Origin of the sequence: Streptomyces sp. NPDC046859, from assembly GCF_040645135.1 — a bacterium.
Classification (GTDB): Bacteria; Actinomycetota; Actinomycetes; order Streptomycetales; family Streptomycetaceae; genus Streptomyces.
Genome location: NZ_JBEYXR010000016.1, coordinates 1 through 112,234 on the forward strand (window position 1 = coordinate 1; position 112,234 = coordinate 112,234).

101 protein-coding genes and 1 pseudogene (1 of these 102 cut by a window edge) are annotated in these 112,234 nt (G+C 73.5%); 51 read left to right on the plus strand and 51 right to left on the minus strand.

Features of this window, described 5'->3' with window-relative positions:
• Positions 1–172 precede the first annotated feature (172 nt).
• From ABZ899_RS23125 to ABZ899_RS23135, 3 genes are all read right to left on the minus strand, one after another.
• A complete protein-coding gene (locus tag ABZ899_RS23125) occupies positions 173–1,558 on the minus strand; it encodes a glycoside hydrolase family 76 protein (protein ID WP_361349255.1) in 1,386 nt (461 codons plus the stop codon).
• Positions 1,559–1,749: 191 nt separating this feature from the next.
• A complete protein-coding gene (locus tag ABZ899_RS23130) occupies positions 1,750–2,136 on the minus strand; it encodes a metalloregulator ArsR/SmtB family transcription factor (protein ID WP_361349258.1) in 387 nt (128 codons plus the stop codon).
• Positions 2,137–2,330: 194 nt separating this feature from the next.
• Positions 2,331–2,705, minus strand: coding sequence for a hypothetical protein (locus tag ABZ899_RS23135; protein WP_361349261.1), 375 nt, complete (start codon positions 2,703–2,705; stop codon positions 2,331–2,333).
• A 542-nt stretch (positions 2,706–3,247) separates the two neighbouring features.
• Here ABZ899_RS23135 and ABZ899_RS23140 point away from each other — a divergent pair.
• Positions 3,248–5,524: a catalase gene (locus ABZ899_RS23140; protein WP_361349263.1), complete on the plus strand. Its 2,277-nt coding sequence runs from the start codon at positions 3,248–3,250 to the stop codon at positions 5,522–5,524.
• Between the two features lie 230 nt (positions 5,525–5,754).
• Positions 5,755–8,352 (plus strand): rifamycin-inactivating phosphotransferase Rph, encoded by a 2,598-nt coding sequence (gene rph, locus ABZ899_RS23145; RefSeq protein WP_361349266.1) that lies wholly within the window; start codon positions 5,755–5,757, stop codon positions 8,350–8,352.
• Here rph and ABZ899_RS23150 read toward each other — a convergent pair.
• The 3 genes from ABZ899_RS23150 to ABZ899_RS23160 all read right to left on the minus strand — a co-directional run bounded on the left by ABZ899_RS23150 (position 8,331) and on the right by ABZ899_RS23160 (position 11,810).
• Positions 8,331–8,837 (minus strand): ATP-binding protein, encoded by a 507-nt coding sequence (locus ABZ899_RS23150; protein WP_361349268.1) that lies wholly within the window; start codon positions 8,835–8,837, stop codon positions 8,331–8,333. The genes rph and ABZ899_RS23150 overlap by 22 nt on opposite strands.
• 241 nt (positions 8,838–9,078) lie before the next feature.
• The gene (locus tag ABZ899_RS23155) at positions 9,079–10,689 is read right to left on the minus strand and encodes an MFS transporter (RefSeq protein ID WP_361349270.1); all 1,611 of its coding nucleotides are present in this window, start codon (positions 10,687–10,689) and stop codon (positions 9,079–9,081) included.
• Positions 10,690–10,844: 155 nt separating this feature from the next.
• Positions 10,845–11,810: a hypothetical protein gene (locus ABZ899_RS23160; protein ID WP_361349272.1), complete on the minus strand. Its 966-nt coding sequence runs from the start codon at positions 11,808–11,810 to the stop codon at positions 10,845–10,847.
• A gap of 130 nt (positions 11,811–11,940) precedes the next feature.
• Between ABZ899_RS23160 and ABZ899_RS23165 the strand changes: the two genes are divergently transcribed.
• From ABZ899_RS23165 to ABZ899_RS23175, 3 genes are all read left to right on the plus strand, one after another.
• Entirely contained in the window at positions 11,941–12,897 is a 957-nt protein-coding gene (locus ABZ899_RS23165; protein ID WP_361349275.1) for a winged helix-turn-helix domain-containing protein, read from the plus strand.
• Between the two features lie 79 nt (positions 12,898–12,976).
• Positions 12,977–13,144 (plus strand): hypothetical protein, encoded by a 168-nt coding sequence (locus ABZ899_RS23170; protein WP_361349278.1) that lies wholly within the window; start codon positions 12,977–12,979, stop codon positions 13,142–13,144.
• A gap of 232 nt (positions 13,145–13,376) precedes the next feature.
• Positions 13,377–15,776: an RICIN domain-containing protein gene (locus tag ABZ899_RS23175; protein WP_361349280.1), complete on the plus strand. Its 2,400-nt coding sequence runs from the start codon at positions 13,377–13,379 to the stop codon at positions 15,774–15,776.
• 25 nt (positions 15,777–15,801) lie between these two features.
• On the opposite strand, the gene ABZ899_RS23180 is transcribed toward ABZ899_RS23175, so the two are convergent.
• Positions 15,802–16,635, minus strand: coding sequence for an aminoglycoside phosphotransferase family protein (locus ABZ899_RS23180; RefSeq protein WP_361349283.1), 834 nt, complete (start codon positions 16,633–16,635; stop codon positions 15,802–15,804).
• 157 nt (positions 16,636–16,792) lie between these two features.
• On the opposite strand from ABZ899_RS23180, the gene ABZ899_RS23185 reads away from it, so the two are divergent.
• Positions 16,793–17,611 (plus strand): SAM-dependent methyltransferase, encoded by an 819-nt coding sequence (locus ABZ899_RS23185; protein ID WP_361349286.1) that lies wholly within the window; start codon positions 16,793–16,795, stop codon positions 17,609–17,611.
• A 188-nt stretch (positions 17,612–17,799) separates the two neighbouring features.
• Here the strand turns inward: ABZ899_RS23185 and ABZ899_RS23190 are convergent, their stop codons facing one another.
• The gene (locus tag ABZ899_RS23190; RefSeq protein WP_361349289.1) at positions 17,800–19,023 is read right to left on the minus strand and encodes an MFS transporter; all 1,224 of its coding nucleotides are present in this window, start codon (positions 19,021–19,023) and stop codon (positions 17,800–17,802) included.
• A 462-nt stretch (positions 19,024–19,485) separates the two neighbouring features.
• Between ABZ899_RS23190 and ABZ899_RS23195 the strand changes: the two genes are divergently transcribed.
• Positions 19,486–19,710 (plus strand): hypothetical protein, encoded by a 225-nt coding sequence (locus ABZ899_RS23195; protein ID WP_361349291.1) that lies wholly within the window; start codon positions 19,486–19,488, stop codon positions 19,708–19,710.
• Between the two features lie 100 nt (positions 19,711–19,810).
• Here ABZ899_RS23195 and ABZ899_RS23200 read toward each other — a convergent pair whose 3' ends face one another.
• Entirely contained in the window at positions 19,811–20,110 is a 300-nt protein-coding gene (locus ABZ899_RS23200; RefSeq protein ID WP_361349294.1) for a hypothetical protein, read from the minus strand.
• 119 nt (positions 20,111–20,229) lie between these two features.
• Here ABZ899_RS23200 and ABZ899_RS23205 point away from each other — a divergent pair, with 119 nt between their 5' ends.
• Both ABZ899_RS23205 and ABZ899_RS23210 read left to right on the plus strand, forming a co-directional pair.
• Positions 20,230–22,320 carry a DUF4139 domain-containing protein gene (locus ABZ899_RS23205; protein ID WP_361349297.1) on the plus strand — a complete coding sequence of 697 codons (2,091 nt, stop codon included), beginning with the start codon at positions 20,230–20,232 and terminating at the stop codon, positions 22,318–22,320.
• Between the two features lie 4 nt (positions 22,321–22,324).
• Positions 22,325–23,887, plus strand: a complete 1,563-nt coding sequence (locus ABZ899_RS23210; protein ID WP_361349299.1) for a DUF4139 domain-containing protein — start codon at positions 22,325–22,327, stop codon at positions 23,885–23,887.
• A gap of 114 nt (positions 23,888–24,001) precedes the next feature.
• Here ABZ899_RS23210 and ABZ899_RS23215 read toward each other — a convergent pair whose 3' ends face one another.
• From ABZ899_RS23215 to ABZ899_RS23225, 3 genes are all read right to left on the minus strand, one after another.
• On the minus strand, positions 24,002–28,273 hold the full coding sequence (locus ABZ899_RS23215; RefSeq protein ID WP_361349302.1) for a discoidin domain-containing protein: 4,272 nt from the start codon (positions 28,271–28,273) through the stop codon (positions 24,002–24,004).
• Positions 28,274–28,678: 405 nt separating this feature from the next.
• Positions 28,679–29,263 carry a TetR family transcriptional regulator gene (locus ABZ899_RS23220; protein ID WP_361349304.1) on the minus strand — a complete coding sequence of 195 codons (585 nt, stop codon included), beginning with the start codon at positions 29,261–29,263 and terminating at the stop codon, positions 28,679–28,681.
• On the minus strand, positions 29,260–30,747 hold the full coding sequence (locus tag ABZ899_RS23225; RefSeq protein WP_361349307.1) for an MFS transporter: 1,488 nt from the start codon (positions 30,745–30,747) through the stop codon (positions 29,260–29,262). The genes ABZ899_RS23220 and ABZ899_RS23225 overlap by 4 nt, the downstream gene beginning before the upstream one ends.
• A gap of 259 nt (positions 30,748–31,006) precedes the next feature.
• On the opposite strand from ABZ899_RS23225, the gene ABZ899_RS23230 reads away from it, so the two are divergent.
• Entirely contained in the window at positions 31,007–32,014 is a 1,008-nt protein-coding gene (locus ABZ899_RS23230) for an NADP-dependent oxidoreductase (protein ID WP_361349310.1), read from the plus strand.
• Positions 32,015–32,039: 25 nt separating this feature from the next.
• On the plus strand, positions 32,040–33,092 hold the full coding sequence (locus ABZ899_RS23235) for an alcohol dehydrogenase catalytic domain-containing protein (RefSeq protein WP_361349313.1): 1,053 nt from the start codon (positions 32,040–32,042) through the stop codon (positions 33,090–33,092).
• Between the two features lie 21 nt (positions 33,093–33,113).
• Here ABZ899_RS23235 and ABZ899_RS23240 read toward each other — a convergent pair whose 3' ends face one another.
• The 3 genes from ABZ899_RS23240 to ABZ899_RS23250 all read right to left on the minus strand — a co-directional run bounded on the left by ABZ899_RS23240 (position 33,114) and on the right by ABZ899_RS23250 (position 35,218).
• The gene (locus tag ABZ899_RS23240; protein WP_361349316.1) at positions 33,114–33,506 is read right to left on the minus strand and encodes a hypothetical protein; all 393 of its coding nucleotides are present in this window, start codon (positions 33,504–33,506) and stop codon (positions 33,114–33,116) included.
• Between the two features lie 153 nt (positions 33,507–33,659).
• On the minus strand, positions 33,660–34,493 hold the full coding sequence (locus ABZ899_RS23245) for a sterol desaturase family protein (RefSeq protein ID WP_361349317.1): 834 nt from the start codon (positions 34,491–34,493) through the stop codon (positions 33,660–33,662).
• Positions 34,490–35,218 carry a GntR family transcriptional regulator gene (locus ABZ899_RS23250; RefSeq protein ID WP_361349320.1) on the minus strand — a complete coding sequence of 243 codons (729 nt, stop codon included), beginning with the start codon at positions 35,216–35,218 and terminating at the stop codon, positions 34,490–34,492. The genes ABZ899_RS23245 and ABZ899_RS23250 overlap by 4 nt, the downstream gene beginning before the upstream one ends.
• Before the next feature lie 260 nt (positions 35,219–35,478).
• On the opposite strand from ABZ899_RS23250, the gene ABZ899_RS23255 reads away from it, so the two are divergent.
• The 4 genes from ABZ899_RS23255 to ABZ899_RS23270 all read left to right on the plus strand — a co-directional run bounded on the left by ABZ899_RS23255 (position 35,479) and on the right by ABZ899_RS23270 (position 38,087).
• Positions 35,479–36,243, plus strand: coding sequence for a hypothetical protein (locus ABZ899_RS23255; protein ID WP_361349322.1), 765 nt, complete (start codon positions 35,479–35,481; stop codon positions 36,241–36,243).
• A 164-nt stretch (positions 36,244–36,407) separates the two neighbouring features.
• Positions 36,408–36,692, plus strand: a complete 285-nt coding sequence (locus ABZ899_RS23260) for a hypothetical protein (RefSeq protein WP_361349325.1) — start codon at positions 36,408–36,410, stop codon at positions 36,690–36,692.
• A gap of 75 nt (positions 36,693–36,767) precedes the next feature.
• Positions 36,768–37,841: an NAD(+)/NADH kinase gene (locus ABZ899_RS23265; protein ID WP_361349328.1), complete on the plus strand. Its 1,074-nt coding sequence runs from the start codon at positions 36,768–36,770 to the stop codon at positions 37,839–37,841.
• An 87-nt stretch (positions 37,842–37,928) separates the two neighbouring features.
• Complete coding sequence (locus ABZ899_RS23270; RefSeq protein WP_361349750.1) at positions 37,929–38,087, plus strand: hypothetical protein; 159 nt, start codon at positions 37,929–37,931, stop codon at positions 38,085–38,087.
• On the opposite strand, the gene ABZ899_RS23275 is transcribed toward ABZ899_RS23270, so the two are convergent.
• Complete coding sequence (locus tag ABZ899_RS23275) at positions 38,071–38,697, minus strand: glyoxalase (RefSeq protein WP_361349331.1); 627 nt, start codon at positions 38,695–38,697, stop codon at positions 38,071–38,073. The two genes, ABZ899_RS23270 and ABZ899_RS23275, sit on opposite strands and share 17 nt — an antisense overlap.
• A gap of 309 nt (positions 38,698–39,006) precedes the next feature.
• Here ABZ899_RS23275 and ABZ899_RS23280 point away from each other — a divergent pair, with 309 nt between their 5' ends.
• The 4 genes from ABZ899_RS23280 (at position 39,007) to ABZ899_RS23295 (ending at position 43,071) form a co-directional block, all read left to right on the plus strand.
• Entirely contained in the window at positions 39,007–40,878 is a 1,872-nt protein-coding gene (locus ABZ899_RS23280; protein WP_361349334.1) for a hypothetical protein, read from the plus strand.
• A complete protein-coding gene (locus ABZ899_RS23285; RefSeq protein ID WP_361349336.1) occupies positions 40,875–41,300 on the plus strand; it encodes a hypothetical protein in 426 nt (141 codons plus the stop codon). Before ABZ899_RS23280 ends, ABZ899_RS23285 begins: the two co-directional genes overlap by 4 nt.
• Before the next feature lie 49 nt (positions 41,301–41,349).
• Positions 41,350–42,138 carry a hypothetical protein gene (locus tag ABZ899_RS23290; protein ID WP_361349339.1) on the plus strand — a complete coding sequence of 263 codons (789 nt, stop codon included), beginning with the start codon at positions 41,350–41,352 and terminating at the stop codon, positions 42,136–42,138.
• Positions 42,139–42,261: 123 nt separating this feature from the next.
• The gene (locus tag ABZ899_RS23295) at positions 42,262–43,071 is read left to right on the plus strand and encodes a universal stress protein (RefSeq protein ID WP_361349341.1); all 810 of its coding nucleotides are present in this window, start codon (positions 42,262–42,264) and stop codon (positions 43,069–43,071) included.
• Positions 43,072–43,138: 67 nt separating this feature from the next.
• Here ABZ899_RS23295 and ABZ899_RS23300 read toward each other — a convergent pair whose 3' ends face one another.
• Entirely contained in the window at positions 43,139–43,903 is a 765-nt protein-coding gene (locus tag ABZ899_RS23300) for a calcium-binding protein (RefSeq protein ID WP_361349343.1), read from the minus strand.
• 247 nt (positions 43,904–44,150) lie between these two features.
• On the opposite strand from ABZ899_RS23300, the gene ABZ899_RS23305 reads away from it, so the two are divergent.
• Together ABZ899_RS23305 and ABZ899_RS23310 are read left to right on the plus strand one after the other, a co-directional pair.
• Complete coding sequence (locus ABZ899_RS23305) at positions 44,151–44,438, plus strand: DUF4190 domain-containing protein (RefSeq protein WP_361349346.1); 288 nt, start codon at positions 44,151–44,153, stop codon at positions 44,436–44,438.
• A 135-nt stretch (positions 44,439–44,573) separates the two neighbouring features.
• Entirely contained in the window at positions 44,574–45,770 is a 1,197-nt protein-coding gene (locus ABZ899_RS23310; RefSeq protein WP_361349726.1) for a phospholipase D-like domain-containing protein, read from the plus strand.
• A 15-nt stretch (positions 45,771–45,785) separates the two neighbouring features.
• On the opposite strand, the gene ABZ899_RS23315 is transcribed toward ABZ899_RS23310, so the two are convergent.
• Entirely contained in the window at positions 45,786–46,214 is a 429-nt protein-coding gene (locus ABZ899_RS23315) for a VOC family protein (protein ID WP_361349349.1), read from the minus strand.
• Positions 46,215–46,311: 97 nt separating this feature from the next.
• On the opposite strand from ABZ899_RS23315, the gene ABZ899_RS23320 reads away from it, so the two are divergent.
• Positions 46,312–47,184, plus strand: coding sequence for a PhzF family phenazine biosynthesis isomerase (locus ABZ899_RS23320; RefSeq protein ID WP_361349352.1), 873 nt, complete (start codon positions 46,312–46,314; stop codon positions 47,182–47,184).
• A gap of 60 nt (positions 47,185–47,244) precedes the next feature.
• Here ABZ899_RS23320 and ABZ899_RS23325 read toward each other — a convergent pair whose 3' ends face one another.
• Positions 47,245–49,392, minus strand: coding sequence for a VCBS repeat-containing protein (locus ABZ899_RS23325; RefSeq protein ID WP_361349355.1), 2,148 nt, complete (start codon positions 49,390–49,392; stop codon positions 47,245–47,247).
• 114 nt (positions 49,393–49,506) lie between these two features.
• The gene (locus ABZ899_RS23330) at positions 49,507–50,181 is read right to left on the minus strand and encodes a class I SAM-dependent methyltransferase (protein ID WP_361349358.1); all 675 of its coding nucleotides are present in this window, start codon (positions 50,179–50,181) and stop codon (positions 49,507–49,509) included.
• 113 nt (positions 50,182–50,294) lie between these two features.
• Here ABZ899_RS23330 and pgm point away from each other — a divergent pair, with 113 nt between their 5' ends.
• Positions 50,295–51,935 (plus strand): phosphoglucomutase (alpha-D-glucose-1,6-bisphosphate-dependent), encoded by a 1,641-nt coding sequence (gene pgm, locus ABZ899_RS23335; RefSeq protein WP_361349360.1) that lies wholly within the window; start codon positions 50,295–50,297, stop codon positions 51,933–51,935.
• A gap of 112 nt (positions 51,936–52,047) precedes the next feature.
• Positions 52,048–52,518, plus strand: a complete 471-nt coding sequence (locus tag ABZ899_RS23340) for a GreA/GreB family elongation factor (protein WP_361349363.1) — start codon at positions 52,048–52,050, stop codon at positions 52,516–52,518.
• Positions 52,519–52,844: 326 nt separating this feature from the next.
• On the opposite strand, the gene ABZ899_RS23345 is transcribed toward ABZ899_RS23340, so the two are convergent.
• Entirely contained in the window at positions 52,845–54,086 is a 1,242-nt protein-coding gene (locus ABZ899_RS23345; RefSeq protein WP_361349366.1) for a SpoIIE family protein phosphatase, read from the minus strand.
• A 340-nt stretch (positions 54,087–54,426) separates the two neighbouring features.
• Here ABZ899_RS23345 and ABZ899_RS23350 point away from each other — a divergent pair, with 340 nt between their 5' ends.
• A complete protein-coding gene (locus tag ABZ899_RS23350) occupies positions 54,427–55,215 on the plus strand; it encodes a serine/threonine protein kinase (protein WP_361349369.1) in 789 nt (262 codons plus the stop codon).
• An 84-nt stretch (positions 55,216–55,299) separates the two neighbouring features.
• Here the strand turns inward: ABZ899_RS23350 and ABZ899_RS23355 are convergent, their stop codons facing one another.
• Positions 55,300–55,746 (minus strand): DUF3618 domain-containing protein, encoded by a 447-nt coding sequence (locus ABZ899_RS23355; protein ID WP_361349372.1) that lies wholly within the window; start codon positions 55,744–55,746, stop codon positions 55,300–55,302.
• Entirely contained in the window at positions 55,743–56,174 is a 432-nt protein-coding gene (locus tag ABZ899_RS23360; protein ID WP_361349375.1) for a phage holin family protein, read from the minus strand. The genes ABZ899_RS23355 and ABZ899_RS23360 overlap by 4 nt, the downstream gene beginning before the upstream one ends.
• A gap of 226 nt (positions 56,175–56,400) precedes the next feature.
• Here ABZ899_RS23360 and ABZ899_RS23365 point away from each other — a divergent pair, with 226 nt between their 5' ends.
• On the plus strand, positions 56,401–56,619 hold the full coding sequence (locus tag ABZ899_RS23365; RefSeq protein WP_361349376.1) for a hypothetical protein: 219 nt from the start codon (positions 56,401–56,403) through the stop codon (positions 56,617–56,619).
• Positions 56,620–56,695: 76 nt separating this feature from the next.
• Here ABZ899_RS23365 and ABZ899_RS23370 read toward each other — a convergent pair whose 3' ends face one another.
• Both ABZ899_RS23370 and ABZ899_RS23375 read right to left on the minus strand, forming a co-directional pair.
• Positions 56,696–58,273, minus strand: a complete 1,578-nt coding sequence (locus tag ABZ899_RS23370) for a DEAD/DEAH box helicase (RefSeq protein ID WP_361349379.1) — start codon at positions 58,271–58,273, stop codon at positions 56,696–56,698.
• Positions 58,274–58,363: 90 nt separating this feature from the next.
• Positions 58,364–58,567: a cold-shock protein gene (locus ABZ899_RS23375; protein ID WP_007502648.1), complete on the minus strand. Its 204-nt coding sequence runs from the start codon at positions 58,565–58,567 to the stop codon at positions 58,364–58,366.
• A gap of 264 nt (positions 58,568–58,831) precedes the next feature.
• On the opposite strand from ABZ899_RS23375, the gene ABZ899_RS23380 reads away from it, so the two are divergent.
• Positions 58,832–59,263, plus strand: coding sequence for a DUF6003 family protein (locus tag ABZ899_RS23380; protein ID WP_361349381.1), 432 nt, complete (start codon positions 58,832–58,834; stop codon positions 59,261–59,263).
• Between the two features lie 92 nt (positions 59,264–59,355).
• Here ABZ899_RS23380 and ABZ899_RS23385 read toward each other — a convergent pair whose 3' ends face one another.
• The 6 genes from ABZ899_RS23385 to ABZ899_RS23410 form a co-directional block, all read right to left on the minus strand.
• Entirely contained in the window at positions 59,356–60,318 is a 963-nt protein-coding gene (locus tag ABZ899_RS23385) for a YihY/virulence factor BrkB family protein (RefSeq protein WP_361349384.1), read from the minus strand.
• A gap of 123 nt (positions 60,319–60,441) precedes the next feature.
• A complete protein-coding gene (locus ABZ899_RS23390) occupies positions 60,442–61,293 on the minus strand; it encodes a hypothetical protein (RefSeq protein ID WP_361349386.1) in 852 nt (283 codons plus the stop codon).
• Positions 61,294–61,526: 233 nt separating this feature from the next.
• Entirely contained in the window at positions 61,527–62,162 is a 636-nt protein-coding gene (locus ABZ899_RS23395) for a hypothetical protein (protein WP_361349389.1), read from the minus strand.
• Between the two features lie 216 nt (positions 62,163–62,378).
• Positions 62,379–63,176: a rod shape-determining protein gene (locus ABZ899_RS23400; protein ID WP_361349392.1), complete on the minus strand. Its 798-nt coding sequence runs from the start codon at positions 63,174–63,176 to the stop codon at positions 62,379–62,381.
• Positions 63,173–63,544, minus strand: coding sequence for a TraR/DksA C4-type zinc finger protein (locus ABZ899_RS23405; protein ID WP_361349395.1), 372 nt, complete (start codon positions 63,542–63,544; stop codon positions 63,173–63,175). Before ABZ899_RS23405 ends, ABZ899_RS23400 begins: the two co-directional genes overlap by 4 nt.
• 50 nt (positions 63,545–63,594) lie before the next feature.
• Positions 63,595–63,921, minus strand: coding sequence for a TraR/DksA C4-type zinc finger protein (locus tag ABZ899_RS23410; protein ID WP_361349398.1), 327 nt, complete (start codon positions 63,919–63,921; stop codon positions 63,595–63,597).
• 357 nt (positions 63,922–64,278) lie between these two features.
• Here ABZ899_RS23410 and ABZ899_RS23415 point away from each other — a divergent pair, with 357 nt between their 5' ends.
• The 4 genes from ABZ899_RS23415 (at position 64,279) to secD (ending at position 68,641) form a co-directional block, all read left to right on the plus strand.
• Entirely contained in the window at positions 64,279–65,241 is a 963-nt protein-coding gene (locus ABZ899_RS23415) for a sensor histidine kinase (protein ID WP_361349400.1), read from the plus strand.
• Positions 65,238–65,903: a response regulator transcription factor gene (locus tag ABZ899_RS23420; RefSeq protein ID WP_108710141.1), complete on the plus strand. Its 666-nt coding sequence runs from the start codon at positions 65,238–65,240 to the stop codon at positions 65,901–65,903. Before ABZ899_RS23415 ends, ABZ899_RS23420 begins: the two co-directional genes overlap by 4 nt.
• A 95-nt stretch (positions 65,904–65,998) precedes the next feature.
• A complete protein-coding gene (locus tag ABZ899_RS23425; RefSeq protein ID WP_361349403.1) occupies positions 65,999–66,364 on the plus strand; it encodes a hypothetical protein in 366 nt (121 codons plus the stop codon).
• A gap of 72 nt (positions 66,365–66,436) precedes the next feature.
• Positions 66,437–68,641: a protein translocase subunit SecD gene (gene secD / locus ABZ899_RS23430; protein WP_361349406.1), complete on the plus strand. Its 2,205-nt coding sequence runs from the start codon at positions 66,437–66,439 to the stop codon at positions 68,639–68,641.
• 15 nt (positions 68,642–68,656) lie between these two features.
• On the opposite strand, the gene ABZ899_RS23435 is transcribed toward secD, so the two are convergent.
• The 4 genes from ABZ899_RS23435 to ABZ899_RS23450 form a co-directional block, all read right to left on the minus strand.
• Positions 68,657–69,748, minus strand: a complete 1,092-nt coding sequence (locus tag ABZ899_RS23435) for a hypothetical protein (RefSeq protein WP_361349409.1) — start codon at positions 69,746–69,748, stop codon at positions 68,657–68,659.
• A 62-nt stretch (positions 69,749–69,810) separates the two neighbouring features.
• The gene (locus ABZ899_RS23440; protein WP_361349412.1) at positions 69,811–70,056 is read right to left on the minus strand and encodes a DUF5133 domain-containing protein; all 246 of its coding nucleotides are present in this window, start codon (positions 70,054–70,056) and stop codon (positions 69,811–69,813) included.
• A gap of 190 nt (positions 70,057–70,246) precedes the next feature.
• On the minus strand, positions 70,247–71,044 hold the full coding sequence (locus tag ABZ899_RS23445) for a class I SAM-dependent methyltransferase (protein ID WP_361349415.1): 798 nt from the start codon (positions 71,042–71,044) through the stop codon (positions 70,247–70,249).
• A gap of 171 nt (positions 71,045–71,215) precedes the next feature.
• The gene (locus tag ABZ899_RS23450) at positions 71,216–71,704 is read right to left on the minus strand and encodes an N-acetyltransferase family protein (protein ID WP_361349729.1); all 489 of its coding nucleotides are present in this window, start codon (positions 71,702–71,704) and stop codon (positions 71,216–71,218) included.
• Between the two features lie 262 nt (positions 71,705–71,966).
• On the opposite strand from ABZ899_RS23450, the gene ABZ899_RS23455 reads away from it, so the two are divergent.
• Positions 71,967–73,604, plus strand: a complete 1,638-nt coding sequence (locus tag ABZ899_RS23455) for a GMC oxidoreductase (RefSeq protein WP_361349417.1) — start codon at positions 71,967–71,969, stop codon at positions 73,602–73,604.
• A gap of 64 nt (positions 73,605–73,668) precedes the next feature.
• Here ABZ899_RS23455 and ABZ899_RS23460 read toward each other — a convergent pair whose 3' ends face one another.
• From ABZ899_RS23460 to ABZ899_RS23480, 5 genes are all read right to left on the minus strand, one after another.
• Entirely contained in the window at positions 73,669–74,157 is a 489-nt protein-coding gene (locus ABZ899_RS23460; protein WP_361349420.1) for a carboxymuconolactone decarboxylase family protein, read from the minus strand.
• 2 nt (positions 74,158–74,159) lie between these two features.
• Positions 74,160–75,236 (minus strand): dihydrodipicolinate reductase, encoded by a 1,077-nt coding sequence (locus ABZ899_RS23465; RefSeq protein WP_361349423.1) that lies wholly within the window; start codon positions 75,234–75,236, stop codon positions 74,160–74,162.
• A gap of 71 nt (positions 75,237–75,307) precedes the next feature.
• A complete protein-coding gene (locus tag ABZ899_RS23470; RefSeq protein ID WP_361349425.1) occupies positions 75,308–75,532 on the minus strand; it encodes a hypothetical protein in 225 nt (74 codons plus the stop codon).
• A gap of 44 nt (positions 75,533–75,576) precedes the next feature.
• A complete protein-coding gene (locus ABZ899_RS23475; RefSeq protein WP_361349428.1) occupies positions 75,577–75,798 on the minus strand; it encodes a hypothetical protein in 222 nt (73 codons plus the stop codon).
• 125 nt (positions 75,799–75,923) lie between these two features.
• Positions 75,924–76,625, minus strand: coding sequence for an FCD domain-containing protein (locus ABZ899_RS23480; RefSeq protein ID WP_361349430.1), 702 nt, complete (start codon positions 76,623–76,625; stop codon positions 75,924–75,926).
• 228 nt (positions 76,626–76,853) lie between these two features.
• On the opposite strand from ABZ899_RS23480, the gene ABZ899_RS23485 reads away from it, so the two are divergent.
• The 7 genes from ABZ899_RS23485 to ABZ899_RS23515 all read left to right on the plus strand — a co-directional run bounded on the left by ABZ899_RS23485 (position 76,854) and on the right by ABZ899_RS23515 (position 89,146).
• Positions 76,854–78,095: an aminotransferase class V-fold PLP-dependent enzyme gene (locus ABZ899_RS23485; RefSeq protein ID WP_361349432.1), complete on the plus strand. Its 1,242-nt coding sequence runs from the start codon at positions 76,854–76,856 to the stop codon at positions 78,093–78,095.
• Positions 78,092–79,393, plus strand: coding sequence for a sugar ABC transporter substrate-binding protein (locus ABZ899_RS23490; protein WP_361349435.1), 1,302 nt, complete (start codon positions 78,092–78,094; stop codon positions 79,391–79,393). The genes ABZ899_RS23485 and ABZ899_RS23490 overlap by 4 nt, the downstream gene beginning before the upstream one ends.
• Before the next feature lie 2 nt (positions 79,394–79,395).
• Positions 79,396–80,379: a sugar ABC transporter permease gene (locus tag ABZ899_RS23495; protein WP_361349438.1), complete on the plus strand. Its 984-nt coding sequence runs from the start codon at positions 79,396–79,398 to the stop codon at positions 80,377–80,379.
• Positions 80,376–81,212, plus strand: a complete 837-nt coding sequence (locus ABZ899_RS23500; protein WP_361349441.1) for a carbohydrate ABC transporter permease — start codon at positions 80,376–80,378, stop codon at positions 81,210–81,212. The genes ABZ899_RS23495 and ABZ899_RS23500 overlap by 4 nt, the downstream gene beginning before the upstream one ends.
• Positions 81,213–81,616: 404 nt before the next feature.
• Entirely contained in the window at positions 81,617–85,885 is a 4,269-nt protein-coding gene (locus ABZ899_RS23505) for a HAMP domain-containing protein (RefSeq protein ID WP_361349444.1), read from the plus strand.
• 198 nt (positions 85,886–86,083) lie between these two features.
• Positions 86,084–88,441, plus strand: a complete 2,358-nt coding sequence (locus ABZ899_RS23510; RefSeq protein ID WP_361349732.1) for a SpoIIE family protein phosphatase — start codon at positions 86,084–86,086, stop codon at positions 88,439–88,441.
• A gap of 147 nt (positions 88,442–88,588) precedes the next feature.
• Complete coding sequence (locus ABZ899_RS23515; protein WP_361349447.1) at positions 88,589–89,146, plus strand: DNA starvation/stationary phase protection protein; 558 nt, start codon at positions 88,589–88,591, stop codon at positions 89,144–89,146.
• Between the two features lie 92 nt (positions 89,147–89,238).
• On the opposite strand, the gene ABZ899_RS23520 is transcribed toward ABZ899_RS23515, so the two are convergent.
• Positions 89,239–89,778 (minus strand): MarR family transcriptional regulator, encoded by a 540-nt coding sequence (locus ABZ899_RS23520; protein ID WP_361349450.1) that lies wholly within the window; start codon positions 89,776–89,778, stop codon positions 89,239–89,241.
• Between the two features lie 31 nt (positions 89,779–89,809).
• On the opposite strand from ABZ899_RS23520, the gene ABZ899_RS23525 reads away from it, so the two are divergent.
• The 6 genes from ABZ899_RS23525 (at position 89,810) to ABZ899_RS23550 (ending at position 94,977) form a co-directional block, all read left to right on the plus strand.
• Positions 89,810–90,748: an EamA family transporter gene (locus ABZ899_RS23525; RefSeq protein WP_361349453.1), complete on the plus strand. Its 939-nt coding sequence runs from the start codon at positions 89,810–89,812 to the stop codon at positions 90,746–90,748.
• Between the two features lie 103 nt (positions 90,749–90,851).
• Complete coding sequence (locus tag ABZ899_RS23530; RefSeq protein ID WP_361349456.1) at positions 90,852–92,507, plus strand: PP2C family protein-serine/threonine phosphatase; 1,656 nt, start codon at positions 90,852–90,854, stop codon at positions 92,505–92,507.
• A complete protein-coding gene (locus ABZ899_RS23535; protein ID WP_361349459.1) occupies positions 92,504–93,610 on the plus strand; it encodes a cobalamin-dependent protein in 1,107 nt (368 codons plus the stop codon). Before ABZ899_RS23530 ends, ABZ899_RS23535 begins: the two co-directional genes overlap by 4 nt.
• A complete protein-coding gene (locus ABZ899_RS23540) occupies positions 93,607–94,023 on the plus strand; it encodes an STAS domain-containing protein (RefSeq protein ID WP_361349462.1) in 417 nt (138 codons plus the stop codon). The genes ABZ899_RS23535 and ABZ899_RS23540 overlap by 4 nt, the downstream gene beginning before the upstream one ends.
• 103 nt (positions 94,024–94,126) lie before the next feature.
• Positions 94,127–94,498: an STAS domain-containing protein gene (locus ABZ899_RS23545; protein WP_361349465.1), complete on the plus strand. Its 372-nt coding sequence runs from the start codon at positions 94,127–94,129 to the stop codon at positions 94,496–94,498.
• Between the two features lie 74 nt (positions 94,499–94,572).
• Positions 94,573–94,977: an ATP-binding protein gene (locus ABZ899_RS23550; RefSeq protein WP_361349468.1), complete on the plus strand. Its 405-nt coding sequence runs from the start codon at positions 94,573–94,575 to the stop codon at positions 94,975–94,977.
• Between the two features lie 487 nt (positions 94,978–95,464).
• Here the strand turns inward: ABZ899_RS23550 and ABZ899_RS23555 are convergent, their stop codons facing one another.
• Together ABZ899_RS23555 and ABZ899_RS23560 are read right to left on the minus strand one after the other, a co-directional pair.
• A complete protein-coding gene (locus ABZ899_RS23555; RefSeq protein ID WP_361349735.1) occupies positions 95,465–95,797 on the minus strand; it encodes a DUF3140 domain-containing protein in 333 nt (110 codons plus the stop codon).
• A gap of 105 nt (positions 95,798–95,902) precedes the next feature.
• Positions 95,903–97,141 (minus strand): annotated as a pseudogene (locus ABZ899_RS23560) (cation:proton antiporter); the annotation flags it as partial.
• A 208-nt stretch (positions 97,142–97,349) separates the two neighbouring features.
• Here ABZ899_RS23560 and ABZ899_RS23565 point away from each other — a divergent pair.
• The gene (locus tag ABZ899_RS23565) at positions 97,350–97,763 is read left to right on the plus strand and encodes an SRPBCC family protein (protein WP_361349471.1); all 414 of its coding nucleotides are present in this window, start codon (positions 97,350–97,352) and stop codon (positions 97,761–97,763) included.
• A 21-nt stretch (positions 97,764–97,784) separates the two neighbouring features.
• Here ABZ899_RS23565 and ABZ899_RS23570 read toward each other — a convergent pair whose 3' ends face one another.
• The gene (locus ABZ899_RS23570; RefSeq protein ID WP_361349472.1) at positions 97,785–98,984 is read right to left on the minus strand and encodes an aromatic ring-hydroxylating dioxygenase subunit alpha; all 1,200 of its coding nucleotides are present in this window, start codon (positions 98,982–98,984) and stop codon (positions 97,785–97,787) included.
• Positions 98,985–99,233: 249 nt separating this feature from the next.
• On the opposite strand from ABZ899_RS23570, the gene ABZ899_RS23575 reads away from it, so the two are divergent.
• Positions 99,234–99,440, plus strand: a complete 207-nt coding sequence (locus ABZ899_RS23575) for a DUF2180 family protein (protein ID WP_361349474.1) — start codon at positions 99,234–99,236, stop codon at positions 99,438–99,440.
• Positions 99,441–99,469: 29 nt separating this feature from the next.
• On the opposite strand, the gene ABZ899_RS23580 is transcribed toward ABZ899_RS23575, so the two are convergent.
• Both ABZ899_RS23580 and ABZ899_RS23585 read right to left on the minus strand, forming a co-directional pair.
• Complete coding sequence (locus tag ABZ899_RS23580) at positions 99,470–99,745, minus strand: hypothetical protein (RefSeq protein ID WP_361349477.1); 276 nt, start codon at positions 99,743–99,745, stop codon at positions 99,470–99,472.
• Between the two features lie 208 nt (positions 99,746–99,953).
• Positions 99,954–100,577, minus strand: coding sequence for a sigma-70 family RNA polymerase sigma factor (locus ABZ899_RS23585; RefSeq protein ID WP_361349480.1), 624 nt, complete (start codon positions 100,575–100,577; stop codon positions 99,954–99,956).
• Between the two features lie 146 nt (positions 100,578–100,723).
• Here ABZ899_RS23585 and ABZ899_RS23590 point away from each other — a divergent pair, with 146 nt between their 5' ends.
• From ABZ899_RS23590 to ABZ899_RS23605, 4 genes are all read left to right on the plus strand, one after another.
• On the plus strand, positions 100,724–101,716 hold the full coding sequence (locus tag ABZ899_RS23590) for a MerR family transcriptional regulator (protein ID WP_361349483.1): 993 nt from the start codon (positions 100,724–100,726) through the stop codon (positions 101,714–101,716).
• A 344-nt stretch (positions 101,717–102,060) separates the two neighbouring features.
• Entirely contained in the window at positions 102,061–103,284 is a 1,224-nt protein-coding gene (locus ABZ899_RS23595) for a lycopene cyclase family protein (RefSeq protein WP_361349486.1), read from the plus strand.
• The gene (locus tag ABZ899_RS23600; protein ID WP_361349489.1) at positions 103,281–104,015 is read left to right on the plus strand and encodes a class I SAM-dependent methyltransferase; all 735 of its coding nucleotides are present in this window, start codon (positions 103,281–103,283) and stop codon (positions 104,013–104,015) included. The genes ABZ899_RS23595 and ABZ899_RS23600 overlap by 4 nt, the downstream gene beginning before the upstream one ends.
• Positions 104,012–105,568, plus strand: coding sequence for an FAD-dependent oxidoreductase (locus ABZ899_RS23605; protein WP_361349492.1), 1,557 nt, complete (start codon positions 104,012–104,014; stop codon positions 105,566–105,568). The genes ABZ899_RS23600 and ABZ899_RS23605 overlap by 4 nt, the downstream gene beginning before the upstream one ends.
• A gap of 285 nt (positions 105,569–105,853) precedes the next feature.
• Here the strand turns inward: ABZ899_RS23605 and ABZ899_RS23610 are convergent, their stop codons facing one another.
• The 5 genes from ABZ899_RS23610 to ABZ899_RS23630 form a co-directional block, all read right to left on the minus strand.
• Positions 105,854–106,855, minus strand: coding sequence for a DUF5914 domain-containing protein (locus tag ABZ899_RS23610; protein WP_361349494.1), 1,002 nt, complete (start codon positions 106,853–106,855; stop codon positions 105,854–105,856).
• Entirely contained in the window at positions 106,852–107,853 is a 1,002-nt protein-coding gene (locus ABZ899_RS23615; protein ID WP_361349497.1) for a phytoene/squalene synthase family protein, read from the minus strand. The genes ABZ899_RS23610 and ABZ899_RS23615 overlap by 4 nt, the downstream gene beginning before the upstream one ends.
• Positions 107,840–109,414 carry a phytoene desaturase family protein gene (gene crtI, locus ABZ899_RS23620; protein ID WP_361349500.1) on the minus strand — a complete coding sequence of 525 codons (1,575 nt, stop codon included), beginning with the start codon at positions 109,412–109,414 and terminating at the stop codon, positions 107,840–107,842. The genes ABZ899_RS23615 and crtI overlap by 14 nt, the downstream gene beginning before the upstream one ends.
• A complete protein-coding gene (locus ABZ899_RS23625; RefSeq protein ID WP_361349503.1) occupies positions 109,411–110,544 on the minus strand; it encodes a polyprenyl synthetase family protein in 1,134 nt (377 codons plus the stop codon). The genes crtI and ABZ899_RS23625 overlap by 4 nt, the downstream gene beginning before the upstream one ends.
• Positions 110,545–110,837: 293 nt before the next feature.
• A protein-coding gene (locus tag ABZ899_RS23630; RefSeq protein WP_361349505.1) for an FUSC family protein crosses the window boundary here: on the minus strand, positions 110,838–112,234 show its 3' portion. 739 nt of this gene lie beyond the right edge of the window; only the last 1,397 of its 2,136 coding nucleotides appear in the window; its start codon lies beyond the right edge, outside the window — the gene reads right to left on this strand; it ends in the stop codon at positions 110,838–110,840.

Sequence of the window (112,234 nt, forward strand, 5' to 3'; positions counted from 1 at the left end):
CCCCGCTCTCCGTGATCAGGCAGTACATCGAACAGCAGAGACCGGTGTGCGCACCACCCGGCTGAACCGGGAAAGCCCTCGCGACGCTCCTCACCGCAGGCAAAGAACCACGCCGTCCGGCTCCGCCGGACCTGAATCCGCGACGCTCCGCGTCGCGACCAGTAGATCCGCTTCACCACCAGCCTGAAGGCCGATGCACAGCGAATGAATTCTGGTAGCTCCACACGGTCTGGCCGTTGTTGGCGCAGCTCGCCGTCAGACCGTCGTTGACCAGTCCGGCCGCGTTGATCAGGCCGCTGCCCAGGTACCAGTCCGCGGCCGCCGCGGACCGGCCGCCCCAGACGGTGTCGCCGGGCAGCCGCTGGTGCAGGGCGGTCGTCAGCCACAGGTACAGCCCGTTGGTGACGGCGTTCTTGTAGGTGCGCTCCCGGTCCCACCACACACCGCCGCCGCAGGTGCGCGGGTCCCAGTAGGCGTGGACATAGGACGTGATGGTGACGGCCTCGTCCAGGTAGCGCCGCTCACGGGTGAGGTCGTACGCGGCCAGCCAGGCCACCGCCCACCAGGCGGCGTCGTCGATCGCACGGCTGATGAAGTGCCCTTCGACGGGGTCGGAGCCGCGCGCGCCGGCCGGGAAGGCGCCCTTGTTCTGTTCGAAGGTGCGGGCGATCGCCCAGTCGTAGTCGTGCCGGCCGGTGCGGCGCGCGAAGTCGGCCAGCGCGGTGAGGGCGACCGCCGAGTTCCACCAACTGCTCCGCCACCAGCCCTCGTCGGTCCGGTACGACGCCATCAGCGCGTCCGCCGCGGCCCGCGCCCGGGTCGGGGCGGGCCGCGCCCAGGCCGTGCAGCTGCCCTCCTGGTGGTCGGCCACCCGCCCGCAGGCCCGCACCGCGCCGCCGTACAGCAGGCCGCGCGGATCACGGGTCGCGACCATGACGGTGCGCGTGGCGGACGCGCCCGCCGGTACGGCCGTACGGCCGAGGGAGGAGCCCTCGGGCCAGGTCGCGCCGCCGTCCCAGGAGCGGTCCAGCCAGACCTCGTCGCCCGCGCCGCCCCGCGCGATCGTGGCCCAGGCGGTACCGCGCGCCTGGTCCATGTGCAGGTCGATGGTCCGCCCGAACAGAGTGGCCGCCGGCACCGGCCGGTCGCCGCCGGTCGCCCCGGTGGGGTCGTCGCCGTCACAGGAGGCGCCGTCGCACACGGTCGGGTACACCCAGTCGGTGCAGGTGACGGCCGCCGCGTCGCCGCAGGCGCGGATCCAGCCGCGCCGGTGGGCGACCGGATCGGTCAGGTTGTACATGAGGGTGCGCGTACCGGTCCAGGTCGCCGGCACGGTCGCCTTGCCGAGCAGGGGCTCCCAGGTGGCACCGCGGTCCCAGGAGCGGTCGAGCCACACGGCGTCGCCCGTGACGGCCCGGTCGATGCTCGCCCAGGCCATGGAGTCCGGGTCGGACACGTGCAGCCGCAGGAGGCGTCCATTGATCACGCGGTCGGCGACCGGGAAGGTGTCCTGCTCGGCCTGCGAGGGGTCGAGGGTGTCGCAGGCCAGGGCGCACACCGGTGCCCGGGGCGGCGTGCGCGGGGGCGGGCAGGGCCGCGAGGCCGGCCGCGGCGATCGCCAGGGCCACCAGCGCGCCGGCCGGACGGCGCATACGTGTCGGCATGACGTTCGGCTCCTGTTCCCCGCACCACCGGAACACCGTCATGTCCACGACAGCACCGCGGGGACCCCTTGTCCAGAGGCCCTCGTCAGCGCGCGCCGTCTCCACCGGGCTGCCGGACGGCCGCGGCCACCGGCGGCGCGGCGCCGCCGGACTGCTGCAGCTCCGCGAGGAGCTCGTTCCGTCCGGCCAGGAGATCCGTGAGGATGCGCCGGGCGGCCCGGAGCAGTTCGGCCACGTCACCGCCGGCGAGCGCGTAGCTGACGGTGGAACCCTCCCGGATGGAGACCACGATGCCCGCGCGCCGCAGGACCGCCAGCTGCTGCGAGAGGCTGGACGGCTCGATCTCGATGTCGGCGAGCAGGTCACGGACTTGGACCGGTCCGTGCTGCAGCAGTTCCAGCACCCTGATGCGCGCCGGGTGCCCGAGCATGCGGAAGAACTCCGCCTTGGCTTGATAAAGGGGAACTTGCATCACGCTCTTCCTGCCGGTCCGTAGGTGCGTCTTCCCATGACGCGACGGGCCCGGGGGCCCGGTCGCGCCATGGGGGTCCCGCTCATCCTGCTGGGCCCGGGCGGCCGGCGTTCACGAAGTGCGACCCTCTCCATGTGATGACTTGAAGAAGTCTTCAACTCGTGGGCGCACGGCGGCCCGGAGCGGTCGCGGGCTCAGACCTCGAGCTGTTCCTCGAGCCGCTTGAGCTGGTGGCGGGCCATGGCGAGGTTGGAGCGGGCCTTGTCCAGGACGAGGTACAGGAACAGTCCGTTGCCGCCGCGGCCGGCGACCAGCCGGATGACGTGGTACTGGTCGTTCAGCGTGATCAGGATGTCCTCCACCGCGCCCCCGAGGCCGAGGTGCTCCATGGTCCGCACCTTGGCACGGATGACGTCCGTGTTCCCCGCGGCGGCGACGGTCAGGTCCAGGTCCTTTCCCCCGCCCAGGGTGCCGAGGGCCATGCCGCTGGTGTAGTCGACCACCGCCGCGCCCAGTGCCCCCTCGATCCCCGCCGTCATCTCCTTCAGCGTCACTTCCACGTTCGCCATCGGCGCCTCCCCTTGTCGGTGCTCTGGCGGGCGCCGGTTCCGGGCCCGCGATCGGCACCGTAGGACGGGACGAGGGGGCCGGGAGGCGGCCTGCGCGGGAACGACACCGCCTGATCGGAAGATATGAAGAACCGATCGCTCGACGATCACGGCTGACCGGCCGGTGCCCGCCTCGCCGCAGGCCGGGGCTGCCGCCCGGCGACCCGGCCGGGGCTGCCGTGACCCCCGTCTCGGAGCACGCCCCGGCCCCCTACGTCCGGGAGACCGCCCCCTCGACGCGGACTCGGACGCGGCGTTCGACGGCCTCAGCTGGGTGCGGGGGTCGGCGGCCGGGTGGCCGAACGGCAAGCGGACGACCGTATGCCGTGGAGTGTACGGACGTACATACCTGCTCAGGGGTTGCGTCCGGTGGGGCGTATGGGGCCGGCGGGTCTGCCGGTACGGGGGATATGTCGGGCGCAGCCGGGTACTCGGCGCCGGATCTCACGGCAGCCGGGTTCGCAGGCGGGCCGTGGCCGGCAGAGAGCAGAGGAACGATAGCGATGAGCCAGCCCAACCCCCTCAAGCGGGCGACGGACAAGGTCGCGGAAGCCGTCCAGGGTGGCGGCTCGGGCCCGGAGGACGGCATCCCGGGCAAGCCCGGACCGCAGTCCCCGACGGTCGCGGAGCCGACCGAGCCGCACGAGCCCCTGCCGCCGAAGCCCGACCAGAGCGGCCCGGACACGATGTCGCCCACCGGCCAGGCAACGGGGGCGGCGCGAGCCCGCATGGCCCAGTCCGGCGCCTACCTGACAGACGCTCAGGGCGTCCGCCGTTACGACACGGACCACTCGCTCAAGGCGGGCCCGCGCGGCCCGGTCCTGCTTCAGGACCACCATCTGCGCGAGAAGGTCATGCACTTCGACCACGAGCGCATTCCGGAGCGGGTCGTGCACGCGCGCGGTGCGGCGGCGCACGGCGTCTTCAAGAGCTACGGCACGGCGTCCTCGGTGACGAAGGCGGCGTTCCTGGCGCCGGGAGCGGAGACGCCGGTGTTCGTGCGCTTCTCCACCGTCCTGGGCTCCCGCGGCTCCGCCGACACGGTGCGGGACACGCGCGGCTTCGCGACGAAGTTCTACACCGAGGAGGGCGTCTTCGACCTCGTCGGCAACAACATCCCCGTGTTCTTCATCCAGGACGCGATCAAGTTCCCGGACGTCATCCACGCCGGCAAGCCGCACCCGGACCGGGAGATCCCGCAGGCACAGAGCGCGCACGACACCTTCTGGGACTTCGTCTCCCTGCACACCGAGGCCACCCACCACACGCTGTGGAACATGTCCGACCGGGGCATCCCGAGGTCGTACCGCACGATGGAGGGGTTCGGCGTCCACACGTTCCGGCTGGTGGCCGAGGACGGTTCCACGACCCTGGTGAAGTTCCACTGGAAGCCGAAGCTCGGTGTGCACTCGCTGGTGTGGGAGGAGGCGCAGATCGCGGGCGGCGTCGACCCGGACTTCCACCGCCGCGACCTCGCCGACGCCATCGAGGCCGGCGCCTACCCGGAGTGGGAGCTGGGCATCCAGACCTTCCCCGACACACCTGACCAGATGTTCGAGGGCATCGACCTGCTCGACGCGACGAACCTCGTGCCCGAGGAGCTGGCCCCCGTGCAGCCGATCGGGCTGCTCACGCTCAACCGCAACCCGTCGAACTTCTTCGCCGAGACCGAGCAGGTCGCCTTCCACGTCGGCCACCTGGTCCCCGGTATCGACATCACCGACGACCCGCTGCTCGCCGGGCGCCTGTTCTCGTACCTGGACACCCAGATCACCCGGCTGGGCGGCCCGAACTTCGCGCAGATCCCGATCAACCGGCCGCACGCGCCGGTCAACGACATGCTGCGCGACGGCTTCCACCAGGACGCCGTGCACCGCGGTGTCGCCCCGTACCGGCCCAACTCCCTCGACGGGGGCTGCCCGTTCCTGGCCGGCGCGGACAACGGCGCCTACGTCGAGACGCCGGTGCGGGTGCCGGAGGCGACGAAGGTCCGCGAGGCGCCCGAGTCGTTCTCCGACCACTTCAGCCAGCCGCGCCGGTTCTGGCTCAGCATGAGCGCCGTCGAGCAGGAGCACATCATCGGCGCCTACACGTTCGAGCTCGGCAAGTGCTACGAACAGGCCATCAAGGAGCGGGCGTTGCAGACGCTCGCCAACATCGACCCCGTCCTGTGCGCACGTGTCGCGGAGGGCCTGGGGCTGCCGGCGCCCGAGCCGACCGTGCCGCTCGCCGACGTCGAGCCGAGTCCGGCGCTGTCCCAGGTCGGGCAGGTCTGGCCGACCGACGGGCGCCTCGTCGGCATCGTCACCGCCGAGGGCGGCGACCTGGACGGGGTGCGGTCGGTGCGCGAGGCGGTGCTCGGCGCGGACATGGTGCCGCTGGTCGTCGCCCCGGCCGGTGGCAAGCTGGGCACGGGCGACGACGCCGTGACCGTGCAGCGGACGTTCGTGACCGCGCGGTCCATCGAGTTCGACGCGCTGCTCGTGGCGGGCGCGCCGACCGCCGGCGACGAAGCCCACGGCTCCCGTGACGCCAAGGCGCTTCCCTCGGGCCCGCATGGGGGCGCCGACCCGCGCGTGGTGCAACTGCTGACCGAGGCGTTCCGGCACGGCAAGGCGATCGGCGCGTGGGCGGGCGGCGAGGCGGTCCTGGAGGCGGCCGGCATCCCCGTCGACGCGCCGGGCGTCGTGGTCGGAACCGACGGCACGGCCACGCTGGAGCAGGTGCGGGAACTGATGGGCGCGCACCGCGTCTGGGAGCGGTTCACCACGACCGTCTGAGTGAGGCGGGCGACGCGTGGACGCCTGAACGCGAAGGGCGAGGAGATATGTCTCCTCGCCCTTCTCAACGTATAGCCCACAGGGGGGCTTGCGGCAAGGCCCCGGTGGGGGCGCAGAATCGTCGGCCGTTGCCACTGCCTGCGGAAATGAGGGCTCGACGTGCTTGTGGTGTTGTCGGCGTACCAACGGTCCCCGCGCATGTGCCGCACGGCCGCGCCGGAGGTGGCGCGATGAGCGGGCCTCTGGTGGTGGATCTGCGGGACGTCGACGGGACGGGGCTCGCCGCCGTCGGTGGCAAGGGCGCCCACCTGGGCGAGCTGTCCCGGCTCGACGGGATCCGGGTGCCGGCCGGGTTCTGCGTGACGACGACCGCCTTCCGGCGGATCATGGCCGAGGCCCCCGAGGCCGACGAGCTGCTCGACCGGCTGTCCCGTGTGGACGGCGGCGACCGCGAGGAGGTCCGTTCGCTCGCCGCCCGTCTGCGCCGGGCCGTCGAGGCGACGCCGCTCCCGGACGAGGTGGCGGCGGCGATCACCGGCGCGCTCGCCCGGCACGGTGAGCGGTCCGCGTACGCCGTACGGTCCAGCGCGACGGCGGAGGACCTGCCGACCGCCTCCTTCGCGGGCCAGCAGGACACCTACCTGAACGTCGTGGGCGCGGAGGAGATCCTCCGGCACGTCAGCCGGTGCTGGGCCTCCCTGTTCACCGAACGGGCGGTGACCTACCGCGGGCGCCAGGGCGTCGACCACCGTACGGTCCACATGGCCGTGGTCGTGCAGCGGATGGTCGTGCCGCGGGCGTCCGGCATCCTGTTCACGGCCGACCCGGTGACGGGCGAACGCCGCTCGGCGACCGTGGACGCCGGTTTCGGCCTCGGCGAGGCCCTGGTGTCGGGGCTGGTGGACCCGGACGTCCTCACGGTGCGGCACGGCGAGGTCGTCGCGCGGACGACCGCCACCAAGCAGCGCGCCCTGCACGCCCTGCCCGGCGGCGGGACCCGGGAGACACCGATCGAGGAGCGGCGGCAGCGTGAACCGGTGCTGACGGACGATCAGGCCGTGCGGCTGGTCGCGCTCGGGCGGCGTGTCGAGGCGCACTTCGGCAGCCCCCAGGACATCGAGTGGTGCCTGGACGACGACGGCTTCCACATCGTGCAGAGCCGGCCGATCACCACCCTGTTCCCTGTGCCCGACCGGGACGACGACGCCTTCCGCGTCTACCTCTCCGTCGGTCACCAGCAGATGATGACCGACGCCATGAAACCCCTGGGCCTCTCCATGTGGCAGCTGACGGCCCTGGCACCGATGCACGAGGCCGGCGGGCGGCTGTTCGTCGACGCCACCGCCCGGCTGGCGGCGCCCACGAGCCGGGCGGCTCTCCTGGACGTCGTCGGACGTGGCGACCCGCTGACCCGGGACGCCCTGGAAACCGTCCTGGAAGGCGAGGAGTTCGAGCCGCTGCCCGCGGGGACGGCCGGCGCGCAGCCCCCGGCCGGTGGCGGTGCCGAACCGGTCGGGACCGATCCGGCCGTCGTCACCGAGCTGATCGAACGCAGCCGGCGCTCCCTGGCCGCCCTGGAGCGGGACATCCGCACGAAGAGCGGTCCCGCGCTGTTCGCCTTCCTTCGGGAGGCCTTCGAGGAGCACAAGCGGGTGGTCGGCGACCCGCTGAGCATGCGGGCGATCATGGCGGGCATGGAGGCCACCTGGTGGCTCAACGACCGGCTGGAGGAGTGGCTCGGCGAGAAGAACGCGGCCGACACGCTCACCCTGTCCGCACCCGGCAACGTGACCTCGCAGATGGGGCTGGCGCTGCTCGACGTCGCCGACGTGGTCCGCCCGCATCCGGAGGTGGTCGCCTTCCTCCAGGGCGTCCAGGACGACGGCTTCCTGGACGAGCTGCCCGAGGTCCCCGGTGGCGCCGAGGCCCGGGACGCCATCGAGGCGTACCTCGACCGGTACGGCATGCGCTGCGTCGGCGAGATCGACATCACACGGCCCCGCTGGCGGGAGCGGCCCAGCGCACTGGTGCCGGTCATCCTCGACCACGTCCGCGGCTTCAGGCCGGGCGCCGCCGCGCGCCGCTTCGAGGAGGGCCGGCGCAAGGCGCTCGCGAAGGAGCGTGAGGTGCTGGAGCGGCTGCGGGCCCTGCCGGACGGGGAGCGCAAGGCCGACGAGACGCGCCGGATGATCGAGCGGGTCCGCACCTTCATCGGTTACCGGGAGTATCCGAAGTACGGCATCGTCAGCCGCTCCTTCGTCTACCGGCAGGCCCTGCTGCGGGAGGCCGACGCCCTGGTGCGCGCGGGTGTCCTCGCCGACCCGGAGGACGTCTACCACCTCACGTTCGACGAGTTCGAGGAGGCCGTCCGCACGCGCCGGGTGGACGAGGGGGTCGTGCGGCGCCGCAAGGACGCCTTCCGGTCGTACCAGGCGCTCACCCCGCCCCGGGTGCTCACCTCGGACGGGGTGGCCCTCTCGGGGGCGTACCGGCGCGACGACGTGCCGGCCGGGGCGCTGGCCGGTCTGGCGGTGTCCGCGGGGAGTGTGGAGGGCCGGGCCCGGGTGGTCCTCGACATGGCGCAGGCCGACCTGGAGGCGGGCGACATCCTGGTCACACCGTTCACGGACCCCAGCTGGTCACCGCTGTTCGTCGGGATCGCGGGCCTGGTGACGGAGGTGGGGGGTCTGATGACCCATGGCGCGGTGATCGCCCGGGAGTACGGTCTGCCCGCCGTGGTCGGGGTGGCGCGGGCCACGGAAGTGATCCAGGACGGGCAGCGCGTCCGGGTGCACGGGACGGACGGCTATATCGAGCTTCTGCCCTGACCGCCCGGCCGGGCCTCGGCACCGGCGGCCCGGGTCTCGTCCGCCAGGCCGATCCGGGCGGTGATGCGCTTGCCGACCTCTTCCCGCTGGGCCGAGAAGCCCTGGGAGACGGCCATCACGATCTCCAGGCCGTGCTGTCCGACCCGGCCCGCGTCGGCGGCCCGGGCGACCGGCAGCACCGGATCGGAGTCCCACACGGCGACCTCCACCACGTCGCCGTCGATGCTCAGATCCATCCTCGCCGGGCCCGGCGCGTACTTGCGGGCGTTGGTGACCAGTTCGCTGACGACCAGCTGGGTGAGGTCCATGCCCCGCTGGGACAGACGCACCCCGTGCTCGCTCTGCGCCCGCGTCAGGAAGGCGACCGCCATGTGGCGGGCGTGGGCGATGGCCGTGCCGTCCCCGTCCAGCGCGATGCTCGCGCGCAGCGCGGACGTCCCGTCCGCGCCCCCGTGCTGACCACCCCTGGGCTCTGGATCCCTCATCACTGCCTGCGCTCCCCGTTCGTCCGCCCGCGCCTACCCATACGCGGCCGGTCCACTCCCCACGCCTGATCGCCGTCCGGCCCGCCCCCCGGCCGTGCCGTCCGATGCTGCCACCCCCGGGCACATGACGACGCTCCGGGCACGAAAACCCAGCGTGCCAGTATCGCCCACCCGGCGCGGGCCCGCACCACCGACCCGCGACTGGCGCCGGACCGGCCCTGCGCCGGCTTCTTCCGTCCGGCTACGCGGAGCGGGGCTGGGTGGCCGGGATGCGCGAGGTGAAGAACAGCGCGAGGGCACAGGCGAAGGCGAGGATGGCGAGGGCGGCGCGCAGACCGTCCAGCCGGGCCTCGGCATTGGCGTCCAGCGCCGCACGGGCGACCTCCTCGTCCACGCCCGCCTCGTCGAGCGCGGACCTGAGCTGAGCGTCCGACAGGAAGGTCACGCCGCTCTGCAGCTGCACGGCGGCCCGGTCCCCGACCTCGGCCGGCACCGCGGGGTTCTGCTCGAAGCTCGTCAGGAACGACGAGGCGAGCACCCCGATCAGGATGGACCCGGCGAGCGCGGTGCCGATGGACGAGCCGAGGTTGGTGACGGCGTTCTGGATGCCGCCGACCTCCGCGCTCTGCTCGTCCGGCACCGCCGACACGGTGACCGAGCCGAGCTGGGAGGCCAGCGCGCCCGTGCCCAGCCCGATCAGCAGGAACGGCACGGTCACGATCTCCGCCCCGGCGCCGGCGTCCAGCGCGGCCATCAGGACGACGGCGCCGACGAGCAGCGCCAGGATGCCGAGGCGGACGACCCGCCGGGGTGAGACGTCGGGGAGGAGGCGGGGGATCAGGGTGGCCGCGGCCAGCAGGGTCAGCGACAACGGCAGCAGGCGCGCGCCGGTCTGGAGCGCGGACAGGCCGAGGGCGATCGAGAGGTAGAGCGGGACGACGAAGAACACGCCCATCAGCACGAGGTACTGGAAGAAGAACATGATGAGCCCGCCGGTGAGCTGCCTGACCCGCAGGAGAGCCGGGTCGAGGAGCGGATCGCGGTGCCGTGCGACCAGATGCTCCTCCCAGTGCAGGAACACCCGGATCAGCAGCACGCCGGCCAGCATCAGCCAGACGACGAGCGACACGCCGAGCCAGTCGGGGGCGCCGGGCTTGGGACGGAACCAGCCCCACTCGTCCGAGCGGAGCACGCCGTAGACGAAGGTGCCGAGGCCCAGGGCGGACAGTGCCGAGCCGACGAGGTCGAGGCGTGGCCGTCCGGCGCCCAGCGGGTCGCGGATGTGCCGGGCCGTCGCCAGGATGACGGCCACCACCAGCACCTCCCCGGCGAACACCCAGCGCCAGGACAGGTAGGTGGTGGCGAACCCGCCGATCAGGGGTCCCAGCGCGATCGCCACCGCACCGGCCGCGGCGACGAGCCCGTAGGCGGCGGGGCGCCGCTCCGCCGGGAAGTTGCCCGCAACCAGGGCGACGATCGCGGGCAGGATGAGGGCCGCGCCGACGCCCTCCAGGAAGGACCAGCCGAGCAGCAGCACGGGGAGGTTCGGGGCCAGCGAGGTGGTGAGGGAGCCGCATCCGTAGATGACGCAGCCGAGGGCGAAGGCGCGCCGTCGGCCGATGACCGCGCCGACCTTCCCGCCCGGGATCATGAGCGTGGCCATCACCAGCGTGTAGGCGGTGATCGCGCCCTGGATGCCGGTGACCGTCGTGCCGACGTCCTCGGCGACCGTCGCGATGGAGACGTTCATCACCGAGCTGTCGAGCGCCATGAGGAACTGTCCGGCGGCGAGCGTCCACAGGACGAGCCGCCCCTTCGTCGCACCTTCGGCCGTGCCTGTCCCGGACGTCATGAGCGAGACATTGCCGCCCGTCCGTGCCGTGTCCTGGCCTTGTCGCGGAGTTCAGCCGCTCGGCGCACACCCCTGGCCGTACCGCTGCGGCGACGGCGTGCGCGGCCCGTCCGCTCCCCCGTGGAGGGCGGCCCGCCGCACGCCGTCCCCGGGGCTCAGCCGTCCGCCCCGCACATCGGGTCGTCCAGGGCGGTCACCGTGTACGGCGGGGTGCCGGGCGGTTCGTCGTTCTGGCTGTTCACGACGTAGAGCCGGCACGCGCGGCGGGCCAGCGTGGTGGGCAGGTCGAAGGGAGCACCGGTGACGCGGTGCACGACCGTGCCGGTGCGCAGCTCCGCGTCGAGCCGGGCGATGTACACGCCGTGCGGGGCGCCGTAGTTGAGCACCGCGTACAGGGTGCGGCCGTGCAGCACCATGCCGTCCGCGCCGAAGGACTCCTCCCCCAGGTCGAGGCGGCTCACCTCGCGGGTGGTGGTGTCGATGCGCCAGACGGCCTCCGTACCGTTGGAGGCGACGAGGAGGGTGCGCCCGGCCGGATCGGCGACGATGCCGTTGAGCAGCCAGTACCGGTCGGGGAAACCGGGGAACGCGCCGCGCACGTCGGCCCACGGCTCCAGCGGCCCGACCCGGCCGTGGTCCAGCGGGGCGCGCAGCACGACCGGGTTGGCCCAGTCGGTGACATAGACGGCGTCGCGGGTGACGACGAGGTCGTTCAGGTCGGGGGCGCCGAGGGGACCGTCGGGGGCGTCCACGGCCTGCAGGAGGCGTCCGTCGGGCGCGTGCACGGTGAGCCGGCCCCGGCCGACCGAGAAGACGCGGCCCGCCCGGTCGGTGTGGACACCCCGGGTGCTGCCGCGGGAGGTGGCGCCCTCCGCCGGGAAGGGCCGCATCCGGGGCGAGGTCACCCGGCCCCGGTACAGTGCTCCGGTGCCGTCGGAGGAGACGTACAGGGTGCCGTCGGGACGGACGTCGATGCCCTCGGGCAGGGTGCCCGGGGTGTGGGAGACGACGTAGCGGTCGGGCAGCGGGCGGCCGGTGCCCGCGGCGGGCACGGCCGTGGTGCCGATCAGCAGGGCGGCGGCCGCGAGCGCCGGTGCGACGAGCCGGTGCGGTACGGACATCTGGGCTCCAGGGGGTCGTGACACCGGCGGGGGCGCCGGATCCGCACCGCAGGATCGCCGTCCGCGGGCCGTACGCGCCCTTCCTTTCGGGCAGGGCCGAAACCCGGTCCGCTCCGGTAGCCTGCCCGGCGTGTTACGGATACGGTTCGGCCCGGCCGACCTCGCCCGCGTCACCGTCGCCGCGGCCCCCGACGTCCTCCTGGAGACGGCTCTGAGCGTCCGTCACCTGGCCGCGCCGGGCACGGGCCCCGCGGGCCGGCGGCGTGAACTCGCCACCTGGCGGCGGACCGTCGCGCCGGGGCTGGCCGCCCGCGCGGGCGTCCTCACCCGGCTCGTGCGGCCCAGCGGCGGACTGCCGGACTTCCTGTACCAGCCGGCCGCCCGGGACGTCGGCTCCGCGGCCGAGCTGGCGGCGCGGACCCCGACGCCCGCGCTGGCCGCCGATCTCGCCGAGCTGCCGGGCGAGACCGCCTCGTCCCTGATGCGGGACCTGGCGCAGGGCACGCCCGCCGCGCGGCGCCGCCTGGCCGAGGATCTGACGCGCTATCACCGCTCGTCGGTCGCTCCGCTGTGGCCCGCCGTGCTGAACGCGGCCGCCGCCGACCGCGCGCTGCGCTCGGAGACCCTGCTGCGCGGCGGTGTCGAGGCGCTGCTCGCGACGCTGCAGCCGGGCTGGCGCTGGGAGCCGCCCGACCTGCTGGTGCCGTTCGCCTCCTCGCACACCGTCGAACTCTGCGGCCGGGGGCTGCGTCTGGTGCCCTCCTACTTCGCCGCGGGCGCCCTGCTGGTGTACGACCCCGCGGCGCCGACGGTGCTCGTACGGCCGCTGCCCGTCACCGACCGCGCGGTGCCGGCGGGCGACGTGCTGGGCGGCCTCCTGGGGCGGACCCGGGCGCAGGTGCTGGCCTCGCTGTCGACGCCTGCGGGAACCACGGCCCTCGCCGAGCGGGCGGCGGTCTCACCGGCCACGGCCAGCGAGCACGCCACGGTGCTGCGGGCAGCGGGCCTGATCACTACCGTGCGGGACGGCAGCCGGGTCCTGCACGCGCTCACTCCGCTCGGGGAAGCCCTGCTGGCGGGCGGGTGAGCCACGCCTGCCCCAGGACACCGGGAACCGATCGGCCCCGGGCCGCGTGGTGATGACCATGGCGCAGGGTGGAAGCACGATGGGTGACGAGCCCACCTGGGGCGAGCTGCTGGGCACCTTCGTCCTCATGGCGTCCGTCCCGGTGGTCGTCGGCGGGGCGTTGATCTGCTCGGCGGTGCGACTGACCGCGTGGATCTCGTCGGCGGTGCGGCGGCGGCGCGCCGGCGCGTCCCGACGGCCGGCCTGATCGACAAGACACCCCCTGGCCCGGAGCTGTCCCGGCCGTCACGGACCCACACCCACTCGCCGTCCCTCGCCGCGCCACCTCTGGACAGGTCCGCGCAAGCGTGCTGTCATGCCGACGACTGCCGCTTTCAACGTTGTACAAGCCAGGGAGCCGAGCGCTCCGTCCTCCCCACGTACCTGCGCGACATCGTTGTCCCCCCTCGGTCGACCCTTCCCGGAAGGCAGGTCCCCCCATGTCCCTCAGTCGACGGGCGTTGCTCGGCGCGGGCTCGTTCTCCCTCACGGCCGCGGCTCTCGGCGCCCCCCTCGCCGGGGTCGCGGCCGCGGCACCCGCCCCGCCGGCCGGGACGCCGGTGCCCGACCGGTTCCGGCGGCTTCGGCCGGGCAGTGTCACCGCGCGCGGCTGGCTCGCCGGGCAGCTGCGGCTGCAACTCGACGGTCTGTGCGGGCGGTTCGAATCCGGCTCCCACTTCCTGGACTTCGCGGCGACCGGCTGGGTGCACCCGGAGCGCGGCGGGTGGGAGGAGGTGCCCTACTGGCTGCGGGGCTACATCCCGCTGGCCGTCGCGACGGGCGACACGGCCGCGCTGAAGCGGTCGCGGGAATGGGTGGACGCCATCCTGGCCACGCAGCAGAGCGACGGCTTCTTCGGACCGCGCGCCCTGCGCGCCTCCCTCGACGGCGGGCCCGACTTCTGGCCGTTCCTGCCCCTGCTCCAGGCATTGCGCAGCCATGAGGAGTACACCGGCGACCGGCGCGTGGTGCCGTTCCTCGTCCGCTTCCTGCGCTTCATGAACGCCCAGGGGCCAGGGGCGTTCGACCGGAGCTGGGTGTCGTACCGGTGGGGCGACGGGCTGGACATCGCCGTCTGGCTCCACCGCCGTACCGGCGAGGCGTTCCTGCTCGACCTCGCGGCCAAGATGCACACCCACGGCGCCGACTGGACCGGCCCCACGCCGAGCCGGCACAACGTCAACATCGCCCAGGGCTTCCGCGAGCCCGCCCAGTACGCGCAGCTCACCGGTTCCGCCGAGCTCACCCGGGCCAGCTATCGCGCCTACGACACGGTCATGGCCGAGTACGGACGGTTCCCCGGCGGCGGTCTGGCCGGTGACGAGAACTACCGGCCCGGCTTCACCGACCCCCGTCAGGGCTTCGAGACCTGCGGCATCGTCGAGTTCATGGCCAGCCACGAGCTGCTGACCCGCATCACCGGCGACCCGGTGTGGGCGGACCGCTGCGAGGAGCTGGCGTTCAACATGCTCCCCGCCTCCCTCGACGCCGAGGGCAAGGCCGTCCACTACATCACCAGCGCCAACGGCGTCGACCTCGACGACCGGGCCAAGACGCAGGGGCAGTTCCAGAACGGCTTCGCCATGCAGGCGTTCCAGGCCGGCGTCGACCAGTACCGCTGCTGCCCCCACAACTACGGCATGGGCTGGCCGTACTTCACCGAGGAGTTGTGGCTGGGCACGCCCGACGGCGGTCTCGCGGCCGCGATGTACGCGCCCAGTTCGGTGCGCACCCAGGTCGCGGACGGCACGACGGTGACCGTCACCGAGGCCACCGACTACCCCTTCGGGGACACCGTCACCTTCACGGTGTCCACGCCCCGTCCCGTACGGTTCCCGCTCGTGCTGCGCGTCCCCGGGTGGTGCGGCGGCCCCGAACTGCGGGTGAACGGAACCGCGTCCCCGGCGTCCGACGGCCCGTCCTGGGCGCGGGTGGGGCGCACCTGGCGCGACGGCGACACCGTGCGCGTCCGGTTCCCCCAGCAGGCCAGGCTGCGGACGTGGTCCGGTCAGCACGGCGCGGTCAGCGTGGAGAGGGGCCCGCTCACCTACTCCCTGGCCATCGGGGAGCGCTACGAACGCATCGGCGGCACCGACACGTTCCCCGCCCACGCCGTCCACGCCACCACGCCGTGGAACTACGGCCTGGTGCCGGACACCCCGCTCACCGTCGCCCGCACCGGGTCCGGCGTACCCGCGCAGCCGTTCACCCCGCGGTCGGCCCCCGTGCGGATCACGGCGCAGGCGCGGCGCGTCCCGGAGTGGATCGCGGACGACGAGCACGTCGTCGCGCCGCTCCAGGACGGCCCCGCCCGCGGCAGCGAAGCCGTGGAGACCGTCACGCTCATCCCCTCGGGCGCGGCCCGGCTGCGGATCACCTCCTTCCCCACGGCGGCGCCCGACGGCAGGCCGTGGGTCCCCGAGCCGCCGTTCCGCCGGCTGCGGAACAAGCACAGCGGCAAGGTCCTCGCCGTCGACGGGATGTCGTTGGAGAACGGCGCCCGTGTCGTGCAGTTCGCCGACACCCGGACCGCCGACCACGCCTGGCAGCTCGTGGACAGGGGCGACGGCTGGTTCCTGATCCGCAACGGCCACAGCGGCAGGGTCCTCGGCGTCGACGGCATGTCGACGCAGAACAGCGCCCTTGTCGTGCAGTTCGAGGACAACGGCACGGCGGACCATCTGTGGCGGCTGGTCGACGACGGCGACGGCTGGTGCCGCGTGCTCAACAGGAACAGCGGCAAGGTGCTCGGGGTGGACGGCATGTCGACCGCGGACAGCGCGCAGGTGGTCCAGTTCGACGACAACGGAACGGACGACCAGCTGTGGCGCTTCCTGTGACGTCCGTGCGGGCGTCCCCCGTGCGCTACCCGTCGTCTGTCGCCGCCCGGAGCCGCTCCAGCCATTCGGCGGCCAGTGCGCGTCCGCCGGGAAACCGGTCCTCTCGGTCCCAGCGCCAGGCGGTGATCATCGCCAGGACGAGGGTCCGGCACCGGCGCAGCAGGGTGGGGTCGGCGCCCGCGTAGTGCGCGCCGACCTCGACGGGTGCGTGGGCGAGGTCGAACTCGACGGGGCCGCGGCAGCACGTCTCCAGGTCGATGAACCGCACCCCGCCGTCCGTGGTGAGGACGTTCCCGGGGTGCGGTTCGCCGTGCAGCAGCTGTTCGGCGCCGCCGTGCTCGCGGACGGCGCGTCCCAGGGTGCGCAGCGTGTCCGCGAGCAGGGCCCGGTCGGCGTCCCCCAGCTCCGGGGTGCGGGCGCGGTCCGCCACGAGACGCCGGGCCTGCGCGACCCGGTCGCTGAAGTGCGGTGCGGGCACGTCGAGTTCGCGCATCCCGGCGTGCAGTCGCGTGAGGGCGGCCGCGTAGGCGGCGGGCGGGACGTCCTCCGAGGTGGCCGGCGCGTAGTACGTCCACAGCGTGATCACGAAGCCGTCCCGCTCGTAAGGGCGCGGCTCGACGCGGGGGTCCAGGGCGGCCACCGGGCATCCCGATCCGGCGAGCCGCCGCGCCAGCTCGATCTCGAACCGCGCCACCTGGTCCGTCACGGGCGCCACCCGGGCCAGGAGGTCGCAGGGCAGCAGGCGCAGGGTGAGCTTGTTGGAGTCGTGCAGGACGACCGCGTCGTCGGCGGGCAGGCCGAGCGAGGAGACGACCGTCAGGGCGGCGGCCGTCGCGCGTGACGCCTCGGTCCCGTTCATCGTCGCCCCGCCTCTCCGCCGGGCACGGCCACGCCCGGCCGGCGCACCCTACCAAGGCACCCGGTGCCTCCCGCCCCGGATGCGGTCACGCCCCTCAACTCGGCCCGGTAGGTTGCCCCTTGCCGGGTTGCACAGGCCAGATCTGGAGGGACTTCGCGTGACCGAGATTTCCGCTGCGTCGAGGGAGGCGCGCAAGCGCATCAAGACGGACCAGCCGCACACGGCCCGCATCTGGAACTACTGGCTGGGCGGCAAGGACAACTACGAGGTCGACCAGGCGGCCGGGGACCAGATCCGCGGCCTGCACCCGGGCATCGGCGACTACGCCCTGGCCGACCGCAAGTTCCTCGGGCGCGCCGTGAAGTACCTCGCCGGCGAGTGCGGCATTCGCCAGTTCCTGGACATCGGCACCGGACTGCCGACGGCCGACAACACGCACGAGGTGGCTCAGCGCATGGCGCCGGAGTCCCGCATCGTGTACGTCGACAACGACCCCATCGTGCTGGCGCATGCCGAGGCCCTGCTGACCAGCACGCCGGAGGGGCACACCGCCTACCTGGACGAGGACCTCCGCGACGTCGACGCGATCCTGGAGCAGGCCGGGCGGACCCTCGATCTCGATCAGCCCGTGGCGCTGATGCTGCTCGGCGTCGTCATCTTCATCGAGGACGACGAGGAGGCGGCCGGCATCGTGCGCCGGCTGATGGAGCGGCTGCCCTCCGGCAGTCATCTCGTGCTCTCGCACACCGTCACGCACCCGGACATGCCGGACGTCGACGCCGCCGTGGCCTTCTGGAACGAGCACGGCACCCCGAAGCTGACCCAGCGCACACCGGAGGGCGTCGCCCGGTTCTTCGACGGTCTGGAGCTGCTGGAGCCGGGTGTCGTCTCGTGCAACCGGTGGCGGCCGGACGAGAGCCTGACCGGGCTGCCGGAGGACGTGGCCATGTTCGGGGGTGTGGGGCGCAAGGTCTGACGTCCGGCCCGGCGCCGGTCGGACTCCGGACACACTTCGGGGCGGCCAGTCATCGCTGCTGTGCCGCCCCGGAGTGCGTCCCTGCTCCACCCGCCGATCGAGTGCCCCGGCGCATCACCCTTACACCTGTCGATCCGATCGATTTCGGAGCCGGGCTTCCCGGTGACCGCTTCCCCCGCGCCGGCCGGTCAGGGCTGGTGGGTGGGCGCGGCCTCGGGCCGGGCCTCGGCCGTGGACGACGTGATCACCTCGGAGCCCGCCGAGCGTCCGTCGCGCCGGTCCATGACGCCGCCCGCGACGGCCAGGCCGAGTCCTGCGACGGCCAGGGCGGCGCCCACGAGGCTGGGCGAGGCCCAGCCCCAGCCCGCCGAGATGGCGAGGCCACCCAGCCAGGCGCCACCGGCGTTGGCCAGGTTGAAGGCGGAGTGGTTGGACGCCGCCGCCATGGTCGGGGCGTTCTTGGCCTTCGCCATCAGCAGCATCTGGACGGGCGTCGTGATGAGGGACCCCATCGCGCCGATGAACGTGATCGTGATCAGCGCCCCGACCGTGCTGTGCACGGCGAAGTAGAACACCACCAGCCCGGCGGCGAGCAGGGCCAGCCCTCCGTACAGGGTCGGACGCAGAGCACGGTCGGTGAGCGGTCCGGCGAGCAGCGTGCCGAGGGTCATGCCGACGCCGTACAGGGCGAGGACCAGCGTGGTCGAGGAGTCGGAGAAGCCGCTCAGGTTCGTCAGCATCGGCACGAGGTAGCTGTAGACGGCGAAGAAGCCGCCGAAGCCGATCACGGCGGTGGCCAGGCCGATGGCGACCTGCCGGTTGCCCATGGCCCGCAGCTCGTGCCGGATGCCGGACTGCCGGCCGCGCGGCTGGTGCGGGACGAACAGCGCCAGCGCCACCAGTGCCACGACCCCGATGACGGCCACGGCCCCGTAGGCCGCCCGCCAGCCCAGTTGCTGCCCGAGCGCGGTACCGGCGGGGACACCGACGATGTTGGCGACCGTCAGCCCGAGGAACATCTTGGACACGGCCCGGGCGGCCCGGTCCGGGGCCACCAGCCGGGAGGCGACGACCGCGCCGACACCGAACAGCGCGCCGTGCGGCAGTCCCGCCAGGAAGCGGGCGGCAAAGAGCAGACCGAAGTCCGGGGCGAACGCGGAGGCGACGTTCCCGACCACGAACAGGCCGGACAGCCACAGCAGCAGCCGCTTGTGGGGGACGCGGGCACCGATACCGGTCAGCAGCGGCGCGCCGACCACGACGCCGAGCGCATAGGCCGAGACGACGTTGCCCGCCTGGGGCACGGACACCCCGATCCCGTCGGCGATCTGGGGCAGCAGCCCCATGGTGGCGAACTCGGTGGTGCCGATGCCGAAGGCGACGACAGCCAGGGCCAGCAGAGCCAGAGGCATGGTGCGGTAAAACCTTTCGAAGACGGTGGTCCGGGACGGAGAAGGAGCCGAGAGGCCGAGGTCATGGGAATTTCTCGACCGGCCGCGTCGAGCACCATTGCCCAGCGCACCGCCCCACACAGGGCAGGCCCATCAACACGGGAGCAATCATGGACGGGCGCGCATTCCTGGATCGAGCCGCACAGTGACGTGATCTATGTCATGTCATGACGTGCCGACGAGCGCCCGCGCCCGGACCTCGACCCCCTGTGATCGTCCCGCCACTTTCAGGCGTGTCCCACTCGTGGAGCACGCACCCCTGTCACCCGGAAGGACCGCCCTCGTCCTCACGACCTGTCAGGCACCCAACCACCCATGCGCGAAGGGCCAGTTGGGCGGTACGGGCCACCATCCGAGGAACCGGCTCACCCGCTCGGATGCTCTCGGCGCGCAGAAGATCGTCGCGCTGTGCATGGTGAGTTCATGAACACCACACCTCGCCTGAAGAAGGCCATCGCCCGCATTCCCCGCACTCTCGCCGTGACCACCGCCGTCGGCATCGCCTGCGCCGCCGGCCTGGCGACCGCCGCGCCCGCCATGGCGGCGCCCGCCACCCACGCCGCCGTCCAGGCCGCACCGGCCGGCGGCGACGGCGAGCACTTCCAGTGCGGCAACGGCCTGCTGCCGATTCTCAACTTCTGCAACTGACCGCACCGCTCGACCCGACCACGACCACAGCCTCCCCGTGGCGGTCAGGCACCAGGGCGACAGACCTGGTGCCTGACCGCCCAGACGCGCGCGGCCAGGCTCAGACGCGAGCGTGCCGGGCCGGGGCGGACGCCCGTACGGAGACGGAGCGGCGCTGCCCCCCGGCGGCCGCCCGCCCGGCGCCGAGACGGCGCAGCCACCAACTGGACAGCCCCAGCAGACTGGCGAAGACCACGAGGAGCAGCACGGACGTCCACATGGGCCTGCTGCCGGGCGACGACCACGCCGTCCCTATGCTCGACGCCGCCCACAACAGGACGCCGGCGGCGTACAGGGTGCGCACGCGGCGCAACTGCCGGGCTACCGACCACGATTCACGGGACTCGCTCTGTGCTGCCATGCGCGCCGTGTACCCCTGTCGGCCCCGAACGCACCTGTCATCTCGCGGAATCACCGTCGAACCGGGTGCGGCCTGCGCGTAGGCTGCCGTCGGCAGGACCACGACGGGGGCGGGGTGGGATGGAATCCGAGGTCGCACAGACACAGGGGTGGGCGTCGACGCTCGACGCGGTGGTGGTGTACGCGCAGGGCGCGCTCTGCACACGCGTCGCCCGGGGCACCGTAGCGGCGGACGGCCGGGTGCGGGTCACGGGACTGCCGCGGTCGATGGACCCGGGGTCCCTGCGCGCCAAGGCGGTGGGCGGGGGTGGTGTACGCGTCACCGAGGTGCGGGTCGAGGTGGACGCCGAACCGGCCGCCACCGAGGACACCGGCTCTCTGCGGCGTGAGAGGGAGCGGCTGCGGGACGCGCACGCGGCGGCCCAGGCACGACGCGACCGGCAGGTGAAGCTGATCGGGGAGACGGCGGCGCTCCGCCCCGTGCCGCCCGCCCGGGAGCCCGGGGACCCGCCGCGCGCCACGCCCGCCGACGCCTGGCTGCGGCTCGCCGCGTTCGTCGACGAGCGGCTGCGGGCGCAGCAGCTCCGGCTGACCGCGCTGGAGGAGGAGCTGCGCAGGGCCGAGCACGATCTCGCCGTGGCCACGGACCGGTGGGCGCGAGCCTCCACCGACGTGCCGTCCGAGCCCATCGCGACCAGCGTCGTCGCCGTCCTGACGCTCGACGGCGCGGACGCCGGTGCCGGACCGCTGGAGGTCGAGCTGGAGTACGGCGTCCCGGGTGCCGTCTGGGTCCCGGCGTACCGGCTCACGCATCGTCAGGGCGAGGACGGCGGCACGCTCATGCTGCGGGCCTCGGTCGCGCAGCGCACGGGCGAGGACTGGACGGGCGTCCGGCTCGCCCTGGCCACCGCGGACCTGCGCCGCCGTCCCGGCCTGCCGAGGCTGCGCTCCCTGCGGCTGGGACGGCGGCAGCCCCCTCCCGCGCCGTCCGGCTGGCGGGAACCCCCGGCGGGGCTCGCCGACCTCTTCTCCGGGTACGACGCGGCAGGTCCGCGCCCCGTCCCCGTGGTCCCCGCGCGGGCCGCTCCAGGTCCCGTCCCGCCACCGCCACCGCCCCCGATGCCGCCGGGCTACGGCGCGGCGCCCGCCGCGCTTCCCCAGCCGGGCGGGCCCGCCGCCCCCGCGGCCGCTCCCTTCCAGGCCGCGCCGCCGCCCCCGCCACCGCCCGCACCGCAGGCGTACGGCATGCCGCCGGCCGCCTTCGCCGGTGCCCCGACCGCCTTCGACGCAGCCCCGCCGGGCGCGGCACCGGCCATGCGGTCGCGGCGCGCCGCCCCCATGCCCCCGCCGCCGTCTCCGCCGGCCGCCACGGCGCCGCCTCAGCCGCGTGAGGCCGAGCTCGACTACGCCGCGCTCGTGCTGTCCGGTGCCGACGAGCCCGGTGACCGCCGGGGCCGGCTGTTCCCCGGGCCGTCGTACGACCCCCGGGCGGAAGAGTGCCGGCGTCAGGCCGAGGCCGTGGCCGCGCTGCCGCTGCCCGGGCACGCCGTGCGGCCCCGGGCGTCCGCGGGGTCCTTCGACCACCGCTACGACGCGGTCGCCCGCGCCGACGTCCCCTCCGACGGTGTCTGGCACACCGTCACCGTGACCGAGATCCCGGTGGGGCTGCGCACGGAGTACCTGTGTGTGCCCTCCGTGGAGCAGACGGTGTACGCCACGGTCGTCCTCTCCAACGCGACCGACCAGGCCCTGCTGGCCGGACCGGTGGAGGTCATGAGCGGCGACGACTTCCTCACCACCGCCGCGCTGCCCACCCTCGCCCCCGGCGGCGTCCGCCGCATGGGGCTGGGGCCGGCCGAGGGTGTCCGGGTCACCCGCCGCACCCAGCTGCGCGAGTCGACGGCCGGGCTGCGCAACAACACGACCGTGCTCGCCCACCGCGTCCACGTGGAGCTGGCCAACCGGCTCGCGCACGCCGTCACCGTCGAGGTCCACGAGCAGGTCCCGGTCACCTCGGAACCGGACGTGCGCATCGACGAGCAGGCCGACTGGACGGCACCCGAGCAGGACGGCGCCGCCGACCGGTACGCACCCGGCACCCGCGTCTGGCGCGTGGACCTGCCCGCCGGCGGCGCCACCGCCCTCGACGGCGGCTACGACATCCGCGTCCCGGCCGCCAAGGCCCTGGCCGGCGGCAACCGGAGGAGCTGACACCATGCCCGCGGACACCACCCAGCCGATCCCGCTGCCCGTCACCGCCGTCACCTGCCTGGAGGACCGCGCCCACGTCGAGCGCACCGCCGACCTCGACGTCGGCGCCGGCGTCCAGCGGCTGCGCCTCGGGCCGGTCAGCGCGCTCGCGGTCGACCGCACCCTCCACGCCGACCTCACGGGCGACCACGACGCGGCCGTCCTCGACGTACGGATCGTGCGGACCTGGACGCCGCCCGGACCGCTGCCCTCCCCGGACGACTCGGCGCTGCGCACCCGCGTCCACGCCCTGGAGGAGGAGCAACGGGCCCTCGGGCACACCTGCGACCGGCTGCGCACCCGGCTCGACCTCCTCGGCCGGCTCGCCGCCGACCTCCTGCGGGACATCGCGGAGGGCGCGGGCCACGGCGAGACCGAGGAGGACCGCTGGACCCGTGAACTGGACCGGGCCGACGGCGAACGCGACACATGCGCCGAGGAACTGCGGGCCGCCGAAGCCCGCTCCGCGGCACTCGCCGGCGAACTGGCGCAGGCGCGGCAGGCCCTCGCCCTCGCCGAGGAACGGCCCGCCGAACTGGTCGGCCATGTCGAGCTGACCCTGCGGTCCGAGGCCGCCGGGCGGCTCCGGCTGCGGCTGACCCACCTCACCTCGTGCGCGCTGTGGCGCCCCGCCTACCGGGCCGTCCTCGACGGCGACTCGGTGACGCTGGAGACCGACGCGATGGTCTGGCAGCGCACCGGCGAGGACTGGTCGGACGTACGCCTCACCCTGTCCACGGCCCGTTCGGCGCTCACCACCGATCCGCCACGCCTGACGGAGGACCGGCTCACCCTCGAGGACCGCACCCCCGAGGAGCGCCGCAGGGTCGAGGTGGAGCTGCGCGAGGAGGAGATCGCGGAGCTCGGCCCGTCGGCGGTCGTCGGCCTCCCCGGGGTGGACGACGGCGGGCAGACACGGGTGCTGCACTCCCCCGTGCCCGTGTCCGTTCCCACGGACGGCCGGGCCCACCGGGTGCCGATCACCACGGTGACGACGGCCGCGCGCAGCCAGTACTCCTCGTCGCCGGAACTGTCGCCGCTGGTCACCCAGGTGGTGCGGTTCGACAACACCTCCGGGCACGCGCTGCTGGCCGGACCCGTGGACCTGGTGCGCGGCAGCGGTTTCACCGGGCGCGGCACGCTGGAGTTCACCGCGCCGGGCGCCCCGGTCGAGCTCGCCTTCGGCAGTCACGACGACTACCGGGTCGTCCGGCACACCGAGGAGTCCCGCGACACCGCGACGCTGACGCAGCGCACGCTGATCACACGGACGGTCCGTCTGCACGTGTCCCGCTTCTCGGCACCCGCCGCCCGGGGCGAGCGGGCCGTCGTCGTGCGGGAGCGGATCCCGGTGTCCGAGGTGTCCGCGGTGGACGTACGGCTGCGCAAGGAGGCGTGCGCCCCGGAGCCGGACGCGGTCGACGCGGACGGCATCGCGCGCTGGGACCTGTCCCTGCCACCGGGCGGGCACCGCACGGTCACCCTGGTGTACGAGATCTCCGCGAGCGGCAAGGTGGCAGGACTGTGAGGCACCGGACACGTCTCCTGGCCGGGTCCCTGCTTCGCGGAGCGCTGACCTCGTGGGACGAGGCGGGGCCGCCCCTCGGAGGACGGCCCCGCTCGGTGCGACGGTGCTGTCGGGTCACTCCACGATGACCCTGAAGGTGCTGGTCGTGTTGCGGATGTCCTGCGCGTTGCCGCTCATCCGCAGGTTGCGGAACACGGCCTCACCGACGGCCGGGCCCTGACCGGGTTCCGGCATCTCGTTGGCCCAGATGCCGAAGCCTGACTTGGCGTCGAACGCGTCGCCGCTCTTCTTGGAGTCGGTGATGGAGATGTCGGTGAAGACGGTGTCCTTCACCGGGAACTGCGGTTGCCCGTTGACGTAGTTGGTCTGGAACATCACCCCTCCGTAGGTGGAGTCGGTGATGTCCACGTCGTTGACCCGGATGCCCTGGAAGACCTTCGAGGCGGAGAACGCCCAGATGGCGGGGAAGACCTGCGAGCCCCAGAAGTGGCCGCCGGTGCGTTCCAGGGAGACGTTCTCGATCGTGGTGGGCTCGGTCCCGAAGCCGTTCATCGGGTAGCCGAAGTCCAGCGAGGAGATCGTGATGCCGGAGTAGACCAGGGTGTCGGCGACGCGGATGTTGCGGAAGGTGTTGTCGTAGCCGCCGTAGACGGCGATGCCGGCCGCCCGCCAGGTCAGGGTGGAGGTCAGGTTCTCGTAGAGGTTGTTCTTCTCGTCGGCGCCGCCGGCGTCGATGGCCGAGAAGAGGGCGAAGCTGTCGTCGCCGGTGGCGCGGGCGTCGTTGTTGACGACGTGGTTGTCCGTCGAGCCGTTCGTCATGTTGACGCCGTCGGCGAACAGGTCGCGGATACGGGAGTTCTTGATGGTCATGCTGTCGGTGTTGGCGCCCCAGTAGAGGCACACCATGTGCTCGACCCAGATGTCGTCGATGGTGATGTCGGAGACGTTGGAGAAGTCGAACACCTTGCCCGGGCCGTCGATCCGGGACGTGTAGTTGCCGAAGTAGGCGAAGCCGGCGAACGTCGAGCCCTTCGCGCCGGCCTCGGCCCGGAAGCCGACGTCGGTGTTCTCCTGGGAGGCGGGGGCGTGGAAGCGGGTGAACCACGGCCCGGCGCCGACGACCTTCACGGGCTTGCCGTAGACCTGGAACTTGCTGGACGTCTCGTAGTCGCCGGCGGGCAGGTAGACGCCGACGAGCTTGCCCGTGGTGTCCATGCGGACCTTGTCGAGGGCGTTCTGGACGTCCTGGTGGGAGAAGCCGGCCGGGACGGCGTAGGCGGCCGGGTCGGGGTTGGCCTTCGCCGTCGCCTGTTCGGTGTTGACGAAGTCGATGGCGTAGGTGGAGGAGTTGGCGGCGTCCTTCTGCAGCCGGATCCGGGAGCCGGCCGGCACGGTCCTCCCGAGCTGGACGTTCGCCTCGTCGTAGATGTGGCGCGGGGCGCCGGAGCCGGGTGAGTTGCCGGGCGCGGTCTCGTTTCCGTAGAGCCAGGCGTACTTGGAGGTGAGGTCGATGGGCTTGAGGAACTGGCCGTCGACGTAGACGTTGAGGGTGGTGTTCGTGCCGTCGGGGATGGAGAAGCGGGTCACCAGGGTGTTGGTGGCGGCGCGGGTGGTCCACTCGACGTACTGCCCGGTGCCGGTGAGGGTGACGGCCTTGCGGCCGCTGGCCTCGCCCGCGATGTCGCCGATGGTGCGGTTGGGTCCGACGACCTTGGCTCCGCCGCCGGCCGTGCCGTCCTCGGCCTCGTACATGTCGTACGGCATGTCGGCGCCGCGGCCGACGAACACCGGCTGGGTGGTGGTGTTGTTGGCGCGTTTGACGGGCAGTTCGTTGGCATCGGCGGCGACGACCGTCTTGACGGTGTACTTGCCGTTCGCGGCCGTCCAGGTGCCGAGGCTGACGGGTGCGGTGGTCTGGCCCGCCGCGATGGCGCCGTTGTACGAGCCGGTGAGCGTCTTGACCGTGGCGCCCTTGGCGTCCTGGACGGTCAGGGTGATGTCGTGGGCACCGGACGCGGAGGCCACCGAACCCTGGTTCTTCAGTGCGACGGTGAACTTGACGTCGTCGCCGGCCGAGGCGCTGGAGGGTGTCCAGGAGACGGGGGCGGCGAGCAGGTCGGAGCTGGCGACGGGCTTGACGACGAGGGCGTCGGGGCGGGTGTAGGTGTTGTTCGCCTCGTTCTGCTCGATGACCTTCTGGGACGGATCCACCTCGGCGCCGACCGGATAGCTGCCGGCGTCGCGGGTGCCGATGCTCGCGGTGACGGTCTTTGACTCGCCGGGCGCGAGGGCCGGGACGTCGGCGGTGGCCGCCTTGGTGCCGGCGAGGGTGAAGTCGAGGTCGGTGGCCTTGGACGCCCTGGTGCCGCTGTTGGTGACGGTCGCGGTGAGGCCGACGGTGTCCGACTCGACGGGGGCCGCGGGGGTGTGGGTGATGCCGGTGACCTTGAGGTCGGGGTTGGCGGCCGGGGTGCCGATGACCTGGAGTTCGGCGACCTGGGCACCCGGCGCGCCGGAGTTGGCGGTGAACCGGAGCCGGATGTCGGCCGCGGAGCCGGTGACCGGGATGGTCACGGTGTTTCCGGTCGCCGGGGCGAAGGTGTACTCCTTGGCTGCGGCCAGGGTCTCGAAGGTCGTGGCGTCCTGGTCGCGGCCGAGGACCTGGATGTTCTGGGTGCGGGTGGACCAGGCGGGGTCCGGGTTCAGCTTGACGACGATCCGGTCGAGGTCGGCGTTGGCGCCGAGCTTCGTGGTGAGGGTGGCCGGGTAGGCGCCGCCGCCGCTCTCCCAGTAGGTCGCGATCTGCCCGTCGTTGGCGTTCGCGGCGACATAGGTGAAGACCGTCGAGGACGCCTCGATGGGCTTGCCCTGGGCGAGGTCGGAGCCGGCCGTCGTACCGGGGCGGGTGACGCTGTTGCTGGCCGCCGACACGTTCCCAGCGGCGTCCTTCGCCTTCACGTGGTAGGTGACGGTGGCCCCGGCGGACGGGGTGTCGGTGTACGTCGTCACGTCGCCCGCGACGGACTTCACCAGCCCGTTGTTGGCGTACACGTCGTAGCCGGTGACCTTGACGTTGTCGCTGGACGCCTGCCAGGTCAGCTTCACGTCGCCGCCGGACTGCGTGTAGGCGAGGTTCGCGGGCGCGGTGGGCGGCTGGGTGTCGCCGCCGGCTCCCTTGCGGGTGACGCTGTTGCTGTCGGCGGAGACGTTGCCCGCGGCGTCCTTGGCGCGGACGAAGTAGGTGACGTCACTGCCGGCCGGCTGGGTGTCGGTGTAGGTCAGGGTGTTCCCGGCGACGCTCGCCCGCAACTGGCCGTTGGCGTAGACGTCGTAGCCGGTGACGGCCGTGTCGTCGCTCGCGGCATTCCAGGTGAGCCGGATCTGGCCGGTGGCGGGTTCGGTGTAGGCCAGGTTCGTCGGTGCGGAGGGCGCCCAGGTGTCGCCCGTAGCGGGCCCGTACACCTCCAGCTCGGACACCTGTCCCGCGGGCCAGCCGGTGTTGGCGGTGATCAGGACGCGGACGTACCGGGTGGTCGTCGCGTCGAAGGAGAGGGTCGCGGACTGGTTGTCGGCACTGTCGAAGGTGTACGCCTTGGAGGCGGTCAGGTCGGTGAAGTTCTGGTTGTCGGTCGAGCCCTGCAGCTTGAGGGTCTGGCTGCGGCTCGGCCAGCCGGCGGGGAGCCGCAGCGTCACCTCGTTCACCTTGACGGACGAGCCGAGGTCGACCTGGAGCCACTGCGGGAAGGCGTTGTTCCTGCTCTCCCAGTAGGTGGCGCGGTTGCCGTCGCCGGCGTTCGCGGCATCGTAGACGTCCGCGTGCCCGCTCTCGGTGAAGGGCTTGCCCTGGGCCAGGTTGGGGGTGGCCGCGGCGGTCGTGAGGACCTGCATCTCGGCGAGCTGGGCGGTACCGGTGACCGAGTTGGCGCTGAAGTCCGCCCGGACGTAGCGGGCCAGGGTGGCGGGGACGCTGATCCGCACGGTGTTGTCGTTGCCGGGGCTGAAGACGTACGGCGCCGACGGCTTGAGCGTGGCGAACGCCTTGCCGTCGGCGCTGCCCTGGAGGGCCAGCGTCTGCTTGCGGGTCTCCCAGCGTTCGGGCAGGCGCAGCACGACCTGCCGGACGCGCTTGCTGCGTCCGAGATCGGTCTGGACCCACTGGGCGGACTTCTTCGCGGCCTGCCAGTAGGTGTCGGTGTCGCCGTCGGTGACGGCGGCCGCCGCGTGGGCGCGCCGGGCGCTGCCCGCCGTGGCCGGGGCGGTCGCGGCGGCGTCAGGACCGCCGGCCGCGTGGGCGCCGACGGCGGGCAGGCCCAGCACCGCGACGGCACACGCGAGCAGGGCGAGGGCCGTGCGCCGTTGCGGGGATCTCGGCTCGTGTCGAGTCATGCGGGGTCACTTCCTGGGGAGGCTCGCACGCCGGGGGCGGCGAGGGCGGCTCGTTCCTGGGGAGTGGTGCCTGGCTGCACAAGGACCGGAACGGGGAGAACCGGCCCGGAGGGGGCAGGAATTTGCATTGATTCATCGAAATATTGCAGAGCACTGTGAGCCGGTCTACACTCGTGACGGCACAAATTTCACCAGAATCGCTCAGCGCCGGGCGCCGCAGGCACGGGGAGACGGAATCCAGGGGCGCCGATCCCTCAACAGGTGGGCTCGAGGCAGCCACTTGCTCGCATCACCGTTCACCGCGGGCGCGAAGTGGCCTGCCGTTCACTTGCGCACCGGGAGCGCAAGTGAACGCAAAGACGCGCAACTTCTTGCGTTCCGATGAGAGGTGGGCCGCAGCGGCTTTCAGGGCGTGAGCTGCGCCTGCACGGCCGGGGCGTACCGGTCGACCAGGTCGTCGACCGCTGTCGCGCGCACCTCGGTGCCGCGCGCGATGCCGTACACGACGCCCAGGCCGAGGAGCGTGGCGACGGCCAGTTCGGCGCGCAGGCCCGCGTCGGGCCCGTCGAGGCGCGCGGTGATGCGTTCGGTCACCTGGCGGCGGAAGTTGGCGCGCAGGATGTCGCCCTGCTCGCCGTGCAGCGGCGCGAACACGATCCGCAGGAGCGGGTCGGCGCCCTGCTCGGACTGGCTGACCAGCACATGCCGGACCATGTGCGCGCCGAGCCGCTCCAGCGGCGCGGCCAGCAGGGCCTCGGCGTCGGCCTCGAAGGACATGACCTGGGCGAACAGGGTGTCCTTGTTGCCGAAGTACTTGAGGATCAGCGGTGGGCTGACGCCGGCGCGGTCGGCGACGGCCTTGAGGGTGATGTCCGCGTGCGCGTGCCGGGCCAGCAGATACCGGGCCGCCCGGAGGATGGCCGCCTTGGTGGAGGCGGCGTCCCTGCGGGCCGGTGTGGGCGTGACGGGTGGAGTGCTCACGGCACTCATGCTCCCTCCCGCGCCTCGTCCCGCGCGCCCCGGGTGCCGCCCCCGGTCGCGCGCCGGACGTCCTCGGCGCCGGACGGCTCGGCGGGGATGCACCAGGCCGTGACGGCGGCCACCACGGCGACCCCGCCCGCCATCACGAACGCCAGCTCGTACCCGTGCAGGTCCGGCACCGGCACACCCGCGACGGGACGGGTGTGGTGCACGAGGACGGCGGCCACGGCGGCGCTCGAACCGGCCTGGCCGACCGTGCGCATCAGGACGTTGACGCCGCTGGCGGAGGCCGTCTGCTCGGCCGGGACGGCCCGCAGGATGAGTGTGGGCAGCGCCGAGTACGCGAGGGTGGTGCCGACGGCCACCACGGTGGCCCCGGTGATGATCATCCACAGGTCGCGGCTGTCGGCGATGCGGACGACGTACCCGGCCGCGATGACCAGGGCGCCGAGGACGAGCGTCACCCGGGGGCCGCGCGCGGCGGAGATCCGGGCGGACAGGGGTGACAGCAGCAGCATGACGACACCGCCGGGCAGCAGGCACAGGCCGGTGGCGACGATGGACAGCCCCAGTCCGTACCCGGTCGCCTCGGGGGCCTGCACCAGTTGGGCCGTCACCAGGGTGTTGGCGTAGAACGCGAACCCGGCGAGCAGCGCCGCCACATGGGACAGGCCCACGCTCGGCCGGGCCACCAGCCGCAGGTCCACCAGCGGTTCCCGGGAGCGCAGTTGCCGCGCGCACCACAGGCCCAGCACGACGACGGCACCGGCGAACAGGCCGCCGACCCGTGCGCTCCCCCAGCCCCACTGGCCGCCCTGGGAGACGCCGAGGAGCAGGCACACCAGGCCGACGGCGAGACCCAGCGCGCCCGCCACGTCGAAGCGGCCCGACTGCCGGACCGGCGACTCCCGCACCGCCCACCGGACCAGGATGACCCCGGCCGCGCCGAGGGCGCTGGTCACCCAGAACATGGTGTGCCAGTTTGCGTACTGCACGATCAGCGCGGCCAGCGGCAGGCCCAGGGCGGCGCCGATGCCCACGGTGGAGCTCATGAGCGCGACGGCCGACCCGCGGCGCTCGGGCGGCAGCTCGTCGCGCAGGATGCTGATGGAGAGCGGGACGACCGCGGCGGCGGCACCGGACAGCGTGCGCGCGGCGATCAGGACGCCGATGTGGGAGGACAGGGCACACAGGACCGAGCCCAGGGTCATCAGGGTGAGGGCCGCCATGAGGACGCGCCGCTTGCCGTACATGTCACCGGCCCGACCGAGCACGGGGGTGAGGACGGCGCCGGCCAGCAGGGTGGCCGTGACCATCCAGGAGACCGCGCCCGGCGAGGCGCCGGTCAGCGCGGGCAGGTCGGGCAGCAGGGGGACGACCACCGTCTGCATGACGGCCATGAGGATGCCGCCGTAGGCGAGCACCGGCACGGTGAGCCGGTTCTTGAGGCCGCTCTCCCGGAGCGGCTCGGGTATCGCGGCGGTCTGGCCCATCGGCACGTCACTCCAAGGGGGAGCGCCTTGTGGGGCGGCTGGTGAATGGCTATTCACCTTACCCGGTGAATGACCATTCACCAAGGCCGGGGATTTCGCCGGCCGGTTTCCGGCGGGGTCCGCCTCCCCACGCTCCCTTGCTCCGGGCGCCCCGCACCCGTACGCTCACCGGCCATACCGACTGGACGGTAGGTGCCCGGCGAGAGGGCCGCCGTCCCCGGTGGAACCGCTTCGCCGACCCTCCAGGGAGCCGCCGCACATGTCCGGAACCAATCACCAGGTACGTCTGGCCGCGCGTCCGGTGGGTGAGCCCCGGCCCACCGACTGGGAGCACACGCGGGAGCCGGTCGGGGAGCCCGGCGACGGGGAGTTCCTGGTCCAGGTGCTCTACCTGTCGATCGACCCGGCGATGCGCGGCTGGATGAACGCGGGCCGGTCCTACATCCGCCCGGTGGAGATCGGCGAGGTCATGCGCGCGGGCGCGATCGGCCGGGTGATCGCCTCCCGCCATCCCGGGTTCGCCGTGGGCGACCATGTGTCGGGCTCGTTCGGCGTGCAGGAGTACTGCGTGTCGGACGGGCGCGGGGTGACGGCGGTCGACCCTGCGGCGGCTCCGCTGCCGACGTACCTCGGCGCCCTCGGCATGTCGGGGCTGACCGCCTACTTCGGCCTGGTGGACATCGGGCGCCCCGAGCCGGGTCAGACGGTGGTCGTCTCCGGCGCGGCGGGAGCGGTCGGCAGCGTCGCCGGTCAGGTCGCCAAGGCCCTCGGCTGCCGGGTCGTCGGCATCGCGGGCGGCGAGGAGAAGTGCCGGCTCGTGGTGGACGAGTTCGGGTTCGACGCCGCGATCGACTACCGCGGCGAGGACATCCGCAAGGCGCTGCGCACCCACGCGCCCGACGGCGTCGACGTCTACTTCGACAACGTCGGCGGCGACGTCCTGGACGCCGTCCTGCCCCGGCTGGCGCGCGGCGCCCGGGTCATCGTGTGCGGGGCTGTCTCCCAGTACAACAGCACCGAGCCGAAGGGCCCGGCCAACTACCTCTCGCTGCTGGTCAATCGGGCCACCATGACGGGGATGGTGGTCTTCGACTACGCCGACCGGTACGCCGAGGGCGTCGCGCAGCTCGCGGCGTGGCGGGCCGAGGGGCGGCTCACCTCCCTGGAGGACGTCGCCACCGGGGGCGTGGCGGCCTTCCCCGACACCCTGATGCGCCTGTTCCGCGGTGAGAACCGCGGCAAGCTCGTCCTGCAGATCGCGGACTGAGCGGCCGGGCGGGAAGAGGAACGCGATGAAGGCTCTGAGCTTCCACGGCCGGCACGACATCCGTTACGGCGATGTCCCGGACCCGGCCGTCACCCACCCCACCGACGCCATCGTGGAGGTGACCACGGCCGGTATCTGCGGCAGCGACCTGCACATCTACTCCGGCCATCCGTTCAGCCCCGAGCTCGGCTACACGCCGGGACACGAGTGCGTCGGCGTGGTGGCCGAGACCGGTGCCCAGGTCACCGGCTTCCGGCCCGGCGACCGGGTGCTGGTGCCCGCCTCGGTCGGCTGCACCCGGTGCCGGACCTGCGCCGCCGGGTTCACGGCCCGGTGCGAACGCGCGACGTCGAGCACCGAGCTCTGCTACGGCGTGAGCCCGCAGCTTCCGGGCAGCCAGGCCCAGTTCCTGAGGGTGCCGTCCGCCGACATCAACCTGGTGCGCCTGCCCGAGGGCATCTCCGACGAGGCGGCCGTCGTCCTCACGGACAACGCCCCGACCGCCTGGTACGGGTGCCGCCGGGCCCGTATCCAGCCCGGTGAGACGGTCCTGGTCGTGGGTCTGGGCCCGGTCGGGCTGATGGCCGCGCAGTCCGCCTTCGCGATGGGGGCGGCGCGGGTGCTCGGCGCGGACCTGGTGCCGGAGCGCCGCGCCTTCGCCGCCTCCTTCGGCGTGGAGCCGGTGGAGGGCGACGACGCGAAGGCCGCCGTCCGGGAGCTGACCGGGGGCCGGGGACCGGACGCGGTGGTGGAGGCCGTGGGCTCGGACGCCACCATCGAACTGGCCCTCAAGGCGGTGCGGCCGGCGGGCCGGGTCAGTGTCGTGGGAGTCAGCCACAGCAAGGCGTTCCCGCTCCACATGGGGCTGGCGCAGATCAAGGAGCTGGAATTCCACATCGGGCTCTGCTCGATCCACTACGAGCTGCCGCCCCTGATCGCCCTCGCCCAGAGCGGCCGGATCACCCCCGAGGCCGTGGTCTCGCACCGCTTCCCACTCTCCGAGGGCCCGGCGGCGTACGCGCTTTTCGCCGACCGGTCGGACGGGGTGCGCAAGATCCTCCTCGACCCTACGGCCTGACCGGCTCCGGAGATCGCCGGATCAGGTCGCGCGGGAGTGGACGGTCATGCCGGGGCGGCGCCGGTGGACCGTCACGTACGACAGGCCCGGCTCTCCCGCGGCCAGGGCGCGCCGGCAGCCGCGGGGCAGCCACAGCAGGGCGCCGGTGGCCAGGTGCTGGTCGCCGCCCGGCCCGGTGACGGTTCCCTCGCCGCCGACGACGAGGAGCAGGACGTCCAGGTCGGGTTCGACGTGGGTGTCGACCCGCCGTCCGGGTGGCAGATGGACGACATTGGCGTCCATCTGCCGCCCCGGCTCGGCGAGCCTCCACAGGACCCCGGCCGAAGCGGGCGCGTCGGTGAGGGTCGTCACGTCGCAGAGCAGCCGCGCGAGCGGCTCCTCCTCGGGGCCGGTCGCTCCGCCGGGGTCGCCCACGAGCCGTTCCTTCCGATCAGGTGCTGCGGGCGATCATACGGAGGCGGCGCGGCCGCTCAGCCGCCGTCGGGGACGGACATCGGGGAGGAACCCCGGTAGCCGTAGCCCCGTTCGGCCGGACATCGGTCGGAGGGGCGTCGACGCCCGCCCGGCTCAGTGCCTCGGCCGCGGTGCCCAGCCCGGTGGGCCGAAGGCATACCCCGCGCGGTCGCGCCAGTGGGTGGCCGTTCGGATGTCGTGCCAGGTGGCCGCGTACTCGTGGAAGGCGACCCGCAGCGGGTTGTAGGTGTCGATGTTCTTCGTCAGGCCGTACACGACACGCTCGCCCTCCGGCTGGAACGTCCCGAAGAGGCGGTCCCAGACGATGAGGATGCCGCCGTAGTTGCGGTCCAGGTAGACGTTGTTGGAGCCGTGGTGGACCCGGTGGTGCGAGGGCGTGTTGAAGACAAGCTCGATGGGCCGCCAGAGGCGGTCCACGCGCTCGGTGTGCAGGAAGAACTGGTAGATGAGGCTGATCGACTGCTGGAGCAGGATCATCCACGGCGGGATGCCCAGCAGGGCGAGCGGCATCCAGAACGGCAGGCCGCTCATCGGCGTCCAGCTCTGCCGCAGTGCCGTCGACAGGTTGAACCGCACGCTGGAGTGGTGGACCACGTGGCTCGCCCACAGCAGCCGGACCCGGTGGTGTGCGCGGTGGAAGGCGTAGTAGGCCAGGTCCTCGGCGAAGAACAGCAGCACCCAGGTCCACGCCGAGCCAGGGGACAGCTGCCAGGGCGCCGCCGTGTAGAGGGCCGCGTACGCGACGATCACCACCGCCTTCCACGGCAGGGCGATGACCTGGCTGCCCGCGCCCATCGACATGCTCGTCGCGGTGTCGCGGACCTCGTAGCCGCGTTCGTCGTCGTCCGGCAGGAAGCGGTACGAGAGCGCCTCCACGGCGACCAGCAGGACGAACGCGGGGATGGCGTAGACGACGGCGGGTATCACGCCGTACCTCCTTCGGGTTCCCGGGTGGGACGGGCGGCGCGGACGCTGCGGGCCAGCAGGGCGCGGGCCGCCGCCTCGGCGCCCTTCTCGTCGCGGCAGGCGATCAGTGCGGCCAGCTTCATGTGGCCCGCGATGTCCAGCAGTTCGGTCGCGCGCAGGGCGACCGGCACCTCGCCGGCCGTGAAGCGGTCCGCGACCAGGGTGTTGAAGGCCAGCAGGTAGGCGATGTTCTCGGAGCCCTCGACGATGAGCCGCCACCACGCCACGTCCGCCGCCGCCAGGTCGGCGAGGTCGGGACCGAGGTGGGCATAGGCCGCCGCCGCGGCGACGATCTCGGACGCGGTCTGCTCCGGGCAGCGCGCGGCGCACAGCCTCGCCGCGTCCGCCCCGATGGACGCCCGCATCTCCAGGATGTCGCGGCTGAGGTCGTAGGACACGGACAGGCCGTCGGTGTGCGCGAGTTGCAGGGCGAGGTCGAGTCCGGCGGTGCGCCGCCAGTCGAGCACCCGGGTGCGTCCGCCGTGGCTGACCTCGACGAGCCCCGCCTGCTGGAGCCGCTTCACCGCCTCCCGTACCGCGTGCCGGTTGACTCCGAACTCGGCGGCCAGGTCACGCTCGGAGGTCAGCGGGGTGCCTGGAGCCAGGGCGCCGCTGAGGACACGGTCCCGGAGCAGCGTGAACAACTGGTCCGAGACCGCCTCGCGGCGGATGCGCTGCTCTGTCATGCACACAGCCTGACGGTGCCAGCAACGACTGGTCAACTGGTTGGACCACACCGCTGCCGTGGCTGGAATCAGCTCCCCGGCGTCGCCGGACGACGGAGGCGGGCGGTCGTGAGTCGTCCGTGGAAGGCGGCCACGAACCTGTGCTTTGGCAATCGATGGACGTCGCTCGACGGCCGGGCCACCACTTCACCCGTTAGATTCTGCGTACGTGCGGACCCGGTGTCCGCGACAGGGACACGTAGAGAGAGGTGTCACGCGTCATGTCCGGAAACAGCACCACGGTCACGGAGTTGACCTCGCAGTACAGCGCCCAGGTGACCGCCGACCTGGAACGCAACCGCAAGGAACAGGACCGCATCGCCGGTGAGATCGAGGCGCTGCAGGCCCAGTTGACGGCACTGCGGCACGACCGGACCGTCCTGGAGAACGTCCAGCGGGCGCTCGGGGCGGCCCAGGAGCCCGTCGGGGCGGACGACGCGTCCGTCCCGGCGGCGGAGGAAGAGGAGCCCGTCGCGGTCGTGCCCGCCCCGCGCGCCCAGGAGCCGCGCACCACCCGGCGTACGAAGGCGGCGGGTGCCGGCAAGCGGGCGAAGGAGACCCGACCGGCCAAGCGGGCCAAGGGCAAGGGCACAGGTGCCGGCACCGCGAGCCGCCGCCGCACCGGCGCCAGGAACACCTCCACCGACGACGGCAAGGGCACCGACAGGACCACCGCGAAGGCCGTCGACGCGGCCGCGGCGTCCAGCGCGTCCTCGCCGTCACTCGTCGAACTCGTGCGCGGTCATCTGGCCGAGCGCCAGGAGCCCCGCTCCGCCGCCGAGGTCGCCTCGGCGCTGGCCGAGCAGTACCCCGAGCGCGGCGTGAAGGCGACGGTGGTGCGCAGCACGCTCGAAGGGCTCGTGGCCCGGAACCAGGCGCACCGCAGCAAGCAGGGCCGGTCCGTCTTCTACACCGTCCCGGACGCGTCCGAGCCGTCCGCGCCGTCCGCCCCCGCCGAGCGGAGCCCGGAGGAGGAGTCGGACTGACCCGGTCGGACCGGCCCATGACCGCCGTGCCCCGGCCGGGCGCCACCCCCGAACGGACCAGCGTCGGGGGCCTTTCCGGTGATTTACGCCCGCCCGGGTCCGTCGCCCGGGCGGCGGCGGGTACGGCGTCTGCGGACCGGCTCACGACCTGGAGGAGAGTGGCCATGTACGCAGTGGTGCGACGGTACGAAGGAGTGACCGATCCGGTGGAGGCGGGCCGTCGGGTGAGGGAGGAGTTCGTGCCGCTCCTGCGCCAGGTCCCCGGGTTCGTGGCCTACTACTGGGTCGACGCGTCGGACGGCGTCATGCTGTCGACGGGAGTCTTCGAGGACCGTGCGGGCGCCGAGGAGTCGACCCTGCGGGCCGGTGACTTCGTACGGGAGCGCCTGGCCGAGCTGCTGCCCCAGACGCCGCTGGTGACGTCCGGCGAGGTCGTGGCCCATTCGTAGCGGGCGCCGGCGCCGTACGGTCCTCTCCCCCGCACCCTCGGCCCCGACCGGGACCACGACACTCTGGAGGCAACGGTGACGGTCAACCGCCTGGGAATGGTGGTGCACGGCGGGCGTCCGGAGGCCACGGACGCGGCCGCCGCGGTGCGCGCCTGGTGCGCCGAGCAGGATGTGCCGTGCGCCGACATCGACGTGTGGCACGAGGGCGGACGGCTCAACGCCCGCGACGAGGTCGAGGCCGCCGGTGACCCGGACCTCATCGTGACGCTGGGCGGGGACGGCACGTTTCTGCGCGGCGCCAGGCTGGCGGCGGAGAGCGACGCCCTCGTCCTGGGGGTGGACCTGGGCCGGGTGGGCTTTCTGACGGAGGTGTCGGCGACCGCCATGCGGGCCGCGCTGGACGCGGTGCGGGAGGATCGCTTCGACGTCGACAGCCGCATGCTGCTCGCCCTGCGCGCCTCCCGTCTCCTGGAGGTGCCGCCCGGCATGGAGGCCCTGATGGAGTACGGGCGCGGCCCGCTGCTGCCGCCTCCCCGGGTGCGTTCCGACTGCCGGATCGACGAGGACTGGGGCGTCCCGCTGGACGTGACGGCGCTCAACGACGTGGTGCTGGAGAAGCTGGCCCGTGACCGGCAGGTGTCGGTGGGCGTCTACGTGGCGGGCAGGCTGCTGGCGTCGTACTCGGCGGACGCCCTGCTGGTGGCGACGCCCACGGGTTCCACCGCCTACAGTTTCGCGGCCGGCGGGCCGGTCGTCTCACCACGGGCGGAAGCGCTCGTCTTCACGCCGGTCGCCCCGCACATGGCGTTCGACCGGTCGGTGGTCACCGCGCCCGACGAGCCGGTCGGGCTGCGCATCCTGGAGCGGTCCGGGCAGGCCGCGGTCAGCATCGACGGGCAGCTGCGCGGTGTGCTGGGGCCGGGTGACTGGATCGGCGTGTACGCCGCGCCGCGCCGGCTGCGGGCCGTACGGCTGGGGCCGATGGACTTCTACGGGCGGCTGCGGGAGCGGATGAACCTGACCGACGCGCCGGCCGCCGTCGCCGACGGTTCGCCCGCCCCGCTCTGGTCGGTGACCACGCCGCCGCCGGGTGACATCGCGCACCTCGCCCTGCTGACGGAACCGGACGGCCCGCCGGGCGGGCCCTGAGGGGTATAGACGACGGTGGCGCCATCCGACACCTCCGGCGGCACGCGGTCCGTTCCAGCCGGTGGTACGGCTGGGTGGGGTCAGGCCGTGGGCCCGCAGCGGGGGGCGGCGAACGGCTGGGGGGCGACGGCCTCGATGGGCGCGCTGTTCGGCTACTGGCTGCTCGCCCTGAGCATCTGCCTCGTCCGCAGCGCCGCCCCGAGGGCCGCCGCCGGGACACCGGTCCGGGTCACCGCCCGGCGTTGACGTCCGCGGTCGTCCACTCGAAGGCGTCCGGGTCGGTGAAGGGGCCGGCGGGGCTGCCGATCGTCAGCCGGTGGGAGCCGGTGCCCTCCGGGGAGACACCGGCGACCTTGGCGAGGCCGCGGCGCTTGTAGAGCGCCAGCTTCACGGGGCCCGAGCCGGTCTCGAACTCGACGTACTTGCCGCCGAAGCTCTTGCTCACCGGGAGGCCGTGCCCGACGTAGAACTGCTTGCCGGCCTTGACGTCCTCGACGCCGAGCAGCAGCACGATCTCCTGGAAGCGGCGGGTGGCCGGACCGGTGTTCCTCCTGGACGAGGAGGCCACCTGCCAGATCGTCCCGTCGGGTGCCTGGACGACACCCCCGTAGCCCCACAGCGACTTGGCGGCGGGCTTCAGCGTGGTGGCGCCCGCGTCCACCGCCGCGCCCACGAGGGCGTCGACGTCGGCGGGCTGGGCCACCACCAGCGACAGGGTGAAGCCGCGGAACCCGCTGCTCGGTGCCTCGGAGGCCCGGAAGCGGATCTGGCCCTCCAGCCCGAAGGCGGTCGTGCAGAAGCGTTCGGCGGCGGCCGGGTCGGCCACTTCGAGGGTGACGAAGTCGATGGAAGTCATGAGGAAGACGCTAGAAGGGCTCCGGGCGCCGCGCTTCTCGATTCCTGACCGGTCGCCGGCGCCGGTTCGCCCCGCCTGCGGCAGCGTCCGGCCGGCCGCTGTCCAGTGGCTCCTGGTGTATTCACCGGTTCGGGGGAGGAAGCGTTTGAGCCGCGCGTGTCGAGGGCCGCGGTCCTCTAGCCTCGCGCTTCTGTTCACGACTCCCCCGTCCGGTGGCGGCACCGCCCCCGGGCGGCGGCTCTCGAGCAGCGCCGGAGCCGTCGGGGGCGTACCGGGGACAGGACCACCCTTCACGACCATGGGAGCACAGTGCCGGGCACCAGCCTTCCCGAAGACCGCCACAGCCGCACGGAGGCCACCCGGCTGCTGTGTGCCGGCGTCTACCAGGACGCCACCTTCCGACGCCGGGTCATCGACGAACTCGTCGGCCACCAGGAGCGGCCAGTCGCCCCCTCCCTGGGCGTGGACGTCGTGCCGGTGCTGGCTCACGCCGTGCGCGTCGCCCACCAGGAGGCCCGGACGGCGCTGCTGATGCTCGCGGCCTGGGCCGGGTTCCTCGTCTCCGACTTCCTGATGGTGTGGGACAGCCTGTCCGACCGCTGGGGCCCCGACATCGACGTGGGCTTCGGGGACGTGTTCACCGCCATGTACGAGGGCCGGCTGAACGTCTCCGGCGAGCTGTGGCTGCCCTGGTCCCAGCTCTACGCCTTCGTGACGTTCGCCCTGTGGTTCGCGGGCATCCTCAACGAACGCGGCCCCTCCGTGAAGGAGCTGGGGCTGCCCGCCCCCGTGGCCCGCGCCGCCGACGGCATGAGCAGCCTCGCCGGCGCGGGCAGCCTGCTGTTCGTCGCCCTGTACTGGTACTGGTACCTGGCCGGTCTGGTGGACGGCACCGCGCAGACGCCGTACCCGGCGCTCTTCCCCCTCCTGATCGCGCTCATCGGCTGGCAGCACCAGGCCACGCACCGCAAGGCGCTGTGCCAGTGGCTGTCGAAGTGGACGTTCCGCACCGCCACCCAGCCCGGGCTGCCCGCGGGCCTGCCGTACGACGACCTGGTCCGCGACATCCGCCGGGAGCAGCATGCCCCGGTCACGCTCTACGACGTGGAGCGGCCGTTCATCGGGATGGGCACGCTCAAACGGAGCTGGTCGTTCGCCATGGAGCTGCGCAAGCTGCCCGACGGCCGCCGCGACCGTATCCCGGCGCAGGTCGACGGCGGGGACCGCGGCGCCTTTGACGGGCACGCGGCCGGTGCTCCGCAGCGCGCCAGGGAGCGGCTGACGGCCCGTGCCGCGCTGGACCTGATCGAGCCGCAGCTGGTGGAGCTGCGGGAGTCCGCGGCGCGTACCGGGCGCGACCGTCTGCGGGACCTGGAGATCGAACGGTTCCTGTACCTGCCGGGAGGCGTCGGCCGTTCGGAGCAGGTGGAGCTCGGGGGCGTGGACGACGCGAGGGCCCACGCCGTCTCGGACCGGGGCCGCGGAACGGCCGAGTACGCCGTCTACGACCCGGAGCAGATCACCGCGCACCTGGACGAGGCGATCGACGAGGGCGGCGAGGCCCGGCGCGTCTTCCTGCGCGTGCGCATCGGAGGCTGGCACGAACAGCTCGTCGCGACCGTGCTGGTGCGGGTCCACACCCAGGGCGGGATGCTCGTCCTGGAAGTCGAGTCCTACGTACTGGGCCCCATCCGCAAGGAGTTCCGCGGCGTGGACGCGCTGGTGGAACGGCTGCCGGAGCATTGGCACAGCGCGGCGCTGCGCGCCCTGCGGCACGCGCCCGCGATCGGCCTGGACTGCGCGATCGGCGCGCTCGGCAGTCTCCGCCGGGAGATCGCCTCCGGCTGGTCCGAGGGCGCGGAACCGCCGGACGTGCCCCGTGTCTCGCTGCGGGCGCTCGCCGCGCAGCCGAAGCTCTCGCGTTTCCAGGACATGGACGCCGAGCGATACATCAAGACGGTCGAGGAGCGGATCGTGGGCGGCGTCCGTACGGCGCTGCGCGAACACGGCTACCGGACCGAGGAGTTCGAGCAGCACATCTACCAGGTCAGCGGTGGAGGCGTCTTCGTCCAGGACATGTCGGGCGGATCCATCGCCACCGGCAGTCACGGACAGGCCAACTCGCACACCGCTCCCCCGCCCGGCACCGGCCGTGGGCGTCAGGAAGGGAACCCCGCATGAGCCAGAACACCACCTCCCCGCAGCCCTCCGGCGGCGAGCGTCCGGACGCGGCCGGCGGCGGCGTCACCATCGGGTCGATGTCCGGCGGCTCCATCGCCACCGGCCGGGACGGCCGGGCCGTCTCGTACAACACCACGGGCGGTGCCGCGCTCGACACCGCCCATCAGGAACTGCTGGCCGCCGTACGGGAGTTGCTGGCCGAGTTGCCCGACGGGGCCGGCCGGGGAGCGGACGACGCGGCCCTGCACGACGAACTCGTGGGCCTGCAGGAGGAGATCACGCGCTCGGGGACGGCCGAGCAGGGGCGCCTCACCCGGGTGCTGGGCAGCGTCCGGCGCTGGCTCGGCTCGCAGGCGGCAGCGGCGGGCGCCGTGGCGTCGGCGACCGCCGTGGTGCAGGGCATCGCCCAGTTGCTCGGCTGACGGCCGACCCGACGACGCAGACGGCTGGCAGCCTGGAGGGACGACGGCGATGAGGGTGTACGACAGGGAACGGCAGGACTGGGTGGACGGGCGTCGCGAACGCCTCCACCAGCCGGACCGGGACCTGGATCTGCCGCGCCAGCAGCGCGTGGTGCGGCGTGGTGGCATGGTCCTGGCCGCGGTGGGGATGTGCTTCGGCGTGTGGGCCTTCGGCTGGAAGGACGAGCCGGAACCGCCTCCTCCGCCACCCCCGTCCCCCACCGCGCAGGAGCAGGAGGGGACCGAGCCCTCGGCTTCGGCGACCGAGACGGCGGACGGCACGGCAACGGCGTCCGGGGTCCTGCCCGACGGTTACGGCGAGGTGCAGGACGACGAGGGGTTCCGTATCGCGGTCCCCGTCAACTGGACGGCCGAGCGCCGCCCGTCGAAGTACGGCATCAAGATCGTCGACTACGGCAGCCCGGACGGCCTGCGCCGCCTGCAGATCTTCCAGCTGGAGGAGCCCTCGCCGTACGACTCGCTCGTCATCGCCCAGGAGGAGGCCGCCCGGAGGGACGGGTACGAACGGATCGACATGGGCCCGATCCCTTCGGCGCCGGACGACGCGGCCGAACACGAGTACCGGACCACCGAGATCGCCGGCGAGGCGGACTCCGGGACCGTCCGGCACGTCATCGACCACCGATTCCGGGCCGCCGACGGCAACCGCTACGCACTGGTCGCCTACGGCCCCGACAACCAGGACTCCGCCGAGCGCGAGCTGATCGACACGGCGGCCGCCTGGTTCTGCCCGCCCGCGACGACCTGCCCCGCGCCCGACGGGTCGGGAGGCGGCTGAGCCGTCCGGGGTGGCAAGGGTCCCGGCCGGGTGGCAGCGCGGCCCGGCCGGAGTGATCCTTGGACAGGCGTGTCGTATTCGGACAGGCGTGTCGTTCGGGCGCCCGGTGGTGCAGGAGGTCCGGTGGGAAAGCTCGTGATCGCGGGTGTGGACGGCTCGTCGTCGTGCCGGGCGGCCGTGGAGACGGCCGCGCACGAGGCCCGGCGGCGCGGTGCCGGGCTGCGGGTGGTGCACGCCTTCGGCCCACTGACCCGGCCGATGTACACGTCGCCGGACCCCGCCCCGGTGGAGGAGCTGATGCGCGAGGCGGCGGAGCGCGCCCACGCCGTGGCCCCCGACCTGGACGTCACCCATGAGGTCGTGCACGGCGGCGCGGTGGAGGTGCTGACCGCCGAGTCACGGACCGCGGACCTGCTGGTCGTCGGCGCCCGGGGCGTCGGCGGCTTCGTCGGGATGCTGCTGGGGTCGACAGCCGTGTCTCTCGCCGCGCACGCCCTGTGCCCGGTGCTGGTGGTCCGGGGCGAGCCGGACGGGAGCGGGCCGGTCGTGGTCGCGGTCGACGGCTCCCCGCAGGGCGAGCGGGCCCTGGAGTTCGCCGTCGCCGAGGCGGAGCTGCGCGGGGCCGAACTGCTCGCCGTGCATGTGTGGCAGCCGGATCACGCGCCGATCGGGACAGGCGTGGAGGCCGCCGAGCGGCTGCTGGCGCTCGCGCTGGCCGGGTTCGCCGAGAGGTACCCGGACGTGGTGGTCAGACAGCAGGTGCTGAGCGGGGAACCCCGCGAGACGCTGATCGAGGCGAGCAGGAACGCCCAGGTCGTCGTCGTGGGCGCGCGGGGGCGTGGCGGCTTCGCCGGGCTGCTGCTCGGCTCGGTCAGCCAGGCCGTGCTGCACCATGCGCACTGCCCGGTGGCCGTCGTCCGCGGCAGGGACTGACCGGCAGCCCTGAGGTGCTCGGGCCCCTCGTGGACGAGTGGCCGCCCGACGCATCCGCCTCCGGTGCTCAGGACCGTACGTCGACGTAGTCGCCGGCGGCCTTGGCCGCGCCCGTGGTGGCGGTGCCGGCGAAGTTCCAGCGCCAGTAGCCGTCCTTGGCCGCCTTGAGCATGATGTGCAGGGCGCCGGTGCCGTTCGTCTCAGCCGTGGCCACGGTGCGGTAGGTGCTGGAGCCCTTGGGGCGGAACTGCAGCTCGACCGTCCGGCCCGCGTAGCCGGTGTACCGGTAGGTGTCCCAGTCGGCCCGTACGAGCCGGCCGGTCACGGTGAGGCGGGCGCCCTTGGCCACGGGTTCCGGTGAGGCGTTCGCCGTGAGCCGTGCGGCCCGCTTGAGCGAGAACGACCCCACGTCCCGGGCGAAGACGGACGTGCCGTCCTCGGTGTCGGCGAGCGCGTCGACGGACCAGGTGCCCGCCTGTGCGTCGGCGAGGTCCACCGGGTCGTCGGCGCCCGGCGCGAGGCGGGCGTTGACGGTGAAGCGGGTCGTGCAGGCCGTGGCGCTCTCGCAGAAGGCGTCCGTGGTGTAGAAGCCGCCGTGCGGCCCCTTCAGATCGACGTCGACGAACGTCAGGGCCGGGTCGCCCGAGCCGGTGACCGTGACCGGGAAGGTCACGTCGTGCGTGGTGCCCACGACGACGTCGTGTCCCTCGTTGACGACGGCCCGTGCGACCACCGGCCCTCCCGCCCGGTCGGCGGGGGCGGCGCCGGCCGAGGCACCGGCTCCCGCCAGCAGCACCACGGCGGTTCCCACGACGACACCGCGACGACTCATCGTTCCTCCAAGGGGGCGCTCCCACTGCCGCGTTCGGCACTGCGTACGACTGCCGAGGGGGCCCGACCGTTGCCCTCCGGGACCGCGCGATGCGCCCGGGTTCGCGGGCCCCCGGCCTCCGCTCCCCGGCTCCCGCCGCTCCGCTCCGCAGACATGAGTCCGCCGGATGGGGGCATTCGGGCAAAGCAGCCAACAGTGGGGAGAGCGCGGCCCCTTCGGTCCGCGCGAAGGCAACAGGGAGTGAGCAATGGCGAGTTACGGTGGTTCCTCGACCGCGTCCTCGGGATCGCGTACCAACGGCATGGCGATCGCGAGCCTGTGCTGCGGCATCGTGGGGCTGTTCATCCTGAACATCATCCTCGGCCCGCTGGCCATCGTCTTCGGTGCCCTCGCCCGGCGCCAGGCCGGAGCGCGCAACGGCGCGGGCCTGGCGAAGGCCGGCATTATCCTCGGCGTGGTCGACGTGGTCCTGTGGATCCTGTTCGTCACGGTCGCCGCGAGCAACGGCGGTTTCAGCTGGTACGTGGGCGGCTGACCGCTGCAGGGACACCCGCGGATCCGCGGGGCGTGAGCGCGCGCCTGCGGGGCATCAGCTCAGGGGGCCGCTTCGGCGGCCCCCTGACGTACTTCTTCTTCGCCCTGTGGGAGACCCGACGTGATACTCGACGGCATACCGGCACACAGTCCTGCCCAGGACAGACCGGCGACGGCGGAGGACCGCAAACAGCGGTTGCGCCGCCGGCTGGAGCGGCTCATCGGGGTGGCGGCGACGGAGGGCAACACGCTCGTTCCGCTGCGCAACGGCGACGAGATCTTCCCCGCGATGCTCGGCGCGATCCGCGCGGCCGAGCACACCATCGACATGATGACCTTCGTCTACTGGCGCGGTCAGATCGCCCGTGACTTCGCCGTCGCCCTCGCCGACCGCGCCCGGGCGGGTGTACGGGTGCGGCTGCTGCTGGACGGGTTCGGCGCGAAGGAGATCGAGGGCCGGCTGCTCGAGCTGATGAACTCGGCCGGCGTGGAGATCGCGTGGTTCCGCAAGCCCGTGTGGCTGTCCCCGTTCAAGCAGAACCACCGCTGTCACCGCAAGGCCCTCATCCTCGATGAGCACACCGCGTTCACCGGGGGTGTGGGGATCGCCGAGGAGTGGTGCGGCGACGCGCGCAACCCGTCGGAGTGGCGGGACACGCACGTACAGGTCCGCGGCCCTGCCGTGGACGGGATAGCCGCCGCGTTCGCGCAGAACTGGGCGGAGTGCCACGAGGAACTCTTCGACGAGCGCGACCGCTTCACCGAGCACCCGCAGGAGGGGTCGTCGGTGGTGCAGGTGGTGCGCGGGTCCGCCAGCATCGGCTGGCAGGACATGCAGACCCTGATCCGGGTCATGCTCACCTCGGCGGAGGAACGCTTCCGGCTGGCCACCGCCTACTTCGCGCCCGACGCCTACTTCATCGACCTGTTGTGCCGGACCGCACGGCGCGGGGTGCGGGTCGAGATCCTGCTGCCCGGTCCGCACACCGACCAGCGGGCCTGCCAGCTCGCGGGCCAGCAGCACTACACACGGCTGCTGGAGGCCGGCGTGCACATCCGGCAGTACCAGCCGACGATGATGCACGCCAAGATCATCACCGTGGACTCGGTGGCCGCGCTCATCGGCTCCACCAACTTCAACCGGCGGTCCATGGACCATGACGAGGAGGTCATGCTCGCCGTGCTGGACGAGGACTTCACCGCCTCCCTCGACCGGGACTTCGAGGCCGACCTCGAACGGAGCGTGGAGATCGACCTGCGCCGGTGGCGGAGGCGCGCCGCGCTGCAGCGTGTGATGGAGGCCGCGGTCACCCCCATCCGGCGCTTCCTCTGAGGGCGGGCCGGGCGCTCAGTCCAGGCAGAACTCGTTGCCCTCGATGTCCTGCATCACGATGCACGCGTCGTCCTCGTCGTACAGCAGACGCTCGCGGACCGCGCCCAGCGGGAGGAGGCGCGCGCACTCGGCCTCGAGCGCGGCGAGGCGTTCCTCGCCCCGGAGGCCGGTGCCGACCCGCACGTCGAGGTGCACCCGGTTCTTGACGACCTTGCCCTCGGGAACGCGCTGGAAGTACAGCCGCGGTCCCACCCCGGAGGGGTCCTGGCAGGCGAACCAGGCGCCGCGCTCCTCCTCCGGCTGGGCGGCGTGGTAGGCGTCCCAGGTGGCGAATCCGCCCGGGGGCGACGGCACCTCGTACCCGAGCACCTCGCACCAGAAGCGGGCGAGGCGCTCCGGATCGGCGCAGTCGAATGTGACCTGGACCTTCTTGATCGTCGACACGGGAGGCACCCTAACAACGGGCGTGCGCGAGCTCATCCCTTTTTCGGCCAACGGTGCGGGCGGGGAATGACCTTGGACCCGGGCGGGTTCCCCGAGCATGACGACGAACGCGCAGCCCGAGGTGCTCCGGTACACCGCCTTCTCCACCTCCCCCGACGGGGGCAACCGCGCCGGTGTGGTCCTGGACGCGACCGGCCTCGACGACGGCGACATGCTGGCGATCGCCGCGGACCTCGGGTACTCGGAGTCCGCCTTTCTCACGGCGCCTCCCGCGGACAGCGGGGGCCCGGCGGGGCGGGCGTACACCATCCGTTACTTCAGTCCCAAGGCGGAGGTGCCGTTCTGCGGGCACGCGACCGTCGCGGCGGCGATCGCCCTGTCCGAACGGATCGGGACCGGGGAGCTCGTGTTCAGCACGCCCGCCGGTGTCGTGCCGGTGGAGGTGGCGGACGACGGCGGGACCGTCCGGGCCACTCTCACCAGTGTGGAGCCGCACCTGGAGGAGGTCGCGGCCGCGGATCTCGAGGAGGCGCTGGCCGCGCTCGACTGGCCGGCCGCCGATCTCGACCCGGCCTTCCCGCCCCGGATCGCCTTCGCCGGCGCCCGTCATCTCGTCCTCGCGGCCGCGACCCGCGCACGCCTCGCCGATCTGTCGTACGACTTCGCGCGTCTGGAAGCCCTGATGCACCGACTCGACCTCACCACGGTCCAGTTGGTGTGGCGTGAGTCCCCCATCGTCTTCCACGTGCGGGACCCCTTCCCGGTCGGCGGGGTCGTCGAGGATGCGGCGACCGGCGCCGCCGCGGCCGCGTTCGGCGCCTACGCCCGAGAGCTCGGGCTGGTCCCGGAGGACGCCGTCCTGACCCTCTTCCAGGGCCAGGACATGGGCCGTCCGGGCGAGTTGACGGTGACGCTGCGCGCGGGTGACCCGCGGGTCCGGGTGAGCGGAGCGGGAACCCGGATCGGCTGACCCGGGCGGTGCGAGCCGGGTGGGCGACGTCTGCCGCCGACCCGGCCCGCCGACGCCCTGTCAGGAGATGCGGATACCGGACCAGTTCGTGCTCCTGCCCGCCTGCGTCCGGGCGGCGAAGCCACCGTGTCCGTCGCCCTTGTTGAGCCAGGCGCGGCCCTGATGGTCGAGCGAGATCAGGTCGGCCAGGCCGTCGCCGGACAGATCGAGGCCGCCGACGACGTCCTTGTAGGACGTGCCCCAGTCCTTGAAGACGAGCGCCCGCGGCGTGAAGGTGCCGCTGCCGGTCCCCCTGAGGCGCCAGAGCTCGTTGGACGCGTCGATCGCCAGCAGGTCGCCGCGCCCGTCGCGGTCGAGGTCCCCGGCGGCGACGAGCCTCGTGTACGTCCCGAAGCCCGAGCCGGCGAGCGCGCGGGCCTTGAATCCACCCGCGCCGTTGTTCGCGTAGACGTAGAGCTTCCCGCTGGCGGCGGACCGGGTGAGCAGGTCGGGGCGCCCGTCGCCGGTGAGGTCGCCGGGTGACAGGACGGTGTCGTAACCGCTCCAGTCCGAGGAGATCTTCACGCCGTACGTCTGCTGGTCGGGCTGTCCGCCGCAGACCGTGACGCGGATCCGGGCCTCGCCGTCGGGGCCGCGGGTGAACACGTCGTCGCAGCCGTCGCCGTCCAGGTCGCCGTAGGGCAGGACGAGCGTGCCGGACGGCCAGCCGCTCGCCCGCTCGCCGGCGGTGAGCTCGGCGGCGCCACCGGCGTACACCCTGACCCCGGCGCTGCTGCGGCCGAAGAGGTCGGCCCTGCCGTCGTCCGTGTAGTCACGCCACATGGGCAGCGCGCGGGCGGTGGTGGTGGCCTGCTGGACGCCGGCCAGGACGGTGGCGCCGGTGGCGGACGGCTTGTACTCGTCCCACACGGCGACCGGCCGTCCCTGCGCGTCGGCGGCGACCCACGGCGCGCCCGCGAACCCGTCGCCGGTGGCGCTGAGCCGGTGCGCGGCGGACCAGGTACCGCCCTTGAAGGCGGCGGCCATCGTGTACTCCGCGCCGGAGTAGCCCTCCCGCCACGTCACCGTGACGGTGCCGCCCGAGGTGGCGGCGGCGGAGACCGAGCGCACCTTCTTGTGCGTGGAGAACGTCTGGGTGAAGGGCTGCCAGGTGCCGGTGGAGGCCGAACGCAGCGCGTACCAGGGGCCGGTGGCGTAGCCGGGGGCGCCCGCGACGAAGAGGTCGCCGTTCGGCAGGTGGACGGGGGCGGTCATCCCGGACGTGCTGCCGGTGGCGGCCGCGGTGCGCGGGGCGCTCCACGTCGTGGAACCGGCGGTGCGGCGCGTGTACGCGAGGTGCGCCTGGTCGTCGTAGAAGACGTCGAAGCCGCCCTGGGGGCGGGCGAACACCTTCGGGCGTGCCAGGTCGACGCCCGGGACGGGAAAGCTCGTGACCGTCTTCCAGGCGGTCTCGCCACGGGACTTCTCCAGGGCGACGACGCCCTTTCCGTTCTGCCACTGCCAGACCAGCAGGGCGGTGCCGTTCCTGTCGACCGCCAGGTCCAGGGCGGCGATGTCCCGGCTGCCGGACGGCGGCTGCGGGTTGAGGTCGGCCGGTGCGGTCCACGCGGCCTGCGGGCCCGTCCTCTCGGCGGCCTTCACCACGCCGGATTCTGTCCATACGGCGATCAGGCGGCCGTCGGGGTCGGCGGCGAGGTGGTGGTAGCCCTTCTCGGGGACCGGGGCGATGTACTCGGGCGCGGAGAAGGCGGTGGCGCCGGGGGCGAGGGTGGCCATGCTGAGCCAGTGGTCGTGGTGGTCGTCGGCGCGCTCGGCCCGCCAGACCAGGCGCACCGAGCCGTCGCCGAGCGCGAGCAGCTCGGTGTTGTAGGCGCCGGCGTCACCCCATGTCTGCGGTGCGAGCCAGCGGGTACTGCCGGCGGGCCGGACGCGGGTGGACCGGGAGAGCCCGTCACCGGTGAGGGCGACCAGGGTGCCGTTCCCGGCCGATACCAGGGCGTTCAGACCACCGGAGGCCGAGCCGGGCGTGGGGTTCGGGGCGAGCTGGGTCCGGGTGCCCCAGGGGCCGGGTGCGCGTCGGTCGACGGTGACGGTGGTGGCGGAGCCGGTGCCGGCCGCCGCGGGCTGAGCGGTGGCCGGCGTCACGGCCGCCAGAGTGAGTACAGGGGTGAGCGCGATGCCGAGCACCACGCGCGACTGCGTCGTCATGGGAAAGCCCCCCCGGGCCGGGCGAATCCCCAACGCGAGGATTTCGCCGAATTGTTCGAATGGGGGCAGCGTATATCAGCCAAGATCACTTCGCACCGGCCCGGGGACGCGGACCTAGGCGGCGTCGCGGCGGCAGCGCAGGAAGAGGTGGGGCTCCGGGCCGGCGTCCGGGTGGTCGGGGGTGAAGAGCGCGCTCTCTGTGGACAGCACCGCCAGCCCCGCGTCCCGGACCAGGGCGAGCACTCCTTCCTCCGGGAAACTGGTCGCACGGATCGCCCGGCCCATGAAGACCACCTCGACGTCCTCCACGTCGGCGGGCACCGTGGCCAGCATCAGGTGCCCGCCGGGCTTCAGTGCCGAGGCCAGCCGCCGTACCAGCGCCGCCTGGTCGGCGCGGGACATCTGGAGCAGTGAGAAGAACACGCACACCCCGTCGAAGGAGCCGTCGTCCAGCGGGACGTCGCGGATGTCGGCGCAGCGGAACTCCGCGCCGGGCACCTGACGGGTGGCCAGATCCACCATGACCGGGGAGACGTCGACGCCGAGCACCGAGTGGCCCGCGGCCACGAGCACCGCCGCCGTGGGCCGTCCGGTGCCGCTGCCCACGTCGAGGACCCGCCCGCCGTCCGGCGGCAGCTGTCCGGTCAGCCACTCCAGCGCGGCCAGGTGCGCGGGGGCGTGCGCGAACGCCTTCTCGTAGCCGGCGCCCAGCGCGTCGAAGAGCACGGCCGCGGGCGGCCGTCGGTCGTCGTGGCTCACGCAGGTGTCCCCTTCCTCGCCGGAGTGCATGGTCGCACCGGCCGGGTACACGCCACAACGGGTGCCCGGTGCGCGTCCCCCCGCGACGGGCGGGGGACAATGGGGGCGTACCCAACGGACGACGTGTGCGTAAGGAGCGGGATATGCAGGACGCGCGTGCGGGGCAGGTCGCGGGACCCGAGGACCTGATCGATGTGGCCCGTCTGGTGACGGCCTACTACGCCCTGCGCCCCGACCCGGCCGAGCCCGGGCAGCGGGTGGCGTTCGGCACGTCCGGGCACCGCGGCTCGTCCCTCGCGGCGGCCTTCAACGACGACCACATCGCCGCGACCAGCCAGGCCATCTGCGAATACCGGGCCGCGCAGGGCACCGACGGTCCCCTGTACCTGGGCGCCGACACCCACGCCCTGTCGGAGCCGGCCCGGGTCACGGCGCTGGAGGTCTTCGCCGCCAACGACGTGACCGTCCTGATCGACCAGAACGACGGGTACACGCCGACCCCGGCGGTGTCGCACGCCATCCTCACGTACAACCGGAACCGTACGTCCGCGCTCGCGGACGGTGTGGTGGTCACGCCCTCGCACAACCCGCCCGCCGACGGCGGTTTCAAGTACAACCCGCCCAGCGGCGGCCCGGCCGGTTCCGAGGCGACCCGCTGGATCCAGGACCGCGCCAACGAGATCATCGCGGGCGGTCTGAAGGACGTACGGCGCATCCCCTACAGCCGTGCCCTGACCGCCCCCGGCACCGGCCGTCACGACTTCCTCGGCGCGTACGTCGCCGACCTGCCCGAGGTGCTGGACCTGGACGCGATCCGGTCGGCCGGGGTGCGCATCGGCGCCGACCCGCTCGGTGGCGCGTCCGTCGCCTACTGGGGCCGTATCGCCGAGGAGCACCGGCTCGACCTGACGGTGGTCAACCCGCTCACCGATCCCACCTGGCGCTTCATGACGCTGGACTGGGACGGCAAGATCCGCATGGACTGCTCCTCGCCGTACGCGATGGCCTCGCTCATCGAACGGCGCGACCGGTTCGACATCGCCACCGGCAACGACGCCGACGCCGACCGGCACGGCATCGTCACCCCGGACGGGGGTCTGATGAACCCCAACCACTATCTGGCCGTGGCGATTTCGTATCTCTTCTCGCACCGGGAGCAGTGGCCGGCGGCCGCGGGGATCGGCAAGACCCTGGTGTCGTCCGGCATGATCGACCGGGTGGCGGCGGACGTCGGCCGCGAACTCGTCGAGGTGCCGGTCGGTTTCAAGTGGTTCGTCGACGGCCTGTCCGACGGCTCGCTCGGCTTCGGCGGCGAGGAGTCGGCGGGCGCGTCCTTCCTGCGCCGGGACGGTTCGGTGTGGACCACCGACAAGGACGGCATCATCCTGGCGCTGCTCGCCTCCGAGATCACGGCCGTCACCGGCCGGACGCCGTCCGAGCACTACGCGGGGCTCACCGACCGCTTCGGCTCCCCCGCCTACGCGCGGATCGACGCGCCCGCCACCCGCGAGGAGAAGGCGCTGCTCGCCAAGTTGTCGCCGCGCCAGGTCACCGCCGACACCCTCGCCGGCGAGCCGGTCACCGCGGTGCTCACCGAGGCCCCGGGCAACGGGGCGCCCCTCGGCGGCATCAAGGTCGCCACCGACAGCGCCTGGTTCGCGGCCCGCCCGTCGGGCACCGAGGACGTCTACAAGATCTATGCCGAGTCCTTCCAGGGCCCGGACCATCTGCGGCGTGTCCAGGAGGAGGCCAAGTCCGTGGTCCTCGCGGCGCTGGGCGCCTGACGGGCGGAAGCTGTCCTGTCGGCGCGGGCTCCGGCGGGGCCGGCTCGGACGGGTCAGGATCCGGCGAAGTGTCTAAAATGGGGACACATCGCCTCCGGCCCCAGGAGCAGGCATGACCAGCCAACCCGCGCCGATCAGCAGCACCGCTCGCCAGGCCCTGGAGCAGGAACTGTCACGGCTGCGCACGGAGCGCGACACCGTCGCCTCGACCCTGAGGGACTCGGACTCCTCGGTCGGCGACCTCGCCGACGCGGCCGACGAGTTGCAGCGCGCCAACGACCTGCGCCGGATCGACGCCAGGATCACGGACCTCACGGCGCGGCTGGACACCACCGGGACGGCGGACCCGCCGCGGGACGACCGGGTGGGCGTGGGCAGCACGGTCACCGTGCGGTTCGCCGACGGCTCGCAGGAGACGTTCCAGGTCGGGGAGACGACCGTGGGCTCCGACGGCTCGCTGGTCACCGTCGACAGCCCACTCGGCCGGGCGCTGCTGGGCCACGAGCCCGGCGACACGGTGCACTACCGCACACCGGGGGGCTCGCAGAGCGCGGTCGTGGTCTCGCTGGGGCGGACAGACTGACCGGCCGGCCCTCCAACTGGCCCCTCGCTGAGGTGTGCTGACCCGCCGTGGCGTGCCCTCACGACAGCCGGGCCGCCGTGGCGGCGACCTGCTCGGGCGGGGGTGACACGACCTGCGCGCCCTCCTCGCCGGGCCGCCGGACCCGCCCGGGCGCACAGCGGGGCGTACAGGTCCTCCGCCTCCTCGATCCCGCCCTGGCCGACGGGGGTTGTCCGCCAGACGCAAGCCGCACGGCACGAAAGCGCCCTCCTCACCCGCTCGACGGCCCGGCTCCGGCCTCGTGCCGATGGCGGCCCGCCCCAGTCCCACCGGGCGGGCCGGGGGCCTCAGAGGCGGACGACGATCAGCGCGATGTCGTCGGAGGAGCCGCCCGCCACGTCGAGCCGGGCGAGCAGCGCGTCGGCCAGCCCCTCGGGCAAGAGGGCGCCGTCCTGGGCGAGGGCGGTGGTCAGCCGGGCCAGGCCGACGTCGATGTCCTCCCCGCGCCGCTCGATGAGGCCGTCGGTGTAGAGCACGAGGGTGTCGCCCGGATGGTAGGTAACCCCGGCCTGGGGACGGGGCACATGGTGCTCACGGGTGCCCAGAGGCGGGTCGGTCGCCTTGTCCAGCAGCTCGAACGAGCCGTCGGTGTGGAGCAGGACAGGCGGCGGATGCCCCGCGTTGCTGTAGATGATCAGCCGGCTGCGGGTGTCGACGAGGACCTTGACCGCGGTCGCCGCCGTGGCGCCGTCCATGGAGCGGGCGTACAGGCCGAGCACCTCGAGGGCCTGGGCCGGGCTGGGGATGGCCCGGATCACCGCGCTCAGGGCGCTGCGGAGCATGCCCATGACGGCGGCGGCGTGCAGGCCGTGGCCCACGACGTCCCCGACCGCGGCGGCGTAGCGGTCGGGCGGAAGGTCGACGACGTCGTACCAGTCGCCGCACACGTTGAGCGAGGAGGCCGCGGGCAGATAGCGCACGGCGATGTTGTCGTGGTGCCTGTCCAGGTCGGGGGCCGAGAGCATGGCTTCCTGGAACGCCACGGCGATCTGGCGTTCCCGGGCGTGGGCCTGGCGCAGCTCCTGGTTCAGCCGGTGCACCTCGCGGGCGCGGACGTACAGCTCGGCGGCCATGCCCTTCTCCAGATCGGTCGATGCGCCGGCCGGCTCCTGCGCGCGCTGGGAGCGGACGAACCCGGTGACGTCGTCGGCGCGCTGGACGATCCACCGCACCGCGCCGTCCGGTCCGGCGATCGGGGTGTGGATCTCGGACCACCAGCGTTCCTCGAAGCCGCCCGAGGAGTCGCGGGCGGGGATGTCGTAGCGCTGGAGCACCAGGGTCTCCGCTATCCCGCTGTTCAGGACACGCGTCAGGGAGTCCCTGAGGGCGTGTTCGGCGTGTTCGGCGGGGGCGCCGGGGTTCTCCGGCAGGGCGTCGAAGAAGGGTTTGCCGACCAGTTCGTCAGGGGTGCGGCCGGTGATCCTCAGAAAGGCCGGGTTGACGTAACGGATCACCAGGTCCGTGTCCAGCACGAGGTACGGACTCGGTGTGGCGTCGAAGAAGGCCGTGAATTCGATGTCCGCCGTCATGCGCGCTCTCCGCAGCCGTCGAGCGTGATCGCCGTCAGTACCAATCTACGGGGGGTGCGGCCGCCCGGCTCCCCCGGCGATCGGAGCGCATGCGGTGGTTGCCGGGCCGGCGGCATCCCAGGCTGCCGCGTCGCCGCACGTCGGAAGGGGCGGGACGGTTCCAGGGTGACGTGTCCGGTACGGGTGGTTGCGGCGCCCCGGCGGGAGCGGTGATGCTCTCGGTGTCGCACCGGGCGGGAGCGGACCGACCATCCGCCGGCACGGCCCCCCGCGACGTCCGCACACCTGTCACGCCGGGCCGTCCGCGTGGCCCGGCGGTCATCTCGGGGGAGACACGGGTTTGGAGACGATCATCGTCCAGCCGTCCGGTCCGTCGCGGCCGGGCGCCACCGGCACGGGCGCGCCGGATCTGCTGCACCTGGGGCCGGGAGACACGGCCGAGTTCGGGCACGACCGGCCCGGGGGCCGGGCCGGCCACTTCGTCGCCCTGCGCGATCCGGGGGTGTCACGGCGGGCGGGGCGGCTGGAGGCCGCCGGGGACTACTGGCGGCTGTCGAACTTCAGCCCCGGCACCGCGTACGTGGTGGAGAACATGGAGAACGGCGGGGAGTATCTGACCGTGGCGCCGGGACGGCTCGGCGCGCCGGTGCCCTTCGAGTTCTCCCGGGTGGTCCTGCCCGCCCTGGACGGCAGCACTGGGTTCACGGTGTTCGCCCCGCAGCACGCCTACCTGGACGGGCGGGACGCACCGGGCGCGGACGAGCGGACCGCGCACCCTTTCGCGCTCGACGTCACCGCCAAGTACTTCCTGGTCCTGGTCGCCCTGTGCGAGCCACGGCTGCGTGGGGTGCCGGACGGCACACCCCCGGGTGCCGGTGACATCGCCCGGCGGCTGCGCCCCCTGGACGGCTGCGGCGGCCTGACCCGCTCCGCCGTGAACTACCACATCGACTACCTGGCCCGGGCGAAGCTGCGTCTGGGCGGCGAGGCCGGTGGCGGCGACGGGCGTACAGGGGCCAAGCGGACCCGGCTGGCCTCGCTCGCCCTGCGTTTCGGCCTGGTCCGGGAGGAACATCTCGCGCTGCTGCCGTCACGCCGGCAGCCCGCACCGCGCGACGGCAGGCCGTGACGGACAAAAGCCGGCGCCGCTGCCGGGGGCCCGGCGCCGTACGACGGCGTCGGTCCCGGACGGCCGCGCGCCGGCCTCCATGCGTCAGCCCTTGCGCCGGCGCACCAGCCACACGCAGACGCCGACCGCTGCCGCGGCCGTCAGCAGGCCACGGTGCTCCCGGGCCAGCCGCGCGCCCTGGGCGGCCTTGTCCTGGACGGGCCGGGGCGCCTTCTCCTGCCACAGCTGCCCGGCGTGTTCCATCGTGTCCTTGACCTGGTCCGGCACCTTGGCCTGCACGCGCGCCGTCGCGTCGGACGCCTTGGCCTTCACCTCTTCGGCCTTGTGGGCGGCCTGCTCCTTGAGGGCGCCGACCCGCTCGGCCGCCTGGACCTTCACCTCGGCGGCCTTCTCCTGGGCCCGGGTCTTGACGTCGGCCTTGGCCGCCAGGGCCTCCACCGTGCTGCCGAGCTGGTGGCGGGTGTTCTCCACCTGCGCGCGCAGTTCCTCGGGGGTCTCGGCGGTGGGCTTGTCGTGGGGGGCCTGAGTCATCGGTGCGCACTCTCCTTGATCTCGGCCACGTCGGCCTTGACATTCTCGATCGTCTGCTGAGGCTTGGGCGGAGCCGCCCGCGCCACCTGCTTCTTGCCGGTCAGCGCCATCACGGCGGCGATCACGCCGAGCACCGCCGTCACGATGAGGGCCGCCGCCCACACCGGCAGCGGTACCGCCAGCGCCGCGATCGCCGTGGCCACGAGCGCCTGGAGCATCAGGAACCCGACCACGCCCGCGCCGCCGAAGAGCCCGCCTCCCTTGCCGTACCGCTTGCCCTTCTCCTTCATCTCCGCCTGCGCCAGGTGCAGTTCGGCCCGCACCAGCTCCGTCAGCTGCTGCGAGGCGCGCTGCACCAGTTCCCCGACCGGCTCCGACCCCGTCGTCCGGTGGTCGGTGAGGGGGTGCGTCTCAGTGTCCGACGCCATGGCGATCACCTCCCGTCTCTCGGTTTGTGGCAAGAAGGCGCCGGGGCGCCGTCCGCTGAGCGGGCGAGTACCCCGAAAGTCCCGTTCACGACAACCGAATGTGCGCCAAAGCCGAAGGTGCCGAGGGGACGACGCGGACCTTCACGGCACCTCCACGCCTCTCCGGGCGCGTCGGCCTGGGGGAAGGGCACCCGGCCCGGCAGTGGAGTCGAGGAAGGGACCCGTCGTGATCGTCACCGCCATCCTGCTGCTGCCCGCTCTCGGGTTGCTGCTGCTGGTGATGAGCCGTGTCGAGGACTGGCTGGCGGCGGCGCCGGGCGCGGCGCGGCGCGCGCGGCACGCGCGGGACGGACGCCGTCATCTGCGGCTGATCCGGGGCGGCGCGGCGGACGCTTCCGCCCGTCCGGCGGCTAAGCCGTCCACGCACCGCGCGCACGCGGCGTGACGGCGCCCCGCACGGACGAGGGCCGGCCCCCCACGGTCTGCGGTGGGCCGGACCTCGTCCGTGCGTGAGCTGGGGTCTACGCGCTACGCCCGCCGCCGCGACGGTCCGCCGCTCCCCCGCCGGCCGTGGACCGGCGCGGAGCCCCGCGGCGCGATCCACCGGTGGAGGCGCCGCCCGTGGAACCCGCTGCGCCGGCCCCGGAGCGGCGGGGGGAGCCGCCGCCGGTCTTCCGGGCGCCTGCCTCGGGTGCCGCCTTGGCGGCGCCCTCGCCTCGGCGCCGCCGGCCCCCGCGCGAGGACGGCTTGGCGGTGCCGGTCTTGCGGGCCGGGCGGGACGCCGCCGGCTGCGGCTGCTCCGGCACCGTGATCGTGACGGCCACACCGGACGGCTCGCGGGCACCGGTGATCGTGGTCAGCACGGTGTCGCTCGACGTGATCCGGGACGTCCGCGGACGGATGCCCGCCTCCGACATGAGCCGGGTGACGTCCCGCTTCTGCTCGGGCAGGACGAGCGTGACGACGCTGCCGGAGCCGCCGGCGCGGGCCGTGCGGCCGCCCCGGTGCAGGTAGTCCTTGTGGTCGGTCGGCGGGTCGACGTTCACGACGAGGTCGAGGTCATCGACGTGTATGCCGCGTGCCGCGACGTTGGTCGCCACCAGCGCGGTGACGTCGCCGTTCTTGAACTGCTCGAGGGTGCGGTTGCGCTGCGGCTGGGAGCGGCCCCCGTGCAGTGCGGCGGCGCGGACGCCGACCGCCAGCAGCCGCTTGGCGAGCCGGTCGGCGGACCTCTTGGTGTCCAGGAAGAGGATGACCCGGCCGTCACGGGCGGCGATGCGGGTGGTGACGGCCTTCTTGTCGGTCTCGTCGAGGAGGTGGAGCACGTGGTGCTCCATGGTGCTCACCGCTCCGGCGGACGGGTCCACGGAGTGCACCACGGGGTCGGTGAGGAACCGCTGCACGAGACGGTCGATGTTCGCGTCCAGGGTGGCCGAGAACAGCAGCCGCTGGCCGTCGGGCCGCACCTGCTGGATCAGCTTGGTGATCTGCGGCAGGAAGCCCATGTCGGTCATCTGGTCGGCCTCGTCCAGCACCGTGATGCGCACCTGGTCGAGGACGCAGTCGCCGCGCTCCACGAGGTCGTTGAGCCGGCCGGGGGTGGCCACCAGGACCTCGGCCCCGCGCCGCAGCGCACCGGCCTGCTTGGTGATCGACAGCCCGCCGACGACGGTGGTCAGGCGCAGGTTCACGGAGGTCGCGTACGGCATCAGCGCGTCCGTCACCTGCTGCGCGAGCTCACGCGTCGGGACCAGCACCAGGGCGAGGGGCGCCTTGGGCTGAGCGCGCAGCCCGGCGGTGCGGGCCAGCAGGGCCAGTCCGAAGGCGAGCGTCTTGCCGGAGCCGGTACGGCCCCGGCCCAGCAGGTCGCGCCCCGCGAGGGAGTTCGGCAGCGTGGCGGCCTGGATGGGGAAGGGGGTGGTCACGCCCTGGGCGGCGAGGGTCTTCAGCAGCGCTTCGGGCATGTCCAGACCGGCGAAGTCCTCGACGGCGGGAAGTGCGGGCGTCGTGCTTTCCGGCAACCGGAATTCCCTGTGCGACGGCGTGGGCGAGGCGGGTGCCGTAGCGCGTCGATTCGACTTCTGGGGTCTGCGGGCCATGCGGTTCTCTCTCTGCCTTCCTGGAAACAGCACAAACCGGGGTCCGCATCACAAGGATGCGGACCCCGGTGAGCGGAATACGTCCGGCGATCAGGCGGGGACGATGTTCTCCGCCTGCGGGCCCTTCTGGCCCTGCGTGACGTCGAAGGAGACCCGCTGGCCCTCCTGGAGCTCACGGAAGCCCTGCGTCGCGATGTTCGAGTAGTGGGCGAAGACGTCAGGGCCGCCGCCGTCCTGCTCGATGAATCCGAAACCCTTTTCGGAGTTGAACCACTTCACGGTTCCCTGTGCCATGACGTTCTCCTTCTGATAGGCAGAGGCCCCATCCGGAGAAGCCGGTAAAAACGAATAATGCGCCTGATGGATGAACATTCCCGTCAGGCGCACATAGGTTCATGGGTACCACAACTGCAACTCCACAACCGTAGCACACATCGGCCGGACGCCGGGCGGCTCTCCGGGTCGGAGGAACGGGGACCGGGGCGGTAATGCCGCTCCGGCGGGGTAGGCGGAGGTCGACCAGGCCCACCCCATCTGCCCTGTGGAGAAGGATCCAGGATGACCGAGGACGCCTACCTGTTCCTGCTTGACGACGCCGACGCCTCCGCGCCGCCCGGCGTGGCCCCGGCCGCCGTGGGTGATCTCGCCTGTATGGACACCCCGGCGGTGCGCGCCTGGCTGGACGCCCAGCGCGTCACGGCGACCGACCCGAGGCTGCGGCTCCTTCCACCGGAGGAGACCGCGGCCATCCCCGAGGGCGCCGAGCGCCTGCCCGTCCCGCTCGGCGACGAGGAGCTGAGCCGCGTCCGGCACACGTCGGCCCCGGAGCCGCTGGCCCGTGTCGAGGAGGAGCTCCTGGCCTGGCGCGACCGCGCGGACGACCGGGACGGCCTGATCGGGCGGGCCCTGGCCGCCGGTGTCGCCCCACACCGGATCGTCGAACTGACGGGCGTGGACCCCGCGACGGTGACGGCCGCGGCCCGCGGCTGACGGCGAGCCCTCCCCCGCGGGCCCGGAGGGTCACCTGCGCGGGCCCGGAGGGTCTTCTCCGCGGGCCCGGAGGGGTCACCAACCGCCGGGGGTCACCCGCCCGCTCCGGGGTCGGGCCGGACGGCGGCGGCGATCCCGGCGCGGGCCGCCTCCAGCTGGGCCGCGAAGGCGATGCCCAGGAACAGGGCGACGGCCGTCAGGTTGGCCCAGAGCAGCAGGGCGACGAACGCGGTGAGCGGGCCGTACACGGCGCCGAAGGCACCGCTCCCCTCCACGTACAGGCCGAGCAGCCAGGTGGCCGCCACCCACAGCACGAGGTGCACGGCCGAACCGAACGCGAGCCAGGTGTAGCCGGGTTGCACCCGGCGCGGGCACCAGCGGAAGATCACGGCGGAGGCCACCCAGGCGAGGAGCAGCCCGACGGGGACGTCGAGCACGCCCCACCACTGCGGGCCACCGTCCCGGCCGGCGGACGCCGCCACGGCGTCGCCGACGGCCTCACCCGCGACGAGGGCGACGAAGCCCAGACCCAGGGGCAGTCCGGCGGCGAGGGCGAGCACCATCGCGCGGGCGTACTTGCGGGGGAAGGGCCGGTCGCGCTCGATGCCGTAGATGCGGTTGGCGCCGCGCTCGATCTGGGCCATGGCCGAGGCCAGGTTGAGCAGCGCGAAGCCCAGGCCGAGCCACAGGGCGAGGGTGCTCCACACGTCGCCGTGCGCGGTGCGACGGGTGCTGTCGAAGGCGTCGGCGACGACGTCGGCACTGGCGCCCGGCACGATCCGGCCGAGGGTGCGCTCGATGACGTTCCCGACTCCCTCGGTGTGCACGGAGGTGGCGAGCCCGACGAGGGCCACGGTGCACGGGACCAGGCCGAGCACGACCTGGAAGGCGAGGGCGCGGGCGTTGCTGAATCCGTCGGCGTAGCGGAACCGTGCGAAGGAGTCGGTCAGCAGCCGCCATCCTCCGTAGTGACGCAGGGCGGTGAACGCCTCGTCGCCGGAGAGCTCGTCCCCGATCATGTCGCGGGTCTGTGGCACGCGGACGGCGGTACCCATGTTCGTTCGACGCTCCCTCGGTGTGCGGCTGTCCGTCTCCGGATGCCCGGGAACCGGAACGCCCCACCTCGCGAGGAGCGGAAAAAGCCGTGGGCCCGGCCTGGTGGGGCCGGGCCCGGCGGGTCAGCTCTGCTTCTGCCCCTGGCGCGCCACCTGGTCGGTCACGTCGGCCACCTGGCCGGCCGGCGGGGCCTCGGCCCCGACGTCGGTGCCGAAGTCGGTGTACTCCGTCACCGTGCTGACCTCGACCTGCTGGGACGACCCGCCCGCGCCGGGCTTGGCGGAGGCCGGTGTCTTGACGGTCATGTCGATCTGCTGGCGCCGGATGCGGCCGTCGTCGTCGAGCCAGAGCCGCATGGGCAGGGTCGGACCGACCTGGTCGCGCAGCCGCTCGCCGCCGGGCAGCCGGGAGACGTCGACGGAGACGTCGTAGCGGACGGTGTCGACACCGTTGATCTTCTCGGATCCGGCCTTGCGGACGTCGTCCTCACTGATCGCCCGGGCGTAGGCGGCGGACTGGGCCGGGTCACCGATCTGTCCCGGGTCGGCGCCCTGCTGCTCCGCGACCTTCCGCAGGTCGATCTTCATCCAGGCCTTGCCGTCCTTCTTCTGCCCGGGCACCTTCTGGTAGAGCACCTGGTCGACCACGCGCTGCTCGACGGACCGGCCCTCGGTGGTGACGGTCATGGTGCTCTCGCCGTCCTCGAAGTCGATGGCGCCCTCGCCGTCGGAGCTGACCGTCTTCCCCCCGGCCGCGGCCTTGACCTTCACCGTCATCTTCGCCGTGTCGGCTTCGGCGGTCTTGTCGTAGGCGCCGCGCACGGCCTGGGTGCCCTGCTGCCGGCCGCCGGCGCTCTCGCTGGCCGCCGCCTTGCCGGCCTCCGGTTCGCCGTCGCCCCCGCAGGCCGTCAGTGCGACGCTGCACAGCAGGACGGCCGTACCGATCGCCGACGCCCTCGCCCCTCTGCTCCGCATGTGCTCCCCTTCTCCTCACGGTGCCGACACCCTCCGACGTGCCGTCGGCGTGCGACGTGAGTGCCCCCGAGCGGGCCCGATACGCCCGGACGCGGAGGAGGTTGACCGGATGAGAAGGTGTTCGGCACACCTTTCGGTCATTTCGGCGGGTGCGGTGAGTGCCTGGATGGGCACCTGGTACTGCGGGTCGCTGTCGGTCCGGCAAGCGGAACATGAAGATCCGGTACGTCGGGTCAGCGCACCGTCCAGCGCGGGGCCGTACGGGCCCACTCCTCCTCCCATCGGGCGAGGTTGCGCAGCTCCAGCCGGCGGACCGCCCAGCGGTGGGCGATCGCCGCGGCGACGGGCACGGCGAGCGCGGCGAGGACGGCACAGCCGAGCGCGCTGTCGCGGACCTGATCCCGGGTCAACGGCGGTTTGGTGACCTCGCCCTCGGCATCGACCCACACCCGGATCGTGCTGCCCGCGGGCAGGGACGGAGGCACCTTCGCCTCGGCGGTGCGGGTGCGGCCCCTGTCGTCGGTGAAGCGGACGCTGACCGGATAGCGGGCCTTCCCGGCCTCGTCACTGCCCGGTTCCAGGTGACGGGGGGCGTCGTGCTCGGTGACGGCGGCGGCCTCGTGGCGGGTGGCGGCCTGGTGGCGGGCCTTGTGCAGGTAATGGCGATGAGCGGCGTCGCCGGCCAGGAACATGGCGGCGGGTGTGGCCGCCAGGACGGCGAGGAACAGGCCGAGGCCGATCCACGCCTGCGCCAGGTCGGCGGGGCGGCGCAGCGGGTTGCGCCGCCATCGCCAGGTCAGGACGTGGCGGGGTTCCCCGGGAACGGGGTCGTCCGGCGGTGGCTGTGCCGGGGGGATCGCGCGGGCCATGGTGTCTCCTTCCGCGTGGCCGGATTCCGGGGGGCTGTGGGCGAAGGACAGCGACCGGGGGGCCGTTCAGGCACGTCGTCCCGCCCGGGCGGTCGGGCGGGACGTGTGCGGGGGGAGCCTCGGGTGGAACGACCCGTGGCCTTGTTGACGCGGCCGGCCACCCGTCAGCCGCGTGAACGACCTCGCGGGTCGCTCCCCCTAGCGCGGGTGACGGGCCTAGTCGCCGGGGCCCGGTGCGGCCGACGGGTGGGCGTGCACGGCCTGCAGGAGGGCGGCGGCGCCGCGTACGGCGGCGGTGTGCGGGGCGGGCACGGGCTTCACGGGGGCGTGCAGCTGTTCCGTCAGGCGGTAGGTGATGTCGGGGCGCAGTGCCCCGCCGCCGGCCAGGAGGATGCCGCGCCGCAGGGCGCCGAGCGCCTGCGGGGTGTCGTCCTGTTCCAGGACGGCGGTCACCATGGCGATGACCGCCTCGGTGATACGGGCGGGCGGCGCCGACCGGTCGAGGTCGCCGGTGCCCACCGTGGTGCGGCGGGCGTCGGTCACCGTGCCGTCGGTGAGCAGGACGACGTCGGTGACGTGGGCGCCGATGTCCGCCACGAGCAGGGGCCGGCTCAGGTCGGCGCCGGCCGCCTCGGCCACGGCCCGGGCCGCCGGGACCGTCAGCACGCTCCGCGGCCGCAGGGCCTCGGCCGCGCTGCGGGCCTGCGCGCGGAAGCTCACGCCGCCGAGGACCGGCGCCGCCAGGATGACCAGGGGCCTGCCCAGCCGGGGCAGACGGTGGCCGAGCAGCCGGTCGAGCATCCGGGCGGTGCCGGGGGTGTCGACGATGACGCCGCGCCGTATGGGGTGCAGGGGGCCGTCGCCGAACGTCACCGTGGGGACGTCGAAGAGCAGGCCGTGGCCCGGCAGCCAGGCGCGGGTGCGGGCGCTGCCCAGATCGAGGGCGACGCCGGCGCAGCGCGGGGGCCAGGACCGGTGCCGGGCCCTGGCCGCGTGGGGGTCGGCCGCCGTCACCGCCGGGCCTCCTTGACCTGCTGGCACCGGGCGCAGTAGCGGGCCTGGGGCACGATCATCAGGCGGTCGCGGTCGATGGTCCGGCGGCACAGACGGCAGGTGCCGTAGGTGCCGTCGTCCATGCGGGCCAGGGCCGCCTCGACATCGGCGAGGACCATGCGCGCGGAGGCGGCGAGCTTGACGCGCACCTCGATACGGCCCGCGGCCCGGCGGTCGGGCAGCGCCTCGGCGCGCGGCAGGGCCGCGACGGTGAGCTGCTGCAGCTGCTCCCGGCGGAACAGGAGCTGCTCGTGCAGGTTCTCGCGGAGCGCCGCGAGGTCCTCGGCCGACAGGGCCGCGTTGCGGTCACCGGTGATCTGGTTCACCACTTCACCCCTTCGGGCAGGGCGGGAGAGACGGAGACGGGCGGGGGGTGTCGTCAGGCGGTGGTGCGCCGGCAGGGCACGCAGTACGGCGCGTACGGCAGGATCTCCAGGCGTTCGGCCGGGATCGGCTTGGCGCAGCCCTGGCAGGTGCCGTAGCTGCCGTCCTCGACGCGGGCGAAGGCGGCGTCGATCTCCTTGAGGACGCGTTCCAGGGTCTCCTTCTGCGCCGTCATCAGGTGTTCCGCGGCTTCCTCCCCCGCCTCGGCGAGGGCTTGGAGCTGGGTGAGCCGGGTGGCGCGCTCGTGCTCCAGCCGCTGACGGGTCTCGTGGGCCGTCGCGGGCTTGAGACGGTGATCGGTCGGGGTGCTGTCGAGAGGCATGGCGTGTCCTGGCGTCGAAGTGTTCGTGACGGGGCGGGGCATACGGAGAACGCCTGCCGGGGGCAGGCCCGGCGGACGCGGGGGCCGGGATCACGGTGGCTGGGTCATGCCCCCACCGTGGCCGACCGCGCGCGGGAATCCCATCGGGCGCGATACCCATTTACGGACCGTCCCGCGCGGGGGCGGCCGCGGCCCCGACCGGTGGAAATGGGCACTGGCACCCATCGACGGAACGGCCGGCCGCGAGCAGGCTGGGTCTCAGGCCGGTCCGCGGCCACGGCCGTAGCCCCTGCTCGGGGTGCGCGGTGGCCGAAAGGGAGGACAGAGCCCTGTCACAAGGAGAGAGGCGTCGTCGCGGTGTCCCTGTTCTGGCGGATCTTCGCCCTCAACGCCGTGGTCCTGGGTACGGCGACCGCGTTGCTGCTGTGGGCGCCGGTCACCGTCTCCGTGCCGGTGCTGCTGACCGAGGCGGTCATCCTGGTGGGCGGTCTGGCCGTGATGCTGATCGCCAACGCCGCGCTGCTGCGCATCGGGCTGGCCCCGCTGGGCCGGCTCACCCGGCTGATGTCCACCGTCGACCTGCTGCGGCCTGGACAGCGCCTGCCGGAGCAGGGGCGGGGTGAGACCGCCGAGTTGATCAGCGGCTTCAACGCCATGCTGGAGCGGCTCGAACACGAGCGCGCCGCCAGCAGCGCGCGGGCCCTGCTCGCGCAGGAGGGCGAACGGCGCCGTATCGCCCAGGAGCTGCACGACGAGGTCGGCCAGAGCATGACCGCCGTCCTGCTGGTGCTGAAGAGGGCGGCGGACGAGGCCGGGGAGCCCCTGCGCGGTGAGCTGCGGCAGGCGCAGGAGATCACCCGGGAGAGCCTGGACGAGGTCCGCCGGCTGGTGCGCCGGCTCCGCCCCGGCGTCCTGGAGGACCTCGGTCTGGTGAGTGCGCTGACCTCGCTGACGACGGAGTTCGCCACCCACACCGGGCTGCGGGTGGCCCGCCGTTTCGACACCGACCTGCCCGCGCTGGACCCGGAGACCGAGCTGGTGCTGTACCGGGTCGCGCAGGAGGCCCTGACGAACGCGGCCCGGCACGCCGGGGCAGGGGAGCTGGAGATGAGTCTGCGTCACACCGGTGACACGGTGACCCTGTCCGTCACCGACGACGGCCGCGGCACGGGGTTCGCGCGCGAGGGCGCGGGGATCCGCGGCATGCGCGAGCGGGCCCTGCTCGTGGGGGCCGCGCTGGACATCACGTCCGAACCGAGGGCCGGGACACAGGTCCGGCTCGCGGTGCCCGTCCCGTCCGTCCCCGGAAAGCAGTCATGACCACCACCGACACACCCGTGATCCGCATCCTCCTCGCCGACGACCACGCGCTGGTACGGCGCGGGGTGCGGCTGATCCTCGACCGGGAGCCGGATCTGGAGGTCGTCGCGGAGGCCGGCGACGGCGCCGAGGCGGTCGCGCTGGCCCGCGGCCAGGACGTCGACCTGGCCGTCCTGGACATCACCATGCCCCGGATGACGGGGCTTCAGGCCGCCCGCGAACTCAACGCGCTGAAGCCGGACGTGCGGGTGCTGATCCTGACGATGCACGACAACGAGCAGTACTTCTTCCAGGCCCTGAAGGCCGGGGCGAGCGGCTACGTGCTGAAGTCGGTGGCCGACCGCGACCTGGTCACCGCCTGCCGCGCCGCCATGCGCGACGAGCCCTTCCTGTACCCGGGCGCGGTCACCGCCCTGATCCGCAACTACCTCGACCGGGTCCGCCACGGCGAGGAGCCTCCCGGGCAGGTCCTCACCCCCCGTGAGGAGGAGGTGCTCAAGCTCGTCGCCGAGGGCCACTCGTCCAAGGAGATCGCCGAGCTCCTGTTCATCAGCATCAAGACGGTCCACCGGCACCGGGCGAACCTGCTGCACAAGCTGGGCCTGCGCGACCGTCTGGAGCTCACCCGGTACGCCATCCGGGCCGGGCTCATCGAACCCTGAGCCGCCCCGCCCTCCCGGCCGCCTGCTTCCCGGCCAGGATCCTCGGGCCCCGACCGCCTGACACAGCCGGAGAACCGGAGAAGGGGGAACGACGTATGACGCGCGCCGCACGCGCCGTCCCCCGTGCCGCGGGGCCGGTCGCCGTCCTGCTCGCCGTGCTCCTGGCGCTCCTGAGCCCCCCGGCCCACAGTGCCCCGCACCCCTCCCCCGCGTCCCCGGCGACCAGCGGTGCGCCGTCGGCGGACGACGGACACGATCACGTCCGTCCCGCCGTGGTCCGCGGCCAGGGCGACGCCCCCGCCGAACGGCCGGCGCCGCCCGCGGTACCCGCCGCGTGCTGCGCGCCGCACCGCGAACCGTCCCACGCCCGCACACCCCTCGGCGCGGCGGCCGCGCCGGAGCGCACCCACCCGGGCCACGGCCACCACCGGCGTGCTCCACCACCCGCCTCCGGCATCTGACGCACGTCGTTCCCTTCCCCGCCCGACCCCGGTCACCGTGGTGGCCGTGGTGTGCCTGCCGGAGGCTCCCCCTTGACCCGCGCCCCGCGCCTCAGAGGGCTGCTCGCCCTCGCCGTGATCGCCCTGTCCCTGTTCATCTCGTTCACCGTGCCCGTACACCTCGGGCTCGATCTGCGCGGCGGTACGCAGATCGTCCTGGAGACCCGCCCCGGCAAGGGCGACTCCGCCGCCGAGGCCACCGACCGCACCCTGGAGGTGCTGCGCGACCGTATCGACGCGCTCGGTGTCGCCGAGCCCTCCCTGTCCCGCTCCGGCACCGACCGGATCGTCGTGGAGCTGCCCGGCGTCCAGGACCCGGCCCGGGCCGCGGACGTGCTCGGCCGCACCGCGCAGCTCACCTTCCACGAGGTCCTCGGTACGGCCTCCCCGAAGGCGGGGGCCGGCGGCCCCCGCGTGCTGGACGACGAGACGGGGCAGCCCCTGCGGCTGGCCGCGGCCTCGCTGACCGGCAAGGACGTCGAGGAGGCCGCCGCCCGCCTCGACCAGCAGGGCGGGGCCGGCTGGCACGTCGCCCTCGACTTCAAGAACGGCGGCGGCGACGGCTGGGCCGGGCTGACCGGCAAGGCGGCCTGCCGTCCCACCGGGGACCCGGGGCGGCGGGTGGCCATCGTCCTGGACGACAAGGTCATCTCCTCGCCGCAGGTCGACCCCTCGGTGCGCTGCGGCACCGGTATCGGCGGCGGGGCCACGCGGATCACCGGGTCCTTCAGCGCCGAGGAGGCCAAGGAACTCGCCCTGCTCATCAACGGCGGCGCCCTGCCGGTGCCCGTGGAGACGGTCGAGCAGCGCACGGTCGGCCCGACGCTGGGCGCCGAGGCCATCACCGCCAGCGCCTGGGCCGCCGCCGTCGGCACCGCGCTGACCGGCGTGTTCATCATCGCCGTGTACCGGCTGCTCGGCGCCCTGGCCGTCGTCGCGCTGGCCTGCTACGGCCTGGTCTCCTACGCCGCGCTGGTCGCGCTCGGCGCCACCCTCACCCTGCCGGGTCTCGCCGGGTTCGTCCTGGCGATCGGCATGGCGGTCGACGCGAACGTCCTCGTCTTCGAGCGCGCCCGTGAGGAGTACGCCGCCCGCAGCCGGCCGAGCCCGCGGTCCTCCCTCGCGGCGGGATTCAGGGGAGCGTTCAGCGCGATCGCCGACTCCAACATCACCACGCTCATCGCCGCCGGACTGCAGTTCTTCCTGGCCTCCGGCCCGGTGCGCGGCTTCGGCGTCACCCTGGGCATCGGTGTGCTCGCCTCCATGTTCAGCGCCCTGGTCGTCACCCGCGTCCTCGCCGATCGCGTGGTCGGCCGGCCGTGGCTGCGCCGCCGCGCACGGCTGACCGGCATCGCGCACACCGGCGCGGTCCGGGACCGGCTGGCCCGCCGGGAGCCCCGGCTGATGCGGCGCCCGCGGCGCTGGCTGGCGCTGTCCGCCGCGGCGCTGGCACTGGCCGCGTCGGGCATCGCGGTGCGCGGCCTGGACTTCGGTGTCGAGTTCACCGGCGGCCGGCTCATCGAGTACGCCACCTCCTCCCCCGTCGACCCGGACCGGGCCCGTGCCGCGCTCGCGGACGCCGGCTTCCCCGGAGCCGTCGTGCAGTCGTCCGGGGATCAGCGGATCAGTGTGCGCACCGACCGGCTGTCGAACGTCGAGGCGTCGGCCGTCACCGAGGCCGTCGTCGCGGTGGGCGGCGGAGCCGACAAGCTCCGGGACGAGACCATCGGCCCGAGCCTCGGCACGGAGCTGCGCCGGGGCGCCCTCATCGCGCTGGCCGTCGCGCTGGGCGCGCAGCTGCTGTATCTGTCCGCCCGCTTCCGCTGGCTCTTCGGCACGGCGGCCGTCGCTGCCCTGGCCCATGACGTCGTGATCCTCGTCGGAGTCTTCGCGTGGCTGGGCAGGCCGATCGACGGCGTCTTCCTGGCGGCGCTGCTCACCGTCATCGGCTACTCGGTCAACGACTCGGTCGTCGTGTTCGACCGGGTCCGGGACCTGGTGCGGCGCAGCCCCGGGGCGCCCTTCGCGACGCTCGCGAACCGGGCGCTGCTGCAGACCCTGCCCCGCACCGTGAACACCGGCATGGGGGCGGCGTTCATCCTGACCGCGCTGGCCGTGTTCGGCGGGGACTCCCTCACCGACTTCGCGCTGGCCCTGCTCATCGGGGTCGCCGTGGGGACGTACTCCTCGATGTTCACGGCCACACCGCTCGCCGTCGAGTTGCACCGGCGCGGGTAGCAGGTAGGGCCACGGTCACAGGGCCCAGACGAGCAGCGCGCCGCCGGCGGCGGACACCGTGTACCAGGTGCCGTCGCCCAGCGCCCTGGGCGGGCCGGACACCTCGACCGGGTAGGCGAGCCGGTCGAGCAGCCGCATGGAGGCCGGGTCGACGAGCCAGTGCCGGCCCGGCCCGAACTCCTCGTCGCTCTCGGCGGTCCCCACCACGAGGGTGTCCTCGTCGACGAAGCCGCCCTCGTAGTCGAAGTACGCGCGGGTCTCGTCGTCCTCGGTGTCCTCCTCGGCCGCCGGATGCGGGGGGACCGCGTCCGCGTCCAGGGTGGCCGTCACCGAGCCGTCGGCGGTGCGGTGCACGGCGAGGGTGTCCTGGTCGTGGGTGACGGTGAGCAGCCGGTCCCCGGAGGGGCTCACCGCGAGCAGGACGCGGTCCGCGCCGCCGAAGGTGTCCACGGCGAGCCGCCGGCCGTCCCAGCGCCCCCAGCGCAGGGGCGAGCCGTCCTGGCCCTCGCCGACGCTCAGGCCCATCTGGCCGGGGTCGGGGTGCGGGACGTGCACGGAACCGGCCGCCGCCGTGCCGGTGGCGGCCCGGTCCAGCACCGTGCCGTCGGCGGCGTCGAGGACCAGCCACTCCTCTGCGGCGTCCTGGCCCGTGTCCGCGTCCGCCGACGGGCCGCGCACATGGGCCCAGACGAGCGTGCCGTCGGCGGCGAAGGCGACCGAGCCGCTGTCGGAGTACCGGTGGTCCCGGTCGTCCGCGTGCCCGGCGACGTCCGTGTGTCCCGGGCACCCCGCCCAGCAGCGGTGCCGCAGCTCCCAGCGCACGTGGCCCGACGGATCGACGGCCCGCAGGGCGTGCCGTCCCGCGAACACGGCGAGGTCGGCGGCGGGCGACACCGCCCACGAGCCGAACCCGCGCGGCCAGGGCGCGGGAAAGCGGATCGTCGAGACCGGTGCCCACCCCGCGAGTTCACGCACGATCAGCTCGGCGTCGTCCCGCTGGACGAGGAGCCGCGATCCGGGCCCGGACGTCAGGCACGGGGCCGTGCCGAAGCCGGTGGCGGGCGAGGGGGCGTCGAGCGGGACGACGAGGTGAGCTGGGCGCGGCACGGGGGCTCCGTAGGTGGCTGGGGACTCCTGCCGGAACCCTAGGTCAGGCCACTGACACCGCCCTAGGCGGCCAGCGTCTCCTCCTCGGGCTTGCCGTCGCGGCGGTCGGCGCCGTAACGCTCCAGGAGGGCGTCCGCGGCCAGGAGGGCGTCGGCGGCGGTGCGGGCGCCGGTCATCACGCACAGCGTGTAGGTGGCGTCCTCGAGCGCCCGGCTGGTGTGGCCGGTGGGAAGGACGTCGTGGGCGATGCGCGCCTGCGCGAACCGGGCCAGTGCGCTGCGCAGTTCCTTCTCCGCCGGCAGGATCATGGCGATTCCTCTCTCCCGAGACATGGCCGCGGTACGGCCGACTCCCCTCGCGGGGAGGCCCGATGTCCGTCCCCGCACAACGCCGCCCGGCACCGTGCGGCGCCGAGCTGATGACCAGGTGCCCCGGGGCGGGCGGTCCATGCCTGCAGGGTGCACGGAAGTTTGCGCCAGGAAAGGATCCGGCCACGGCTCATGCCGGAGGGCGTCGTCCCCAGGCCGTCAGCAGGCCGGCCGACAGCGCGGCGCACGCGTCGGAGTCCAGGTAGCGGATGCCCTCGTCGACGGCCGCGTCGTCCACGAGGCCGGTGGCGCGCATCGCCGGGCGGCTGCGCTCCCAGGTGTCGGCCCAGAACCGGCTGATGGGGCTGCCCGGCACCAGCGGCGGCACATGGATCTCGGCGGCGACCTGTTCGAGTCCGGCCTCGCGCAGCAGCCGCGGGTAGGACGGCACCCAGGTGACGTCGGTGCCGATGGTCTCCCGCAGTCCGCGCCACATCGCGCGCATCACCCGGGTGTAGGGCGTGCCGGGCGCACGGTCACTGGTCAGGTCGACGGCGTCGCCGAGCACCAGGTGGCCACCGGGCTCGACCTGCTCGGCGAGGGCCCGGATCACCCGGTCGCGGTCGGGCAGGTGCATCAGCACGAAGCGGGCGTGGACGAGGTGGAAGCGGCCGGACCCGAAGTCCGGTGCGGTGACGTCGGCCTCCCGCACGTCCAGGCCGGGGACGGCCCGCGCGGCGAGGAAGCGGACGTCGCGGTCGACGGCGAGGACACTGCTCACGCCGGCCTCGTCCAGCAGCCGGCGTGCGACCGTGCCGGTGCCCGCGCCCACGTCCAGGCAGCGCCACCCGGGTCCGGCGCCGAGGGCCCGCAGCCGGGCCAGGGTGACGTCGTCGTAGGCGAGGGCACCGAAGTCGACGCGCTCCCCCTCGCCCTGCTGTTCGGGCGGGAAGACGGCCTCGCCGTACCGCCCGCCGTCGGGCTTCACCGGGCCACCGGTGTGCGGGCGGGCAGTGTCATGGCCGGACCTCGTGGTGGGGGTGCGGGGGCGGCCCGTCAGGTGGCCGCCCCCGCACCGATCCTGCACGCCCACCCGCCCGTACGGCCGAGGCGCGCCGGGACCGGCCCGATCGGCCCAACGCGCCCGCCGACGCGCGGCTCACCCGACCACGGGGCTGCGGCGTTCGATCAGCGCGACGTCCCGCCACACGCCGCGGTGCCGGCCGATGCGTTCGCGGGTGCCGATCACCCGGAAGCCGGCCTTGCGGTGCAGGGCCAGACTCGCGGTGTTCTCGGGGAAGACGCCGGACTGGATGGTCCAGATCCCCGCGGCCTCCGTGGAGGCGATGAGGGCGTCGAGCAGGGCGCCGCCGACGCCCCGGCCGCGGGCGGCGGGGTGCACGTAGACGGAGTGGTCGACGACTCCGGCGTAGGCGCACCGGTCGGAGACCCGGATCACCGCCACCCACCCCAGCACCCTGCCGGTGGCGTCCAGGGCGACGAACCGGTGCTCGGGGAGTTTGACGGAGTCGAAGGCCGCCCAGCCGGGGGCGGCCGTCTCGAAGGTGGACTGCCCCTCGTCGATACCGAGTTGATAGATCGTCAGGACCTCGTCCGCGTGCGCGGGCGTCATCGGGACGATGGACATGGCGTCGGCGGGACTCACCGTCGGCTCTCCTCGGCGTGCTCGTCGGTCAGGGGTGGAGTCGTCCGTTCACGGTCCCACGACGGCCGCAGCGGCGGCGCTCCGGGCCCGGCGACGGCGGGACGTGTGCGCCGACGGTGCGTCTCCGGTGCGGAGCTTCGCGGCGATTCCTGAACATCCGTCAAGTTACCCGGAGGTTTCTCGTGACTTCTTTCAGAGCCCTCAGTAGAACTCGTTTCCGTTCAGCGCGAGGAAGGGGAACTGCATGGACTCTGGAAGAGTGGGCCACGTGGGAGGAAGAAGTCTTTCCCGCCGCCATTTCATCGCTGGAACAGGTTCTATCCTTGGCGCCGCGACCTTGGGCGCGCTCGACCTTCCCCCGGCCGCCGCCTCCTCCCGGGAGGCACTGATCGAACCCGGCGCCCAGGTCACCGCACTCGTCGTCGGCAGCGGATACGGAGGGTCCGTCACCGCGCTCCGGCTCGCACAGGCCGGCGTCGACGTCCACGTGGTGGAGATGGGCATGGCGTGGGACACCCCGGGGGCCGACGGCAAGATCTTCGCCAACACCACCAGCCCCGACCACCGTTCCTTCTGGCTGCGCACCCGCACCAAGCAGCCGCTGAGCAATTTCCTCGGTTTCCCGCTCGACCGGGACGTGCCCCGGTACACGGGCATCCTCGACGCCGAGGAGATGGGCGGCATCGTGGTGTACCAGGGGCGCGGGGTCGGTGGCGGCTCCCTCGTCAACGGCGGTATGGCGGTGACTCCCGAGCGCGGCCGCTTCCCCGCGGTCCTCCCGTCGGTCGACGCCGACGAGATGTACGACGTGTACTACCCGCGGGCCAACAGCACCCTCGGCGTGGCGAGTGTCGACCCGGCCTGGTTCGACGCGACGGAGGCGTACACGTACGCGCGCGTGGGCCGCGAACACGCCCAGCGGTCCGGGTTCCGCTTCGTGTTCGTGCCCAACGTCTACGACTGGGACTACATGAAGCGGGAGGCCGAGGGGTCGGTGCCCAGGTCGGCGCTCGCCGGCGAGATCCTGTACGGCAACAACCACGGCAAGAAGTCCCTGCCCAAGACCTATCTGGCGCAGGCCCGCGCCACCGGACGGGTCACCATCTCCCCGCTGCACCGGGTGACCTCGGTGACGCCCGCCACCGGCGGCTACTCGGTCACCGTGGAGCAGCTGGACACGAGCGGGAACGTCACCGCCACGAAGACGGTACGGGCGCGGCGGGTGTTCTTCGCGGCCGGCAGCGTCGGCACCAGCAAACTACTCGTCCGTCTCAAGGCGACCGGCGCGCTGCCCGGCCTCAACGACGAGGTCGGCAGAGGCTGGGGCGAGAACGGCAACGTCATGTGCGGCCGCGCCAACCACCTGTGGGACCCGACCGGGGCGCTCCAGTCGTCGATCCCGACGGCGGGCATCGACAACTGGGCGGCGGGCGGCGCGTTCGCGGAAGTGGCGCCCCTGCCGACCGGCATCGAGACCTGGGCGTCCTTCTACCTGTCCATCACGAACAACCCGCATCGCGCCCGCTTCACCTGGAACGCCTCGGCGGGGAGGGTGGAGCTCGACTGGCAGACCGCGTGGAAGCAGCCGTCGATCGCCATGGCGAAGACGATCTTCGACAGGATCAACGCCAAGGAGGGGACAATCTACCGCACGGATCTGTTCAGCACCTACAAGATCTGGGGCGACCACCTCACGTACCACCCGCTGGGCGGAGTGGTACTCGACAAGGCGACGGACAACCACGGGCGGCTGCACGGGTATGCGGGGCTGTACGTGATGGACGGGTCGCTGATCCCGGGCAACGTGAGCGTGAACCCGTTCGTCACGATCACCGCGCTCGCCGAGCGCAACATCGAGAGGATCATCGCGGACGACTTCTGACCGCGTCCGCGTCGGGCTCGCTCCCCGCGCGGCGGGCCGGGACCGCCGGGCCCCGGCCCGCTCGTCAGGCGCCGCGCGCCGTCGGCAGGACACACACGCTGTCGATGCCCAGCACGTGGTTGAGCCGCCCGAACGCCAGCCACGAACCGATGCTCATGCTCAGCTCCACGATCTCCGCCTGGCTGTAGTGCGCCTTCATCCGCTCCCAGAACGCGTCGTCCAGACGGTGGTGGTCGGTGGCGTAGCGCTCGGCGTACTCGGCGGCCATCCGGGTGCGTTCGTCGAAGGCGTCGGTCGTGCGCCAATGGGCGACCGCGTCCAGGAACCCGTCCTCGACCTTCTGCCCTGCGCGTTCGGTGCGCCAGTCCAGGCAGAACACGCAGCCGTTGATCTGCGCGATCCGCAGCCGGGCGGCCTCGAACTCGCGCAGTCCGATGGTCGTGTGCTCGTAGACGGCCAGGGAGAAGGCGCCGGCGGCCCGGCCGATCTCCGGTACGAGGTCGCCCCACACGTACGGGATGGGGTCGGCGCCCTCGGGGATGTCGATCCGCATGATCACCTCTTTCCGAGTCGCCCCACGGCGGGGCGCAGCGGGACGTCGAGTGCGTCGTAGAGGCCCGGTCCGGCCTCGGCCAGCCAGTCGACGGCGTTCACCAGGCGCCCGGCCGCCGTCGCGTTCCCGCCGGCCGCCCTGTTCTCCCCCTCGTCGGTCGCCTCGACCGTCACCTCGATGCGCGGGCGGCCCTCGACGATCACCCGGTGGGCACCGGCTCCGCCGTCCGGCGGCGCGGGCCAGTCCGGCGCGCAGGAGGGGTGGACGCGGGTGACGTGCTCGACGACGATGCGGGGCTCGCCCGCCACCATGCCCCGGACCTCCAGGCGCACCGCCCCCTGGGTGCCGGCCCGGAACTCCCCCATCGTGGCGGTGTGTACGGTCTGCTGGAGCGGGCGGCGTTCCAGCGTCTCGTCGACGCCGTCGAGTTCGGCGCCCAGGGCGCGGGCCATCATCCGCAGCTGCCCGCCCCAGATCATCGTGGGGATGCCCTCGGCGAGCATCGGCGGCTGGTGATCGAGCGGACGACCCATGCCGATCAGGTCGCGGACGGCGTCCTCCTGGTCGTACGTGGAGTAGTCGAAGATCTCCTGGCAGCGCAGGACGTCGATCTGCGAACCGAGTCCGCTGACCAGCAGCGGGAGGACGTCGTTGGCCCAGCCGGGGTCGACGCCCGAGACGAACAGCGAGCCGCCGCCGGCCTGGGCGGCCTCCGCGAGGACGTCGCGGATCCCGCCGGGCGCGCCGGTGGGGTCGTGCATGCCGTACAGGGAGGGGGTGACGACCACCGCTCCGGCGCGCAGGGCGCGGGCGACGTCCTCGATCGCGCCGTCGGGCCGTACGTCACCGGAGGCCGCGTAGACGACCGCCCGCGGGCGGGCCCCCAGCACCCCTCGCACGTCGTCGGTCGCCGCCACGCCGAGGGGCCGGCCGAGCCCGCTCAGCTCGCCCGCGTCCCTGCCGGCCTTGGCGGGGTTCGACACCAGCACGGCCACCAGGTCGAGCGCCGGGTGCGCCGCCACCGCCCGGATGGCCGCGCGCCCGACGTTGCCTGTGCCCCAGACCACCGTGGGAATCATGCGCGGAGGGTAACGACGCGCCCTTGAAGTTCCCATAGCCGTGCACGAGGAATCCGGGCCCGTTCCCGGGGTCAGCCGTCGCTCTCGTGACCCCAGCGCTCGGGCCCGCCGCCACGCCAGTCGATCCAGGACGCCAGCGCCACGTCGGACGGGTCGATCTCCAGTCCCGCGCGGCGCAGGAACTCGGCGACGTCGGCGAGGTTGTGGGCCAGCCCGAGGATCTCGCCGTCGACGCGCACGCGCCGGCCGCCGGTGGGCGACGGCGGATGCACGGTCACACGCGGGGTTCCGGCCATGTCCTCAGGATCATCCGGGACGTCCGGCCCCGCACTCCAGCGTGTCATCGGGCGACCCGGCCGCCCGCACGGCCCAGCCGCCGCAGCTCCCACCACGCGCCCGGACCGGGCCGCCGGTGCTGCCAGTAGGGGTGGAAGAACACCTCGGCCGACAGCCGGTACAGACGCCGGCGCAGTTCGGTGCGGCCGGGCCGCTCGGCGAGCTGCCGGTAGGTGGCGCTCCACTCCTGCTGGGCCCGGGTGAGGTCGTCTGGAAACGTACGCATGACCAAATTCAATCATGTGTTCGATTTACCGGGCCACCGGAGCCGGCCGACACCGGGGCGCACCCCGGCCCGCCGTCCACCGAGCCCCCGACTTCGCCGGCGCCGAGCACGCCTGACCGGGGCCGTCAGTCCGCGGCCCCGGCCTCCTCGATCGGCGGCATGAAGGCGCGCAGCCAGCGTTCCGTCTGGGCGACATGGGCCTGGGCCGCGCCCGCCGCGGCGACCGGGTCGTGGTCGGCGATGGCGGTGGCCAGGACGCGGTGGTCGTCGTCGCTCTTCCGGCGCAGCTCGGGCCCCTCGGGCAGGGTGAAGACCTGGTACTTGCGGCTGCGGGCGCGGAAGACGGCGAGGAGGGTCGCCAGGGTGGGGTTGCCGCCCACCCGGGCGATCTCCGCGTGGAAGCGGTGGTCCAGTTCGGAGGCCTCGGCCGGGTCGCTCGTGGCCTCCATGGCGTCGATCAGGGAGAACAGGGTGCGGATGTTCTCCGGGGTGCAGCGCGCCGCCGCCTGGGCGGCCACATGGGCCTCCAGGACGCGCCGGATCTCGTAGACCTCCAACAGGCCGGAGAGCGGCAGCAGTTCGAGGGTCAGGGAGAGGCTGCCGATGACGTCCTCGGGTCTCAGCTGGGAGACGTAGGTGCCCGAGCCGTGCCGGGGCTCGATGACGCCGAGGGCGGCGAGCATACGGACGGCCTCGCGCAGCGACCCCCGTGAGACGCCCAGCTCCTCGCAGAGGTCGCCCTCGGGCGGGATGCGCTCGCCGGGACCGAGACGCCCCGTCCCGATCATGTGCCGTAGGCCGTGGAAGGCCTTCTCGACTGCGGACATCCGTCCCCTCTTCCTCCCCGTACGGGCCGGCGCTCACGCCGCCGCCCCCGCGGAGCACTCTAGCGAGTTTCCGATGTTCCGGCCGCGTATCACCCGGAAGTCATCTGATGACTTTCACGGTACGACCTCTTGTATCCCCCCCTGAAGGTGTGCAGGATGCCGAGTCATCAGATGTGTCCGGCGGACCCTGACCCTCCGCAGGACCGCCCTGCCCCGATGTGGAGACCTGTGAGCGAGACCGAGGTGACCACCGCACCACGCCCCCTCCTGCTGGCCGACGGCACGCCCGCCGACCGGGCGTGGTCCCTGGACCCCGACCTCAGACACCTGAACCACGGCTCCTTCGGAGCCGTCCCTCTGGTGGCCCAGGAGCGCCAGGAACTGCTGCGCGTGGAGATGGAACGCTCACCCGTGGTGTGGTTCCCGGCCCTTCCGGAGCGGCTCGCCGCCACCCGCGTGCGGCTCGCCGCGTTCCTGCGCGTCGACGCCGGCGACCTCGCCCTCGTCCCGAACGCCAGCGCCGGCGCGAGCGTCGTCTTCGCCGCGCTGACGCTGCGCCCCGGCGGGGAGATCGTCGTCACCGACCACGGCTACGGGGCCGTGACGATGGGGGCCGAGCGGCTGGCCCGCCGCCACGGCGGCCGGGTGCGCACCGCCCATGTGCCGCTCGACGCGGACGAGGAGCAGGCGTACGAGGCCGTCACCGCCGAGTTCACCGACGCCACCCAGCTCGTGGTCGTCGACCAGATCACCTCGGCGACCGCGCGGCTGCTGCCGGTCGAGCGCATCGGCGCCGAGGCCCGGCGGCGCGGCATCCCCGTCCTCGTGGACGGTGCCCACGCGCCCGGTCTCCTCGACGCGCCGCTCGCCGGTGCGACGTACGACTTCTGGACCGGCAACCTGCACAAGTGGGGCTGCGCCCCGCGCGGCACCGCGGCCCTGGTGGCGCGGGGCCCGCTGCGCGAGCGGCTGTACCCCCTCATCGACTCCTGGGCGGCGGCCGAGCCCTTCCCGGACCGCTTCGACCAGCAGGGCACGATCGACGCCACCGCCTACCTGGCGGCGCCGGCGGCCCTGGACTTCGTGGAGCGCACCTGGGGCTGGCCGGCCGCCCGCCGGTACATGGACGAACTGGCCGACTACGGCGCCGGGGTGATCGGCGCCGCGTTCGCCGGGACGGCCGGCGCGGACACCCGCGTCGACGTCGGCATGCCCGTCCCCGGCATGCGTCTGGTGCGGCTGCCGGCCGGCCTCGCCGCCGACCGGCTCCAGGCCGACGCCCTGCGCGACCGGGTGGCCGGCGAGCTGGGCGTGGAGGCGGCCTTCACCAGCTTCGGCGGCGCCGGCTTCCTGCGGCTGTCCGCCCACGTCTACAACACCGCGGCCGACTACGAGTACTTCGCCGAGGAATGCGTCCCCGTCCTCGGCGCATGGGCACGAGAGAACACAGGGAAGAGGTCAGCACGATGAGAAGAAGGACGGCGGTTCTCGCGCTCGGCACCGCCACGGCGCTGCTCCTGACCGGCTGCTCCACGATGAGCCCGGACGCGAGCGGAACGGTCACGCTCAACATGGTCGAGAGCCTGACGAACCCGACTCGCACCGCTCTGCTGAAGGACCTCATAGCCGACTTCGAGCGGCAGAACCCCAAGATCAAGGTCAACCTGGTCTCCCCGCCCACCGAGCAGGCCGACCAGAAGCTCCAGCAGATGCTGCAGTCGGGCAGCGGCGTGGACGTCCTGGAGGTCCGGGACATCACCGTCGGACCCTGGTCGAACAACGGCTGGCTGTACGACATGAAGAAGGACCTCGACGGCTGGAAGGGCTGGGAGGCGATGACGGAGAACGCCGTCAACGCCTCCAAGGACGCCAAGGGCAGGACGTACTTCGTCCCGTACGGCTTCTACGGCCTGAGTCTCTTCTACCGCACCGACCTCATCGAGAAGGCGGGCTTCGACAAGCCGCCGGCCACCTGGGAGGAGCTGCTGGAGCAGGCGTCGGCCGTCCACGACCCGTCCGCGCGGCGCTACGGCTACGCCTTCCGGGGCGGCGCCAACTCCAACAGCAACGCGACCGCCGCCATCGAGGCGTACCTCGCGGACGAGGTGGACCCGGCGAACGGTTTCAAGCTCAAGGACGGGCGTACGATCTTCGCCGCCCCCGAGGCCGAGGACGCGATCGAGAACTACCTGAAGCTGTTCAGGCAGGCGTCCCCCAAGTCGTCCGTCTCCTGGGGCTATCCGGAGATGGTCGAGGCGTTCTCCAACGGCTCGACGGCGTTCCTGCTCCAGGACCCGGAGGTGATCGCCACGGTGTCGGAGTCGAAGTCGATCTCCGAGGACCAGTGGGGCACCGCGCCGCTGGTGTCGGGCCCCGGCGGCAAGACGGTGCAGCCGCTGGCCACCGCCGGCTGGGGTGTGGCCAAGGGCAGCGGCCACAAGGCCGAGGCCGTGAAGCTGGTCCAGTTCCTGTCCCAGGGCGAGGCGTCGACGTCGTTCACCAAGAAGAACAGCCTGGTGCCCATCCTCAAGGCGGCGACCAGTGATCCCTTCTACAAGTCCGGCCCCTGGGCGAGCTACGTCACCATGACCGAGCAGCCGGACAAGTACCTCGTCGTCACCCAGCCGCGCGGCGTGAGCTGGTGGGCCGAGTGGCAGCAGAAGGCGGACGCCGACGTGCAGAAGCTGGTCCTCGGCAAGACCTCGCCCAAGGAGCTGCTGGCGGGCTGGGACGCGTTCTGGACCGAGAAGTGGCAGCAGGAGCAGTAGACATGCCGGTCACGTCCACCACGCCGTCGAAGACCGCGGCGCAGTCCGAGGGGGCGGCCTCCCGCAGGGGAGGTCTCCCCCGCGGGGGCCGCCGCAAGCAGGAGTTCACCACGCGGCGCGGCCTCGCCATCGCCGCCTACATGGCGCCCGCCGCCCTGTTCGTGGCGGTCTTCACCTACTACCCCATGGTCGCGGGCGGGCAGATGGCCTTCCGCAACTGGAAGCTGACCGACCTCACCGACACCTCGTGGGTCGGGCTGAGGAACTTCGGCGACGTCTTCGCCGACCCCGCCTGGGGGACCGTCCTCGGCAACACCGCGGTCTGGGTGGTCGGCTCGATCGTGCCGCAGCTGGTGATCGGTTTCGCGCTCGCGCTGTGGCTGCGCCGCCGCTTCCCCTTCCGCGGCCTGTACCAGGCGCTGATCTTCTTCCCCTGGGCGATCTCCGGATTCCTCATCGGCATCCTGTTCCGCTGGATGTTCAACAGCGAGTTCGGTGTCGTGAACGACCTGCTGCAGAGGGCCGGTCTGATCGACGAGCCGATCGCCTGGCTCGCGGATCCGGACACGGCGATGGTGGCCGTGCTCGTCGCCAACGTCTGGTACGGCGTCACCTTCTTCGCGATCATGATCCTCGCCGCGCTCCAGTCGATCCCCGACGAGCTGTACGAGGCGGCCGCGCTGGACGGCGCCGGCAAGGCCCGCACGCTGTTCCGGATCACCATCCCCTACATCCGCACCACGCTGGCGCTGACCGTGCTGCTCCGGGTGATCTGGATCTTCAACTTCCCGGACCTGATCTTCGGCATGACCGGCGGCGGGCCGAACAACGAGACGCACATCGTGACGACGTGGATGATCAGGATCACTCAGCAGGGCGACTACGGCAGGGCCTCCGCGCTCGGCCTCCTCGTGGTGGCCGCGCTGCTGGTGTTCGCGGTGTTCTTCCTCATGGCCACGCGGGAGAAGAAGGGGGCGAGGCCGTGATCGGCAAGGAGTCCACGGCCGGCCGGGCCGTCAAGTTCGTCTTCCTCGGCGGGTGGCTGCTCTTCACCGTCTTCCCGCTGTACTGGATCACCGTCACCTCGCTGAAGGCGCCCGGCGACATCTTCCGTTTCCCGCTGGCCTACTGGCCCGAGCACTTCTCGCTGGAGAACTACAGCGGTCTGTTCGGCACCGCCGACTTCGGGACGTACCTCACCAACAGCCTGATCGTGTCCCTGGTGGCCGGGGCGACCGCGACGGCGATCTCCATGCTCTCGGCCTACGTGCTGGCCCGCTTCGAGTTCCGCACCAAGTCGGCGCTGCTGATGGCGGCGCTGGTCACCCAGATGATCCCGTCGTTCATCGCCCTGGGGCCGCTCTACCTGCTGATGACGGACCTGCGCCTGGTCGACAACCGCTTCGGGCTGATCCTCGTCTACATCGCGGTGTGCGTCCCGTTCTGCACGGTGATGCTGCGGGGGTTCTTCGAGAACATCCCGGACGCCCTGGAGGAGGCCGCCATGATCGACGGCCTGTCCCGGTTCTCGGCGCTGTTCCGGGTGCTGCTGCCGGTGATGCGGCCGGGGATCATCGCCGCGTTCATCTTCAACTTCGTCAATTGCTGGAACGAGCTCTTCCTGTCGGTGACGCTGATGAACAGCGACGCGAACAAGACGGTGCCGACGGCGCTGAACGGGTTCATCTCCAGCTTCAACATCGACTGGGGCTCGATGTCCGCGGCGGCGGTGCTCACGATCCTGCCGACCATGCTGCTGTTCGCCTTCGCCAGCCGCCACATCGTCCAGGGTCTGACCTCGGGCGCCGTCAAGGGGTGAGGCCCACGCGCGCGTCCGCACCCCGGGGCGCGCGCACTGTGTGAGGTGCGTCCCAGCGGGCTACTCGGACGGCCGAGAGGTTGGGACCACAGCCTCTTGTGGTTTCCCGGGGCCTGCCCGCCCTGGGAAACCTCATACGTCCGCGGACTCCCCGTGGCAAATTCTCCCGTGTACCGCGCTCCCCGGTTTTCACACCTCTTTGCGGCCATCGATCCCGGCCCGCGGGAACAGAGGTGGACGGCTTTTGTTGTCACCCGGCAACTGAGTTAGCCTTCACCGGATCTTTTCATCCGGCCGGCCCCCGTGAACTGCGGAAACCGGTCGGTGACCAGGCCCTCCGACGGGGCCGGCGCGGTTCCGAGTCCTCGACGCGGGGGCTCTTGGGGAGCGGAACGAGGGTGCGCATGACGAGCAAGACGACCGAGGCCGTCGACGGGGCCCTGGGCGAGCAGGAGCTGCGGCAGCTGCTGGCCGGTCTGACCGCCGTACGAGACGGCGATTTCGGCACCCGGCTGCCGTCCGACGGCGAAGGCCTGCTCGGGGACATCGCCGATGTCTTCAACGGCATGGTCGACCAGCTGTCCGTGTTCACCTCCGAGGTGACCCGGGTGGCGCGCGAGGTCGGCACCGAAGGCACCCTGGGCGGCCAGGCGGAGGTGCCGGGCGTCTCGGGCACCTGGGCGGATCTGACCGACTCCGTCAACGCCATGGCGGGCAACCTCACCACCCAGGTGCGGGACATCGCGCAGGTCGCCACGGCGGTCGCCAAGGGTGATCTGTCGCAGAAGGTCGACGTGCCCGCGCGGGGCGAGATCCTGCAGCTGAAGGAGACCGTCAACACGATGGTCGACCAGCTCTCCGCGTTCGCCGACGAGGTCACCCGCGTCGCCCGCGAGGTCGGCAGCGAGGGCCGGCTCGGCGGCCAGGCCCAGGTGCCCGGCGTCGGCGGTGTGTGGCGTGACCTGACGGACTCGGTCAACTTCATGGCGGGCAACCTGACGTCCCAGGTCCGCAACATCGCCCAGGTGACCACCGCGGTCGCGCAGGGCGACCTCTCCCAGAAGATCACCGTGGACGCGCGCGGCGAGATCCTCCAGCTGAAGAACACCATCAACACGATGGTCGACCAGCTCTCCGCCTTCGGTGACGAGGTCACCCGCGTCGCCCGCGAGGTCGGTACCGAGGGGCGCCTCGGCGGGCAGGCGGACGTCAAGGGCGTCAAGGGCACCTGGCGGGACCTCACGGACTCCGTGAACTTCATGGCGGGCAACCTCACCGCGCAGGTCCGCAACGTCGCCCAGGTCGCCACGGCGGTCGCGCAGGGCGACCTCTCCCAGAAGATCACCGTGGACGCGCGCGGCGAGATCCTGGAGCTCAAGACCACCATCAACACGATGGTCGACCAGCTCTCCGGGTTCGCCGACGAGGTCACCCGTGTCGCCCGCGAGGTGGGCACCGAGGGCAACCTGGGCGGGCAGGCCATCGTCCGGGGCGTGTCGGGCACCTGGAAGGACCTCACCGACAACGTCAACGTGATGGCGTCCAACCTGACCGGTCAGGTCCGCTCGATCGCCAAGGTCGCCACCGCCGTCGCGCGCGGCGACCTGTCGCAGAAGATCACCGTCGAGGCCAAGGGCGAGGTCGCGGCTCTCGCGGACGTCATCAACACGATGGTCGACACGCTGTCCGCGTTCGCCGACGAGGTCACCCGTGTCGCCCGCGAGGTGGGCACCGAGGGGCGCCTCGGCGGCCAGGCGCACGTGCCGAACGTGGCGGGCACCTGGAAGGACCTCACCGACAACGTCAACTCCATGGCCAACAACCTGACCGGTCAGGTCCGCAACATCGCCCTGGTGACGACGGCGGTGGCCAACGGCGACCTGTCGAAGAAGATCGACGTGGACGCCCGCGGCGAGATCCTGGAGCTGAAGACCACCATCAACACGATGGTCGACCAGCTGTCGTCGTTCGCCGCCGAGGTCACCCGCGTCGCCCGCGAGGTCGGCAGTGAGGGCCGGCTCGGCGGCCAGGCGGAGGTCGAGGGCGTCGAGGGCACCTGGAAGCGGCTGACGGAGAACGTCAACGAGCTGGCCGGCAACCTCACCCGCCAGGTCCGGGCCATCGCCGAGGTGGCCAGCGCGGTCGCCGAGGGCGACCTGACCCGCTCGATCACCGTGGAGGCGTCCGGCGAGGTCGCCGAGCTGAAGGACAACATCAACTCCATGGTGGGCTCGCTGCGGGAGACCACGCGCGCCAACCAGGAGCAGGACTGGCTCAAGACCAACCTGGCCCGGATCTCCGGCCTGATGCAGGGCCACCGGGACCTGCCGGTCGTCGCCGAGCTCATCATGGACGAGCTCGCCCCGCTGGTGTCCGCGCAGTACGGGGCCTTCTACGCGGCCGAGGACGGCGACCGCGGCCCGGAGCTGCGGCTCGTGGGGTCGTACGGCTACCCCGACGCCACCGACCGGCCGGAGCGCATCCGGGTGGGCCGCTCACTGCTCGGGCAGGCCGCGCGCAACCGCCGTACGGTCAGCGTCGAGGAGCTGCCGGAGGACTACGTGACCATCTCCTCCGGCCTCGGGCAGACGGCCCCGCGTGCCCTGGTGGTCCTGCCCATCGTGGTCGAGGACCAGGTCCTGGGCGTGATCGAGCTGGCCTCGGTCACCCGCTTCACCCAGATCCACCAGGACTTCCTGGCCCAGCTCATGCCGACCATCGGCGTCAACCTGAACACCATCGTGGCCAACGCGCGCACCGACGAGCTGCTGGAGGAGTCGCAGCGCCTGACCGCCGAGCTCCAGGAGCGCTCCGAGGAGCTGCAGGTGCAGCAGGACGAACTCCAGCGCTCCAACGCGGAGCTGGAGGAGAAGGCGTCCCTGCTGGCCTCGCAGAACCGCGACATCGAGGCGAAGAACCTGCAGATCGAGCAGGCCCGGCAGGAACTGGAGACCCGCGCGCAGGAGCTGGCGCTGGCCTCCAAGTACAAGTCGGAGTTCCTGGCGAACATGAGCCACGAGCTGCGCACCCCGCTCAACAGCCTCCTGATCCTCGCCCAGCTGCTGGCGCAGAACCCCTCGCGCAACCTCACGCCGAAGCAGGTGGAGTACGCGGGCATCATCCACTCCGCCGGGTCGGACCTGCTCCAGCTGATCAACGACATCCTCGACCTGTCGAAGGTCGAGGCGGGCAAGATGGACGTCACTCCCGAGCAGGTTCCGCTGCGCGAGCTGCTGGAGTACGTCGAGGCGACGTTCCGCCCGATGACGACGCAGAAGAGCCTGGAGTTCACGGTGGCGACCGCCACGGGCACACCGGCCGACCTGCTCACCGACGGCTCCCGGCTGCGGCAGGTGCTGCGCAACCTGCTGTCCAACGCGGTGAAGTTCACCGAGCAGGGCTGCGTCGAGCTGCGCATCGAGCCGGCCGCGGACCGTGAGGTGCCGATGAGCGTCCTGCGGGGCGGTCCCGTCGTGGCGTTCCGGGTCAAGGACACCGGCATCGGCATCCCCAAGCAGCAGCTGGAGACGATCTTCGGGGCGTTCCAGCAGGCGGACGGCACCACCAGCCGCAAGTACGGCGGTACCGGCCTCGGCCTGTCGATCACCCGGGAGATCGCCCAGCTGCTGGGCGGTGCGGTCACGGTGGAGTCCACCCCCGGTCAGGGCAGCACGTTCACCCTCTACCTGCCGGTGGCGCGGGCCGACTTCGAGGGGATGCTCGACGGCACGGGCCGGGCCGTGGAGCAGCAGGCCGAGATGGCCGAGCTGCCGTCCGCCTCGGCGTCGGAGACGTCGTCCGTGAAGGCACCCGAGCAGCGCAGACGCCGGCTGCTCGTCGTCGAGGGCCGCACCCGCGGCCTGCTCACCCTGGTCGCCGAGCGCGCCGTCGCGGACATCGCGACGGACGCCGACGACCGGCTCGGCGCGATCGACATCATCACGGCCGTCGGGGCGCAGGAGGCGGCGAGCACCCTGGCCGCCGAGCCCTGCCACTGCGTCGTCCTCGAGCTCGGCATGGCCGACGAGGAGGGCGCGCGGCTGCTGCAGGCCATGGAGGGCGACTCGGCGCTGACCAGCGTGCCGGTGCTGGTGCACACCGGCCACCACGTGGACCAGGCGCAGGAGCAGGCGCTGCGCTCCCGGGCCAGCGGCCGGCCGCTGGACTTCCTCTCCAGCCTGGACGAGCTGCGCGAACGCATCACCCTGCACCTGTCCGCCGAGGAGCCGGGGGACGTGCTCCAGCTGGTCCGTACCGAGGAGCCGCAGCGCGCCATCGCCCAGGTCGTCGACAGCGCCTTCGCGGGCCGTACCGTGCTGGTGGTGGACGACGACGCACGCAACCTGTTCGCGCTCAGCGGGGCGCTGGAGCTGCACGGCTTCCAGGTCCTGCACGCCGACAACGGCCGCCGGGGCATCGAGACGCTCCTCGCCCATCCGGACGTCTCGCTGGTCCTGATGGACGTGATGATGCCGGAGATGGACGGCTACGCGGCCACCGCGGAGATCCGTGCGATGCCCCAGTACGCGGATCTGCCGATCATCGCCGTCACCGCCAAGGCGATGCCGGGCGACCAGGAGAAGAGCCTGGCCTCCGGGGCGAACGACTACGTCACCAAGCCCGTCGACACCAACGACCTCATCAGCCGCGTCCAGCGCTGGCTGTCGCCGTGACAGGGGGTTCCACCGCCGCACACACCGCCGACCGCCCGGCGTCCCCGGACGTCATCGCCGACGAACAGGTCCACCGTGAGCCATCATCTTCAGCCGACCGAGCCGGAGCCCACCGGCGCTCCCGGCGGCGAGCTGCTGCCCGACGAGGGGTACGGCACCGTGGCCTTCCCCGACCGTGACGACTTCGCGGAGGTCGGGATGCCGGCCGGGGACGCCGATGTACAGCGCTCCCCCGTCGGCAGACTCGCGGCGACCGTGGAGCGGCTGCGCAAGGAGGTGCAGGAGGCGCACGCCGAGGCGGACGGGCGGGCCCTGATCGAGCTGGCCAAGGGCATCCTCGTGGAGCGGCTGGGCTGCGGTCCCGCGCAGGCGGCCCGCCAGCTCGCCGAGCTGACCGAGCAGGCGGGCATGTCCCCGCTGGAGTTCGCCGTCGAGGTCATCAACCAGGCGGCACGGGACCGGGTCGCGGAGGTGACCAGCGCGTTCCTCGCGAGCACGACCGGCGGCTCCGAGGACGCCGACGCGTCCTCCGCGGTGCGGCTCAGGGCCGCCGAGAGCGGCGCGCTGGCCGCCCACGACACGCAGGCCGTGGCCGAGTCCCTGATGGAGCACGCCCTGCGGCCGATCGGCGCGGAGGCCGTGGCCATCTGGGCGCTGGGCTCCGACGGCTCGCTGACCCTGGCGGGCAGCGCCGGGTTCTCGGCGGCGGAGGCGGGCCGCTGGCGGTACGTCCCGCCGGGGGTGGTGACCGTGGCGAGGCGCGGGCTGGGTGAGCGTTCGGGGCACTGGATCGGCTGTCTGTCCGACACCCAGCTGCCCTCCATCGGGCAGCACCTCCATCCGGACGGCGGCCGGGCGGCCGTACCGGCGGGCACGGGCGGCCGCATCCACGGCGTGCTGGAGATCGTGTGGCCGGCGCCGATCGAGCCGCAGTCCCCGCAGATCGTCCGTCAGGTGGAGGCGCTGGCCGAGCTGTGCGCGCACACGCTGGAGACGTCGGCGCCGCCCCGGGCGGGCGACGAGTGGCGTCCGGTGGTGCTGCCGGACGTGGCCGAGCTGATGGACCTGGCCGACGGCCTGCACGATCCGGCGCTGGTGCTGCTGCCGTATCTGGACGCGGACGGGGAGCTGGTCGACTTCCGCATCCACCACGTCAACAGCCGTTTCCTGGACCCGAGCGGCCGTCCCCGGAGCGTCGTCAGCGGTGCGCTGCTGCTGGAGGCGTATCCGATGGCCGCCGGGGAGAGCGAGCTCTTCGATCAGGTCGAGCGGGTCTACGCCACGGGTGAGCCGTTCCAGGCCCGGCGTATGCGGCTGACCGCGCTGGTGGACGAAGTGCCGCTGGCTGCGGTCGCGGACATCCACGCGAGCCGGCACGGCGGCTGTGTCCTGCTGATCTGGCGCATGGAGGACGAGACGGCACGGCTGGCGAGCCTTCTCCAGCACGCGCAGCGCCTCGGCCGGATCGGCGGGTTCGAGGAGAACCTGCTGACCGGTGAGATCACCTGGAACGTGCAGCTGTACGACCTGTACGGCAAGCCGCCGTCCGACGGCCCGATCCCGTTGGAGAACCTGCCGGCGCACGCCCACCCGGACGACGCGGTGCCCATCGGGCGGTTCCTGCGCACGCTGCTGCACCACCGGCGGCCCGCCTCGGCGGCCTTCCGGCTCCAGCGCCCCGACGGAGTGACCCGGCACATCCGTGTGGTGGCCGAGCCGGAGCTGGACACCGACGGCCGGCTGTTCGTCGTCCGGGGCGCCTACCAGGACATCTCCGCGCACCACTGGACGGAGGTGGCACTGGCCGCCACACGGGACCAGCTCGCCCACTCCGAGCAGCAGGCCAGTGAGCGCAACCGGCTGGCCCTGCAGCTCCAGCACGCGATCATGCCGCCCGCGCAGGCCCCGCTGGACGCCCCGGGCCTGCGGGTGGCGGTGCGCTACCGGCCGGCGGAGACCCAGCACCTGGTCGGCGGCGACTGGTACGACGCGGTCGTGCTGCCGTCGGGGCTGGTGCTGCTGTGCGTGGGGGACGTGGCCGGGCACGGCATAGACGCCGCGACCAGCATGGTGGTGCTGCGCAACGCGCTGCGGGGCCTCGCGGTGACGGGGGCCGGGCCCGCCCAGCTGCTGTCCTGGCTCAACATGGTGGTCCACCATCTGACCGGCGGTGTCACGGCGACGGCGGTGTGCGCCCTGTACGACCCGGAGCGGCACACGCTGCGCTGGGCCCGGGCCGGGCATCTGCCGCCCGTCCTGGTGCGCGGGACCGAGGCCAGCCCGCTGCCGCTGGTCAAGGGTCTGCTGCTGGGCGCCCTGCCGGAGGCGATGTACGAGGAGGGGGAGGTCCAGCTGGCCGTCGACGACACCCTGCTGATGTACACGGACGGCCTGATCGAACGGCGGGACCGGTCCGTGGAGGAGTCGCTGACGCAGCTTCTGGTGGCCGCGCGGACGGTGCCGCCGACGCTGGAGCAGCAGCTGGACCGGCTGCTCACGTACAGCAGGTCCGACACGGACGACGACACCTGCATCGTCGGGGTCCGCGTGGCCTGAGGGCCGTGGACCGGCCGGGTGCCGCTCACCCGACCGGTCCACGGCCGGTGGTCCGATCAGTGAGTGAAACGCGCGTCACAGGTCTGCGAGAGCGAAACCAGGGCACCTGAACTCCTACTTCACCCCATTCGAAGAGGAGTTGCGAACATGGCGAAGGACCTCACCCCCAAGTACACGGTGCCGGGCATCGAGCGCGAGGCGGCGGGGCGGCTTATCGACGTCCTGCGCCTGCGGCTGCACGCCCTCAACGACCTTCACCTCACCCTGAAGCACGTGCACTGGAACGTGGTGGGCCCGCACTTCATCGCCGTGCACCAGATGATCGATCCGCAGGTCGACCGGGTGCGTGACATGGCCGACGACACGGCGGAGCGCATCGCCGCGCTCGGCGGGGTCGCGCAGGGCACGCCGGGTTCCCTGGTGAAGGAGCGGACCTGGGACGACTACTCGATCGGCCGGGAGGACGCGCTGGCGCACCTCGGTGCCCTCGACGTCGTCTACACCGGTGTGATCGAGGACATCCGGGACGCCATCAAGGTCGTCGGGGAGATCGACCCGGCCACGGAGGACCTGCTCATCGAGCACCTGCGGGACCTGGAGCAGTTCCAGTGGTTCGTCCGGGCCCACCTGGAGAACGCGGGCGGCACGCTGGCCACGGCGCGGGCCGGCACGGAGACGGAGGCGGCCGAGGCCGCCAAGCGCTGACCCGTGAGGGCGGGCGCCCTCATCCGTCCTGCTGGACCCGTTCGGCGAAGAGCCCCGGTCGCGACACGCGCGGCCGGGGCTCTTCGGTGTGCTCAGGCGGTCCCGGAGGTGTCGCCGCCGGGTGCGTCGAGGCGGGACAGCCAGGTGGTCAGCAGGGTCTCCAGCGTCTCGGCGTCGGCGGGCGTCAGCAGGTCCAGCAGGCGCCGCTCGTTGCGCATGTGGTCGGTGAACGCCCGGTCGATCAGTTCCCGGCCGGGCGCGGTGAGCGCCACGATCCGGCCCCGCTGGTCGTCGTCGGAGCGGCGGCGGGTGACGAGTCCCGCGCGCTCCAGCCGGTCGATCCGCTTGGTCATGGCGCCGGTGGTGACCATGGTGTGCGCGGCGAGCTCGCCCGGTGCCCGCTCGTAGGGCTCCCCGGCGCGGCGCAGCGCGCACAGCACGTCGAACTCGCCCTCGCCGAGCCCGTACCGCCCGTAGACGAGGGCGAGTTCCTCGGTCAGGCGGTCGGCGAGGCGGTGCAGCCGGCCGATCACGCCCTGGGGGCGGACGTCCACGTCGGGCCGTTCGCGGCGCCACTCGGCCTGGATGCGGGCCACGCGGTCCGGAGCTTCAACGGGTTCCATGACCACCATAATAGCTTCCTGGGAAGTTACTATGGCTTCCATGGAAGCCAATGTGCGGTGGGTGTCGATCACCGCGATCGCGCCGGTGGCCTGGGGGGCCAACTACTACGTCACGCACGCGTACCTGCCGGCCGACCGGCCGCTGTACGGAGCGGCCCTACGGGCGCTGCCCGCGGGACTCGTGCTGCTGGCCGTGTGCCGGAGACTTCCGCGCGGGAGGTGGTGGGGGCGCTCGGCGACGCTGGGCCTGCTCAACGTGAGCGTGTTCTTCGTCCTCGTGTACGCCGCCTCCCAGCTGCTGCCCACGAGCGTCGCGTCCACGGTGATGGCGGCGTCCCCGCTCGCCATGATGCTCATCGCCTGGTCCCTGGTGTCCGAGCGGCCCGGGATCACGCATCTGGCCGGTGCGGCCACGGGGCTGGCGGGGGTGTGCCTCATGGTGCTGACGGGCGGCGAGTCGGTGAGCGTGCCGGGCGTGCTCGCCTCGGCGGCGGCGATGCTCGTCTCGGCCTTCGGCCACATTCTGACCAAGCGGTGGAGCGCGGACGCCGACGTCCTCGCCGCCACCGCCTGGCAGCTCACGGCGGGCGGCGTGCTGCTGGTCCCGTTCGCGGCGGCGGTGGAGGGCGGCCCGCCCGCGCTCTCCGGATCGGCGCTGCTCGCCTTCGCGTTCACGGGCCTGGTGGCCACCGCGCTCGCCTTCGTGGCCTGGTTCGCGGGGCTGCGCCGGCTGCCGGTGGGGACCGTGGGCCTGATCGGGCTGCTCAACCCGGTCACCGGTGTACTGCTGGGTGTCGCGGTCGCCGGGGAGGCCCTGACCCTCCAGCAATGCGCAGGGCTCGCCCTGGTCCTGCTCGGGGTCGCCCTGGGCCGCCCCCGGCCGCCCGCTCCGGTACCGGTGACACCTGGGGAGCCCCCCGGGCGTTACGGCCGGACGGAGCTGGGTACCCGACCCGATCCGGCTTCGCACGGGGCCTGATTGACGGGCCGAGCGGTGGGCTGCGAGGCTCGGGGAGCAGTACGAGAACGTGATGTCGTCGAACGAAGGGTGATCAGGTCCGTATGACGCGGAGCTGACGAATATGACGCGTGTGGAAGGCTCCTCGCCCCTGGGGCAGGAGCTCATGTCGTCCGTGGGTACCGCGTGGATGCGGGCACCCTACCCCGCTCTGGTCGTGGACACGACCGGCGCCCTGGTGGAGATCAACGCACAGGCCGCCCGGCTCTTCCCGGCGGCCGGCCGGGGTGTCCCCCTCGCCGAGGTGGCGCCGGGCTGGCTCGTGGAGGGCCACCGGCGGGTCGCCGTCGCGGGGGACGACGCCGGCGGCCCGGTGCGCGGCCGTCACGAGCAGTGGACGCTGGAGGCGCACGCGACGCCCGGCACGCATGGCCAGGTGGTGTGGTGGCTCGTCGACGTCACCCACCGGGAGCTCGCCGAGACGGCCCTCAGGAACGAGCAGGAGCGCACCGGTTTCCTCGCCGAGGCCTCCAACCGGCTGCTGGCCTCCCTGAACCCCGAGCGCTGCATGGAGGTCGCGGTCGAACTGGCCTCCGAGTACCTGGCCGACGCCGCCGTCCTCGTCTCGCCCACCTCCGGCCGCCGCCACCCGCTGTCCCTCTGCGCCGGTGGCGAGGTCGAGCACCGGACGCTGCGGATCGACCCCGCCGACGTCCCCGGCCTGAGGGAGGCCCTGCAGGGCTTCCCGCCCGTGCCGTCCCGCTGGATCGACCCGTCCGCGGTGCCGGAGTGGGCTCTGCCGGACGGCTTCTCCGGACCGGTGGGGTCCGTCGTGGTCACGCCCCTTCCGGGGCACGGCGTCCCGGCCGGTGCGCTGATCCTGCTGCGGCGCGGCGACCACGCCGCCTTCGACACCTCCGAGGAGGTCTTCGCGCGGGTCTTCGCCGCCCGCGCGGGCGCCGCCCTGTCCGCGGCCCGCCTCTACATGGAGCAGAGCGCCATCACGGCGACGCTCATGGAGGACCTGCTGCCCCCGCTGCTGCGACGCGTCCACGGCGTGGAGTTCGCCGGCAGCTACCGGGCCGCCCAGGACACCGAGCGCGTCGGCGGGGACTTCTACGACGTCCACCCCGGCGCCGCCCCCCGCGAGAAGACCCTCGCGGTGCTGGGCGACGTGTGCGGCAAGGGCCTGGAGGCCGCCGTGCTGACCGGGAAGATCCGCAGCACGCTCCAGGCGCTGCTCCCGCTGGCCGGTGACCACCAGCATCTGCTGCGCCTGCTCAACGGCACGCTGCTCAACAGCCGCCACACCCGGTTCACCACCCTGGTGCTGGCCTCGGTGCTGCGCCAGGACAACACCACGCATCTGTGGCTGACCAGCGCCGGGCACCCGCTGCCGCTGATCGTCCGGCAGGACGGCACCGTCGAGGAGGCGCGGACGTCCGGCACCCTGATCGGCGCGCTGCCGGACGTGAAGTCGGTCACCGCCGAGGTGGACCTGCGGCCGGGCGAGACCTGCCTGCTGTTCACCGACGGGGTCACCGAGGCCCGCGGCGGACCGCTCGGCGACGTGATGTTCGGCGACGCCCGGCTGCGGGCCGCGCTCGCGGAGTGCGCCGGCATGCCCGCCGAGGCCGTCGTCGAGCGGATCCACATGCTCGTCGCCGAGTGGATCGGCGACAACCGGCACGACGACATCGCCGTGATGGCGATCACCGCGCCCCGGACGACCCATCTCACGGCTGTGGACGGCCATACGGCGGGCAGGTACACCGCATGACTGATGTGACCACCGCACACGGAGACGGGACGCTCACGCGGGCCCGTGAGGAGCTGTGGCGGGCGGTGTGCGCCCGGGACGAGGACGCCGCCGCCCGGGCCGTGTTCACCGCGCTGGACGACGGCGCCGACGCGGAGGACGTCCTCCTGGACGTCATCGCCCACACCCAGCGGGAGGTCGGCCGCGCCTGGGCGGAGAACCGCTTCACGGTCGCCCAGGAGCACTCCGCCACCGCGATCCACGAGCGGATCATCGCCGCCATGGCGCACCGCGTCCCGGCACCGGCCGCGGAGACCCCCGCGACCACGGTGACGGTGGCCTGCGTGGACGGCGAATGGCACGCGCTGCCGGCCCGGCTGCTGGCGGAGGTCCTGCGGCTGCGCGGCCACCGGGTGGACTTCCTGGGCGCCCAGATCCCCACCCCGCACCTCATCTCCCATCTGCACACCACCGCGCCGAGCGCCGTGGCCCTGTCGTCCTCGCTCCCCCTGCGGCTGCCGGCCGCGCACACCGCGATCACCGCCGTCCAGGCCATCGGCATCCCGGTCGTCGCCGGGGGCGCCGCCTTCGGGACCGACGGCCGGCACGCCCGGCTGCTCGGTGCCGACGCCTGGGCCCCGGACGCCCGGACCGCCGCCGGCCTGCTGGAGCGCGGGCTGCCCCGTCCGGCCGGAGGGGCCGTGCGGCACAGCGTCGACGACCTGCCGCACCTGGCCGACCAGGAGTACACGCTGGTGACCCGCTCCAAGCGGCAACTGGTCAGGAGCACCCTGGCCGGGCTGGAGGAACGGCTGCCCGCGATGCGCGCCTACAGCGAGGCCCAGCGCGAGCGCACCGCCGAGGACGTCATGCACATCGTGGAGTTCCTCGCCTGCGCCCTCTACACCGACGACGGTGACCTGTTCACCGGCTTCCTGGACTGGACGGCCGATATCCTGGAGGCCCGCCGGGTACCCGCGGGCGTGCTGGATCCCGCCCTGGTGCTGCTCCAGGAGGAGCTCAAGGACTTCCCCCGTACGCTCGGCCTGCTCGGCCGGGGACGCGACACGCTGCGCCGGCGTGACACCCGTCCCCCCGTCCCCGGACCCGGCGCACCCGTATGAGTACCGCATCCGACGACACCTTCTTCCACCTGGACACGGCCCTCGACGCCGCCGGCGACGCGCACATCCGCATCACCGGCGACCTCGACTGGGACAGCGCCGACGAGCTCACCGAGGCGGCGCGCGCCCTGCTGTGCACCGACCCGGCGCCCCGGGGACTGCATCTGGACTGCGCCCGGCTGACGCTGTGCGACTCGCTCGGTCTGGCCTCGCTGCTCATGGTCCGGCGCGCCACGGCCGCTGCGGGCACCCGGCTGCACCTGGTCAACCAGCCCGCCCCGCTGCTGCGTCTGCTGGACATGACCGGCACCGCCGACCTCTTCGACGGCGCCACGGGCCGTGGCGCCGAGGCCCCGGACGCCTCCCGCGAGGCCGGCACGGCACCCCCTCCCCCGCCACCGCCCCGAACCTGACGCGTTCGGCACCCGGCCGTCACCGAACGCGGGGCACGGGGGCAGGGGCACGGACGCGGCACCCGCCTTTCTCCGGCACGCGGCGACCTGTGAGAATGCTCCGGTGAACGACGAAGCCGAGATCATCGAGACCTTGGTCGAAGACGTGCGGGTCGTCCGGGTCACCGGCGAGTTCGACGCCGACGAGGCCGACGCCGTCACCGAGGCCCTCTCCGCGCCCCGCGACGGCGGCGCGGCCGCCACCGTCGTCGACCTGGGCGGGGTGAAGTTCGCCGACTCCTCCCTGCTGCACGCGCTGCTGACCGCCCGGCAGGGCCACGCCGCGGCCGGCCTGCCGTTCGTCCTGATGGCGGTGAGCCCGCACGTGCGGCGCCTGCTGGACCTCACGGACACCGCCCGCGTCTTCCCCTCGGCACCGGACCTCGCGTCGGCGCTGGACCTCGTCCGCGAGGAGATCGGTTCTCGTCGCGGATGAGCAGCCATACTTCAGCGGTTATGTGGGAACCAGGAAAGGGGTGTTAGGGGCAAGTGGGGCATGAAGGAGGAGATGTGACCGCAGTCGAACTCGCCGCCGCACCGACGCAGCGGCCCGTCACCGCCGCCATGGCCCGCTCTCAGGTCCGCGCTCTCCTGGGCGCCCGATCCGAGGAGGCGGGCGCTTCCCTCACCGTGGTCGACGACATCCTGCTGGTCGTCACCGAGCTCGTCACCAACGCCATACGGCACGGCGGCGGTCTCGTCGCGTTCGACGCCACGCTCGACGGCGACCAGCTCACCGTTAGCGTCACCGACGCCTCGCCGGCCGCCCCGCGCGCGGTGCCGCGCACCCGCGCCGCCACTCCGGGCGGCTTCGGATGGCCCCTGGTGCAGCAGCTCGGCCGGGAGGTCACCGTCACCCCCACGGCTCAGGGCAAGACGATCCGGGTGGTCATGGCGGCCGGCCCGGACGCGTAGGCGGACCGGAGCCCACGGGGCGTTCCCCCGTTCGCCTCGCGGGGTGTCCCGCTCTCCGAGGCGACCTTCGAGGTCGACCGGCCCGTGGAGGCGGTGTTCGACCATCTCGCCGACGGCCGCAACGAACCCTCGGTTCAGCCCCCGTGTGCAGAGGATCGAACGCGTCCCCGACACTCCAAGACGGCCCGGGAGTTCCGCATCACCGGGCTCCGGGCATCGACGCGGATCCGGTGGGCCGAGACGTCCAGGAACAGCGCGACGGCCGACGAGGGCGGCTACGCCCTGGAGCCGGTGGGCGACGGCCGCCGCACCCGGGTCCGTCTCTACGACGTCCTGGAGGGCCACGGGATCGGCAAGCTCCCTGGTGGGCCTGGCCGTGGCCGCTGCCCGCAAGGACGCGCCCGCGTTCGGCGAACGGATCAAGGCGGCGGCGGAGACGGCCGTCGCCCCGCGCTGAACCCACCGCTCGGCCGGACGCGGCCCGCGGTCAGGCGAGGGGGTCGTGCCCCCAGTTCATGAGGGAGTGCCGCCAGCGGCTGTCCTTCACGTCCGCCGACGGCCGCTGGGCCAGATGGCGGCGGACGTAGCCGACGACCTTGCGCATGTGCCCGTAGTCGTCGTCCGTCAGGTCGCCCTTCTCGGTGCGGAGGATCTCGGCGATCCGCCGCCCGGAGGCGTGCCCGGTGGACTCGCCGCCGTCCTTGTGCTGTCCGGCCGCGTGTGACTCCTCGGTCTCCAGCCACTCGTCGAGCCGGGACGGTGTCATGTTCACCAGTTCCCGGAACTCGCTCCAGGTCTCCTCGCGCTCCGCGTCGTCCACGCCGTCCCACTTCCGCCGGTTGCCGGGGTGCCCCCGTCCAGCCTGCGGGCGCCGGGCCCGTTCCGCAGCTTCTGCTTCCGCGGCCCGCCCGGCCTCGGCCCCGTCGCGGAGCCGGTCCAGGCGGCCCACCACCGGGCCCGCCGTCACCCCGTGCACGACGACCGAGACCAGCACGGTGAACGTCACCACCGCCCACAGCTCGCGCGCCGGGACCGGGAAGGCGTGGTGGCCGAGGGCGTACGCGAGGTAGTACAGCGACCCGATGCCGCGGATGCCGTAGGCGGCGATCACCGCGCGTTCCCGGCGGCCCGGCCGCCCCCCGAGGAGTCCCACCCAGCCGGCCCAGGGACGGATCACCGCGAGCAGCAGCAAGGCCGTGACCGCGCCCTGCCAGGTCAGGTCTGCGAGGCCGCCCCGTGCGACGAACGCGCCCAGCAGGAACAGCACGGCCGCGGTGAACAGCCGCTCGATCTGCTCGACGAAGTCGTGCAGGACGTTGTGGAAGCCGTGGGCGCGCTCGGCCGCCCGCAACGCGCACGCGGTGACGAACACCGCCAGGAAGCCGTATCCCCCGACCAGTTCCGTCACCCCGTACGACAGGAAGGTCGCCCCCAGCGCCACGAAGCCCTCCCGGTGCTCCGACAGCCGCAGCACCGGCCGGCGGGTCCAGAAGAACAGCCAGCCCAGCAGTCGTCCGACCACCAGGCCGCTCACCACCCCGACCACGCACTTGAGGATCACGTCCTGCGCGACCCAGGTGCCGATCCAGTCGGTCGACCAGCCGCTGCCCGCGGCGGCCACCAGCGCCAGCGCCGCGTAGGTCAGCGGGAAGGCGAGGCCGTCGTTGAGCCCCGCCTCGCTCGTCAGGGAGAAGCGCACCTCGTCCTCGTCGTGCGGGTCCTCGGTGGGCTCCCCCACCCGGACCTCGGAGGCGAGCACCGGATCGGTCGGCGCCATGACCGCGGCGAGCAGGAGCGCGGCGGCGGGCGGCCAGTCCAGCAGCCACCAGGCGGTCAGCGCGGTCAGCACGACGGTGAGCGGCATGGTGATGCCCAGCAGCCGCCAGGTGGTGCCCCAGCGCCGCAGTCCGACGGGCCGGTTGAGGGCCAGCCCGGCGCCCATGAGCGCGATGATCACCCCGGCCTCGGTGACGTGCTCGGTGACCAGCCGGTCGGCGACCGGATCGACCTCGGGCAGCGGCAGGGGCAGCAGGTACACGCCGACGCCGGCCGCCAGGAACACCAGCGGCAGTGACAGCGGCCGCCCGGCCACGACCCGCGGCAGCACCGCCGCGAGCAGCGCGCCCGCGCCCAGCCACGCGCTCACCGCATCGCCGATGGTCACCGTGTCCTGCCCACCCTCCTGTCATGCCGTTGCTTCTCCCGCGCGTCGCGCGAGGTCACGGCCGCCACCCTGGACCCGGCCCGCGTACCCGTGCACGGACGTCCCATGACCGCGCGTCCGCCCCGGTCGTCGCGGGTTCGGGACGGTTACGGCCGCGCGGCCCGGGAACGCGGTCAGCCGGAACACCCGAGGCAAGGCTGGTGCAGCGATGACCGAGTACGAGCGTTCCCGCACGATGCCCGCGCAGGCGGAACACGTCTTCGACCAGGCCGCCGACCTCGGCCGGTTGGACACCTGGCTGCCGGAGGCCCTGCACGTCGAGCCGGACGTCCTGCCCGCCGTGACCGTGCACGAGGACCGCACCGACGCGGACACCTCGGCGCTGCTGCGGTCCCGGCCGGACCAGATGCGGCTGGAGTGGGGCACGCGCGACGACGGCAGTTACGCGGGGTGGCTCCAGGTCGCCGGGATCGACAGCGGCGCCAGCGAGGTGACCCTCCATCTGTCCTTCCTCGACAAGCGCCACGACCCCGGTGAGGCGCGGGTCGGCGAGGCCCTCGACAGCAGTCTGGCCCGCCTGGAGGAACAGGTGCGGATACGCGTCGACAACGCGGCGGGCTGACCGCTCCGGGGCCACGCCCGGTCAGCTCCCGTCGACCGCCGGGAACTCGACGCCCGTCCCGCCGTACGCGGGGCGGCGCCCCGCCGTGACCGGCGCGCAGCCGCCGGACGCGCCCGCACCGCACACCGGGGTGCCGGCGCCCAGCGGGACACCGTTGCCGCGCAGCACCGAGCGCACGTCCAGGATCAGCGGGAAGACCTCGTGGTTGCGGTCCTCGCCCTGTTCGTCCCAGGCCCGCTGCTCGGCCTCCACGGCCCTGCGGTCCTCGGCGAACACCCGCTCGGTGAACCGCCGGATGAGCGGCCACGCCAGGTGCAGCGCGGCGGCCACCCTCGGTTTCTCGATCATGAGCAGGCCGTAGGCGTGGCAGATGCGCTGTTCGGCGTCCTCGGGCACGTACGCGGCCCACAGCCGGAACGCCGGGTGGTCGGCGCCCTCCGGCACCAGGTCGAGCGTCTGGTACGGGTACTCGGTGCGGATGGTCATGACGTCCGCGGAGTCCTTGCCGCGCAGGCCCTCGCCGGCCAGCAGGCCCGCGCCCCGGTCGCGCCTGCCCCCGGTGTGCGTGAACAGGTACCGCGCCTCGACCGAGCGCGGGGTGGTGGTGTGGCCGAGCAGTTCGGGGCGCAGGGTGCCGACGACTCCCCGGTGCAGGAACTGGTGGTTCATGTCGAGGAGGTTCTCGTGCATGAACGAGTAGTGGCAGCGCACCGTCCGGGAGAACGTCATGGTCCGGTACCGCGGTGAGCCGTACGCCGGCAGGTCGGGCAGCTCGGTGGCGGCGGCCTTGGCCGGGTCGCCGGGGAAGACGAACACCAGCCCGTACGCCTCGCGGACGGTATAGCCGCGCACTCCGCGCGGCGGCCTGCGGTCGCCCTTGGAGAGGTAGGGGATCTGCGAGATGCGGCCGTCGCCGCGGTAGGCCCACGCGTGGTAGCAGCAGCGCAGCGTCTCGCCCTCCACGACGCCCATGCTCAGCGGCACCTGCCGGTGGGCGCACCGGTCCTCCAGGGCGTGCACGACGCCGCCGCGGGTCCGGAAGAGGGCGATGCGTTCGCCGCCGAAGACGGCGGCGACGACCCGGCCGCGGCGCACCGTGCGGGACAGCGCCACCGGGTACCAGAAGTCGGGGTGCGCCCCCACGCGCCTGAGGTCCGGGGCGTCCTCCGGGGCCGGCCGCCCCTGGTTCCGGCTCTCCCCGGCGGGATCCGTCTGGTTCATACCTCTCCCTCGCGTCGGGGCGTCCGGCGGAGGCCTCGGGGGCCCAGCACCCGCTCATCCTCACGGCCGGAGGGGGCCGTGTCCCGCCCAGGGCGTCCACCGGGGTGAGCGGCCGTACTCGGGCGCCTGAGTTGCGGTGGGGCGCCGCCGGGCATCCCATGGCCTTGCGGAGCAGTCGCCGGGGACCTGCGGCCCCCGGCGGGCGTGGAGGGCCGACGCTGTCGGGCGTGCTGGCGGAGAGGTCCGGATATGAAGTGCTACGAATGCGACCAGTTGGACCGCGCCACCGAAGCGGTCGCGGTGTGCGACGTGTGCGGGGCGGCCGTGTGCCCCGAGCACGTCCATACGGAGCCGGTGCAGATACGCGGTTCCGCGCAGCCCGGCAAGGTGATCCACAGCCGGCCGGCGCGGCGGATGACCTGCCCGGTGTGCCGTACCGCGGAGAAGTCGCCCTGACGGCGGACGTGGCCCGTCCGCCCGTCGTCTCAGTCCGCCGGCGGGCGGTCGTCCGGCTCCCCGGAGGCGCGCAGTTCCCGCTCGATGCTCTCCCAGACGCGCCGGGACGGGGCGGCGGGGAGGTCCTGCGCCTCGACCGCGCGGGCGACGGTCACGACCCGGCGCAGCCGGGACAGTTGCTCCCGGCAGCCCGCGCAGGCCGTGAGGTGCCGGGCGGCTTCGCCGTCGTCGCCGGGTCCGTCGCCGCTCAGCGCCCTCTCCACCAGGGCGGCGGGTGCCAGGTGCCCGGGGGCGGCCTCAGACACGGCGGCCGGTGAGCGGCGGGGCAGAGCGGGCCTTCATGGGATCGTCCTCTCGCGCGTGAACTCGTCCTCCGTGGGAACTCGTGGCTGTTTCGGGCGCGGGACGTGCGGCGGATGCGGTCCAGGGGGTGTGTCCTGTCGATCAGGCCGGATCAGCGAGCGGTGTCCGGTGCCGGACGCCGGGAGCCCGGCATGATCGGTGAGTCACCCCCTAGACGCTCCGCGCGTCGGCGCGGCTCTGTTCGAGCGCTCTGCGGAGCCGGTACAGGCCGCGGCGGGTGTGGCTCTTGACGGTGCCCAGGGGCAGGCCCGTGAGCCCGGCGATCTGGGCCTGCGTCAGGTCGTGGAAGAAGGCCAGGCAGAGCACCTGACGTTGCCGGGCGGGGAGCCGGGACAGCTCGTCCACCAGCAGGACCCGGTCCAGGACGTCGTCGGGTCCGGTGCCCTCGGCCGCCACCGGAACGGACTCGTGCCCCGCGGCGTCGGCCAGTGCCAGGCGCCTCGTCCGCGCCGCGAGCGCGTCGACGATCTTGCGGCGGGTGATGCCGACGAGCCAGGCGCCGAGCGGGCCGCGCTCGGGACGGAAGCCGTCCCGTCCCCGCCAGGCGCCTATGAACACCTGCTGGGTGACGTCCTCGGCCTCGTGGGTGTCACCGAGGGACCGGGTGGCCATGGTGTGGACCAGCGGGCCCCAGCGCCGGTAGATCGCCGCGAAGGCCTGCTCGTCGGCGGCGCGCAGGCCGCGGGCCAGCTCCTCCTCGTACAGGGTCTCCTCGGCCGGCGGGGCGCCGGCGGACGGTGTCGCGGAAGTGGCGGATCGCAGTTGCGTGCTCATGGCCCGGTTCCTCCTGCCGCTCGCCGTGTGCCGGGAAGGCCGCCGGACGAGCCCTGACTGTCGCCGCTCACCGGCGCGGCCTTCAGTGTCGGAACCGCGAAACGACGCAAGCAACACGCGTCGTTCTTGCGTCGTACACTGTCGGGGTGGACACGGACACGAGCGACGACGGGGACGCCGGGCGCGGCGGCGGGCTGACGACGGGCGAGGTCGCCCGGCGGCTCGGGGTGGCCCCCACCACCGTCCGCACCTGGGACCGGCGTTACGGCCTGGGCCCGGACGCCCACACGGGCGGCAGGCACCGCCGCTGGACGCCCGCCGACATCGCCCGGCTGGAGCGGATGTGCGCACTGACCGCGAACGGCCTCCCCCCGGCCGAGGCGGCGCGCCTGGCCCGCGAGGAGCCGCCGGAGGACACCGGCGCCTCCCGCCCGCGCGTCGGACCCCCGCCCCGGCGGGCCGCGTCCGGGCGCAGCCGGGCCGGCAGCGGTCTGCGCCTGGGGGACGTGCGCCAGGAGTGCAAGGGGATCGCCCGCGCGGCGCTGCGTCTGGACGCGCCCGCGCTGGACGCCCTGCTCGCGGACGCGATCGAGGAGCACGGACTGGTCACCGCCTGGACCGAGGTGATCCTGCCGACGCTGCAGGCGGTCGGCAGGAAGTGGGAGAGCTCGGGCGACCGCTACGTCGAGGTGGAGCACTTTCTGTCCTGGCATGTCTCCGGTGCGCTGCGGCGCGGCGCGCGGCCCGTGGCCGCCGGGCGTCCGGGCGCCGTCGCCGTCCTCGCGTGCGTGCCCGGGGAGAGTCACACGCTGCCGCTGGAGGTGCTGACCGCCGCCCTGTCCGAACGCGGCGTCCCGGTGCGGATGTTCGGCGGCGCGCTGCCGGCCGGTTCGCTCGTGGAGGCCGTACGGCGGACCGGGCCCTCGGTGGTGGGGCTGTGGGCCCAGGCCCGGTCCACGGCGAGCCGGCCGCTGGCCCAGCACGTGGCCGCGATGGAGTGGGGTGTGCGGGGGGCACGCCGGCGGCCGGTGGTGCTGCCCCTCGGACCGGGCTGGGCGGGGGCGCCCATGCCCGGCCTGCCCCGCCCGACGAGCCTGGCGGAGGCGGTCACCGCCGTGGAGCAGTACATGCCGGGGTGACCGGCGCGTCCCGACCGGCGCGCGGCGGGTACGCGCGGCGCACAGGGCGATTCGGGTGGGCCGCGCCCGGGCGCCGGGCGGGCCGAACGCCCGGGCCCCGCCCGGCGCGATAGCTGTGGTCGCGACGAGGCGAGGAGGACCATGACGGCCTGTCCTTACGGGAGCCCCGAAGACCGGGCGCCGGCGCGGGTACCCGGCGTCCCCCGGTGCGGCCCGGGTGCATCCGGGGCCGGGCGGCGGCCGGAAGAGGGGGCGTACCGAGACCGTGCCCGACCCCCAGATCCGGAGCGAGGCGTGACCAGCGACGGCCCCCTTGTGCGCACCGCCACCCGCCGGGGGGCCGTATGAGCGGTTCCCCGGACCCCGTCGTCCGGGAGACCGACGTGCTCGTCCTGGGCGGCGGTGCGGCCGGGCTCTCCCTCGCCCACCGGCTGGCCGTGACCGGCCGGGTGGGCGTGCTCGTGGTGGAGCCGCCCGACGGCCCGTCCCGTCCTCCCGCCCGGACCTGGTGCTTCTGGGACGACGGCACGTACGGCCTCGACGACGTCGTCAGCGCGTCCTGGCCGCGGCTGCGGGTGCACGGCGACGACGGCGCCGCGCACACCGTCGACCCGTCCCCGCTGCGCTACCGGATGCTCCGCTCGGCACGGTTCGAGGAGTACGTGCACGCCCGGCTGGCGGAGCGGCCCGGCTGCGGCGTGCTGCGCGCCACGGCCGGCGCCGTACGCGACACGCCCGGCGGGGCCGAGGCCGACTGCACGGCACCGGACGGGAGTCCGCTGACCGTGCGGGCCCGCCTCGTCTTCGACTCACGGCCCCTCGGCGCCCCGCCACCGGCCCGTACCCGGCTGCTCCAGCACTTCCGCGGCTGGTTCGTCCGGACGGCACGGCCGCGGTTCGACCCCGCCGTCGCCGACCTGATGGACTTCCGGGTGCCGCAGCCCGCGCACGGGCTCGCCTTCGGCTACGTCCTGCCGCTGGCGCCGGACCACGCCCTCGTCGAGTACACCGAGTTCTCCCGGGTGCCCCTGACCACCCCGGCGTACGAGAAGGCCCTCGACCGGTACTGCCACGACGTCCTCGGACTGGGCGCGTTCAGCGTGGAGGCGGCCGAGCAGGGCGTGGTGCCGATGACCGACGCGCGTTTCCCGGTGCGGGTCGGGCCGGCGGTGTACCGGATCGGCACGGCGGGCGGGGCGACCCGCCCCTCGACCGGCTACACCTTCGCCGCCGCCCAGCGACAGAGCCGGGCGATCGCCGCCTCCCTGTCCGCGGGCCGCCCGCGTGTGCCCCCGCCCCACGGGCGGCGGGCCCTCGCCATGGACGCGGTGATGCTGCGCGCCCTGGACACCGGCCGTATCGACGGGCCCGCCTTCTTCACGGGGCTTTTCGCCCACACCCCGGCCGAGCGGCTGCTGCGGTTCCTCGACGGTGCCACCACCCTCCGCGAGGAGTGGTCCATCGGACTGCGCGGCCCCGTGGGCCCGATGCTGCGCACCGCCCTCGAACTGCCCTTCCTGCCCCGCCGATCCCACCCCGCACCACGATCCGGAGAACGCCTCCCATGACACTGCTGCGCGACCACGACCTGGCCCGCGCCTTCGACCACGCGTCGGGCGCCTACGACCGCCTCACCGCGTTCAACCCCGGCTACCGCGCCGAACTCCTGCGCTCGGCACGGCGGTTGCGGCTCCCCCGGGACGGCGAGGGGCTGCGCGTCCTCGACCTCGGCTGCGGCACCGGAGCGTCCACCCGCGCCCTGCTGCGGGCCGCGCCCCGCGCCCGTGTCACCGCCGTCGACGCGTCGGCCGGCATGCTGCGCCGGGCGCTGGAGAAGCCCTGGCCGGAGCAGGTGCGGTTCCTGCACCGTACGGCCGAGGAGACGGTGACGGACGACGAGGGTCCCTACGACGCCGTGTTCGCCGCCTACCTGTTCCGCAACGTCACCGACCCCGACCAGGTGCTCGGCACCGTCCGGTCCTCCCTGCTGCGGCCGGGCGGGCGGCTGGCCGTCCACGAGTACAGCCTCAGCGGGTCGGCGGCGCACCGCGCTCTGTGGCGGGCGGTGTGCGACGGAGTGATCGTCCCGATGGGCACCCTCACGGGTGACCGCGCCCTGTACCGGCACCTGAGCCACAGCGTCCTCGGCTTCGACACCGCCCCGGCGTTCACGGACCGGCTGGCCCGTGCCGGCTTCACGGATGTGACGGCGCTGCCCGTCGCCGGGTGGCAGACCGGCCTCGTGCACACCTTCCTCGCCCGCAACGGCTCCCCCGCGCAGCCGGAGGAGGCCCGATGAACGACCGGACCCGCCGGCCCGCCGCCCGGCGCGGCCGCGACCGCAAGGCCGAGGTGCTGATGCCCGCGCCCGGCCGGGACCGGTTCGCGCCCGGGGACGCGCCGTCCGTCGCCGTGATCGGCGGCGGGATCGCCGGGCTCGCCGCGGCGACCCTGCTCGGCGAGCGGGGCGCCCGGGTGACCCTGTACGAGCGGGAGCAGTCCCTGGGCGGCCGGCTCGCCGGTACGCGCACCCGTCTGGCGGACGGCTCCGACGTCACCATGAGCCGCGGGTTCCACGCGTTCTTCCGCCAGTACTACAACCTGCGCGGCCTGCTGCGGCGCACCGATCCCGCGCTCGACCGGCTCACTCCGCTGCCCGACTACCCGCTGCGGCACAGCGGCGGTCTGACCGACAGCTTCGCCAAGGTGCCGCGCACACCGCCGTTCAGCGCCCTCGGCTTCGTCGTCCTCAGCCCCACCTTCGGCTGGGGCGACCTGGCCGCGATGAACGCGCGTGCCGCCCTGCCGCTGCTCGACGTGCGCGTGCCGGAGGTGTACGAGCGCTTCGACCACATCAGCGCGACGCGCTTCCTCGACGGCGTCCGCTTCCCGGAGACCGCGCACCACCTGGCGTTCGAGGTGTTCTCCCGGAGCTTCTTCGCCGACCCCGCCGAGCTGTCGGCGGCCGAGCTGCTGCTGATGTTCCACATCTACTTCCTCGGCTCGGCCGAGGGCCTGCTGTTCGACGTGCCCGGCGAGCCGTTCCCGCAGGCGCTGTGGGAGCCGCTGGGCGACTACCTCGAGCGGCTGGGCGCGGACGTGCGCACCGGCACCCCCGTCCACGCCGTCCAGCCCCGCGCGGGCGGCGGCGCCGAGGTGCGGACCGACTCGGGTGCCACGGCCCACGAGGCGGTGGTGCTCGCCCTCGATCCCGGCGCGCTGCGGCATCTGGTCGCCGCGTCGCCCGGGCTGGGGACAGCGGGCTGGCGGGACGACATCGACGCGCTGCGGACGGCCCCGCCGTTCCTCGTGTCCCGGCTCTGGCTGGACCGCCCCGTCCGCCCGGAGCGGCCCGGCTTCCTCGGCACCAGCGGGTACGACGGCCTCGACAACATCAGCGTCCTCGACCGCTACGAGGGCGAGGCCCGGCGCTGGGCCGAGCGGACCGGCGGCTCGGTGGTGGAACTGCACGCGTACGCGGTCACCGGCGGCCGGCACGAGGACGTGCAGCGCGGCCTCCTCGAACGGCTGCACGAGGTGTATCCGGAGACCCGGGAGGCACGGGTGGTCGACGCCCGGCACGAGTGGCGGGGCGACTGCCCCCTGTTCCCCGTGGGTTCGTACGACCGCCGGCCCCGGGTCCGCACCCCGCACCCCTGGCTGACGCTGGCCGGAGACGCCATCCGCTGCGACCTTCCGGTGGCCCTGATGGAACGGGCGGCCACGACGGGCTTCCTCGCGGCCAACACGCTGCTGGCCGCGCGGGGGGTGCGCGGCCAGGTGCTGTGGACGGTGCCGCGCGCGGGACGGTCACCGGTGCTGCGGGCACTCGGGGCACTGGCGGCACGCTGAGTCGCCGCGTCGCCGCCGGGGGGGTCCGGGCGGTGCCGCGCCCCTGCGGCCCGGGGCGGCGCCGCGAGCCACTCGGGGCGTGCGCGCCGGGTGCGGTGGAAGCGGTGCCGCTCACTCGCGGCGGGACCCTGCGCGCCGGACGGTGGCTCAGCGGGGGAAGCGGCCCGAGCCGCGCGGCGCGCGGCGCCGTCCGGCCCGGCGCGCGGGCACCACCCGTGCCGTGGACGGTGCCGCGCGCGTCCGGCGTGCTGCCGGGGGCGCCCCGAGCACCCGCCGGACCGCGGCTCAGCCGGGGAAGCGGCCCGTGCTGCGGAGTGCCCAGCGGCGTTCCGCGTAGGCCAGGTCGTCGCGCCACAGGCGGCCGGCCGTGCGGCGCATGAGGGGGCGCAGGGCGGGGGCGGCCGCTCTGGCCAGGGCGAAGCCACGACGGTCGGAGGCGGCGACGATCGCCTCGACCACCGCGGTGCGCGGCCTGCTCGCGCCCTCGGCGGACAGCGGGGTGGCGTGGGTCTCCACCACGGACGTCGCCCCCTCGCCCTCGGTGATCCGCATGAGGACGGTGCGCGGGTCGGGTGCGGTGAACTCGGCGCGCACCGGCACCACCCAGGAGCCCAGCGCCCGGAAGGAGACGTCGACCACGAACGCGTCGTCACCGTCGCCGTCCGGTGAGCCGACCACCTTGAGGTCGACGAACGAGTACGGGTGGAACCACGAGCCGTGCCAGGGGTCGAGGCGGTTGGCGACCACGTCCTGCGGTTCGCACTCCCCGACCGCCGTGAACACGGCGTCCAGCGCGCCCCCGGCCGGGCGCCGCGGCACCACCGGCCGCTCCAGCGGCTCCTCGCCGCCGACCGCGTCGAGGCGCACCCAGACGAGCACGCCGTCGTCGTGGACGGGGTAGGGCTCCCAGCCGGCGAACGGCGCGCCGTCCAGGGCGAGTCCGTGCCAGTGGCACACCAGCGTGCCGCACACCACGCGGCTGTCGCGCAGCGGCGCTCCCAGGTGCGGACAGATCCCGGACCCGGCGTGCGGTGTCCCGTCCTGCCCGCGCCACAGCACGACCTCGACGCCGCCGACCGTCCTGCCGTAAGGGCGTTCACCGGCCCGGATGTCGCGGGAGGCGCCGACGACGAACCAGTTGCCGGAGGGGCGGGCCGAGGCCCGTTTGAGGGCGTCGGCGATGAGCGCGGGGCGCGCCTGCCGCCAGGAGGGCTGCTGGCGCGCCCAGTCCGGCGGGCGGCGGAACCGCAGCGGTGAGGTCCAGCGGTCCTCCGGTCGTCGGGTCACCTTGCCTGCCCTTTCGTCTGCGGCGCCGGCTGCCCGGCCCGGGGTGCCGGGTGCGCGGCGCGGGTGGTGGTGTGCCGGCGGGCCGCGAGGATGCGGGCGGCGCCGGCCGCGGCGGTGGCCGCGCGGCGGCCGAGCGACACCACCGCGCGGCGGTGCAGGACGTCGTAGTCCTGCTCGGCGATGGCGTCGAGGATGCCGCCGTACAGGGTGAACGCGGTGCGGATGCAGGGCCGTACGCGGGGTTCGAGCATCGCGATGCCCGGTTCCGCGGCCCGGTAGACCTCGCGGGTCAGGGCCTCGGCGGCGACGAACGCGGCGCGGACGCGCGGGTCGCGCCGGCCGGTGCGGCGGCTCCACTCCAGCAGCGGCCGGTCCACTCCGTGGGCGGCGAGCAGGTCGGCCGGCAGATAGACACGGCCCCGGTCCAGGTCCTCGCCCACGTCCCGCAGGAAGTTGGTGAGCTGGAAGGCGACGCCGAGGTCCGCGGCGTGGGGGGCCGCCTCCTCGCGGGGGACGACGGTGCCGAGCACCGGCAGCATCTGCAGGCCGATGACCGCGGCCGAGCCGTGCATGTAGGCGCGCAGGTCGGCGTAGGTCGGGTAGTCCGTGACGGTCAGGTCGGCCCGCATCGAGGCCATGAAGTCGGCGAACAGCGCGGTGTCGATGCCGTACCGGGCGGCGGTGTCGGCGACGGCGCGGACCACGGGTTCGTCGCCGCCGCCGGTGCGCAGTCCGTGCGCGAGGTCGCTCTCCAGGCGGCGCAGCAGCACGTCCCGTTCCGCCGGGGTGCGGCTGCGGTCGAGGTCGTCGACGATGTCGTCCGCCCAGCGCGCGAAGCCGTACAGGGCGTGCACGGCGCAGCGGCGTTCCACCGGCAGCAGACGGGTGGCGAGGAAGTAGGTGCGCCCGTGGCGGGCGTTGAGGGCGCGGCAGCGCAGGTAGGCGTCGCGCAGCGCGGGGTCGGTGATGCGGGCGGCGTCGAGTTCACGACGGGACATCGGTACCTCGTACGGTCGGGGCGGACGCGATCCGCCCGGTCGGCGGAAGGGCACGGGCGCGGGGCGGGCGGCGGCGCGCGGTGACGCCGGTGACGCGGGCGGCGGCGAGCTTGCCGCTGACGAGCACCGTGGGCACACCCACCCCGGGGGTGGTTCCGCAGCCGGCCAGGACGGCGTTGTCGAGGCCGCGGATGAGGTTGCGGGGCCGGAAGGGGCCGGTCTGCGCGAACGTGTGGGAGACCGAGAAGGGGCCGCCCGCGGCGTGGCCCTGGGCGGTCCAGTCCAGCGGGGTGACCAGCATCTCCTCCTGGACGCTCGCGTCGAACCCCGTCAGGCCGCGCCGTTCGAGTTCGGCGACGAGGCTGTCCCGGTAGCGGGGGCCGAGGTCGCGCCAGGCGGGGGCGGACGGCCCGACGTCGGTGTTCGGGCAGGGGGCCAGGACGTAGTGCAGATGCCGTCCGGGCGGGGCCAGTTCGGGGTCGTGGGCCGTGGGGCGGGTGATGAGCAGGGAGGGGTCGCTCATCAGGGCGCCCGTGCGGGTGAGTTCGTCGAAGGTGGACTCCCACGCCGCTCCGAAGGACAGCGTGTGGTGGGCGAGGCCGGGCCAGGTGCGGTCGGTGCCGGCGTGCAGGATCACCGCGGACGGGGAGTGCCGCAGTGGGACCGGGCGGCGCGGCGCGCGGCCCAGGAGCCGGTAGGCGGCGGGCAGTTCGCAGGTCAGCACCACCGCGTCGCAGGTGATGCGCTCCCCGGAGGTGAGGCGGACGGCGCGGACCCGGCCCGCCGACTGCTCCAGCGAGTCGACCTCGGCCGACCAGCGCAGGTCGGCGCCGGCCTCGGCGGCCGCGTCGGCCATCCCGCGGGGAAGCGCGTGCATGCCGCCGCGCGGGAACCAGACGCCGGCCACGGTGTCCATGTAGGCGATCACGGCGTAGGCGGCGAGGGCGCGGGCGGGGGCGACCCCGGCGTACAGGGCCTGGAAGGAGAAGACGCGCCGCAGCCGCTCGTCGCCGAGGAAGCGGCCGATCCGCCGGTCGAGGCGGCCGAAGCCGCCGAGGGCGGCGAGCCGGGCCAGGTCGGGGCCGAGGAGCTGCAGCGGGGAGTCGAAGTTGGCGTCGATGAAGCGGCCCATCTGCGCCCGGTAGAGGCGTTCCAGCCAGTTCCGCAGGTCCCGGTAGCCCGCCGCCTCGGCCGGTCCGGCGAACCGCCGGACCTCGTCCTCCATGGCCGCGCTATCGGTGTGCACGTCCAGTGCGCTGCCGTCGGCGAACCGCGCCCGGTAGGCGGGGTGCAGCGGGATCAGCTCGACGTGGCGGGCGAGGCTGTCGCCGACCGCCGCGAACGCCTCGTCGGCCAGGTGGGGCATGGTCAGGACCGTGGGCCCGGTGTCGACGGCGTACGGGCCGAGCTGGACGCGTCCGGCCCGGCCGCCCGGGCCGGCGTCGCGTTCGACGACGGTGACCCGGCGTCCGGCACCCAGCAGGTGGAGGGCGCAGGCGAGGCCGGAGAGGCCGGCGCCCACGACGACGACGTGTTCCGTCGGTCCCGGTACGGTCCTCACGCGATGTCCTCCGTCCGCTGCGGGACGCCGCCCGAGACCCGCGCGACCAGCGCGGCGAACTCCTCGCGTACGGCGGTGTCCGCGCCGGTCCCCTCGAAGTGCCCCAGGCTCGCCGCGGCCAGTTCGGCGATCTTCGCCTCGGTCAGCGCGCGGGCTCCGGTCCACTCCAGTGCCTTGCGCATCCGCTCGACGGCGCCGTCCGGCCGCTCGGAGGGGCCGGGGGCGAGCGCCGCCACGGCCTCCTCGTCGCCGGAGGCGTCGGCGAGCCGGGCGGCGACGGCGAGCAGGTAGGTCAGCTTGCGGGTACGCAGGTCCTCGTCGGCCGGCTTCCCGGTGAGCGCCGGGTCGCCGAACGCGCCGAGCAGGTCGTCGCGCAGCTGGAAGGCGAGCCCGGCGTCCCGTCCGGCGCGGCGCAGCGCGTCCACGGTGCGGGCGCCGGCCCCGGCGAGGGCGGCGCCGAGCGCGAGCGGCCGTTCGACCGTGTACAGGGCGCTCTTCAGGGTGGCGACGGTCAGCGCCTCCTCGACGCCGGACGCGCCGGTGGCCTGGGCGTGCAGATCGCGGTACTGCCCGGCGACCATCTCGCCGCGCATGGCCCGCCACTCCTCGTACAGCAGCGGACCGTGCGGGAGGCGCAGCGCCGTCTCGGTCAGCAGGTCGTCGGCCCAGGCGAGCGCCAGGTCGCCGGCGAGCACGGTGGCGGAGGCGCCGAACGACTCCCCCGAGCCGGTCATCCGGGCGGCGCTGTGCAGGCGGGCCAGTTCCACGTGCATGGTCGGGCCGCCCCGGCGCAGCGGTGAGCCGTCCATCAGGTCGTCGTGTATGAGCGCGCACGCCTGGAGGAGTTCGAGGGCGGCGCCGGTGCGCAGCACCGCGGTGGCGTCGCCCGTGCCGCCCGCCGCCCGCCATCCGCACCAGACGAACGCGGTGCGCAGCCGTTTGCCGCCTCTGCGGATCAGGCCGGCGACCCGGTCGGCGACGTCCCCGGCGAAGACCGGGTCCACCTGGCGGGCCTGGCGCAGTCTCGCGTCCAGGACGTCGTCCAGCACGGCGTCGACACCGCGGGCGGCGTCGAGGGCCGTCGCGGGCGCGCGGGCCAGGTCGGCGGCCGTCGGCCTCAGTTCCAGCATGCACGGCCCCTTCTCACTCTCCGTCACCTGCACACCTGCACTTCTGCCGACACCTCGGGTGTGGATGCGCCCATGTGTTCCCCGCCTGCTCGGTCTGCCGGTCGAATGCACTCCATGGGGCGAACGCGGCCGAAGGCGAGCCCCGCGTCCCCTCGGGGGCCCGCGGCCCACCCGGCGCGCCTACCGATCGGAACCGGGACATGAAGGAGTGAAACGGACTCCCAGTGGACCACCGCCCGGGCACGTTCCCGCGCTACGGCACGGGGTTTCGCCCGCTCGCACCGCACGGCCCGCTACCCCTCGGGCCGGGCGCGCGGGGGCCGCCGGAGCGCGCCGGGCAGCCGGGACTCGATCCGGCCGAGCTGGGCGGCGAGGCCCCGCAGCCAGAGGTCGAGGTCGACCAGCGCCGGTGCGGGCCGCCCCGGCGGGCGCTCGGCCGGGGGCTCCGTCCGCCGGGGCGGCGGCGTGTCACCGGCGCACAGCGCGGCCAGCCGGTCGGTGGTCTCGGCGAGGGCCCGGGCGCCTGCCCGTTGCCGGTCGGCCGCGGACGGCGGCAGGGCGGCGACGGGAAGATCGAAGCGGGGCAGCCACTGGGCGCCCAGGAAGACGTGGTGCGCCGTCAGGAGGACGGCCTGCCAGTCGGCCCCGCCGTGCCCGCCGCCCCCGGGTTCGCTGCGGAACTGCGCGTACGCGGCCTCCGCCAGCCGCAGCCGGTGCAGGGCGGGCAGCGTCGGCGGGGGCGGCACCGATCCGGGCGGCACGGCGGCGAGCATGCCGACGGTGTCCTCGATCAGGGGCCCGCACTCGCGCAGGAGCCCCGCCATGGTGCGGCGCACCTCCGCGCGGGCACCGGTCGGCCAGGCGAGCAGCCCGCACAGCAGTCCGATCGCGCTGCCGGTGACGACGTCCACGATGCGGACCTCGGCCAGCTGCCAGGACGCCGGGCTGATCTGGGCGAACGCGGAGGACACCACCAGGGTGAACAGCCCCTGGGCCCAGGCGATGCCCAGCAACGGCCCCACGGAGAACGCGAGCAGCATGGCGGGGGCGAGCATCGCGGCGTAGGCGTCGGTGTGCCGGCCCAGCCCGATGAGCAGCGCGCCGGCGGCGACGGCGCCCAGCAGGTTGCCGAGGACGGCCAGACGGATGGCCGCCCAGGTCTCGCCGACGGTGGTCCGGCTCAGGGTGAGCACCGTCAGCAGCACCCAGAAGCCGTGGGCCAGGTCGAGCGACCCGGCCACGAGCCGAGCCGCGGCGAGCGCCATCGCCATGCGCAGCGCGTTGTGGAACTGCACCGAGCGCGGCGTCAGGTTCCCGGTGATCCGCCGCAGCCACAGGCGCGGGGCGGTGCTGGACGCGTACCAGAACAGCACCGGCGGGTCGATGGGCGCCCTGCGCCGTCCGTCGAGGCCGACCCGCACGGAGATCTCCAGGGTGCGCACGGACTCGGCGATCGACAGCAGCAGCGCCTGCCGGCGCAGCACGTCCGCGGGCGGCACCTCGTCGGCGGGCCCGGCGGCCTGCCGGACGCGGATCCGCTGGAAGTCCTCGATGGCCTCGTCCATCCGGTGCGGGCCGGGAGCGGCGCGGCCGGTGCGCAGCGCGGTGACGGTCTCGTCGAGCAGGCCCGTCACCCGCGGCAGGAGCGAGCGCAGGGCCCGGTCCGCGTGGTTGGCGCCCTGCCCCTCGG

Bases quoted from the DNA above. Each gene is read 5' to 3' on its own strand.
- ABZ899_RS23130 (WP_361349258.1), bottom strand. From the start codon at position 2,136: ATGCAAGTTCCCCTTTATCAAGCCAAGGCGGAGTTCTTCCGCATGCTC.
- ABZ899_RS23135 (WP_361349261.1), bottom strand. From the start codon at position 2,705: ATGGCGAACGTGGAAGTGACGCTGAAGGAGATGACGGCGGGGATCGAG.
- ABZ899_RS23140 (WP_361349263.1), top strand. From the start codon at position 3,248: ATGAGCCAGCCCAACCCCCTCAAGCGGGCGACGGACAAGGTCGCGGAA.
- rph (WP_361349266.1), top strand. From the start codon at position 5,755: ATGAGCGGGCCTCTGGTGGTGGATCTGCGGGACGTCGACGGGACGGGG.
- ABZ899_RS23150 (WP_361349268.1), bottom strand. From the start codon at position 8,837: ATGAGGGATCCAGAGCCCAGGGGTGGTCAGCACGGGGGCGCGGACGGG.
- ABZ899_RS23155 (WP_361349270.1), bottom strand. From the start codon at position 10,689: ATGACGTCCGGGACAGGCACGGCCGAAGGTGCGACGAAGGGGCGGCTC.
- ABZ899_RS23160 (WP_361349272.1), bottom strand. From the start codon at position 11,810: ATGTCCGTACCGCACCGGCTCGTCGCACCGGCGCTCGCGGCCGCCGCC.
- ABZ899_RS23170 (WP_361349278.1), top strand. From the start codon at position 12,977: ATGGGTGACGAGCCCACCTGGGGCGAGCTGCTGGGCACCTTCGTCCTC.
- ABZ899_RS23175 (WP_361349280.1), top strand. From the start codon at position 13,377: ATGTCCCTCAGTCGACGGGCGTTGCTCGGCGCGGGCTCGTTCTCCCTC.
- ABZ899_RS23180 (WP_361349283.1), bottom strand. From the start codon at position 16,635: ATGAACGGGACCGAGGCGTCACGCGCGACGGCCGCCGCCCTGACGGTC.
- ABZ899_RS23190 (WP_361349289.1), bottom strand. From the start codon at position 19,023: ATGCCTCTGGCTCTGCTGGCCCTGGCTGTCGTCGCCTTCGGCATCGGC.
- ABZ899_RS23195 (WP_361349291.1), top strand. From the start codon at position 19,486: ATGAACACCACACCTCGCCTGAAGAAGGCCATCGCCCGCATTCCCCGC.
- ABZ899_RS23200 (WP_361349294.1), bottom strand. From the start codon at position 20,110: ATGGCAGCACAGAGCGAGTCCCGTGAATCGTGGTCGGTAGCCCGGCAG.
- ABZ899_RS23205 (WP_361349297.1), top strand. From the start codon at position 20,230: ATGGAATCCGAGGTCGCACAGACACAGGGGTGGGCGTCGACGCTCGAC.
- ABZ899_RS23210 (WP_361349299.1), top strand. From the start codon at position 22,325: ATGCCCGCGGACACCACCCAGCCGATCCCGCTGCCCGTCACCGCCGTC.
- ABZ899_RS23215 (WP_361349302.1), bottom strand. From the start codon at position 28,273: ATGACTCGACACGAGCCGAGATCCCCGCAACGGCGCACGGCCCTCGCC.
- ABZ899_RS23220 (WP_361349304.1), bottom strand. From the start codon at position 29,263: ATGAGTGCCGTGAGCACTCCACCCGTCACGCCCACACCGGCCCGCAGG.
- ABZ899_RS23225 (WP_361349307.1), bottom strand. From the start codon at position 30,747: ATGGGCCAGACCGCCGCGATACCCGAGCCGCTCCGGGAGAGCGGCCTC.
- ABZ899_RS23230 (WP_361349310.1), top strand. From the start codon at position 31,007: ATGTCCGGAACCAATCACCAGGTACGTCTGGCCGCGCGTCCGGTGGGT.
- ABZ899_RS23235 (WP_361349313.1), top strand. From the start codon at position 32,040: ATGAAGGCTCTGAGCTTCCACGGCCGGCACGACATCCGTTACGGCGAT.
- ABZ899_RS23250 (WP_361349320.1), bottom strand. From the start codon at position 35,218: ATGACAGAGCAGCGCATCCGCCGCGAGGCGGTCTCGGACCAGTTGTTC.
- ABZ899_RS23255 (WP_361349322.1), top strand. From the start codon at position 35,479: ATGTCCGGAAACAGCACCACGGTCACGGAGTTGACCTCGCAGTACAGC.
- ABZ899_RS23260 (WP_361349325.1), top strand. From the start codon at position 36,408: ATGTACGCAGTGGTGCGACGGTACGAAGGAGTGACCGATCCGGTGGAG.
- ABZ899_RS23275 (WP_361349331.1), bottom strand. From the start codon at position 38,697: ATGACTTCCATCGACTTCGTCACCCTCGAAGTGGCCGACCCGGCCGCC.
- ABZ899_RS23285 (WP_361349336.1), top strand. From the start codon at position 40,875: ATGAGCCAGAACACCACCTCCCCGCAGCCCTCCGGCGGCGAGCGTCCG.
- ABZ899_RS23290 (WP_361349339.1), top strand. From the start codon at position 41,350: ATGAGGGTGTACGACAGGGAACGGCAGGACTGGGTGGACGGGCGTCGC.
- ABZ899_RS23300 (WP_361349343.1), bottom strand. From the start codon at position 43,903: ATGAGTCGTCGCGGTGTCGTCGTGGGAACCGCCGTGGTGCTGCTGGCG.
- ABZ899_RS23305 (WP_361349346.1), top strand. From the start codon at position 44,151: ATGGCGAGTTACGGTGGTTCCTCGACCGCGTCCTCGGGATCGCGTACC.
- ABZ899_RS23320 (WP_361349352.1), top strand. From the start codon at position 46,312: ATGACGACGAACGCGCAGCCCGAGGTGCTCCGGTACACCGCCTTCTCC.
- ABZ899_RS23325 (WP_361349355.1), bottom strand. From the start codon at position 49,392: ATGACGACGCAGTCGCGCGTGGTGCTCGGCATCGCGCTCACCCCTGTA.
- ABZ899_RS23330 (WP_361349358.1), bottom strand. From the start codon at position 50,181: ATGCACTCCGGCGAGGAAGGGGACACCTGCGTGAGCCACGACGACCGA.
- pgm (WP_361349360.1), top strand. From the start codon at position 50,295: ATGCAGGACGCGCGTGCGGGGCAGGTCGCGGGACCCGAGGACCTGATC.
- ABZ899_RS23340 (WP_361349363.1), top strand. From the start codon at position 52,048: ATGACCAGCCAACCCGCGCCGATCAGCAGCACCGCTCGCCAGGCCCTG.
- ABZ899_RS23345 (WP_361349366.1), bottom strand. From the start codon at position 54,086: ATGACGGCGGACATCGAATTCACGGCCTTCTTCGACGCCACACCGAGT.
- ABZ899_RS23355 (WP_361349372.1), bottom strand. From the start codon at position 55,746: ATGACTCAGGCCCCCCACGACAAGCCCACCGCCGAGACCCCCGAGGAA.
- ABZ899_RS23360 (WP_361349375.1), bottom strand. From the start codon at position 56,174: ATGGCGTCGGACACTGAGACGCACCCCCTCACCGACCACCGGACGACG.
- ABZ899_RS23370 (WP_361349379.1), bottom strand. From the start codon at position 58,273: ATGGCCCGCAGACCCCAGAAGTCGAATCGACGCGCTACGGCACCCGCC.
- ABZ899_RS23375 (WP_007502648.1), bottom strand. From the start codon at position 58,567: ATGGCACAGGGAACCGTGAAGTGGTTCAACTCCGAAAAGGGTTTCGGA.
- ABZ899_RS23380 (WP_361349381.1), top strand. From the start codon at position 58,832: ATGACCGAGGACGCCTACCTGTTCCTGCTTGACGACGCCGACGCCTCC.
- ABZ899_RS23385 (WP_361349384.1), bottom strand. From the start codon at position 60,318: ATGGGTACCGCCGTCCGCGTGCCACAGACCCGCGACATGATCGGGGAC.
- ABZ899_RS23390 (WP_361349386.1), bottom strand. From the start codon at position 61,293: ATGCGGAGCAGAGGGGCGAGGGCGTCGGCGATCGGTACGGCCGTCCTG.
- ABZ899_RS23395 (WP_361349389.1), bottom strand. From the start codon at position 62,162: ATGGCCCGCGCGATCCCCCCGGCACAGCCACCGCCGGACGACCCCGTT.
- ABZ899_RS23410 (WP_361349398.1), bottom strand. From the start codon at position 63,921: ATGCCTCTCGACAGCACCCCGACCGATCACCGTCTCAAGCCCGCGACG.
- ABZ899_RS23420 (WP_108710141.1), top strand. From the start codon at position 65,238: ATGACCACCACCGACACACCCGTGATCCGCATCCTCCTCGCCGACGAC.
- ABZ899_RS23425 (WP_361349403.1), top strand. From the start codon at position 65,999: ATGACGCGCGCCGCACGCGCCGTCCCCCGTGCCGCGGGGCCGGTCGCC.
- ABZ899_RS23440 (WP_361349412.1), bottom strand. From the start codon at position 70,056: ATGATCCTGCCGGCGGAGAAGGAACTGCGCAGCGCACTGGCCCGGTTC.
- ABZ899_RS23450 (WP_361349729.1), bottom strand. From the start codon at position 71,704: ATGTCCATCGTCCCGATGACGCCCGCGCACGCGGACGAGGTCCTGACG.
- ABZ899_RS23455 (WP_361349417.1), top strand. From the start codon at position 71,967: ATGGACTCTGGAAGAGTGGGCCACGTGGGAGGAAGAAGTCTTTCCCGC.
- ABZ899_RS23460 (WP_361349420.1), bottom strand. From the start codon at position 74,157: ATGCGGATCGACATCCCCGAGGGCGCCGACCCCATCCCGTACGTGTGG.
- ABZ899_RS23465 (WP_361349423.1), bottom strand. From the start codon at position 75,236: ATGATTCCCACGGTGGTCTGGGGCACAGGCAACGTCGGGCGCGCGGCC.
- ABZ899_RS23470 (WP_361349425.1), bottom strand. From the start codon at position 75,532: ATGGCCGGAACCCCGCGTGTGACCGTGCATCCGCCGTCGCCCACCGGC.
- ABZ899_RS23475 (WP_361349428.1), bottom strand. From the start codon at position 75,798: ATGCGTACGTTTCCAGACGACCTCACCCGGGCCCAGCAGGAGTGGAGC.
- ABZ899_RS23480 (WP_361349430.1), bottom strand. From the start codon at position 76,625: ATGTCCGCAGTCGAGAAGGCCTTCCACGGCCTACGGCACATGATCGGG.
- ABZ899_RS23490 (WP_361349435.1), top strand. From the start codon at position 78,092: ATGAGAAGAAGGACGGCGGTTCTCGCGCTCGGCACCGCCACGGCGCTG.
- ABZ899_RS23495 (WP_361349438.1), top strand. From the start codon at position 79,396: ATGCCGGTCACGTCCACCACGCCGTCGAAGACCGCGGCGCAGTCCGAG.
- ABZ899_RS23505 (WP_361349444.1), top strand. From the start codon at position 81,617: ATGACGAGCAAGACGACCGAGGCCGTCGACGGGGCCCTGGGCGAGCAG.
- ABZ899_RS23510 (WP_361349732.1), top strand. From the start codon at position 86,084: ATGCCGGCCGGGGACGCCGATGTACAGCGCTCCCCCGTCGGCAGACTC.
- ABZ899_RS23515 (WP_361349447.1), top strand. From the start codon at position 88,589: ATGGCGAAGGACCTCACCCCCAAGTACACGGTGCCGGGCATCGAGCGC.
- ABZ899_RS23520 (WP_361349450.1), bottom strand. From the start codon at position 89,778: ATGGTGGTCATGGAACCCGTTGAAGCTCCGGACCGCGTGGCCCGCATC.
- ABZ899_RS23525 (WP_361349453.1), top strand. From the start codon at position 89,810: ATGGAAGCCAATGTGCGGTGGGTGTCGATCACCGCGATCGCGCCGGTG.
- ABZ899_RS23530 (WP_361349456.1), top strand. From the start codon at position 90,852: ATGACGCGTGTGGAAGGCTCCTCGCCCCTGGGGCAGGAGCTCATGTCG.
- ABZ899_RS23535 (WP_361349459.1), top strand. From the start codon at position 92,504: ATGACTGATGTGACCACCGCACACGGAGACGGGACGCTCACGCGGGCC.
- ABZ899_RS23540 (WP_361349462.1), top strand. From the start codon at position 93,607: ATGAGTACCGCATCCGACGACACCTTCTTCCACCTGGACACGGCCCTC.
- ABZ899_RS23565 (WP_361349471.1), top strand. From the start codon at position 97,350: ATGACCGAGTACGAGCGTTCCCGCACGATGCCCGCGCAGGCGGAACAC.
- ABZ899_RS23570 (WP_361349472.1), bottom strand. From the start codon at position 98,984: ATGAACCAGACGGATCCCGCCGGGGAGAGCCGGAACCAGGGGCGGCCG.
- ABZ899_RS23575 (WP_361349474.1), top strand. From the start codon at position 99,234: ATGAAGTGCTACGAATGCGACCAGTTGGACCGCGCCACCGAAGCGGTC.
- ABZ899_RS23585 (WP_361349480.1), bottom strand. From the start codon at position 100,577: ATGAGCACGCAACTGCGATCCGCCACTTCCGCGACACCGTCCGCCGGC.
- ABZ899_RS23595 (WP_361349486.1), top strand. From the start codon at position 102,061: ATGAGCGGTTCCCCGGACCCCGTCGTCCGGGAGACCGACGTGCTCGTC.
- ABZ899_RS23600 (WP_361349489.1), top strand. From the start codon at position 103,281: ATGACACTGCTGCGCGACCACGACCTGGCCCGCGCCTTCGACCACGCG.
- ABZ899_RS23605 (WP_361349492.1), top strand. From the start codon at position 104,012: ATGAACGACCGGACCCGCCGGCCCGCCGCCCGGCGCGGCCGCGACCGC.
- ABZ899_RS23615 (WP_361349497.1), bottom strand. From the start codon at position 107,853: ATGTCCCGTCGTGAACTCGACGCCGCCCGCATCACCGACCCCGCGCTG.
- ABZ899_RS23625 (WP_361349503.1), bottom strand. From the start codon at position 110,544: ATGCTGGAACTGAGGCCGACGGCCGCCGACCTGGCCCGCGCGCCCGCG.